This window comes from Enterobacter cloacae (assembly GCF_011078175.1).
Taxonomy (GTDB): Bacteria; Pseudomonadota; Gammaproteobacteria; order Enterobacterales; family Enterobacteriaceae; genus Enterobacter; species Enterobacter cloacae_Q.
This window is the reverse complement of the sequence record NZ_JAALCJ010000001.1, coordinates 284226-399254: the sequence shown is the minus strand read 5'-3', so window position 1 is coordinate 399254 and position 115029 is coordinate 284226. Positions and strand designations below refer to the sequence as shown.

At 53.6% G+C, this 115029-nt stretch carries 110 protein-coding genes and 1 other annotated feature (2 of these 111 running past the window's edge); of the genes, 72 read left to right on the top strand and 38 right to left on the bottom strand.

All coding sequences use genetic code 11. From position 1 onward, the window contains the following. On the bottom strand, positions 1-2443 hold the 5' portion of the coding sequence (gene adhE / locus G6Q29_RS01925; RefSeq protein ID WP_165464322.1) for a bifunctional acetaldehyde-CoA/alcohol dehydrogenase. The gene continues 239 nt to the left of window position 1, outside the view; only the first 2443 of its 2682 coding nucleotides appear in the window; its start codon is at positions 2441-2443; the stop codon falls past the left edge of the window. Positions 2444-2923: 480 nt separating this feature from the next. Here adhE and G6Q29_RS01920 point away from each other — a divergent pair, with 480 nt between their 5' ends. From G6Q29_RS01920 to G6Q29_RS01890, 7 genes are all read left to right on the top strand, one after another. Then, positions 2924-3571, top strand: a complete 648-nt coding sequence (locus G6Q29_RS01920; protein ID WP_032641031.1) for a YchE family NAAT transporter — start codon at positions 2924-2926, stop codon at positions 3569-3571. 770 nt (positions 3572-4341) lie between these two features. Beyond that, on the top strand, positions 4342-5973 hold the full coding sequence (gene oppA, locus G6Q29_RS01915; RefSeq protein WP_003856736.1) for an oligopeptide ABC transporter substrate-binding protein OppA: 1632 nt from the start codon (positions 4342-4344) through the stop codon (positions 5971-5973). 82 nt (positions 5974-6055) lie between these two features. Beyond that, positions 6056-6976 carry an oligopeptide ABC transporter permease OppB gene (gene oppB, locus G6Q29_RS01910; RefSeq protein ID WP_003856738.1) on the top strand — a complete coding sequence of 307 codons (921 nt, stop codon included), beginning with the start codon at positions 6056-6058 and terminating at the stop codon, positions 6974-6976. Positions 6977-6988: 12 nt separating this feature from the next. After that, positions 6989-7897, top strand: coding sequence for an oligopeptide ABC transporter permease OppC (gene oppC, locus G6Q29_RS01905; protein WP_003856740.1), 909 nt, complete (start codon positions 6989-6991; stop codon positions 7895-7897). 11 nt (positions 7898-7908) lie between these two features. Further along, on the top strand, positions 7909-8922 hold the full coding sequence (locus tag G6Q29_RS01900; RefSeq protein ID WP_017384234.1) for an ABC transporter ATP-binding protein: 1014 nt from the start codon (positions 7909-7911) through the stop codon (positions 8920-8922). Next, the gene (gene oppF, locus G6Q29_RS01895; protein ID WP_003856743.1) at positions 8919-9923 is read left to right on the top strand and encodes a murein tripeptide/oligopeptide ABC transporter ATP-binding protein OppF; all 1005 of its coding nucleotides are present in this window, start codon (positions 8919-8921) and stop codon (positions 9921-9923) included. Before G6Q29_RS01900 ends, oppF begins: the two co-directional genes overlap by 4 nt. 44 nt (positions 9924-9967) lie before the next feature. Then, entirely contained in the window at positions 9968-10804 is an 837-nt protein-coding gene (locus G6Q29_RS01890; protein WP_165464321.1) for an ion transporter, read from the top strand. A gap of 31 nt (positions 10805-10835) precedes the next feature. Here the strand turns inward: G6Q29_RS01890 and G6Q29_RS01885 are convergent, their stop codons facing one another. Beyond that, the gene (locus G6Q29_RS01885) at positions 10836-11165 is read right to left on the bottom strand and encodes an HI1450 family dsDNA-mimic protein (RefSeq protein ID WP_006810881.1); all 330 of its coding nucleotides are present in this window, start codon (positions 11163-11165) and stop codon (positions 10836-10838) included. Between the two features lie 33 nt (positions 11166-11198). Next, on the bottom strand, positions 11199-12659 hold the full coding sequence (cls, locus tag G6Q29_RS01880; protein WP_003856750.1) for a cardiolipin synthase: 1461 nt from the start codon (positions 12657-12659) through the stop codon (positions 11199-11201). 143 nt (positions 12660-12802) lie between these two features. Between cls and G6Q29_RS01875 the strand changes: the two genes are divergently transcribed. The 4 genes from G6Q29_RS01875 to leuE all read left to right on the top strand — a co-directional run bounded on the left by G6Q29_RS01875 (position 12803) and on the right by leuE (position 14347). Next, positions 12803-12976 carry a YciY family protein gene (locus tag G6Q29_RS01875; RefSeq protein WP_017384232.1) on the top strand — a complete coding sequence of 58 codons (174 nt, stop codon included), beginning with the start codon at positions 12803-12805 and terminating at the stop codon, positions 12974-12976. 117 nt (positions 12977-13093) lie between these two features. After that, positions 13094-13222, top strand: coding sequence for a KPN_01571 family protein (locus tag G6Q29_RS21840; protein ID WP_431732528.1), 129 nt, complete (start codon positions 13094-13096; stop codon positions 13220-13222). 11 nt (positions 13223-13233) lie between these two features. Then, positions 13234-13644 (top strand): Exc2 family lipoprotein, encoded by a 411-nt coding sequence (locus tag G6Q29_RS01870; RefSeq protein WP_165464320.1) that lies wholly within the window; start codon positions 13234-13236, stop codon positions 13642-13644. Positions 13645-13711: 67 nt separating this feature from the next. Continuing rightward, the gene (leuE, locus tag G6Q29_RS01865; RefSeq protein WP_165464319.1) at positions 13712-14347 is read left to right on the top strand and encodes a leucine efflux protein LeuE; all 636 of its coding nucleotides are present in this window, start codon (positions 13712-13714) and stop codon (positions 14345-14347) included. Positions 14348-14380: 33 nt separating this feature from the next. On the opposite strand, the gene G6Q29_RS01860 is transcribed toward leuE, so the two are convergent. Beyond that, on the bottom strand, positions 14381-14677 hold the full coding sequence (locus tag G6Q29_RS01860; RefSeq protein ID WP_165464318.1) for a YciI family protein: 297 nt from the start codon (positions 14675-14677) through the stop codon (positions 14381-14383). A 221-nt stretch (positions 14678-14898) separates the two neighbouring features. Here G6Q29_RS01860 and tonB point away from each other — a divergent pair, with 221 nt between their 5' ends. After that, complete coding sequence (gene tonB / locus G6Q29_RS01855) at positions 14899-15627, top strand: TonB system transport protein TonB (protein WP_207309774.1); 729 nt, start codon at positions 14899-14901, stop codon at positions 15625-15627. A 37-nt stretch (positions 15628-15664) separates the two neighbouring features. On the opposite strand, the gene yciA is transcribed toward tonB, so the two are convergent. From yciA to G6Q29_RS01835, 4 genes are all read right to left on the bottom strand, one after another. Beyond that, on the bottom strand, positions 15665-16060 hold the full coding sequence (gene yciA, locus G6Q29_RS01850) for an acyl-CoA thioester hydrolase YciA (protein ID WP_165464317.1): 396 nt from the start codon (positions 16058-16060) through the stop codon (positions 15665-15667). Positions 16061-16359: 299 nt separating this feature from the next. Next, complete coding sequence (locus tag G6Q29_RS01845; protein ID WP_003856762.1) at positions 16360-16899, bottom strand: septation protein A; 540 nt, start codon at positions 16897-16899, stop codon at positions 16360-16362. A 13-nt stretch (positions 16900-16912) separates the two neighbouring features. Further along, a complete protein-coding gene (locus G6Q29_RS01840) occupies positions 16913-17656 on the bottom strand; it encodes a YciC family protein (RefSeq protein ID WP_003856765.1) in 744 nt (247 codons plus the stop codon). 25 nt (positions 17657-17681) lie between these two features. Next, positions 17682-18086, bottom strand: a complete 405-nt coding sequence (locus G6Q29_RS01835; RefSeq protein WP_165464316.1) for a YkgJ family cysteine cluster protein — start codon at positions 18084-18086, stop codon at positions 17682-17684. A gap of 282 nt (positions 18087-18368) precedes the next feature. On the opposite strand from G6Q29_RS01835, the gene ompW reads away from it, so the two are divergent. Then, positions 18369-19001 carry an outer membrane protein OmpW gene (gene ompW, locus G6Q29_RS01830; protein WP_165464315.1) on the top strand — a complete coding sequence of 211 codons (633 nt, stop codon included), beginning with the start codon at positions 18369-18371 and terminating at the stop codon, positions 18999-19001. A gap of 40 nt (positions 19002-19041) precedes the next feature. On the opposite strand, the gene G6Q29_RS01825 is transcribed toward ompW, so the two are convergent. The 9 genes from G6Q29_RS01825 to trpL all read right to left on the bottom strand — a co-directional run bounded on the left by G6Q29_RS01825 (position 19042) and on the right by trpL (position 28090). After that, positions 19042-19323, bottom strand: coding sequence for a hypothetical protein (locus G6Q29_RS01825; RefSeq protein ID WP_242637177.1), 282 nt, complete (start codon positions 19321-19323; stop codon positions 19042-19044). A gap of 479 nt (positions 19324-19802) precedes the next feature. Then, positions 19803-20036, bottom strand: a complete 234-nt coding sequence (yedF, locus tag G6Q29_RS01820; protein WP_014170428.1) for a sulfurtransferase-like selenium metabolism protein YedF — start codon at positions 20034-20036, stop codon at positions 19803-19805. Continuing rightward, the gene (gene yedE / locus G6Q29_RS01815; protein WP_165464314.1) at positions 20033-21244 is read right to left on the bottom strand and encodes a selenium metabolism membrane protein YedE/FdhT; all 1212 of its coding nucleotides are present in this window, start codon (positions 21242-21244) and stop codon (positions 20033-20035) included. The genes yedF and yedE overlap by 4 nt, the downstream gene beginning before the upstream one ends. A 174-nt stretch (positions 21245-21418) precedes the next feature. Continuing rightward, on the bottom strand, positions 21419-22228 hold the full coding sequence (trpA, locus tag G6Q29_RS01810) for a tryptophan synthase subunit alpha (RefSeq protein WP_165464313.1): 810 nt from the start codon (positions 22226-22228) through the stop codon (positions 21419-21421). After that, entirely contained in the window at positions 22228-23421 is a 1194-nt protein-coding gene (gene trpB / locus G6Q29_RS01805; protein WP_165464312.1) for a tryptophan synthase subunit beta, read from the bottom strand. Before trpB ends, trpA begins: the two co-directional genes overlap by 1 nt. A 10-nt stretch (positions 23422-23431) precedes the next feature. Next, the gene (gene trpCF, locus G6Q29_RS01800; RefSeq protein WP_165464311.1) at positions 23432-24790 is read right to left on the bottom strand and encodes a bifunctional indole-3-glycerol-phosphate synthase TrpC/phosphoribosylanthranilate isomerase TrpF; all 1359 of its coding nucleotides are present in this window, start codon (positions 24788-24790) and stop codon (positions 23432-23434) included. A 3-nt stretch (positions 24791-24793) separates the two neighbouring features. Beyond that, positions 24794-26389, bottom strand: a complete 1596-nt coding sequence (gene trpD / locus G6Q29_RS01795) for a bifunctional anthranilate synthase glutamate amidotransferase component TrpG/anthranilate phosphoribosyltransferase TrpD (protein ID WP_165464310.1) — start codon at positions 26387-26389, stop codon at positions 24794-24796. After that, the gene (locus tag G6Q29_RS01790; RefSeq protein WP_165464309.1) at positions 26389-27951 is read right to left on the bottom strand and encodes an anthranilate synthase component 1; all 1563 of its coding nucleotides are present in this window, start codon (positions 27949-27951) and stop codon (positions 26389-26391) included. The genes trpD and G6Q29_RS01790 overlap by 1 nt, the downstream gene beginning before the upstream one ends. A gap of 23 nt (positions 27952-27974) precedes the next feature. Beyond that, positions 27975-28069: a sequence feature (Trp leader region), on the bottom strand. Continuing rightward, on the bottom strand, positions 28046-28090 hold the full coding sequence (trpL, locus tag G6Q29_RS01785) for a trp operon leader peptide (RefSeq protein WP_071524153.1): 45 nt from the start codon (positions 28088-28090) through the stop codon (positions 28046-28048). (Overlaps the previous feature by 24 nt.) 127 nt (positions 28091-28217) lie before the next feature. Here trpL and rnm point away from each other — a divergent pair, with 127 nt between their 5' ends. The 3 genes from rnm (at position 28218) to rluB (ending at position 30701) form a co-directional block, all read left to right on the top strand. Beyond that, a complete protein-coding gene (gene rnm, locus G6Q29_RS01780) occupies positions 28218-29111 on the top strand; it encodes an RNase RNM (protein WP_165464308.1) in 894 nt (297 codons plus the stop codon). Further along, positions 29108-29728 carry an L-threonylcarbamoyladenylate synthase gene (locus tag G6Q29_RS01775; RefSeq protein WP_003856793.1) on the top strand — a complete coding sequence of 207 codons (621 nt, stop codon included), beginning with the start codon at positions 29108-29110 and terminating at the stop codon, positions 29726-29728. The genes rnm and G6Q29_RS01775 overlap by 4 nt, the downstream gene beginning before the upstream one ends. Before the next feature lie 97 nt (positions 29729-29825). Further along, entirely contained in the window at positions 29826-30701 is an 876-nt protein-coding gene (gene rluB / locus G6Q29_RS01770) for a 23S rRNA pseudouridine(2605) synthase RluB (RefSeq protein WP_003856794.1), read from the top strand. A gap of 36 nt (positions 30702-30737) precedes the next feature. Here rluB and cobO read toward each other — a convergent pair whose 3' ends face one another. Next, complete coding sequence (cobO, locus tag G6Q29_RS01765) at positions 30738-31328, bottom strand: cob(I)yrinic acid a,c-diamide adenosyltransferase (protein ID WP_165464307.1); 591 nt, start codon at positions 31326-31328, stop codon at positions 30738-30740. Continuing rightward, complete coding sequence (locus G6Q29_RS01760; protein ID WP_017384219.1) at positions 31325-32086, bottom strand: YciK family oxidoreductase; 762 nt, start codon at positions 32084-32086, stop codon at positions 31325-31327. The genes cobO and G6Q29_RS01760 overlap by 4 nt, the downstream gene beginning before the upstream one ends. 252 nt (positions 32087-32338) lie before the next feature. Here G6Q29_RS01760 and sohB point away from each other — a divergent pair, with 252 nt between their 5' ends. Further along, a complete protein-coding gene (sohB, locus tag G6Q29_RS01755; protein ID WP_165464306.1) occupies positions 32339-33385 on the top strand; it encodes a protease SohB in 1047 nt (348 codons plus the stop codon). Positions 33386-33420: 35 nt separating this feature from the next. On the opposite strand, the gene G6Q29_RS01750 is transcribed toward sohB, so the two are convergent. After that, the gene (locus G6Q29_RS01750) at positions 33421-33672 is read right to left on the bottom strand and encodes a YciN family protein (RefSeq protein ID WP_165464305.1); all 252 of its coding nucleotides are present in this window, start codon (positions 33670-33672) and stop codon (positions 33421-33423) included. Between the two features lie 398 nt (positions 33673-34070). On the opposite strand from G6Q29_RS01750, the gene topA reads away from it, so the two are divergent. From topA to acnA, 6 genes are all read left to right on the top strand, one after another. Next, the gene (gene topA / locus G6Q29_RS01745) at positions 34071-36668 is read left to right on the top strand and encodes a type I DNA topoisomerase (protein ID WP_165464304.1); all 2598 of its coding nucleotides are present in this window, start codon (positions 34071-34073) and stop codon (positions 36666-36668) included. Positions 36669-36854: 186 nt separating this feature from the next. Next, positions 36855-37829, top strand: coding sequence for an HTH-type transcriptional regulator CysB (gene cysB / locus G6Q29_RS01740; protein ID WP_006810844.1), 975 nt, complete (start codon positions 36855-36857; stop codon positions 37827-37829). A gap of 336 nt (positions 37830-38165) precedes the next feature. Continuing rightward, positions 38166-38306 (top strand): YmiA family putative membrane protein, encoded by a 141-nt coding sequence (locus G6Q29_RS01735; RefSeq protein WP_213083754.1) that lies wholly within the window; start codon positions 38166-38168, stop codon positions 38304-38306. Positions 38307-38314: 8 nt separating this feature from the next. Continuing rightward, a complete protein-coding gene (locus G6Q29_RS01730) occupies positions 38315-38479 on the top strand; it encodes a hypothetical protein (protein ID WP_165464025.1) in 165 nt (54 codons plus the stop codon). Positions 38480-38616: 137 nt separating this feature from the next. Further along, complete coding sequence (gene ymiC / locus G6Q29_RS21630) at positions 38617-38715, top strand: small membrane protein YmiC (RefSeq protein ID WP_062938843.1); 99 nt, start codon at positions 38617-38619, stop codon at positions 38713-38715. A 165-nt stretch (positions 38716-38880) separates the two neighbouring features. Beyond that, entirely contained in the window at positions 38881-41556 is a 2676-nt protein-coding gene (acnA, locus tag G6Q29_RS01725; RefSeq protein ID WP_165464303.1) for an aconitate hydratase AcnA, read from the top strand. Positions 41557-41593: 37 nt separating this feature from the next. On the opposite strand, the gene ribA is transcribed toward acnA, so the two are convergent. Beyond that, positions 41594-42184, bottom strand: coding sequence for a GTP cyclohydrolase II (gene ribA / locus G6Q29_RS01720; protein WP_003856813.1), 591 nt, complete (start codon positions 42182-42184; stop codon positions 41594-41596). Positions 42185-42381: 197 nt separating this feature from the next. Between ribA and pgpB the strand changes: the two genes are divergently transcribed. From pgpB to yciH, 5 genes are all read left to right on the top strand, one after another. After that, positions 42382-43149 (top strand): phosphatidylglycerophosphatase B, encoded by a 768-nt coding sequence (gene pgpB / locus G6Q29_RS01715; RefSeq protein ID WP_165464302.1) that lies wholly within the window; start codon positions 42382-42384, stop codon positions 43147-43149. A 148-nt stretch (positions 43150-43297) separates the two neighbouring features. After that, the gene (locus G6Q29_RS01710; RefSeq protein WP_165464301.1) at positions 43298-43606 is read left to right on the top strand and encodes a LapA family protein; all 309 of its coding nucleotides are present in this window, start codon (positions 43298-43300) and stop codon (positions 43604-43606) included. Between the two features lie 6 nt (positions 43607-43612). Beyond that, entirely contained in the window at positions 43613-44782 is a 1170-nt protein-coding gene (gene lapB, locus G6Q29_RS01705) for a lipopolysaccharide assembly protein LapB (RefSeq protein ID WP_063452279.1), read from the top strand. A gap of 185 nt (positions 44783-44967) precedes the next feature. After that, positions 44968-45711, top strand: coding sequence for an orotidine-5'-phosphate decarboxylase (gene pyrF / locus G6Q29_RS01700; RefSeq protein ID WP_165464300.1), 744 nt, complete (start codon positions 44968-44970; stop codon positions 45709-45711). Then, complete coding sequence (yciH, locus tag G6Q29_RS01695; protein ID WP_165464299.1) at positions 45704-46030, top strand: stress response translation initiation inhibitor YciH; 327 nt, start codon at positions 45704-45706, stop codon at positions 46028-46030. The genes pyrF and yciH overlap by 8 nt, the downstream gene beginning before the upstream one ends. 103 nt (positions 46031-46133) lie before the next feature. On the opposite strand, the gene osmB is transcribed toward yciH, so the two are convergent. The 3 genes from osmB to G6Q29_RS01680 form a co-directional block, all read right to left on the bottom strand. Then, positions 46134-46352 (bottom strand): osmotically-inducible lipoprotein OsmB, encoded by a 219-nt coding sequence (osmB, locus tag G6Q29_RS01690; protein WP_165464298.1) that lies wholly within the window; start codon positions 46350-46352, stop codon positions 46134-46136. A 262-nt stretch (positions 46353-46614) separates the two neighbouring features. Continuing rightward, the gene (locus tag G6Q29_RS01685) at positions 46615-47367 is read right to left on the bottom strand and encodes a DNA-binding transcriptional regulator YciT (RefSeq protein WP_165464297.1); all 753 of its coding nucleotides are present in this window, start codon (positions 47365-47367) and stop codon (positions 46615-46617) included. 37 nt (positions 47368-47404) lie between these two features. Continuing rightward, positions 47405-47587, bottom strand: coding sequence for a hypothetical protein (locus G6Q29_RS01680; protein WP_165464296.1), 183 nt, complete (start codon positions 47585-47587; stop codon positions 47405-47407). A 190-nt stretch (positions 47588-47777) separates the two neighbouring features. Here G6Q29_RS01680 and G6Q29_RS01675 point away from each other — a divergent pair, with 190 nt between their 5' ends. After that, positions 47778-48647 (top strand): crotonase/enoyl-CoA hydratase family protein, encoded by an 870-nt coding sequence (locus G6Q29_RS01675; RefSeq protein ID WP_165464295.1) that lies wholly within the window; start codon positions 47778-47780, stop codon positions 48645-48647. On the opposite strand, the gene pdeR is transcribed toward G6Q29_RS01675, so the two are convergent. The 5 genes from pdeR to G6Q29_RS01650 form a co-directional block, all read right to left on the bottom strand. Continuing rightward, positions 48644-50635 carry a cyclic di-GMP phosphodiesterase gene (gene pdeR, locus G6Q29_RS01670; RefSeq protein WP_165464633.1) on the bottom strand — a complete coding sequence of 664 codons (1992 nt, stop codon included), beginning with the start codon at positions 50633-50635 and terminating at the stop codon, positions 48644-48646. The genes G6Q29_RS01675 and pdeR overlap by 4 nt on opposite strands. Positions 50636-50838: 203 nt before the next feature. Further along, positions 50839-52773: an exoribonuclease II gene (locus G6Q29_RS01665; protein ID WP_165464294.1), complete on the bottom strand. Its 1935-nt coding sequence runs from the start codon at positions 52771-52773 to the stop codon at positions 50839-50841. Between the two features lie 88 nt (positions 52774-52861). Continuing rightward, entirely contained in the window at positions 52862-53848 is a 987-nt protein-coding gene (locus G6Q29_RS01660; RefSeq protein ID WP_165464293.1) for a CMD domain-containing protein, read from the bottom strand. Positions 53849-54000: 152 nt separating this feature from the next. After that, on the bottom strand, positions 54001-54789 hold the full coding sequence (gene fabI, locus G6Q29_RS01655; RefSeq protein WP_003856831.1) for an enoyl-ACP reductase FabI: 789 nt from the start codon (positions 54787-54789) through the stop codon (positions 54001-54003). Positions 54790-55070: 281 nt separating this feature from the next. Continuing rightward, a complete protein-coding gene (locus G6Q29_RS01650; protein ID WP_165464292.1) occupies positions 55071-55472 on the bottom strand; it encodes a RidA family protein in 402 nt (133 codons plus the stop codon). A 132-nt stretch (positions 55473-55604) separates the two neighbouring features. Here G6Q29_RS01650 and G6Q29_RS01645 point away from each other — a divergent pair, with 132 nt between their 5' ends. Further along, complete coding sequence (locus tag G6Q29_RS01645) at positions 55605-56195, top strand: TetR/AcrR family transcriptional regulator (RefSeq protein ID WP_165464291.1); 591 nt, start codon at positions 55605-55607, stop codon at positions 56193-56195. On the opposite strand, the gene sapF is transcribed toward G6Q29_RS01645, so the two are convergent. The 6 genes from sapF to pspF all read right to left on the bottom strand — a co-directional run bounded on the left by sapF (position 56192) and on the right by pspF (position 62552). Beyond that, positions 56192-56998 (bottom strand): putrescine export ABC transporter ATP-binding protein SapF, encoded by an 807-nt coding sequence (gene sapF, locus G6Q29_RS01640; RefSeq protein ID WP_003856838.1) that lies wholly within the window; start codon positions 56996-56998, stop codon positions 56192-56194. The genes G6Q29_RS01645 and sapF overlap by 4 nt on opposite strands. 1 nt (position 56999) lies before the next feature. After that, positions 57000-57992, bottom strand: a complete 993-nt coding sequence (sapD, locus tag G6Q29_RS01635; RefSeq protein WP_165464290.1) for a putrescine export ABC transporter ATP-binding protein SapD — start codon at positions 57990-57992, stop codon at positions 57000-57002. Continuing rightward, entirely contained in the window at positions 57992-58882 is an 891-nt protein-coding gene (sapC, locus tag G6Q29_RS01630) for a putrescine export ABC transporter permease SapC (protein WP_047733259.1), read from the bottom strand. The genes sapD and sapC overlap by 1 nt, the downstream gene beginning before the upstream one ends. Next, on the bottom strand, positions 58869-59834 hold the full coding sequence (gene sapB / locus G6Q29_RS01625; RefSeq protein ID WP_165464289.1) for a putrescine export ABC transporter permease SapB: 966 nt from the start codon (positions 59832-59834) through the stop codon (positions 58869-58871). Before sapB ends, sapC begins: the two co-directional genes overlap by 14 nt. Then, positions 59831-61471, bottom strand: coding sequence for an ABC transporter substrate-binding protein SapA (gene sapA / locus G6Q29_RS01620; protein WP_165464288.1), 1641 nt, complete (start codon positions 61469-61471; stop codon positions 59831-59833). Before sapA ends, sapB begins: the two co-directional genes overlap by 4 nt. 88 nt (positions 61472-61559) lie before the next feature. Beyond that, positions 61560-62552: a phage shock protein operon transcriptional activator gene (gene pspF, locus G6Q29_RS01615; protein WP_165464287.1), complete on the bottom strand. Its 993-nt coding sequence runs from the start codon at positions 62550-62552 to the stop codon at positions 61560-61562. Positions 62553-62703: 151 nt separating this feature from the next. Here pspF and pspA point away from each other — a divergent pair, with 151 nt between their 5' ends. The 15 genes from pspA (at position 62704) to G6Q29_RS01540 (ending at position 77133) form a co-directional block, all read left to right on the top strand. Further along, positions 62704-63372 carry a phage shock protein PspA gene (gene pspA / locus G6Q29_RS01610; protein ID WP_022651342.1) on the top strand — a complete coding sequence of 223 codons (669 nt, stop codon included), beginning with the start codon at positions 62704-62706 and terminating at the stop codon, positions 63370-63372. A 49-nt stretch (positions 63373-63421) separates the two neighbouring features. After that, positions 63422-63646, top strand: coding sequence for an envelope stress response membrane protein PspB (gene pspB, locus G6Q29_RS01605; RefSeq protein ID WP_165464286.1), 225 nt, complete (start codon positions 63422-63424; stop codon positions 63644-63646). Next, on the top strand, positions 63646-64005 hold the full coding sequence (pspC, locus tag G6Q29_RS01600) for an envelope stress response membrane protein PspC (protein WP_165464285.1): 360 nt from the start codon (positions 63646-63648) through the stop codon (positions 64003-64005). Before pspB ends, pspC begins: the two co-directional genes overlap by 1 nt. A gap of 12 nt (positions 64006-64017) precedes the next feature. Further along, entirely contained in the window at positions 64018-64242 is a 225-nt protein-coding gene (gene pspD / locus G6Q29_RS01595; RefSeq protein ID WP_165464284.1) for a phage shock protein PspD, read from the top strand. A gap of 194 nt (positions 64243-64436) precedes the next feature. Continuing rightward, a complete protein-coding gene (locus G6Q29_RS01590; protein ID WP_165464283.1) occupies positions 64437-66134 on the top strand; it encodes a sugar phosphorylase in 1698 nt (565 codons plus the stop codon). Between the two features lie 13 nt (positions 66135-66147). After that, positions 66148-67440: an ABC transporter substrate-binding protein gene (locus tag G6Q29_RS01585; RefSeq protein WP_165464282.1), complete on the top strand. Its 1293-nt coding sequence runs from the start codon at positions 66148-66150 to the stop codon at positions 67438-67440. A 21-nt stretch (positions 67441-67461) separates the two neighbouring features. Next, a complete protein-coding gene (locus G6Q29_RS01580) occupies positions 67462-68343 on the top strand; it encodes a carbohydrate ABC transporter permease (protein ID WP_165464281.1) in 882 nt (293 codons plus the stop codon). Then, positions 68330-69172 carry a carbohydrate ABC transporter permease gene (locus G6Q29_RS01575; protein WP_015570402.1) on the top strand — a complete coding sequence of 281 codons (843 nt, stop codon included), beginning with the start codon at positions 68330-68332 and terminating at the stop codon, positions 69170-69172. Before G6Q29_RS01580 ends, G6Q29_RS01575 begins: the two co-directional genes overlap by 14 nt. A gap of 28 nt (positions 69173-69200) precedes the next feature. Beyond that, positions 69201-70253, top strand: coding sequence for a zinc-dependent alcohol dehydrogenase (locus G6Q29_RS01570; protein ID WP_165464280.1), 1053 nt, complete (start codon positions 69201-69203; stop codon positions 70251-70253). Positions 70254-70270: 17 nt separating this feature from the next. Continuing rightward, on the top strand, positions 70271-71059 hold the full coding sequence (locus G6Q29_RS01565) for a sugar phosphate isomerase/epimerase family protein (RefSeq protein ID WP_165464279.1): 789 nt from the start codon (positions 70271-70273) through the stop codon (positions 71057-71059). Positions 71060-71070: 11 nt separating this feature from the next. Continuing rightward, positions 71071-72129: a Gfo/Idh/MocA family protein gene (locus G6Q29_RS01560; protein ID WP_165464278.1), complete on the top strand. Its 1059-nt coding sequence runs from the start codon at positions 71071-71073 to the stop codon at positions 72127-72129. Then, entirely contained in the window at positions 72123-74402 is a 2280-nt protein-coding gene (locus G6Q29_RS01555) for a glycoside hydrolase family 65 protein (protein ID WP_165464277.1), read from the top strand. Before G6Q29_RS01560 ends, G6Q29_RS01555 begins: the two co-directional genes overlap by 7 nt. Continuing rightward, positions 74392-75057 (top strand): beta-phosphoglucomutase, encoded by a 666-nt coding sequence (gene pgmB, locus G6Q29_RS01550; protein ID WP_165464276.1) that lies wholly within the window; start codon positions 74392-74394, stop codon positions 75055-75057. Before G6Q29_RS01555 ends, pgmB begins: the two co-directional genes overlap by 11 nt. Positions 75058-75070: 13 nt before the next feature. Beyond that, complete coding sequence (locus tag G6Q29_RS01545; protein WP_165464632.1) at positions 75071-76153, top strand: ABC transporter ATP-binding protein; 1083 nt, start codon at positions 75071-75073, stop codon at positions 76151-76153. Positions 76154-76218: 65 nt separating this feature from the next. Beyond that, positions 76219-77133, top strand: coding sequence for an OmpG family monomeric porin (locus G6Q29_RS01540; protein ID WP_165464275.1), 915 nt, complete (start codon positions 76219-76221; stop codon positions 77131-77133). A gap of 33 nt (positions 77134-77166) precedes the next feature. On the opposite strand, the gene G6Q29_RS01535 is transcribed toward G6Q29_RS01540, so the two are convergent. Next, complete coding sequence (locus G6Q29_RS01535) at positions 77167-78177, bottom strand: LacI family DNA-binding transcriptional regulator (protein ID WP_165464274.1); 1011 nt, start codon at positions 78175-78177, stop codon at positions 77167-77169. Positions 78178-78331: 154 nt separating this feature from the next. Here G6Q29_RS01535 and G6Q29_RS01530 point away from each other — a divergent pair, with 154 nt between their 5' ends. The 3 genes from G6Q29_RS01530 to tyrR all read left to right on the top strand — a co-directional run bounded on the left by G6Q29_RS01530 (position 78332) and on the right by tyrR (position 82431). Continuing rightward, positions 78332-79729: a YcjX family protein gene (locus G6Q29_RS01530; protein WP_165464273.1), complete on the top strand. Its 1398-nt coding sequence runs from the start codon at positions 78332-78334 to the stop codon at positions 79727-79729. Continuing rightward, a complete protein-coding gene (locus G6Q29_RS01525) occupies positions 79726-80778 on the top strand; it encodes a TIGR01620 family protein (protein ID WP_165464272.1) in 1053 nt (350 codons plus the stop codon). The genes G6Q29_RS01530 and G6Q29_RS01525 overlap by 4 nt, the downstream gene beginning before the upstream one ends. Positions 80779-80889: 111 nt before the next feature. Then, positions 80890-82431 (top strand): transcriptional regulator TyrR, encoded by a 1542-nt coding sequence (tyrR, locus tag G6Q29_RS01520; RefSeq protein ID WP_148385562.1) that lies wholly within the window; start codon positions 80890-80892, stop codon positions 82429-82431. Positions 82432-82465: 34 nt separating this feature from the next. Here the strand turns inward: tyrR and tpx are convergent, their stop codons facing one another. Beyond that, positions 82466-82972 carry a thiol peroxidase gene (gene tpx, locus G6Q29_RS01515; RefSeq protein WP_165464271.1) on the bottom strand — a complete coding sequence of 169 codons (507 nt, stop codon included), beginning with the start codon at positions 82970-82972 and terminating at the stop codon, positions 82466-82468. Between the two features lie 106 nt (positions 82973-83078). Between tpx and ycjG the strand changes: the two genes are divergently transcribed. Then, complete coding sequence (gene ycjG, locus G6Q29_RS01510) at positions 83079-84044, top strand: L-Ala-D/L-Glu epimerase (protein WP_165464270.1); 966 nt, start codon at positions 83079-83081, stop codon at positions 84042-84044. Here ycjG and mpaA read toward each other — a convergent pair. Continuing rightward, positions 84035-84748 carry a murein tripeptide amidase MpaA gene (gene mpaA / locus G6Q29_RS01505; RefSeq protein WP_165464269.1) on the bottom strand — a complete coding sequence of 238 codons (714 nt, stop codon included), beginning with the start codon at positions 84746-84748 and terminating at the stop codon, positions 84035-84037. The genes ycjG and mpaA overlap by 10 nt on opposite strands. Positions 84749-84932: 184 nt before the next feature. On the opposite strand from mpaA, the gene G6Q29_RS01500 reads away from it, so the two are divergent. From G6Q29_RS01500 to G6Q29_RS01390, 23 genes are all read left to right on the top strand, one after another. Beyond that, complete coding sequence (locus tag G6Q29_RS01500) at positions 84933-86549, top strand: peptide ABC transporter substrate-binding protein (protein WP_165464268.1); 1617 nt, start codon at positions 84933-84935, stop codon at positions 86547-86549. Between the two features lie 614 nt (positions 86550-87163). Next, the gene (gene tssB, locus G6Q29_RS01495; protein ID WP_165464267.1) at positions 87164-87655 is read left to right on the top strand and encodes a type VI secretion system contractile sheath small subunit; all 492 of its coding nucleotides are present in this window, start codon (positions 87164-87166) and stop codon (positions 87653-87655) included. 40 nt (positions 87656-87695) lie between these two features. Continuing rightward, a complete protein-coding gene (tssC, locus tag G6Q29_RS01490) occupies positions 87696-89231 on the top strand; it encodes a type VI secretion system contractile sheath large subunit (RefSeq protein WP_165464266.1) in 1536 nt (511 codons plus the stop codon). A gap of 15 nt (positions 89232-89246) precedes the next feature. Beyond that, the gene (gene tssK / locus G6Q29_RS01485) at positions 89247-90587 is read left to right on the top strand and encodes a type VI secretion system baseplate subunit TssK (RefSeq protein WP_165464265.1); all 1341 of its coding nucleotides are present in this window, start codon (positions 89247-89249) and stop codon (positions 90585-90587) included. Continuing rightward, positions 90584-91273 (top strand): type VI secretion system protein TssL, short form, encoded by a 690-nt coding sequence (gene tssL / locus G6Q29_RS01480; protein ID WP_165464264.1) that lies wholly within the window; start codon positions 90584-90586, stop codon positions 91271-91273. Before tssK ends, tssL begins: the two co-directional genes overlap by 4 nt. Then, the gene (locus G6Q29_RS01475) at positions 91270-92979 is read left to right on the top strand and encodes an OmpA family protein (RefSeq protein WP_165464263.1); all 1710 of its coding nucleotides are present in this window, start codon (positions 91270-91272) and stop codon (positions 92977-92979) included. Before tssL ends, G6Q29_RS01475 begins: the two co-directional genes overlap by 4 nt. A gap of 1 nt (position 92980) precedes the next feature. Beyond that, entirely contained in the window at positions 92981-93472 is a 492-nt protein-coding gene (hcp, locus tag G6Q29_RS01470) for a type VI secretion system effector Hcp (RefSeq protein ID WP_165464262.1), read from the top strand. Between the two features lie 172 nt (positions 93473-93644). Continuing rightward, the gene (gene tssH, locus G6Q29_RS01465; protein ID WP_165464261.1) at positions 93645-96290 is read left to right on the top strand and encodes a type VI secretion system ATPase TssH; all 2646 of its coding nucleotides are present in this window, start codon (positions 93645-93647) and stop codon (positions 96288-96290) included. Then, positions 96287-98659: a type VI secretion system Vgr family protein gene (locus G6Q29_RS01460; RefSeq protein WP_165464260.1), complete on the top strand. Its 2373-nt coding sequence runs from the start codon at positions 96287-96289 to the stop codon at positions 98657-98659. The genes tssH and G6Q29_RS01460 overlap by 4 nt, the downstream gene beginning before the upstream one ends. Positions 98660-98676: 17 nt before the next feature. Then, the gene (locus G6Q29_RS01455; RefSeq protein ID WP_165464259.1) at positions 98677-98943 is read left to right on the top strand and encodes a PAAR domain-containing protein; all 267 of its coding nucleotides are present in this window, start codon (positions 98677-98679) and stop codon (positions 98941-98943) included. A 45-nt stretch (positions 98944-98988) separates the two neighbouring features. After that, entirely contained in the window at positions 98989-100230 is a 1242-nt protein-coding gene (locus G6Q29_RS01450) for a T6SS effector BTH_I2691 family protein (RefSeq protein WP_165464258.1), read from the top strand. Continuing rightward, positions 100193-100597: a hypothetical protein gene (locus tag G6Q29_RS01445; protein ID WP_165470166.1), complete on the top strand. Its 405-nt coding sequence runs from the start codon at positions 100193-100195 to the stop codon at positions 100595-100597. The genes G6Q29_RS01450 and G6Q29_RS01445 overlap by 38 nt, the downstream gene beginning before the upstream one ends. Continuing rightward, positions 100594-101556, top strand: coding sequence for a putative type VI secretion system effector (locus G6Q29_RS01440; RefSeq protein WP_165464256.1), 963 nt, complete (start codon positions 100594-100596; stop codon positions 101554-101556). Before G6Q29_RS01445 ends, G6Q29_RS01440 begins: the two co-directional genes overlap by 4 nt. A 372-nt stretch (positions 101557-101928) precedes the next feature. After that, a complete protein-coding gene (locus G6Q29_RS01435; protein ID WP_165464255.1) occupies positions 101929-102891 on the top strand; it encodes a putative type VI secretion system effector in 963 nt (320 codons plus the stop codon). Between the two features lie 211 nt (positions 102892-103102). Further along, positions 103103-104008, top strand: a complete 906-nt coding sequence (locus G6Q29_RS01430) for a DUF4123 domain-containing protein (protein WP_165464254.1) — start codon at positions 103103-103105, stop codon at positions 104006-104008. Positions 104009-104042: 34 nt separating this feature from the next. After that, entirely contained in the window at positions 104043-105233 is a 1191-nt protein-coding gene (locus tag G6Q29_RS01425) for a hypothetical protein (RefSeq protein WP_165470165.1), read from the top strand. Next, complete coding sequence (locus tag G6Q29_RS01420; protein ID WP_242637176.1) at positions 105196-108651, top strand: ImcF-related family protein; 3456 nt, start codon at positions 105196-105198, stop codon at positions 108649-108651. Before G6Q29_RS01425 ends, G6Q29_RS01420 begins: the two co-directional genes overlap by 38 nt. Then, entirely contained in the window at positions 108651-110252 is a 1602-nt protein-coding gene (gene tssA / locus G6Q29_RS01415) for a type VI secretion system protein TssA (RefSeq protein ID WP_165464251.1), read from the top strand. Before G6Q29_RS01420 ends, tssA begins: the two co-directional genes overlap by 1 nt. Positions 110253-110293: 41 nt before the next feature. Beyond that, entirely contained in the window at positions 110294-112048 is a 1755-nt protein-coding gene (tssF, locus tag G6Q29_RS01410) for a type VI secretion system baseplate subunit TssF (RefSeq protein WP_165464250.1), read from the top strand. Continuing rightward, complete coding sequence (tssG, locus tag G6Q29_RS01405) at positions 112012-113097, top strand: type VI secretion system baseplate subunit TssG (RefSeq protein ID WP_165464249.1); 1086 nt, start codon at positions 112012-112014, stop codon at positions 113095-113097. The genes tssF and tssG overlap by 37 nt, the downstream gene beginning before the upstream one ends. After that, positions 113075-113620: a type VI secretion system lipoprotein TssJ gene (gene tssJ / locus G6Q29_RS01400; protein WP_165464248.1), complete on the top strand. Its 546-nt coding sequence runs from the start codon at positions 113075-113077 to the stop codon at positions 113618-113620. Before tssG ends, tssJ begins: the two co-directional genes overlap by 23 nt. Next, positions 113620-114075, top strand: a complete 456-nt coding sequence (gene tssE / locus G6Q29_RS01395) for a type VI secretion system baseplate subunit TssE (protein WP_165464247.1) — start codon at positions 113620-113622, stop codon at positions 114073-114075. Before tssJ ends, tssE begins: the two co-directional genes overlap by 1 nt. Before the next feature lie 23 nt (positions 114076-114098). Further along, positions 114099-115029, top strand: the 5' portion of a protein-coding gene (locus G6Q29_RS01390) for a VasL domain-containing protein (RefSeq protein ID WP_165464246.1). The gene runs 386 nt beyond the window's last position; 931 of the gene's 1317 nt are visible here — the first part of the coding sequence; it begins with the start codon at positions 114099-114101; the stop codon falls past the right edge of the window.

Below are 115029 nucleotides of genomic sequence, written 5' to 3'. Positions count from 1 at the left end.
TAGATTTTGGAATACCCAGTTCAGCTTTCAGACTTTCCAGCCATGCCAGTAGTTTCTCGATTTTCGCGGCAGTACGGTCGCCCGGTGCGCTCAGTCCCAGGTGATCTGCGATTTCAGCATAGCGACGGCGAGCCTGTGGACGGTCGTACTGGCTGAATGCAGTCTGCTTGGTTGGGTTGTCGTTAGCGTTATAGCGAATAACGTTGCTGATCAACAGGGCGTTCGCCAGACCGTGAGGAATGTGGAACTGTGAACCCAGTTTGTGCGCCATGGAGTGACAGACACCCAGGAAGGCGTTAGCAAATGCAATGCCTGCGATGGTTGCCGCACTGTGTACACGTTCACGCGCTACAGGATTTTTAGAACCTTCGTTGTAAGAAGCTGGCAGGTTTTCTTTCAGCAATTTCAGCGCCTGCAAAGCCTGACCGTCAGAGAACTCAGAAGCCAGTACGGAAACGTAAGCTTCCAGAGCGTGAGTTACCGCATCCAGACCACCGAACGCACACAGTGATTTCGGCATTTCCATAACCAGGTTGGCATCAACGATAGCCATGTCTGGCGTCAGTGCGTAGTCAGCCAGCGGATATTTCTGACCGGTTGCGTCATCAGTCACAACGGCAAATGGCGTCACTTCTGAACCGGTACCGGAAGTGGTGGTGACGGCGATCATTTTCGCTTTCACGCCCATTTTCGGGAACTTGTAGATACGTTTACGGATATCCATAAAGCGCAGCGCCAGTTCTTCGAAGTGCGTTTCCGGATGCTCGTACATAACCCACATGATTTTCGCCGCGTCCATTGGGGAACCGCCACCCAGCGCGATGATCACATCAGGTTTAAAGGAGTTCGCCAGTTCAGCACCTTTACGTACAACGCTCAGGGTTGGGTCAGCTTCAACTTCAAAGAAGACTTCAGTTTCGACGCCAGCCGCTTTCAGAACAGAGGTGATCTGGTCTGCATAGCCATTATTGAACAGGAAACGGTCAGTCACGATGAGCGCACGTTTGTGGCCATCAGTAATCACTTCATCCAGCGCGATTGGCAGAGAGCCGCGGCGGAAGTAGATAGATTTCGGAAGTTTGTGCCACAACATGTTTTCAGCTCGCTTAGCAACGGTTTTCTTGTTGATCAGGTGTTTTGGACCAACGTTTTCAGAGATGGAGTTACCACCCCAGGAACCACAACCCAGAGTCAGGGAAGGCGCGAGTTTGAAGTTGTACAGGTCACCGATACCGCCCTGAGAAGCAGGGGTGTTAATCAGGATACGTGCCGTTTTCATCTTCTGACCGAAGTGAGCAACACGCTCAGGCTGGTTATCCTGGTCAGTGTACAGGCATGAGGTGTGGCCGATACCGCCCATTGCCACCAGTTTCTCGGCTTTTTCTACCGCGTCATCGAAATCTTTCGCACGGTACATTGCCAGCGTCGGGGACAATTTTTCGTGAGCAAATGGCTCACTTTCATCAACGACTTTAACTTCACCAATCAAAATTTTGGTGGTAGCAGGAACGCTAAAGCCCGCGAGTTCAGCGATTTTATATGCTGGCTGACCCACGATAGCCGCGTTCAGTGCACCATTTTTAAGAATCACGTCCTGAACGGCTTTCAGTTCTTTACCTTGTAACAGGTAGCCGCCATGGCTGGCGAAACGTTCACGAACGGCGTCGTATACTGAATCAACCACGACAACAGACTGTTCAGATGCGCAGATAACGCCGTTATCGAAGGTTTTAGACATCAGCACAGAAGCAACTGCACGCTTGATATCTGCCGTTTCGTCGATCACAACAGGGGTATTACCTGCGCCTACGCCGATGGCTGGTTTACCGGAGCTGTATGCTGCTTTAACCATACCAGGACCACCGGTCGCCAGAATCAGGTTAATGTCCGGGTGATGCATCAGGGCGTTGGACAGTTCAACAGAAGGTTGGTCGATCCAGCCGATCAGATCTTTTGGCGCACCCGCAGCAATGGCGGCCTGAAGCACGATATCTGCTGCTTTGTTAGTTGCGTCTTTCGCACGTGGGTGCGGGGAGAAAATGATTGCGTTACGTGTCTTCAGGCTGATGAGCGATTTGAAGATGGCGGTGGAGGTTGGGTTAGTGGTTGGAACGATACCGCAAATGATGCCGATCGGTTCTGCAATAGTGATGGTGCCGAAAGTATCGTCTTCTGACAACACACCGCAGGTTTTCTCATCTTTATAGGCGTTGTAGATATACTCTGAAGCAAAGTGGTTTTTGATCACTTTATCTTCAACGATACCCATACCGGATTCGGCAACGGCCATTTTAGCGAGAGGGATTCGAGCATCTGCAGCAGCCAGAGCGGCGGCGCGGAAGATTTTATCAACCTGTTCTTGGGTGAAATTGGCATATTCACGCTGGGCTTTTTTTACGCGCTCGACGAGGGCGTTCAGTTCAGCGATATTGGTAACAGCCATAATGCTCTCCTGATAATGTTTAAACTCTTTTAGTAAACCAGCGCTCGATACGTCTGACAGTATAGTCAGAGTCGATCCCACTTGCGTAACACACAGTAAAACAAAGGATTACTCACTGCTTCCGCTCACTAATTTACTAAAAGAGCCTTACCTTAGCATCATACCTTTTTGATAGGTGATCTCCCTGGTGGCGTAATCAAGATTACTCACTTCTGAGTACGAAAATTATGATCAGGATCAATTTTGTCCTAAGCTGATACCTTTCAGCAGGGTTATTTTGTGCTAATGATTCCACTGTTAAATAATTAAGTAACTATTAGAAGTGACGCTATCATTGATTACACAAATGTTTAACATCATGAATTGATATTGTTTTAGAACAGATTTCTGGTGAAGTGTGCGGCTAAAAAGCGTATCTTCAGCGCGGATTTATCATGACACGCTGTCACCTCCTGGCCATGCTCAATTGCGGAGCTTAATGTGATTCAAACGCTCTTTGATTTCCCAACTTATTTCAAGTTTTTTATCGGCTTGTTTGCTCTGGTCAACCCGGTAGGGATCATCCCTGTCTTCATTAGTATGACCAGCTATCAGACGGCCGCCGCACGCAATAAAACCAACCTGACAGCAAACCTGTCGGTGGCGATCATCTTGCTTACGTCTCTTTTCCTCGGGGACGCCATTCTTCAGATCTTCGGCATCTCGATTGATTCCTTCCGTATAGCGGGTGGGATCCTGGTGGTGACGATTGCTATGTCTATGATCAGCGGCAAACTAGGGGAGGATAAACAGAACAAGCAGGAAAAATCAGAGACCGCCATCCGCGAGAGTATCGGCGTGGTGCCTCTGGCACTGCCGCTGATGGCAGGCCCGGGGGCGATCAGTTCCACTATTGTCTGGGGTACGCGCTACCACAGCCTGATGCACCTGATTGGCTTTTCAGTCGCCATTGCGCTGTTCGCGCTGTGCTGCTGGGGCGTATTCCGTATGGCGCCATGGCTGGTTCGCTTGCTGGGACAAACGGGCATCAACGTGATTACCCGTATCATGGGCCTGTTGTTAATGGCGTTGGGCATCGAATTTATTGTTACCGGTATAAAAAGTATTTTCCCCGGATTATTACACTGACTTTCATTTGAAAGAGCGGAGCCAGCGGCTCCGTTTTTTTTACGTGATTATCTGCAAATCATATAAATAAAGTTGAAATAGCCGTTAGTCATAATAAGTTCTGCTAATAACCCTCTTGTGTTGTTTTTCAAGAGGTTGTTTACTGTCCTTTCGCCCTTCCGCGCATTTATCCTTCAAGCAATCTGTTATTTTACTCACATGATACTCTGGGGCTTGCTGACAGATTACCGAAATGATATTAGTAATTTCGAGGCTGACCCAGACGAATGTGCTAAATAATAACCAGTTGTTAAATTATCGTGAAAAGTCGTTCTGAAAGGCTATGTCGCTGCGCTTGTAGCAAGTAATTTGTATAACTACATGAATTTAATCTTTTTTTGTTGATTTTTTCGCGGGTAACGGCTGGTGTCACAAATGTGCCTGCCATCGTAAAAGAGAAATGCTTAACAAATTTGCAAAATGTATTGGCGAGAGTTAGCACCATTTGGTACTTTCCGGCCTTATATTTTGCAGCATTAAACAAGTTGATGAGAACTATTTTCATATAGCCCTCACCTAAGATAGCCAACGCACTTCTCTGACAGGGGGAGGGTGTGAAGAATCGACGCAAGATCGCCGTACGAGCGGTCAGTAATAATGAAGTCGGTGATAGCAAGAAGTAAAAAAAGAACCTGACAGTAGCAAAAAAAACTCCTGCGCTGTACAGGCCCCAACAGGGGATTACACAACTGGCGAAGGCCGGTCATTATAATGAGTGGAGTATCAACACAATGTCCATCATCACAAAAAAAAGTCTGGTAGCGGCGGGGATTTTAACTGCGCTAATCGCGGGCAACGCTGCAATGGCTGCGGACGTTCCTGCCGGTGTTCAGCTGGCTGAGAAGCAAACGCTGGTACGTAATAACGGTGCGGAAGTGCAGTCTCTTGATCCGCACAAAATTGAAGGTGTTCCAGAGTCTAACGTTAACCGCGATCTGTTTGAAGGTCTGCTGGTGACTGACGTAGACGGCCACCCGGCTCCGGGCGTGGCGGAAAAATGGGACAACAAAGATTTTAAAGTCTGGACCTTCCATCTGCGTAAAGATGCGAAATGGTCCGACGGTACGCCGGTTACCGCCGAAGATTTCGTCTATAGCTGGCAGCGTCTGGCGGATCCGAATACCGCCTCCCCGTATGCGAGTTATCTCCAGTATGGGCATATTGCCAATATCGATGACATCATCACGGGTAAAAAGCCAGTAACCGACCTGGGCGTAAAAGCCATCGATGCCAATACCTTTGAAGTGACGTTGAGCGAACCTGTTCCGTACTTCTACAAGCTGCTGGTTCACCCGTCCGTCTCCCCGGTACCAAAATCCGCGGTAGAAAAATTTGGTGAAAAATGGACCCAGCCTGCGAATATCGTGACCAACGGTGCATATAAGCTGAAGGACTGGGTCGTTAACGAACGTATGGTGCTGGAGCGCAACCCGCAGTATTGGGATAATGCGAAGACCGTTATTAATCAGGTCACTTACCTGCCAATCTCTTCTGAAGTGACGGACGTAAACCGCTACCGCAGCGGTGAAATCGACATGACCTATAACAATATGCCGATTGAACTGTTCCAGAAGCTGAAAAAAGAGATCCCGAAAGAAGTTCACGTCGATCCGTATCTGTGCACCTACTATTACGAAATTAACAACCAGAAAGCACCGTTCACCGACGTACGTGTTCGTACCGCACTGAAGCTGGCTCTGGATCGCGACATTATCGTGAATAAAGTGAAGAATCAGGGCGACCTGCCGGCTTACAGCTACACCCCGCCTTACACCGACGGTATGAAGCTGGTTGAACCAGAATGGTTCAAATGGTCTCAGGAAAAACGTAACGAAGAAGCGAAAAAACTGCTGGCTGAAGCTGGCTATACCGCCGACAAGCCGCTGACCTTTAGCCTGCTGTACAACACCTCCGATCTGCATAAAAAGCTGGCTATTGCCGTCGCGTCAATCTGGAAGAAAAACCTCGGCGTGAACGTGAAGCTGGAAAACCAGGAATGGAAAACCTTCCTCGATACGCGCCACCAGGGAACCTTTGACGTGGCACGTGCAGGATGGTGTGCGGACTATAACGAACCGACCTCATTCCTGAACACCATGCTGAGCGACAGTTCGAACAACACCGCACACTATAAGAGCCCGGCGTTTGATAAGCTGATTGGCGAAACCCTGAAGGTGGCAGATGACGCCCAGCGCGCCGATCTGTACGCGAAATCAGAACAACAGCTCGATAAAGACTCTGCGATCGTTCCGGTTTACTACTACGTTAACGCCCGCCTGGTGAAACCATGGGTAGGGGGTTATACCGGTAAAGACCCGTTGGATAATATTTCCGTTAAGAATCTTTATATTATCAAGCATTAATGGCAATACGTGGGGTGAGCGAGCTTGCCCCACTGTGTCTATTTTGTAACATTCATCAGGCACACGCCAGAAGGTACGGGCAATGTTGAAATTTATCCTGCGTCGCTGTCTTGAAGCGATTCCAACGTTATTTATTCTAATTACAATTTCCTTCTTCATGATGCGTCTTGCGCCGGGCAGTCCTTTTACCGGTGAACGCACGCTTCCGCCAGAAGTTATGGCCAACATCGAAGCGAAATACCATTTAAACGATCCTATCACCACGCAGTACTTCAACTATCTGAAGCAGCTTGCACACGGTGATTTTGGTCCGTCATTTAAATATAAAGACTATTCCGTTAACGACCTGGTGGCGTCCAGCTTCCCGGTATCGGCTAAATTAGGTGCTGCGGCATTTATCCTGGCCGTTGTTCTCGGCGTCACCGCGGGCGTCATCGCCGCGTTAAAACAAAATACCCGATGGGATTACGCCGTAATGGGGGTCGCAATGACCGGGGTGGTCATCCCCAGCTTCGTTGTCGCGCCGTTGCTGGTGATGATATTTGCTATAACCCTGAAATGGCTCCCCGGGGGCGGCTGGAACGGCGGGGCGCTGAAGTTCATGATATTGCCGATGGTGGCACTATCTCTGGCCTACATCGCCAGCATCGCCCGTATTACCCGCGGTTCAATGATTGAAGTCCTGCACTCGAACTTCATCCGTACCGCCCGTGCGAAAGGGCTGCCGATGCGCCGGATTATTTTCCGTCATGCCCTCAAGCCTGCGCTGTTACCGGTACTCTCCTATATGGGGCCTGCATTCGTCGGCATTATCACGGGCTCAATGGTGATTGAAACCATTTATGGCCTGCCGGGCATCGGACAGCTGTTTGTTAACGGGGCGCTTAACCGTGACTATTCGCTGGTGCTAAGCCTGACAATCCTCGTGGGCGCGCTGACCATTCTGTTTAATGCCGTTGTCGATGTGCTGTATGCCGTTATCGACCCGAAAATCCGTTACTAACTGGAGCACGCCATGATGTTGAGTAAGAAAAACAGCGAGGCGCTGGAAAACTTCAGTGAAAAGCTGGAGGTCGAAGGCCGTAGCCTTTGGCAGGACGCCCGCCGTCGTTTTATGCATAACCGTGCTGCCGTTGCCAGCCTCGTCGTGCTGGTACTTATCGCGCTGTTCGTAACCCTGGCGCCAATGCTCTCTCAGTTCACCTATTTCGATACGGACTGGGGCATGATGTCCAGCGCGCCGGATATGGAATCCGGGCACTATTTCGGTACTGATTCTTCCGGCCGTGATTTGCTGGTGCGTGTGGCGATTGGTGGCCGTATTTCCCTGATGGTCGGCATCGCGGCGGCGCTGGTGGCGGTGATTGTCGGCACGCTTTACGGTTCGCTTTCAGGCTACCTCGGCGGGAAAGTGGACTCCGTGATGATGCGTTTGCTTGAAATCCTGAACTCCTTCCCGTTCATGTTCTTCGTCATTCTGCTGGTGACCTTCTTTGGTCAAAATATCCTGCTGATCTTCGTGGCGATCGGGATGGTGTCCTGGCTGGATATGGCGCGTATTGTGCGCGGCCAGACGCTGAGCCTCAAACGTAAGGAGTTTATCGAAGCTGCACAGGTTGGTGGCGTTTCTACCGCCAATATTGTGGTGCGTCATATCGTTCCTAACGTGCTGGGCGTGGTGGTGGTATATGCCTCCCTTCTGGTGCCAAGTATGATCCTGTTCGAGTCTTTCCTGAGCTTCCTGGGATTAGGTACGCAAGAGCCGCTGAGTAGCTGGGGCGCTCTGTTAAGTGATGGCGCAAACTCCATGGAAGTGTCACCGTGGTTACTGCTGTATCCGGCGGGCTTCCTGGTTGTCACCCTGTTCTGTTTCAACTTTATCGGCGATGGCCTGCGTGATGCCCTCGACCCGAAAGACCGTTAAGGAGCGCCGTCATGACCATTATTGAAACGGCAACCGCGCCGCAGGCGCAACAGCGGACCAGCGCACTGCTGGACGTAAAAGACCTCCGCGTGACGTTTAAAACCCCCGACGGCGATGTTACTGCCGTTAACGATCTCAACTTCGACCTGCGTGCCGGTGAAACGCTGGGCATTGTGGGCGAATCCGGTTCCGGTAAATCCCAGACCGCATTCGCGCTGATGGGCCTGCTGGCGTCAAACGGCGTAATCGGCGGTTCGGCGACGTTTAACGGGAAAGAGATCCTGAATTTGCCGGAACATGAGCTGAACAAGCTGCGCGCCGAGCAGATTTCAATGATTTTCCAGGATCCGATGACGTCCCTGAACCCCTATATGCGGGTGGGCGAACAGCTGATGGAAGTGCTGATGCTCCACAAGGGGCTGGGCAAAGCCGAAGCGTTTGAAGAGTCCGTCAAAATGCTGGATGCGGTGAAAATGCCTGAAGCGCGCAAGCGCATGCGCATGTATCCGCACGAGTTCTCCGGCGGTATGCGTCAGCGCGTTATGATCGCGATGGCATTGCTTTGCCGGCCAAAACTGCTGATCGCTGATGAACCGACCACCGCTCTGGACGTGACCGTCCAGGCCCAGATCATGACGCTGCTGAACGAGCTGAAGCGCGAGTTCAACACCGCCATCATCATGATCACCCACGATTTAGGCGTCGTTGCCGGGATCTGCGACAAAGTGTTAGTCATGTATGCAGGCCGCACGATGGAATACGGTAATGCTCGCGATGTGTTTTACCAGCCAGCCCATCCGTACTCTATCGGGCTGCTGAATGCCGTGCCGCGTCTCGATGCGGAAGGGGAGTCGCTGCTGACGATCCCGGGCAACCCGCCAAACCTGCTGCGTTTGCCAAAAGGGTGCCCGTTCCAGCCGCGTTGTCCGCATGCGATGGAAATCTGTAACAGCGCACCGCCGCTGGAAGCGTTTGCCCCAGGCCGTCTGCGCGCCTGCTTTAAGCCGCTGGAGGAGCTGGTATGAACGCGATCGACGAAAAAAGAAATGTGCTGCTCGAAATCGCTGACCTGAAGGTCCATTTCGATATCAAAGACGGTAAACAGTGGTTCTGGCAGCCTGCCAAAACCCTGAAAGCTGTGGATGGCGTCACGTTGCGTCTGTACGAAGGTGAAACGCTGGGCGTGGTGGGCGAATCCGGCTGCGGCAAATCGACGTTTGCGCGTGCGATCATCGGCCTGGTGAAAGCCACCGACGGGAAAGTGGCCTGGCTTGGCAAAGATCTGCTGGGAATGAAGCCCGATGAATGGCGCGACGTGCGCAGTGATATCCAGATGATTTTCCAGGATCCGCTCGCGTCCCTGAACCCGCGTATGACCATCGGCGAAATCATTGCCGAGCCGCTGCGCACCTATCATCCGAAGATGCCGCGCCAGGAAGTTCGCGATCGGGTGAAAGCGATGATGCTGAAGGTGGGTTTGTTGCCTAACCTTATCAACCGCTACCCGCACGAGTTCTCCGGCGGTCAGTGCCAGCGTATCGGTATTGCACGCGCGTTGATCCTTGAACCAAAACTGATTATCTGTGATGAGCCGGTTTCGGCGCTGGACGTTTCCATCCAGGCCCAGGTGGTTAACCTGCTACAGAAACTGCAACGGGAAATGGGGTTGTCGCTGATCTTCATCGCCCACGATCTGGCGGTGGTAAAACACATTTCGGACCGCGTGCTGGTCATGTATCTGGGCCACGCCGTGGAGCTGGGCACATATGATGAGGTGTACCACAATCCGCTGCACCCTTATACCAAAGCGCTGATGTCTGCGGTTCCCGTTCCGGATCCCGATCTGGAGAAAAATAAAACCATCCAGCTTCTGGAGGGGGAACTGCCTTCGCCAATCAACCCGCCTTCAGGCTGCGTATTCCGTACGCGATGCCCGATAGCCGGGCCGGAATGTGCAAAAACACGACCGGTTCTGGAGGGCAGTTTCCGACATGCGGTTTCCTGCCTGAAAGTAGACCCGTTATAATCGCAAGGGCTGACATATGTCAGCCCTTATTTTTCGAGGTTAATGTGTCGCGATTATTCACGTCGGCCCGTCAGCGGCTGTATCACCTTTTATTTGATCCTGAAACGGTTTCCGGTCGCCGCTTCGAAGGTCTGTGCGGTTTATTTGCTCTGATTAGCGTCATTATTATCTTTATCGAATCTGGTGCCGGAACGCAGTACCACATGACGTATGAAGAGTGGCACGTTTTCGTCTGGCTGGAATTGATTGTCACGCTGGTGTTTACCGCGGAATATGTGCTGAGGGTCATTAGCTGGCCAAATCCGACGAAATACGTTTTCAGCTTCTGGGGATTTATTGATTTAGCCACCATCCTGCCGCTGTATGTCATGTGGCTGTGGCCTGAGATCAGCCTGAATTATGTGTTTGCCTGGCGCGCAATGCGGGCGATTCGTGTGTTACGAATTCTGAAACTGCTGCGCTTTATGCCGTCGCTGCGGGTTTTTTGGATCGCCATTGTCAGCGCCCGCCACCAGCTGATTCTCTTCTATTCGTTTATTGCTATCGTGATGATCGTTTTTGGCTCCCTGATGTATTTAATCGAAGGGCCTAAATTTGGTTTTACCACGCTTAATGCGTCTGTTTACTGGGCCATCGTCACGGTGACCACCGTGGGCTATGGCGATATTACTCCACATACGCCGCTCGGACGTATTGTGGCATCGGTTCTTATCCTGATCGGCTATTCGGTGATAGCAATTCCGACGGGGCTAATTACCACCCATATGAGCAGCGCCTTCCAGAATAGCAAGCAGCAACGCAAATGTCCGAAGTGTCAGCAGGGGAATCATGAACCTGGCGCGCGGTTTTGTCACCGCTGTGGAAATGCCTTACCGGAGTAAATAAAAAAGGCTGCCCGGGCAGCCTTTTTTATTATTCGCGCCAGAGAATATGGCACAGTTTGTGGTCCTTCTCGCGGCACAGCAGGACGCGGGCAAAGATGTCGTTAATTTCTCCGCCGTCTTCATCTGCCAGGCCAATCACCACCTCGGCGAAGAAGTCCGGATTGAGGTCAAAATCGACATGTTCGGCCCAGTCTTCAGACGGATCGAACAGCTCAGCACCGCCACGCTCTTCAAATTGCAGATTGAAAAGAATGACGTCAGCAGGGTCGAGATTATCGACCGCCAGCTCGAGAAAAATATCGTAGGCCTGTTCGAGCGTTTCGTCTTCGGTCAGGCGATTGTTCAGATCCATTTCCATGATGACTACCTGTTAAACATCGTTGGGCACGTTTTACAGCAACGGACTAAAGAAGTAAAACAGTCGTTCGGCAATTCGCTGCCACAGCGGACGTTTTGCCCACAGTCTGGCGTCCAGCAGGCGTGAGCGGGAGATATAATCGTCCTGCACCGCCGCCAGATCGCCGCCGAACCCGGCGTCATCAATGACCAGCGTAATTTCAAAATTCAGCCACAGACTGCGCATATCGAGGTTGACGGTACCCACCAGGCTCAGCTCTCCGTCCACCAGCACACTCTTGGTATGTAACAGCCCGCCTTCGAACTGATAAATTTTAACGCCTGCGGCCAACAGCTCACTAAAGAACGCGCGGCTTGCCCATCCCACCAGCAGCGAATCGTTCTTGCGCGGCATAATAATGCTCACGTCAACGCCGCGCTGTGCCGCTGTACAGATGGCATGCAGAAGATCGTCGCTGGGAACGAAATACGGCGTGGTCATGATCAGATATTCCCGCGCGGAGTACGCGGCGGTCAGCAGCGCCTGATGGATCAGATCTTCCGGGAAGCCGGGACCGGAGGCGATAGTGTGGATAGTGTGCCCGCTGGCTTCCTCAAACGGCATGATATTGCCATCCGGCGGCGGGGGAAGAATGCGTTTACCGGTTTCAATTTCCCAGTCGCAGGAATAGACGATACCCATTGAGGTCGCGATCGGTCCTTCCATCCGCGCCATTAAATCGATCCATTGCCCCACGCCGGAATCCTGCTTGAAGAAGCGGGGGTCAACCATGTTCATGCTGCCGGTGTAGGCGATATAGTTGTCGATCAGAACCATTTTCCGGTGCTGGCGGAGATCCATGCGGCGCAGAAAAACGCGGAAAAGATTCACTTTCAGCGCCTCGACCACCTCGATACCGGCGTTGCGCATCATGCCTGCCCACGGGCTACGGAAAAAGGCCACGCTGCCGGCGGAGTCCAGCATCAGGCGGCAGTGGATACCGCGACGTGCAGCGGCCATCAGCGATTCGGCGACCTGGTCCGCCATGCCGCCCGGCTGCCAGATATAAAACACCATCTCGATATTATGCCGGGCGAGCTGGATATCGCGGATCAGCGCCTGCATCACATCATCAGAAGAGGTCATCAGTTGCAGCTGATTGCCTTTTACCCCAGCAATGCCCTGGCGGCGTTCGCACAGCTTGAACAGAGATGCGGCCACGCTGCTGTTTTCTTCGGCGAAGATATGCTTGCAGGCTTTAAGGTCGGCAAGCCATTTCGCCGTGGAGGGCCACATGGCGCGGGCGCGTTCGGCGCGGCGTTTACCCAGATGAAGTTCACCGAAAGAGAGATAGGCGATAATGCCCACCAGCGGCAGAATGTAGATAATCAGAAGCCAGGCCATGGCGGAAGGTACCGCTCTGCGTTTCATCAGAATGCGCAACGTCACCCCGGCAATTAACAGCCAGTATCCTAAAATGACCAGCCAACTCACCACGGTGTAGAAGGTTGTCATAAATAAAAAATCCTTTTGAAAGCGTGTTGTTATGAGTTTACGCATCAGGATTCATCTGGCAAATAAAAACGGCAGATAAAAGCGCTGGTTTGCCGCCTGCTTAGGCATATAATGGCATCTCTGTTAAAGAAAGAGTTGTAGACATGAAGCGCAGTAGAACTGAAGTTGGGCGCTGGCGCATGTTGCGACAGGTGAGTCGTCGTAAGGCTCGTTGGCTGGAAGCACAATCCCGCCGCAATATGCGTATCCACGCCATCAGAAAATGTGGCCTGAACAGACACCGTAACGCGTTGTTGTTCGCGGTCCAGGACATCTGAAAAGCATGAGGGCACCGTAAAGGTGCCCATTAAATATCCAGGCTATCAATTTTTGCAGTCTCCTGCCGTTTGCGTTCCTCGATATACTAAGTCCCCATAACGACATGATATTAAAAGATGAATCCTTATCTCTGGATTTTTATTGTACTTTTGGCGCTGGATGCGCTCAGGGAAGATACAGGACTTTCGTCATTTTCCTCATTGGGAGATTATGTTTTCGCATGGGGAATACATTGGCTTTATTAAAGGAAAAAAGGATGAACGTAAAAGTGATGGCAGCACTCTTCGGGATTGCGATATTAAGCGGTTGTGCCAGCAGTAAAACCTCACCCGAGCGGCACGCGTTTTATTTCGTGTCGCATCAGTCCAGCTTTACCGGCGGCAATTACACCTCCAGCGTGCAGAAAAATTATCAGCTGAACGTGGCGCAGTTCCGCGAGCTTTATGTCCGGGGCAAAGCTGACCGCGCGGAAGGGCGGACTCAGGCTGAAGCCAGTGAATACGCGCAAAGCATTCGCGATCGGCTAAAAGAAAATGCGACGTCGCAGGAATTGTTCGCGGGCAACGCGAAGGATAAATGGTCATCGGACATGGACAGTAAAGACGCCATATTATTTGGTAACGAACTGGCCGCGACTTATCTTGATGGCTATAACGGCGTACAATAGCGCAACTGATACAGGGGATACCGTAATTACCGGTATCCCCGCTGTTTTTGAGCGAAAGGAGTGAGACGTGTTTACGGAGTTTGGTGTACTGAATTTCTGGACCTATGTTGTCGGTGCATTTTTTATCGTGCTGGTTCCAGGACCGAACACCTTGTTTGTGCTGAAAACAGGGATTGGCCACGGCGTTAAGAAAGGCTATCTGGCAGCCACCGGTGTGTTTATTGGTGATGCCGTGCTGATGTTTCTGGCCTGGGCGGGCGTCGCCGCGTTGATCCAGACCACTCCGGTTTTATTTAATATTGTCCGCTATCTGGGCGCGTTTTATCTGCTGTGGCTGGGCGGAAAAATGCTTTGGTCCGTTATAACGCGTCAAAAAAATGCGCACGAAAGTAGCGCCGAACCGGCAAGCGCGATCCTTAAGCGTTCGCTGGTGCTGAGCCTGACGAACCCGAAAGCGATTCTCTTTTACGTGTCGTTCTTCGTGCAGTTCATTGATGTCAATGCGAAGAATACCGGCACGTCGTTCCTGATCCTCGCCACAACGCTTGAGCTGATCAGCTTCATGTACATGAGCTTCCTGATTTTCTCAGGCGCGTTTGTTACGCGTTATCTGAAAACCAAAAAGAAACTGGCGAAGCTGGGGAATGGGCTGATAGGTCTGCTGTTTGTCGGATTTGCAGCGAGGCTGGCGTCGCTGCACTGAATGAAGAAAAGGCTCACGAGGGAGCCTTTCGTTTCAGAATACTTTTTTATATGGGCGAACCGTGACTTTCTCGTACACGCCGGCTGCGACGTACGGGTCTGCTTCTGCCCAGGACTGTGCGGCTTCCAGGGATTCAAACTCGGCAATCACCGTGGAGCCGGTAAAACCCGCCGCGCCCGGATCGTTGCTGTCAACGGCAGGCATCGGACCTGCGGTCAGCAGCCGACCTTCTTCCTGTAGCAACTGTAAACGCGCCAGATGGGCAGGGCGAACGGAAAGACGTTTTTCCAGAGAATCAGGTACATCTTCAGCGTAAATCACGTAAAGCACGGCAAAGCTCCTTAACCGGTAAAAGTGACAATTACGTTATGTGAAAGCACAAATGACTGCAATGTAAAGATAATAACAATGTTAAAACCCTGATCTGAATGCCCCTTTTTTGCCCTCATGTACGCTTAAATTGCGCCAGGACAAAGTGTCTTATTGAATATGATTGCTATTTGCATTTAAAATCGAGGTTCGGTTTTTTAACGTTGATGATTATGACTTCGATGACCCTTGATTTACCTCGCCGCTTTTCATGGCCGACGCTGCTTTCCGTCGTTATTCACGGTGCTGTCGTGGCGGGTCTGCTCTATACCTCGGTTCATCAGGTTATTGAAATGCCAGCGCCAGCGCAGCCAATTTCGGTGACCATGGTATCGCCTGCGGATCTTGAGCCGCCGCAGGTTGCACCGCCGCCGCCACAGCCCGTTGTTGAACCCGAGCCGGAACCTGAGCTGGTTCCTGAGCCGCCGAAAGAAGCGCCGGTGGTGATCCACAAGCCGGAGCCGAAGCCAAAACCGAAGCCGAAGCCAAAACCGAAGCCGGTCAAAAAGGTGGAAGAGCGTCCGAAACGTGAAGTGCGTCCTGTTGAACCCCGGACCACGCAGCCGGTTGAAAATGCCGCTCCGTCGCGTCCGCTGATGAATAACACCACAACCGCAACAAAACCGACGGTTACGGCACCTGCTGGCCCGCGCGCGCTGAGCCGTAACCAGCCGCAGTACCCGGCACGTGCTCAGGCGTTACGTATTGAAGGGCGCGTACGGGTGAAATTCGACGTTACGGCGGATGGACGTGTGGATAACGTTCAAATTTTGTCCGCACAGCCGGCAAATATGTTTGAACGCGAAGTTAAATCGGCCATGCGCAGGTGGCGCTATGAAGCCGGTAAACCCGGCAATGGATTGATTGTGAACATTGTCTTCCGCCTGAACGGCGGGGCACAGATGGAATAAAAGAAGCCTCCGCAAGGAGGCTTTTTTTGTCGAAGGATCAACCCCGTGGGAGCTGACGCGGTTTGCCGTCGCTATCCACCGCCACATAGATAAATAATGCCTCCGTCGCTTTATAGCGCTGACCAATCGGTTCAGAAGAGACTTTTTTTACCCACACTTCAATGTTGATGGAAATAGACGTATTACCGCGTTTTACGCAACGTGCGTAACAGCACACCACATCACCCACCGCAACCGGACGCAGGAAGGTCATGCCGTCTACCCGGACGGTAACCACGCGCCCATGCGCAATCTCTTTGGCCAGAATTGCACCGCCCATATCCATTTGCGACATTAACCAGCCGCCAAAAATATCGCCATTGGCATTCGTATCCGCAGGCATTGCCAGTGTGCGTAAAACCAGTTCGCCCTGAGGGGCGTCATTTGTTGTCATTGTTTTTAAACTCGTAACTGAAGACTTCAGGCGGGATGCTACTATGATTTCTGGCTGGAGAGAATAGGGTAAGGATGGCGAGCGTAAACGTAACCGGGGCAAATCTTATTGTGTTTTTCATCAACTCATTTCAGTTTCCAAAAAAACGCTAGAAACAAAATCAGTGATAGTCATCCACATTACAATTAACTGGCAGTAATCCCTATAAAATCCTCATGATTCAAACCTTCACGCCGGAAAGTTGTTAAAAAAAGAGGGCGGAAGAGAGGCCAGACCGCGCGGCGATCTGGCCAGAAGGATCAGTGTTTGTCATCCTGCGGCATGTGGCGATAAATATAAACGCCGCTGAGCAGGGTGAAGATAAGGGTCAGTGCCGTCAGGCCAAACACCTTGAAGTTGACCCAGATATTCTGCGGCAGCCAGAATGCGATATAGATATTCGCCAGACCACACAGAATAAAAAACAGCGCCCAGGCGATATTCAGACGCCCCCACACAGCCTGCGGCAGGGTCAGTTCTTTCCCCAGCATGCGCTGGATCAGCGGCTTCTTCATCACCCACTGGCTGATGAGCAGCGCGCCCGCGAACAGGCCGTAAATCACCGTGACCTTCCATTTGATAAATTCATCATTGTGGAAGAACAACGTCAGACCACCAAATACCGCCACCATCAGGAAGGTGATGAGCGCCATCTTTTCAACTTTGCGATAGCGAACCCAGCTGTAAATCAGCACCACAGCCGTTGCCACAATCAGCGCCAGCGTGCCAGCATAAATGTCGTACAGCTTATAAAAAGCGAAAAATACGATCAGCGGTAAAAAATCAAGAAACTGCTTCATTCTGCGATCCCAGTTACTGACGAATTAACATGTACAGGCGGAACAAATAGACCAGCAGCACGGCTGAAATCAGATTGCTCAGCGTATTGGCGACAACCGCACCGACGTTTGGCGTTAATACTGCAAAATTCGGCGCAAACAGCAACAGCAGCGTCTTGGCCAGCAGCCAGCTGATAACGGCCGGAGCGACCAGACGCATATTGGCCCACGCGAGCCTTATGCTGCTGCGCATGGCGGTGAAAATGCCCAGTTTGTCCTGTACAACCATTACTGGCGCGAATGAAAGCACGATAGCCAGCAGCACGCCCGGAACAACCACCAACATTATCCCCATCTGGACCAGCAGCGTAGTCAGGAAGATGAGGATAAACAGTTTCGGCAGCACCGGAGCACTGGCCCCGATTGCACGTAACGCGCTGACGCGTTGACCGGCAGAGACCAGCTGGATCATCAGCAACACGCCACCCGCCAGAATGGCGTTGCCAATCAGGCCCGAGAAGGTAGATGCCGCAGATGCACGCAGCAAGATTTGCTGCTGCTCTGGCGTCATATTCTGAACAAGGTCAAACAACCCTGCGCTGCCTGCAAGATGATCCCCCTGGCTCAGCGTGGCAATCTGTTCATCACTGGGTGAGAACGCATGACCCAGCACCACCGTAATAAAGGCGCACAACAACGCGATCAGTAAAAAAGTAATGAACTGATTGCGGAAAAAATTTCCCGTGTCACGGTAGACAGACTTCGCCGTGATAGACATGCACTCTCCTTGAGTATTGCAGGTGTTAATTAGCCGGCAATTGTACACCGGATAACATGCTGGTGGCAGCATCAAGGCTTGTATGGAAAAGCATATCTTTGTAAAGCGGCGGTAATCCATAGCGGGCGCGGGCGCGATTGCACGCCTCATTGATCTGCCCATCTTCTCCCGACATGATAAATTCCCGGCAGGGGCTGGGGCGCTCCTCATAAATGGCACATCGGGTAGACACCCCAGGATCACCCTGTAGCGCTACACAGCGGGCCTGCTTTTGGTTCGTGCCGCTCATGCAGCGCAGAAAGGGGGTTAACGGCTCAGTGAGATGAACCGGAACGGTACCTCCGCCATCGCTGGCTTCAGCCCAGTAAAAAGAGACTCGAAAATACGCACAACAGGCTCCGCACGTCATGCACGGGTTATGATCACTCATGGCACACCTGCAAAAGTAGAACGCATCAAATCAGATTGTGAGAGCGATAAATTATCCAGCCGCTTCATGAAGCGCAAGAGAGTGAAAAAAGAAAATTATGTAACCAAGAAATGCCAGAAATTGACGTGGTCACAACTTATTACTCAATGAGGTGTCACTAAAAATTAACCCAGATCAATGAATGTTAACTTACTGGTTCTAATGTGATCTGTGTTAGATCACTTATTACTCATTTGTGAGTATATTCACCTCCGCAATTAAAACCACAACGATGGAGCGGATATGAAAAAATTAGCGGTGGCAGCCCTTATCTTAAGCAGTCTCTCTGGCGGCGCGTACGCGCATGAAGCAGGCGAATTCTTTATTCGTGCCGGTTCGGCAACGGTGCGTCCAACGGAAGGTTCCGACAATGTGCTAGGTATGGGCGGGTTTAACGTCAGTAATAATACCCAGTTAGGCCTGACGTTCACGTATATGGCAACGGATAACATTGGCGTCGAGCTTTTGGCCGCTACGCCATTCCGTCACCGCGTCGGCTTAGGTCCGACCGGGGACATTGCCACGGTGCACCATTTACCACCAACGCTGATGGCGCAGTGGTACTTCGGCGATTCCAGCAGCAAGGTGCGTCCTTATATTGGGGCTGGCGTAAACTACACCACCTTCTTTGATGAGAAATTTAACGATACCGGAAAAGAGGCCGGTCTTTCCGATCTCAGTCTGAAAGACTCCTGGGGCGTGGCGGGGCAGGTTGGTCTGGACTATCTGATTAACCGTAACTGGCTCATCAACGCCTCGGTCTGGTACATGGATATTGATACCGATGTTCGCTTTAAAGCGGGTGGAGAGCAGCAGACAATTAATACCCGTCTGGATCCGTGGGTATTTATGTTCTCCGCGGGTTACCGTTTCTGATTCGCGTAAAAACTGGCCGCTTAGCGGCCAGTGTCGGGCATCAAAAGAACGGATAAACGGGGCGTTCGTCCAGCTTCATGCAATGCCTGAGCGTCGATTCGCCATCATACAGGTAGCTGAACGCATCGCGTGAAATGGAATGGAAAAGAATATCCCCGTTTGCAAACGGAATAATTTCGGTATCGCCGACACGCTTATGACCTGCGCCGGTTTCAAAATGCCCGAGCCACTTTTCCTGGGTGTGGTCATAGACGTGCAGAATAATGTCGACCAGACCGCGCTCCGGGCAGTTTAGCCGCAAATACGTCGATGAGAAATTCAAAGACGAAACGTGAAATGAGATAAAAAAAAGCAGAAATCCAAAAAATCTTAAAAACATCAGTACATCAAAGCCGTATTCTAACCAGACCTGGATTTTACTTAAGTAAAAACTCAACCCGTTGCTGTGGATCAATAAGAGTTAGTTTTCAATAGCATATATATTAAACATACCTCGGCCGATATTTCACGGGAGACGATATATCCCGCAAAGCACGTTAATTGCTGTATGGTGGTGCTTCCATACATCTGGCTGGAGGGGATATCCCCAACATCAAATTTGAGTGCCCGGTATGTGCCGGCAAACAATTTCATTTCACCACGTTTAGCCCGACACACAGCCAACCTCATGGTGCGGTCTGTTCAGTTTGCGGAACTCGCCTCACCACCCATTCATGCCTCCCTAAACTTAAAAGGCGGCGGTGGCTAAAGCCAGCAAGTTAATACAAGGCCTCCCGTAGAGGCCTTTTTTGTACCCGAGCGTCACTTCTGAATCAAATACCGAATAGTCGGTCCGTCCTGCTGGATATCCAGCACGGTATAGCCGTGATTTTTGGCATCAAGCGGGATATTATTGATGGATTGCGGACAATCACTTACCACCTCCAGAATTTCACCTTTCCTGAGCTGCGGTAGCGCCTCAAGCGTGGCGACGGCCGGGTAAGGGCAGGGTTCACCTACCATATCGAGACGATAGTCAGGCACGATCTCTTTCATGCGGCATTCTCCTGAGTTTCTGTTTTGACGGCGGCACGCCGGAAGAAGCGCTTCTCTTGCGCAACTACCAGTAAGAAGGCGATAAGCAGCAGGGCGTAGGTCACCATGAGCCCTCCGAGAGGACCAAAAGTATTCAGCAGGTTGACCTTGTCCCAGTTTGTTGCCAGCACCGGAGAGACGTCATCCCAGTAGTATGCCAGAAGGGTAGAACCAATCACGTTACCCAGACCGACCCACCAGTAATGCACCTGACCTTCCACGGCGCGATACATCCAGCCGGTTTCACACCCGCCCGCCAGCACAATGCCAAAACCAAACAGCAGCCCGCCAATGATCGCATTGGGACCGGCCCACATGATTTTGGGTTCCACGCCGAGCTGAACATAGCTGAAGATGCCGATCGCGCTCACGGCCATCCCAATAATAATGGCTTTCGCCATCATGGCGCGTCCGGTGATCCACAAATCGCGAAACGCGGAGGTGAAGCAAATCTGCGCGCGTTCAATTAGCAGGCCAAAACCGACGCCGAACAGCATGGCCAGGCCGAGTTTAGGCTGGTTCATCGCTGTGCAAATCGCCCAGGCAACCATAGCAAAAAAGACCAGCATACCGAGGCGGAAGCGACGACGCGCCTGATCGGGCTTTTGCGTTAACGGAGAGGCAGCGCTAACTTTCGTCATTTTCACCGGAATGCGGAACAGCGGCAGCAGGGTGAATTTAGCACCGAAACAGGAGCCGATGGCGGTGGCGACGGCAAAGAACCAGGCATGCAGCGAGAACTGCGGAATGCCGGTAAAGAACGCGGCCAGATTACAGCCCATCGCCAGGCGGGCGCCAAACCCGGCAATTATGCCGCCGACCACGGCTTGCATAATGCGGATGCGGCTTTTCGGCATGCGCAGCTTAACGTTGTTGGCCCACAGCGCGGCCGCAAAACAGCCGCCGAACATGCCAATGATCATCATCCCGTCGATGCGGGTCAGCGGTGTACCCTCGAGATGGATCAGCTTGAAGTAGCCCCACTCTTCGGCATGGACGCCTGCCAGCTGTAATAGCTGCCCACCCCAGCGGGTAAACTCGCCCGTCACAGCCCAGAAGGTGCCGGTAATACCGAAATAATAAGTAGAGAGAATGCCTGCCGCGATAACGGCTGGAACAGGTGACCAGAACTTAACCAGGTAAGTCTGTTTGAAGGAATGCCATGACATGAATAACCTCTGAACTCAGAAGGATAACGCTAAAAAGAGCCCAGATCATACGCTTACGCAAAAGTTTGGGAAGTCATTCACACCGAAAATATCGACAGGATCAATTTTGACCTGCTTCTTTCAGGAAAAGAGAAGGGAAAACCGCCTGACACCGGGGCCAGACGGTGTTAACGGTTACGCCTTGCGCGTGGCCGCTTTCATGGATGTGACGAATGCGTGTAACTCACCCAGCATCTGCTCTGGCTTATCCACGTTCTTCTCGATGATTTTCACGATAGCCGAACCGGAAATGGCCCCGGCGGCTTTCGCGTCAATCGCCGCAGTAACCTGATCCGGTGAGGAAATGCCAAAGCCCTGAAGCGGCGGTGCAGCATGGTATTCTGCCAGCTTTTCTACCAGGTGATGCAGCGGCAGCGCGGCTTTGTTTTCCGCACCGGTGACGCCCGCACGGGAGAGCAGGTAAGTATAACCCCGTCCGTAAGAGGCAATCTGACGCAGCAGATCGTCATCGGCATTCGGTGGACAGATGAAAATCGGCGCGACATTGTGGCGCATCGCCGCCTGACGGAACGGCGCAGACTCTTCAACCGGTACGTCTGCCACCAGCACGGAGTCAACGCCCACGCGGGCGCACGCTTCGTAAAACGCATCAATACCGCGGCTGAACACCAGGTTGGCGTACATCAGCAGGCCGATCGGAATGGTCGGGTGCTTCTGACGGATCGCCGCCAGCATCTCGAAGCACTGCGTTGGGGTCACCCCTGCGGCAAACGCACGCAGGGTGGCGTTCTGGATAGTCGGGCCATCCGCCAGCGGATCGGAGAACGGAATACCCAACTCCAGCGCGTCGGCACCGGCATCAATCAGTGTGTCGATAATCTTCAGAGACATCTCAGGGCCGGGGTCGCCCAGCGTCACGAAGGGAACGAACGCGCCTTCCTGGCGAGCTTTCAGTTGTGCAAATGCGTTGTCGTAGCGTTCCATCAGATTTCCCCTCGTGCTTTCAGAATATCGTGAACGGTGAAGATATCTTTGTCACCGCGACCGGAAAGGTTTACCACCAGCAGCTGTTCTTTTTCCGGGTTTTCCTTCATCATTTTCAGCGCGTGCGCCAGCGCGTGGGAAGACTCCAGGGCCGGGATGATCCCTTCATTGCGGCACAGCGTTTTGAAGGCCTCCAGCGCTTCGTCATCGGTGATGGAGACATAATCCGCGCGGCCGGTGCTGTTGAGGAACGCGTGCTGCGGCCCTACGGACGGGAAATCCAGCCCGGCAGAGATTGAGTAAGACTCCTCAATCTGCCCTTCATCGGTCTGCATCATCGGGGCCTTCATGCCGAAGTAGATCCCAACGCGACCATGCTTCAGCGGCGCACCATGCTCGCCCGTTTCGATGCCGTGCCCGGCGGGCTCAACGCCAATCAGCCCAACGCTGGTTTCGTCGACAAAATCGGCAAACATGCCGATGGCGTTAGATCCGCCGCCAACGCAGGCGATCACCGCATCCGGCAGGCGCCCCTCTTTTTCGAGGATCTGCGCTTTGGTCTCTTCACCGATCATGCGCTGGAATTCACGCACGATGGTTGGGAACGGGTGCGGGCCCGCCGCGGTACCGAGCATGTAGTGGGCGGTTTCGTAGCTGCCAGACCAGTCGCGCAGCGCTTCGTTACAGGCATCTTTCAGCGTGGCGGAGCCGCTGTGCACCGGGATCACCTCCGCTCCCATCAGACGCATGCGGAACACGTTCGGCGACTGGCGCTCAACGTCCTTCGCCCCCATGTAAATGCGGCATTTCAGGCCGAGCAGGGCGCTGGCGAGGGCTGAGGCCACACCGTGCTGCCCCGCACCGGTTTCGGCGATGATTTCGGTTTTACCCATCCGCTTCGCGAGCAGCGCCTGGCCAAGCACCTGGTTAGTCTTGTGCGCGCCACCGTGCAGCAGATCCTCACGCTTGAGATACAGCGTCGTTTTAGTGCCTTCGGTCAGGTTGCGACATTTCGTCAGCGCTGTTGGACGGCCCGCATAGTTTTTCAGCAGGTCGGTAAATTCCGCCTGAAATGCCGGATCTTTCTGTGCGCTCACGAACGCCTCTTCCAGCTGGCGCAGCGCGGGCATCAGGATTTGCGGGACGTACATCCCACCGAACTCACCAAAATACGGGTTAAGTAATGTCGTCATCTTCTCTTCCTTAATATGCACGCAGAGTTTTAAACACCGAGGCCAGCTTGCTGGCATCTTTAATACCCGGTTGTGACTCTACGCCTGAATTGAAATCGAGGCCTGCGCAGCCCGTTTTGGCGGCTTCCACGCAGTTATCCGGGCTTAATCCACCCGCCAGCAGGACGTTGTCCAGCTTTTCGCCATTTAGCAGTGACCAGTCGAAACGCTGCCCCGTGCCGCCCTGGCCGTTGTCGAGCACGTATTTATCAACATGCTTCAGGTTACGCGCGGGCAGGGTGGCGCCCACGCTTTGCGCTTTCCAGATCTGAATCTTAGGCGCCAAAACATGTCGCAGCGCATCGATGTACGCCCGATCTTCATCGCCGTGCAGCTGGACCGCGCTCAGGGATAACGCGTCCGCTTTTGCCGCAACGTCGTTAATATCCGCATTGCGGAACACGCCCACGTAGCTCAGAGGCGCAGCCGCCATCACCTTGCGCGCCTGTTCCTCATTAACGGCGCGAGGAGAGGACTCAACAAAGATCAGACCACCATAGATCGCGCCCGCTTCATATGCGGCCTGCGCATCCTGTTCACTGGTCAGGCCGCAGACTTTGTTCTCACCCAACAGCACGCGGCGCACGGCCGCGTTAAGATCGTCGTGTTCCATCATCGCGGAGCCGATCAGGAAACCGTTGGCAAAATGGCTGAGTTCGCGCACCTGAGCGTAGCTGTTAATCCCGGATTCGCTGATCACCGTGACGCCCGCGCCCAGGCGCGGCGCCAGCTGGCGCGTACGGTTGAGGTCAATCGACAGATCGCGCAGGTCGCGGTTGTTAATACCGACCACTTTGGCTTCCAGCGCGATGGCGCGCTCCAGCTCCTCTTCGTTGCTCACCTCGGTCAGCACGCCCATGTTCAGGCTGTGCGCCACGGCAGACAGCTGGCGATACTGTTCGTCGTCGAGTACAGAGAGCATCAGCAGGCAGGCATCGGCCTGATAAAAGCGCGCCAGCCAGATCTGATACGGGTCAATAATAAAGTCTTTGCACAGAATCGGCTGCGGCGCGATGCCGCTGACCACGGGCAGAAAATCGAAGCTGCCCTGGAAATATTTCTCATCCGTCAGCACAGAAATGACAGACGCATGATGCTTATAAATACCGGCAATACGCGCCGGGTCGAAATCGTCGCGGATCACGCCTTTGGACGGAGACGCTTTTTTACACTCCATAATAAACGCGGTACGCGCGCCCTGGAGGGCATCATAAAAACGACGGCTGCTCGGAACGACGTCATTCTGGAAACTGGCAAGCGGCTGCTGTTGCTTGCGGGCTTCCACCCAGATGGCCTTATCGGCGACGATTTTCGCTAAAACGGTCTGCATTATTTACCCTCTTGCCGCAAGTGCGGTAACGCGATCGTAAGCTGCACCGGAGCGCAGTACATCCAGAACTTTTTGGGCGTTAGCCTTCAGGTCTTCCTCACCGTGCAAACGCATCAGCATGGCGACGTTGGCTGCCACGGCGGCCTCATGCGCGGCCTCACCTTTACCTTGTAGTAAGCGCGTGAGAATGTCACGGTTTTCTTCCGGGGTGCCGCCCGCCAGGGCGTCCTGATGGTATGGCGTTAAACCGAAATCAGACGCCTCTAGCTGATAGCTAAGTACTTCACCGTTGTTCAGCTCGGCCACAAGCGTCGGCGCGTGAAGAGAAACCTCATCCATACCGCCGCTGTGTACCACGGCGGCACGTTGGTAACCGAGGACGCGCAGCGTCTCGGCAATCGGCAGGACCAGCTCCGGGCTGTAAACGCCAATCAGCGCCAGCGGCGGGTGCGCCGGGTTAATGAGTGGACCGAGCACGTTAAACAGCGTGCGGGTTTTAAGCTGCTGGCGAACCGGCATCGCGTGGCGGAAACCGGTGTGATACTTCGGTGCAAACAGGAAGCAGACGCCCAGGTCGTCCAGCGCTTCGCGGGAACGCTCGGCGTTCATGTCCAGGTTAATACCGAAAGCCGCCAGCAGGTCGGAGGATCCGGAACGGCTGGACACGCTGCGGTTGCCGTGTTTAGCCACCTTCATCCCGCATGCTGCCGCCACAAAGGCGCTGGCAGTCGAAATATTAATACTGTTGCTGCCGTCACCGCCGGTTCCCACGATATCGGCAAACGGATAGTCCGGGCGCGGGAACGGGGCGGCATTTTCCAGCAGGGCCGTGGCGGCACCGGCGATCTCCTGCGGGCTTTCGCCGCGCACCTTCATGCTGACCAGCGCCGCGGCCAGCTGTTCAGGCTTAAGCTCGCCTCGCACAACGGCGGAGAACAGCTGGTGGCTCTCCTGCTGGCTCAGGGTCTGCGCCTGATACAGTTTTTCCAGAATGGGTTGCAGGGTATTGGTCTGCTCCAGTTTTTGCAGCGCCCAGTCGAGCGTTTGCTCCAGCAGGCGCGCGCCGTTGGAGGTCAAAATAGATTCCGGGTGGAACTGCATCCCGCAGACGCGGTCCGCATCGTGACGCACCGCCATTACCATCCCTTCAAACGAGGCGTTAATGGTCAGCCCGGCCGGAATGTTGCTGCCGACCAGCGAGTGGTAACGGGCTACCGGAAGCGGGTTCGGCAGCCCGGCAAACATTGCCTGACCGTCATGTTCAATGCTGGACGCTTTTCCGTGCAGGATTTCGCCCGCCTGGCCCACGTAACCGCCGTAGGCTTCGACAATCGCCTGGTGGCCGAGGCAGATGCCGATAATCGGCAGCTTACCGCGCATGCGTGTCAGCAGTTCTGGCATACAGCCCGCTTCGCTCGGTGCGCCCGGACCCGGGGAGAGCATCAGCACCGGGTTTTGCATGGTTGCCAGACGGTCAATCAGGGTCTGGGCCGGAACGTGGTTGCGATAGATAACGACGTTATGGCCATTCGCACGCAGCTGATCTGCCAGGTTATAGGTAAAGGAGTCGATATTATCGAGCAGCAGAATGTCAGCCATCAGAAAATCTCCTGTGCATGGTGTGCGGTAGCAATGGCACGCAGTACCGCGCGCGCTTTACTGCGGGTTTCGTCAGCTTCCGACTGCGGAACAGAATCAAGCACAATTCCGGCTCCGGCCTGGACGGTAGCAATGCCGTCCTCAACGTAGGCGGAGCGGATCACGATGCACGTATCGAGGTCACCGTGAGCGGTGAAATAGCCCACGGCACCACCGTAGCTGCCGCGACGGCGTCCTTCCGCTTCGGCGATCAGCTGCATGGCGCGCACTTTCGGCGCGCCGCTGAGGGTGCCCATGTTCATGCAGGCGCGGTAGGCGTGCAGAACGTCGAGGTCGTGGCGCAGTTCACCCACCACGCGGGAGACCAGGTGCATGACGAAGGAGTAGCGGTCGACTTTGGTCAGGTCCGCCACGTAGCGGCTGCCTGGTGTGCAAATGCGTGCCAGATCGTTACGCGCCAGGTCAACCAGCATCAGGTGTTCGGAGAGCTCTTTATGGTCGGTACGCATTTCCAGTTCGATGCGGCTGTCGAGATCGCGGTCCAGGGAGCCATCGGCACGACGGCCGCGTGGACGGGTTCCCGCTATCGGGTAGATCTCAATCTGGCGGCTGGTGGCGTCGTACTTGAGGGAGCTTTCCGGCGACGCGCCAAACAGGGTGAAATCATTGTCCTGCATAAAGAACATGTACGGGCTTGGGTTACTCTTTTTCAGCACATCGTAAGCCGCCAGCGGCGACGGGCAGGGCAGTGAGAAGCGACGGGACGGCACTACCTGGAAAATCTCCCCGGCACGAATCGCTTTCTGCATCTGACGCACCACCGCGCCGTACTGGTCGTCGGTCTGACTCACCTCGCAGGTCATCTTTTCAACACGCTGCACCGGGAGCGCGGGCGGTGCTTCCGACATCTGCTGTTGCAGTTGGGCGATGCGCTGCGCGAGGCGATTTTTCTCAGACACAGACGGCGTGAACAGGCTGGCCTGGATGCGGGTGTATTTTTTCTGATGGTCGATCACCAGCAGGGTCTCGGCCAGATAGAAGCAGTAATCCGGGCAGCGGTTACCCTGCTCGGTTTCCGGCAAATCTTCAAAGCCAGCGACCAGGTCATATGCAAACAGCCCGCCGAAGAACATCGCTTCACGCTCATCTTCTGGCACGGTGACCAGATTTTGCAGCAGGCGGAAGGCGTCGAAAACGGACAGCGAGCAGAGGCGGGCATCCTCATCCAGCAGCTGGCTCACCGGCGGAAAATGCAGAATACGCAGGTCCGGGTGGCGTTCATTTTCAATGCCTGAAGGCAGCGCCGCATCCAGCAGCGGCAGCAGTGACGCGCCATTGTCAGACAACGCCTTGATAGTGACGGTGTCACCTAACGCCGTAATGCGCAGCGCGCTGTCAACCAGCAGCAGGCTTTTGAGATCGTCCTTACTGTCGATATCAGCAGACTCCAGCAGCAGCGTCGCGGGACGTGCGCCGCAGACCTGATGAAACAGCGCGGTGGGGTTATGGCGATAGGCCGCCTCGCAGGTCAGCAGTTCGAGGTGGGGTTTGGCTGTTTGCATGTTGTTGTTCTCATATTCTGTTCAAAAAAAAGCCCGCTTGGGAGCGGGCCGGGTATCTGTTTGCTTTTCGCAGACGCGTGACACTGCCCGAAGATCAGGAAGTACGCCACCAACCGTGCAGAGCGAAATGTGCTGTCATTTTCAGATACCTTTCTCGTGTGAACTTGCGTACTAGTTAACTAGTTCGATGGCGTGTTGTCAACCCCTGATTTCAGTATTTCACGGTTAGTCGGTATCATAGGGGCTTCGGATGTCTCCAACCTGTTATGGGAAGTGCTTTGAGCGATACCACCTACGCCGTAATTTATGATTTACACAGCCATACGCAGGCTTCAGATGGCCTGCTGACACCCGAAGCCCTGGTCCATCGCGCCGTTGAAATGCGTGTCGGCACGCTGGCAATAACCGATCACGACACAACCGACGGCATTCCCGCCGCGCGCGCCGAGATTGCCCGCAGCGGACTGGCGTTAAATCTCATACCCGGGGTTGAGATCTCGACGGTCTGGGAAAATCACGAAATTCACATCGTTGGCCTGAACATCGATACAGAACATCCGGCCATGCGTGCTTTTTTGCAAGAACAAAAAGCACGCCGCAATCAACGCGCGGAGATGATAGGTGAACGTCTTGAGAAGGCGCATATTCCCGGGGCGCTGGAAGGCGCGCGAAAGCTGGCGAACGGTGGGGCGGTGACGCGCGGCCATTTCGCCCGTTTTCTGGTGGACGCCGGTAAGGCGACGACCATGGCGAATGTCTTTAAAAAGTATCTGGCGCGCGGGAAAACCGGATACGTTCCCCCACAGTGGTGTACAATAAAACAAGCTATTGATGTGATTCATCATTCTGGCGGTAAGGCCGTGTTGGCCCATCCGGGGCGGTATAATCTTTCTGCTAAATGGCTGAAAAGACTGCTGGCACACTTTGCCGAATGCGGCGGTGAGGCGATAGAAGTTGCCCAGTGTCAGCAGGCACCCAATGAGCGATCGCAGCTTGCGACCTACGCCCGTCAGTTTGGCCTGCTTGGGTCACAGGGTTCAGATTTCCATCAGCCCTGCGCGTGGATAGAACTGGGGCGCAAGCTCTGGTTACCCGCCGGCGTTGAGCCTGTCTGGCAGCTCTGGGAACAGCCACAGCAAATTGAAGAGAGGGAAGTATGAGTCAGTTTTTCTATATCCATCCGGATAACCCCCAGCCACGTCTGATTAATCAGGCCGTGGAAATCGTCCGCAAAGGCGGCGTTATTGTCTACCCAACCGATTCTGGCTACGCGCTGGGCTGTAAAATCGAGGACAAAGGGGCGATGGAGCGCATCTGTCGCATCCGCCAGCTGCCGGACGGCCACAACTTCACCCTGATGTGTCGCGATCTCTCTGAGCTGTCGACCTATGCTTATGTTGATAACGTGGCCTTCCGCCTGATTAAGAACAACACGCCGGGTAACTACACTTTCATTCTGAAAGGAACAAAAGAGGTGCCGCGTCGTCTGTTGCAGGAAAAACGTAAAACCATCGGCATGCGCGTACCGTCGAACCCGATTGCCCAGGCGCTGCTGGAAACCCTCGGCGAACCGATGCTTTCCACATCGCTGATGCTGCCGGGCAGTGAGTTTACCGAGTCTGACCCGGAAGAGATCAAAGATCGTCTGGAGAAAGTGGTGGAGCTGATTATTCACGGCGGCTATCTCGGCCAGCAGCCGACCACCGTGGTGGATCTCACCGAAGACGCACCAGAAGTGATTCGTGAAGGCGTGGGCGATGTTAAGCCTTTCTTGTAAGGGTGTAAGCAGATATACTACGCGGCCATCAAAGCAGGGCGCCGCCCTGTTTTTGACCTGATTCGACGCCTGTGAAGGCGACACCTGAGGAAGCTCAATGAGCGAGAAGTTACAGAAAGTGCTGGCGCGTGCCGGCCACGGTTCGCGCCGTGAAATCGAAGCCATTATTGAAGCAGGCCGCGTGAGTGTGGACGGTAAAATCGCCACGCTCGGTGACCGCGTTGAAATCGTACCGGGGCTGAAGATCCGCATTGACGGCCATCTTATCTCCGTGAAAGAGTCTGCTGAACAGATCTGCCGCGTACTGGCTTACTACAAGCCGGAAGGCGAACTGTGTACCCGCAACGATCCGGAAGGCCGCCCGACGGTGTTTGACCGTCTGCCAAAACTGCGTGGCGCCCGCTGGATTGCAGTAGGGCGTCTGGACGTGAATACCTGTGGCCTGCTGCTGTTCACCACCGATGGTGAACTGGCAAACCGTCTGATGCACCCTAGTCGTGAAGTGGAACGTGAATACGCCGTTCGTGTTTTCGGCCAGGTTGATGAGAACAAACTGCGCGACCTGTCGCGTGGCGTTCAGCTGGAGGACGGCCCAGCGGCGTTCAAAACCATCAAGTTTACCGGTGGTGAAGGCATTAACCAGTGGTACAACGTAACCCTGACAGAGGGACGTAACCGCGAGGTGCGTCGCCTGTGGGAAGCGGTCGGTGTCCAGGTGAGTCGCTTGATTCGCGTCCGCTATGGCGACATTCTGCTGCCGAAAGGTCTGCCACGTGGCGGCTATACCGAACTGGATCTGACGCAAACCAACTACCTGCGCGATCTGGTCGGCCTGACGCCAGAAACCACGTCGAAAGTGGCGGTAGAGAAAGATCGTCGTCGCATGAAGGCGAATCAAATCCGCCGTGCGGTGAAGCGTCACAGCCAGGTTAGCAGCAATCGCCGCTCTGGCAGCCGTAATAACAACGGTTAATCGAAAAGCCCGGTGAATATACCGGGCTTTTTTTCTTCAGTAATCAATCCCCATTTGCGCTTTGATACCCGCATCGAACGCATGCTTAACCGGACGCAGCTCGCTTACGGTATCGGCCAGCGCCAGTATATCCCGATGACACCCGCGTCCCGTGACGATAACCGTCTGATGCGCTGGGCGATTTTTCAGGGCAGCCAGCACTGCCTCCAGCGGCAGATAGTCGTAGGCGACCATATAGGTTATCTCATCCAGCAACACCATGTTCAGCGACGGGTCTGAAAGCATTCTTTTGGCATGCTCCCAGACGGCGAGGCAGGCTGCGGTATCGGTTTCCCGGTTCTGGGTATCCCAGGTAAAACCGGTCGCCATTACCTGAAACTCAACGCCATGCGGCTCGAGCAGATTACGCTCGCCGTTGGGCCATTCACCCTTGATAAACTGGATCACGCCCACTTTCTGACCATGCCCGACTGCGCGGGCGGCGGTACCAAATGCGGCGGTGGTTTTGCCTTTACCGTTACCGGTGAACACGATGAGGATCCCTCGCTCGTCCTGAGCGGCCGCCACGCGTGCATCCACCTGTTCTTTCAGACGCTGCTGGCGCTGCTGATGACGATCTTCACTCATTGCGATATCCCCGGTTTGCGGCCCGGCTGGGCATCGAAGGTCATTCCGGTTTTGCGACGGCTGTCGTCACCCATCAGCCACAGGTAAAGGGGCATGATATCTGCCGGAGTTTTAAGCTTCTGCGGATCTTCTGTCGGGAAGGCGCTGGCGCGCATTTTGGTGCGCGTACCGCCCGGGTTAATACAGTTAACCCGCAGGTGGCGGCTTTGGTACTCTTCGGCCAGTACCTGCATCATTCCTTCAGTGGCAAATTTTGAGACGGCGTAAGCCCCCCAGTTCGCACGCCCCTGACGCCCCACGCTGGAGGAGGTAAATACCAGCGAGCCGGAATCGGAGTTGAGTAATAAAGGAAGCAAGGCCTGGGTCAGGAAAAACGTGCCGTTGACGTTAACCTGCATCACCTGCTGCCAAATCTCCGGATCCTGTTCATCCATCGGGCGCACTTCGCCCAGTAACCCCGCGTTGTGCAGTACGCCGTCCAGACGCGGATAATGCGTGCTGATACGCTGGGCAAGGGCCTGACATGACGCGGGCGTACAGGTCAGCAGATCGAGCGTATACCAGGGCGTGGGGGTACCGCCGGCGTTTTCGATTTCACGGGCGACGGCCTTGAGCTTTTCTTCATTACGACCCAGCAGAATAAGGCTCGCACCGTATTCAGAATAGGTCAGCGCCGCTTCGCGACCAATCCCGTCGCTGGCACCGGTAACCAGTATGATGCGGTTCTGTAGAAGGTTTTTTTGTGGCTGATAATGCACGGTGGCTCCTCAGGCGCATTGGGCGTGACCTGCACCTTTATTTATGACTTTTCGGCTTTATGCCCGAAACAGCGTCAGAATTCAATCAGTCTACAGGACAGAACGCTGGGAAATTAACAATTTGCAAAGATTTAAACCACATTCAGGGGATTCCTGAAGCCGCCTCGCAGAGGTAATGTCCAGAGCGAGACGCCTGCGCAGGGCTGTTGTACACTGGCGTGAAAGAGTCGTGGTTAAATCAAGGTGGAACGCGTGGAATTACTTTCTCAGTATGGGTTGTTTTTGGCCAAAATCGCGACGGTGGTTATTGCTATCGCGGTGATTGCCGTTCTTATTGTCAACCTGACGCAGCGTAAGCGTCAGCGTGGTGAATTACGCATTACCCGCCTGAGCGAGCAGTATAAAGAGATGCAGGAGGAGATGTCTCTGGCGCTGCTTGACGATCATCAACAGAAGCTATGGCTAAAAGCCCAGAAGAAAAAACACAAGCAGGACGCCAAGGCCGCGAAGGCGAAAGCTAAGCTCGCCATGCCACAGGCTGATGCAAAACCGCGCGTCTATGTGCTCGATTTTAAAGGAAGCATGGATGCGCATGAGGTTTCCTCTCTGCGCGAAGAAGTAACGGCGGTGCTCGCCGTGGCGACGGCCCAGGATCAGGTGGTAGTACGCCTTGAGAGCCCGGGCGGCGTAGTGCATGGATATGGACTGGCGGCTTCGCAGTTACAACGTCTGCGGGACAAACAGATCCCGCTCACCGTGGCGGTAGATAAGGTCGCGGCGAGTGGTGGCTATATGATGGCGTGCGTGGCGGACAAAATCGTCGCGGCACCGTTCTCCATTATCGGCTCGATTGGGGTGGTCGCGCAGATCCCTAACTTCAATCGTTTCCTGAAAAATAAAGAGATCGACATCGAACTGCATACGGCGGGTCAGTACAAACGTACGCTGACGCTGCTCGGCGAAAATACCGAAGAGGGACGACAGAAGTTCCGGGAAGATCTGAACGAAACTCACCATCTGTTTAAAGATTTCGTGCACCGCATGCGCCCCACGCTGGACGTTGAACAGGTGGCGACGGGCGAACACTGGTACGGCACGCAGGCGCAGGAGAAAGGGCTGGTGGATGAAGTGGGTACCAGCGACGACCTGCTGATCAACCTGATGGAAGGCCGTGAGCTGGTGGGGGTGCGCTTCACCCGACGTAAGCGCCTCATGGACCGTTTTACCAACAGTGCGGCAGAAAGCGCGGATCGCCTTCTGCTACGCTGGTTGCAACGTGGACAAAAGCCGCTGCTGTAAAGAAAAACGCGAGGCAGATGCCTCGCGTTTTTCTTTTAATCGACCAGGTGGTACTTCTCTGAGAGTGTATGCGCCAGGTATTTAAACATGTTAAACACGGCGGTGCTTTTCGGGGTAGGTAGCCCTTGCTCATCAAGGAAGTATTCACCGCTGAACACCAGCACGCCATTACGTTGTTCCACGCCAGTCGCTTCAATCCCCGCCAGGGTGTCTTCATGGTCGCGAATGAGTTTGTTTGCTTCGATAAGCAGTGAAGCTCGGTCAATGGGTTGGGTCGTATTATGCATATTCCACTCCTTAAACAGTGACAATAGTCTACGCCTGGGGGGCTTCGGGGGCAAATTTTCCCTGTTATCCGAGGGGATAAGGAACAGGGGCTGGCTGGCGGGATTTGCTTTTGCATGCTAATAAAGTTGCGTAACGAATTTTATCAGGTACAGTGTGCGCTTTCGTCATTCTGGCAACAGAATTGCTTGACATTCGACCGGGAATTCGTCACGAATGAACTTTGATGTGAGAAAAATACCCGAAAACTCAATGACCTGGATGTCGCCATTCTGACGTTCGGTAACACATAGGGGTTGATATCCCCTGACGGCGTCGCAATATCAATGGCTCGTCGTCAGCGGAAGGGAAATCAACGTGCGGCGTATTCCTGGAAGAATTAAATTAGGTAAAGGTGAATATGGGTAAAGCTCTCGTCATCGTTGAGTCCCCGGCAAAAGCCAAAACGATCAATAAATATCTGGGCAATGACTACGTGGTTAAGTCCAGCGTTGGTCACATTCGCGATTTGCCGACCAGTGGCTCAGCCAGCAAAAAGAGCGCAGACTCTACCTCCACCAAAGGGGCTAAAAAGCCTAAAAAGGATGAACGTAGCGCGCTTGTCAACCGCATGGGTGTTAACCCATGGCACAACTGGGATGCACATTACGAGGTGCTGCCAGGCAAAGAAAAAGTCGTTAACGAGCTGAAACAGCTTGCTGAAAAAGCAGACCACATTTATCTCGCAACCGACCTTGACCGCGAAGGGGAGGCCATCGCCTGGCACCTGCGGGAAGTGATCGGGGGTGATGAAAAACGCTACAGCCGTGTAGTGTTCAACGAAATTACAAAGAATGCGATTCGTCAGGCGTTTGAAAAGCCGGGTGAACTGAATATCGACCGCGTTAATGCGCAACAGGCGCGTCGCTTTATGGACCGCGTTGTAGGCTACATGGTCTCGCCGTTGCTGTGGAAAAAGGTTGCTCGCGGCCTGTCTGCGGGGCGTGTACAGTCTGTTGCTGTTCGTCTTGTTGTAGAACGTGAACGCGAGATCAAAGCGTTCGTCCCGGAAGAGTTCTGGGAAGTGGATGCGAATGTCACCACGCCGGGCGGCGATGCGCTGCCGTTGCAGGTGAGCCACCACAACGACAAACCCTTCCGTCCTGAAAATCGCGATCAGACCATGGCCGCCGTGGCGCTGCTGGAAAAAGCACGCTATCAGGTTCTGGATCGTGAAGACAAACCGACCAGCAGCAAGCCTGGCGCACCGTTTATCACGTCAACGCTCCAGCAGGCGGCAAGTACCCGTCTGGGTTACGGTGTGAAGAAAACCATGATGATGGCACAGCGCTTGTATGAAGCGGGTTACATCACCTACATGCGTACTGACTCCACTAACCTGAGCCAGGACGCGGTCAATATGGTGCGCGGCTATATCGAGGACAACTTCGGTAAGAAATACCTGCCGGACGGTCCTAATCAGTACGCCAGCAAAGAGAATTCTCAGGAAGCGCACGAAGCGATTCGTCCTTCTGACGTTTCCGTTCTGGCTGAATCTCTGAAAGATATGGAAGCGGACGCCCAGAAGCTCTATCAGCTGATCTGGCGCCAGTTCGTAGCCTGCCAGATGACGCCAGCGAAATACGACTCCACCACGCTGACCGTCGGCGCGGGTGATTTCCGCCTGAAAGCGCGCGGTCGTATTCTGCGCTTCGACGGCTGGACAAAAGTGATGCCTGCGCTACGTAAAGGGGATGAGGACAGAACGCTGCCTTCAGTCAACAAAGGTGACGAGCTATCGCTGGTCGATCTGGTCCCGGCTCAGCACTTCACCAAGCCACCTGCGCGCTTCAGCGAAGCATCGCTGGTGAAAGAGCTGGAAAAACGCGGCATTGGTCGCCCGTCCACCTATGCGTCAATCATTTCGACTATTCAGGATCGTGGATACGTTCGCGTTGAGAACCGTCGTTTCTATGCTGAAAAAATGGGTGAGATTGTCACCGACCGTCTGGAAGCGAACTTCCGCGAGTTGATGAATTATGACTTCACCGCGCAGATGGAAGACAGTCTCGATGAGGTTGCCAGCCATAAGGCGGAGTGGAAGAAAGTTCTCGACAGCTTCTTCAGCGATTTTACCAATCAGCTTGAGAAAGCCGAGAAAGATCCTGAAGAGGGCGGCATGCTGCCTAACCAGATGGTGCTGACCAGCATCGACTGCCCAACCTGTGGCCGTAAAATGGGGATCCGTACCGCGACCACGGGCGTGTTCCTCGGTTGCTCAGGTTATGCACTGTCGCCGAAAGAGCGTTGCAAAACCACCATCAACCTCGTGCCGGAGAACGAAGTTCTCAACGTGCTGGAAGGCGACGATGCGGAGACCAACGCACTGCGTGCAAAACGCCGCTGTAAGAAATGCGGCACGGCGATGGACAGCTACCTGATCGATCCAAAACGCAAACTGCACGTTTGCGGTAATAACCCGACCTGCGATGGTTATGAGATCGAAGAAGGTGAGTTCCGCATTAAGGGCTATGACGGTCCGATCGTTGAATGTGAGAAGTGTGGTTCCGAAATGCACCTGAAAATGGGACGCTTCGGTAAGTACATGGCATGCACCAACGACGACTGTAAAAACACGCGTAAGATCCTGCGTAACGGTGAAGTTGCGCCGCCGAAGGAAGATCCGGTCCCGCTTCCTGAGCTGCCGTGCGAGAAGTCAGACGCGTATTTCGTGCTGCGTGACGGCGCTGCCGGGGTATTCCTTGCGGCCAATACCTTCCCGAAATCGCGCGAAACCCGCGCGCCGCTGGTAGAAGAGCTGTACCGCTTCCGCGACCGTCTGCCGGAGAAACTGCGTTACCTGGCCGATGCGCCACAGCAGGATCCGGAAGGCAATAAAACCGTGGTGCGCTTCAGCCGTAAAACGAAGCAGCAGTACGTGGCGGCTGAAAAAGAAGGTAAAGCGACCGGCTGGTCAGCCTTTTTTATTGAGGGTAAATGGGTTGAAGGTAAAAAATAACCTTCATTTATCGTAATTTACCTCTGAAAGGGTCGGATTTCCGGCCCTTTTTTATTACGTTGTTATTATTTTTTGTTCCGCACTATACAGCCTGGCTATAAATGATATAGTGGTTATAGTTAACCCGTTTCTTATTATGAAATCGTCTTAAGCGATTGACGCATGCGCTAAATCGGATGGTCTGGCATGAAATTACAGCAGCTTCGCTATATTGTTGAGGTCGTCAATCATAACCTCAATGTCTCTTCCACCGCAGAAGGCCTTTATACTTCTCAGCCTGGCATCAGTAAGCAGGTGCGTATGCTGGAGGATGAATTAGGTATTCAGATATTTGCCCGAAGCGGTAAACATCTGACTCAGGTCACGCCGGCAGGACAGGAAATTATTCGCATCGCACGGGAAGTGCTCTCCAAAGTCGACGCCATTAAATCCGTCGCCGGGGAACATACCTGGCCGGATAAAGGCTCTCTGTATATTGCCACCACACACACTCAGGCGCGTTATGCTCTTCCCGGAGTAATCAAAGGTTTCATCGAACGTTATCCCCGCGTTTCCCTACATATGCACCAGGGTTCGCCGACGCAAATCGCAGAGGCCGTCTCTAAAGGTAATGCAGACTTTGCCATCGCGACCGAAGCCCTTCATCTTTACGATGATCTGGTCATGCTGCCATGCTACCACTGGAATCGCTCCATTGTCGTGACCCCTGACCACCCGCTTGCGGGGAAGGGTGAAGTGACAATTGAAGAGCTGGCGCAATATCCGCTGGTTACCTATACCTTCGGCTTTACGGGTCGATCTGAGCTTGATACTGCATTTAACCGCGCCGGATTAACGCCACGGATTGTCTTCACAGCGACAGATGCAGACGTCATAAAAACGTACGTGCGACTGGGCCTGGGCGTAGGGGTTATTGCCAGCATGGCGGTGGATCCTGTATCAGACCCGGATCTTGTGCGTCTGGATGCGCACGATATTTTCAGCCACAGCACCACCAAGATAGGTTTTCGTCGCAGCACATTCCTGCGCAGCTATATGTATGATTTTATTCAACGCTTTGCGCCTCATTTGACGCGTGACGTGGTGGATACTGCCGTGGCGTTACGCTCTAATGAAGATATAGAAGAGATGTTTAAAGACATTAAACTTCCCGCCAAATAACCACACCCGGTATCTTTCGCGTGCGGAAAGATACCGTCATTCCCCTTCAAACCTTAATTAGAATTATCATCATTTGTGCACACTGTCATATATCGTCATAACCCATTTAATGACTATGGTTTTACTGTCGCAAATTTGCGACAAAAGTAGAAACTAATTTACAGGTGTGCAAATTATTCCTTTCAATTATTTATTTCTGGTCAAAAGATTGAATTTTCCCAGGCTCAGTTACGTAAATTCACTGGCTTTTCGGCTAAAGTTTCTTTAGGATTTATCTCATCAGATGATTACTTGTGCCAATTGTTTGGTCTCTAAATGATAAGCGATGTCGATTGTATGAGGTTAGCAATGCCGTCAGGAAGTGAAGAACCGCAAAGGGATCCCGCGCTTAAGCGTAAAGCCTGGCTCGCGGTATTTCTCGGCTCTGCCCTGTTCTGGGTGGTGGTTGCTCTTCTTGTCTGGAATTACTGGGGTTGATTATGGTCATGACGGTGCGTACAGAAGCGGGAAAAGAGATGTGTCAGCTTCGTGACAATGCTCACAAAGCCCGTAAGGCGCCAGCAACCAGCGTGCCAGCGTCCTGGAAACTGACGCCGCAGCAGCAGGCCTTTATTGATGTGTTCGCGGAAGACGAACCCAAAAAACAATAATTTTGATTTTTGCGTAATGATGCAAATAGTCTGAATAAAGACTATGCACTTTTGTACTCTTTAATAAATACACATCAGCAATATAGAACGAGGGCAGACCTCGCAACCTTAAATAATTAAAGTCTGGTGTCCCTATGATGAATAACATGACAACCGTAAAATACTGGTCGTGGCTCGGCGTATTCTCAGCGTCGATCCTCTTCTGGTGTCAGCTCCTCTGGCTGGCCTTTCACTAAATCGTAAAACCTCGCCACGGCGGGGTTTTTTGTTTTATCCCTCGCGTTGGACCATTCCTAAATTTATCAATTTGGGTTGTTATCAAAACGTTACGACATCTTTGTGTTATCTTTAATTACAGCCCTGATGATTGTCAGGACATCCCTGTTTTTAAGGAGGAGCTTATGTCGTTAACCCTACGCGAAGCCAGTAAGGACACATTACAGGCGGAAAATAAAACCTGGCGCTACTACAGCTTACCGCTGGCTGCCAGAACGCTTGGGGACATTTCGCGGTTACCCAAGTCATTGAAAGTCTTACTGGAAAATCTCTTGCGCTGGCAGGATGGCGACTCGGTTACCGAGGAGGATATCCAGGCTCTGGCAGGGTGGCTGAAGAATGCTCATGCAGACAGAGAAATTGCCTATCGTCCGGCCAGGGTGTTGATGCAGGATTTTACCGGCGTGCCGGCGGTGGTGGATTTGGCTGCCATGCGTGAAGCCGTTAAGCGTCTCGGGGGCGATACCGCTAAGGTTAACCCTCTGTCTCCGGTAGACCTCGTCATCGACCACTCCGTCACCGTCGACCACTTCGGCGATGACGATGCCTTCGGTGAAAACGTCCGTCTGGAGATGGAACGTAACCATGAACGCTACGTATTCCTGAAATGGGGTCAGCAGGCGTTCAGCCGCTTCAGCGTGGTTCCACCGGGAACCGGCATTTGTCACCAGGTCAACCTGGAATATCTCGGCAAAGCCGTCTGGAGTGAATTGCAGGATAAGGAGTGGGTGGCTTACCCCGATACGCTGGTGGGCACTGATTCACACACGACTATGATTAACGGCCTTGGCGTACTGGGCTGGGGCGTTGGCGGTATCGAAGCGGAAGCGGCCATGCTCGGCCAGCCGGTATCAATGCTGATTCCGGATGTGGTGGGCTTTAAGCTGACCGGTAAGCTATCCGAAGGCATTACCGCCACGGATCTGGTTCTGACGGTCACCCAAATGCTGCGTAAGCATGGCGTGGTAGGTAAATTCGTTGAATTTTATGGCGATGGCCTGGATTCGCTGCCGCTGGCGGACCGCGCCACCATTGCCAATATGGCGCCGGAATACGGTGCGACCTGCGGCTTTTTCCCGATTGATAGCGTTACGCTGGAGTACATGCGCCTCAGTGGTCGCAGCGAGGAGCAGGTGGCACTCGTTGAGGCCTACACTAAAGCGCAGGGCATGTGGCGTAACCCGGGTGACGAGCCGGTATTTACCAGTACGCTGGAACTGGATATGGGCACCGTTGAGGCAAGCCTCGCAGGGCCAAAACGTCCGCAGGACCGCGTCGCCCTGAGCAACGTTCCGAAAGCCTTTGCCGCCAGCAATGAGCTGGAGGTTAACGCCGCACAAAAAGACCACCGTCCAGTGGACTACGTTCTGAACGGGCATCAGTATCAGCTCCCTGACGGCGCCGTGGTGATCGCCGCAATCACCTCCTGTACCAACACGTCCAACCCGAGCGTGTTAATGGCTGCCGGGCTGCTGGCGAAAAAAGCGGTAGAGCTGGGGCTCAAGCCACAGCCGTGGGTTAAAGCCTCCCTGGCACCGGGTTCGAAAGTGGTTTCCGATTATTTAGCGCAGGCCAGACTCACGCCTTATCTCGACGAGCTGGGCTTTAACCTGGTGGGCTACGGCTGTACAACCTGTATCGGTAACTCTGGTCCACTGCCTGAGCCTATTGAAGTGGCGATCAAGCAGGGTGATTTGACCGTTGGCGCGGTACTCTCCGGTAACCGAAACTTTGAAGGGCGTATTCATCCACTGGTGAAAACCAACTGGCTGGCCTCGCCGCCGCTCGTTGTAGCCTATGCTCTGGCTGGAAACATGAACATCAACCTGGCGACCGATCCGATTGGTCACGATCGCAAAAATGAACCCGTTTATCTTAAAGACATCTGGCCATCATCGCGTGAAATTGCGCGCGCGGTAGAGAAAGTTTCCACCGAGATGTTCCGCAAAGAGTATGCGGAAGTGTTCGAAGGTACAGCGGAATGGAAAGCGATCGACGTGGTGGGTTCCGATACCTATGACTGGCAGGCTGACTCTACGTATATTCGCCTGTCTCCATTTTTCGATGAGATGCTGGCGGAGCCCGCACCGCTGAAAGATATTCACGGCGCGCGTATCCTGGCGATGCTGGGGGATTCCGTCACTACCGACCATATCTCCCCGGCGGGGAGTATCAAGGCGGACAGCCCGGCTGGTCGGTATCTGCAAAGCCGTGGCGTTGAACGTCGCGATTTCAACTCCTACGGTTCGCGCCGTGGTAACCACGAAGTGATGATGCGCGGGACCTTTGCCAACATCCGCATTCGGAATGAAATGGTGCCGGGCGTTGAAGGAGGCATGACGCGCCACCTGCCGGATACGGAGGTCATTTCGATTTATGATGCCGCCGTGAAGTATCAGCAGGAGGGGACGCCGTTGGCGGTCATTGCCGGTAAGGAATACGGTTCCGGCTCCAGCCGCGACTGGGCGGCGAAAGGCCCGCGTCTGCTTGGGGTCCGCGTGGTCATTGCCGAATCCTTTGAACGTATCCACCGTTCAAACCTGATCGGAATGGGGATCCTGCCGCTGGAGTTCCCGCAGGGCGTGACGCGTAAAACGCTTGGACTGACCGGAGAAGAGCAGATTGATATCAGCGGCCTGCAAAATCTGCAACCGGGTAAAACGGTGCCAGTGAAGTTAACGCGAGCAGATGGTACAACAGAAATGCTGGAATGTCGGTGCCGGATAGATACGGCCACAGAGCTGACCTATTACCAGAACGACGGCATTTTGCATTATGTGATTCGTAAGATGCTGGACTGATAAAAGTCGCCCGGCACATGTGCCGGGCGTTTTGCTTTTATTCGCTCAGCAGGTGGCCCATTTTAGCGGCTTTGGTATCGAGATAGTGCGCATTTTTCGGGTTACGGCCAACAATCAGCGGCACGCGTTCCACGATATTGATACCCGCTTCAGTGAGGATCTCCACTTTCTTCGGATTGTTGGTCAACAGGCGCACTTCGTCCACTCCCAGCAGCTTAAACATATCTGCGCACAGGGTGAAATCACGCTCGTCAGCAGCAAAGCCGAGCTGATGGTTCGCTTCGACGGTATCGTAGCCCTGATCCTGCAACGCGTAGGCGCGGATTTTATTTAGCAGGCCAATATTGCGTCCTTCCTGACGGTGATACAGCAGAACGCCACGTCCTTCCTCTGCGATATGAGAAAGGGCGGCTTCAAGCTGAAAACCGCAGTCGCACCGCAGGCTGAACAGCGCGTCACCGGTCAGACACTCTGAATGAACGCGGGACAGCACCGGCGTTTGCCCCGAAATGTCGCCGAACACCAGGGCGACGTGATCTTGCCCGGTTGCCAGTTCTTCAAAACCCACCATCAGGAAATCGCCCCATGGGGTTGGCAGTTTGGCTTCTGCCACACGTTTAAGCTGCATGTGATTCTCCAGACCAGGCTGACACGTTTCGTGCCTTTGCCCCATTTTGCTTTCTGTATCGGACTATTTTGCCACAAGCCCGGCAACTTCACCTAATTACCACAACGTTATACGGACGTTAAACGCACGATCCGACATCTCCACCAGAACGATGAAATTCAGTTATGATTGTGGTGCTTAGTGAAAAAGGAGAGGACATGCTTTCAATTGCCAGACGAACGGCCGCAGGCGCCGCCGTATTGCTTGTTATACCCCTTGTCGTTTGGTTCTCCGGCTGGATGTGGCAGCCAGGACAAAACGAGACGTGGCTGAAAGCCTTATACTGGATAACCGAGACGGTCACCCAGCCGTGGGGGATTATTACGCATGTGCTGCTCTGTATCTGGTTCCTGTGGTGCCTGCGCTTTCGCCTTCGCGCGGCGTTAGTATTATTCGCCATTCTCGGCGGAGCCATACTTATCGGGCAAGGGGTTAAATCGTGGGTGAAAGATCGCGTACAGGAACCCCGCCCTTTCGTCGTCTGGCTGGAAAAAACGCACCATGTTCCGGTGGATGAGTTCTACAATTTAAAGCGTAAAGATCGCGGTGCGCTGGTAAAGGAACAACTTGCGGGTCAACAGGATATCCCGACTTTTTTACGCAAACACTGGCAAAAAGAGACCGGCTTTGCGTTTCCTTCCGGGCATACAATGTTTGCAGCAAGCTGGGCGTTACTTGGCGTGGGGCTGCTATGGCCGCGTCGGCGTACCCTCACGATTGCGATTTTGCTCGTCTGGGCGACAGGGGTTATGGGCAGTCGAATGCTGCTGGGGATGCACTGGCCGCGTGATTTAGTGGTGGCAACGCTGATCTCGTGGGTATTGGTGACGCTGGCATCCTGGCTTGCCCAACGTTTTTGTGGACCACTGACGCCGCCGCCGGAAGAGAAGGAAGAAATAGCCGAAAGGGAGTCTGACGGAACCTGAAGGTTGATATTCCGCGTTTTGACCATAAATCCATGTAGGGCGCGTTACTTTTTCCATTTCGCGTCCGCCACTAAAATGGTAGCTTATAAGGCTGATTGCAGTGAATTGAACACGCTTTATTCGCTCGAACCACATAACGGGAAGTCATGTGAAATATTTACTCATTTTCTTACTGGTGTTGGCGATTTTTGTCATTTCAGTCACATTGGGCGCGCAAAACGATCAACAGGTAAGTTTCAATTATCTGCTGGCGCAGGGCGAGTACCGGGTGTCGAGCCTGCTGGCTGTGTTATTCGCGGCGGGTTTTATCATTGGCTGGCTTGTATGCGGCCTGTTCTGGCTGAAGGTTCGTGTTTCTCTTGTTCGCGCTGAACGTAAAATTAAACGACTTGAACATCAACTTACGCCTGCGACTAACATTCCGGCGAGCTCTGGTGTGCCGGTAGTCAAGGAATAATCGAATATGCTGGAGTTGTTGTTTCTGCTTTTGCCTGTCGCCGCAGCCTATGGCTGGTATATGGGCCGCAGAAGCGCGCAACAAACAAAACAGGATGAAGCGAACCGACTCTCCCGTGATTATGTTGCGGGGGTGAACTTCCTGTTGAGCAATCAGCAGGATAAAGCGGTGGATCTGTTCCTCGACATGCTTAAAGAGGACACAGGCACCGTAGAGGCGCATCTTACCCTGGGTAACCTGTTCCGTTCGCGCGGAGAGGTTGACCGTGCCATTCGTATCCACCAAACCCTGATGGAAAGCGCGTCGTTGACCTATGAGCAACGGCTGCTGGCCGTACAGCAGCTGGGACGGGATTACATGGCCGCGGGGCTTTACGATCGCGCCGAGGATATGTTCTCCCAGCTCGTGGATGAGACAGACTTCCGTATCGGTGCGCTTCAGCAACTTCTGCAAATTTACCAGGCTACCAGCGACTGGCAAAAAGCGATTGATACCGCCGAACGGCTGGTCAAACTCGGCAAAGACAAGCAGCGTGTCGAAATTGCCCACTTCTACTGCGAGCTGGCACTCCAGCAGATGGGCAGCGATGACATGGATAAAGCCATGGCATTGTTAAAGAAAGGCGCCGCGGCCGATCGCAACAGCGCCCGCATCTCGATCATGATGGGCCGGGTCTTTATGGCTAACGGTGATTACGCCAAAGCCGTAGAGAGCCTGCTTCGCGTTATCGATCAGGACAAAGAGCTGGTCAGCGAAACGCTGGAAATGCTGCAAACCTGCTATCAGCAGCTCGGTAAGCAAGACGAGTGGGTGGCGTTCCTGCGCCGCTGTGTTGAAGAAAACACCGGCGCCACAGCCGAGCTGATGCTGTCTGATGTCGTTGAACAGCACGAAGGGAGTGATACTGCACAGGTCTATATTACCCGTCAGTTGCAGCGTCATCCTACAATGCGCGTCTTCCACAAACTGATGGACTACCACCTCAATGACGCGGAAGAAGGGCGCGCTAAAGAGAGCCTGATGGTGCTGCGAGACATGGTGGGTGAGCAGGTGCGGAGTAAACCGCGTTATCGCTGCCAGAAATGCGGCTTCACCGCGTACTCACTCTATTGGCATTGCCCTTCATGTCGTGCCTGGTCCACCATTAAGCCAATCCGTGGGCTGGACGGGCAGTGATTTTTTAAAACGCCGCATTTTAGTTACAACATACTAATGAGTGCAAAATTTTTCATTGGCACCGTGCGATCTATGGTTCGGCAGGAAAGGCATTCGATTCTGTTCATTTACCCCGGGGACAGGTAGAATGCACGCCGTTTATCTGTTCCGCGCCGCTGCGCGCCCATAGACGAAAAGGGCTGGTCATGACGTCTGTTACATCCTCCACTTCCCGCGTAGTTACCGATTCTCCCGTTGTTGTTGCTCTGGATTACAATAACCGTGATGCCGCACTGGCCTTTGTTGATGGCATTGATCCCCGCGATTGCCGTCTGAAAGTGGGCAAAGAGCTGTTTACGCTGTTCGGTCCGCAAATCGTCCGCGACCTGCACCAGCGTGGATTCGACGTTTTTCTCGATCTGAAATTTCACGATATTCCGAATACCACTGCGCATGCCGTGGCTGCGGCGGCTGAGCTGGGCGTGTGGATGGTTAACGTTCATGCATCCGGCGGGGCACGCATGATGACAGCGGCGCGTGAAGCGCTGGTGCCGTTTGGCACTGACGCTCCGCTTCTGATTGCCGTCACCGTGTTGACCAGTATGGATGAATCCGACCTTCGCGACCTGGGTGTGACATTGTCACCTGCTGAGCACGCGGAGCGGCTCGCGCGCCTTACGCAACAGTGTGGGCTGGATGGCGTCGTCTGTTCAGCTCAGGAGGCGGTTCGCTTCAAATCTGAATTAGGCCTCGATTTTAAACTGGTGACGCCAGGTATCCGTCCGGCAGGCAGTGCCTCAGGGGATCAGCGACGCATCATGACGCCAGAGCAGGCGTTAAGCGCGGGGGTAGACTATATGGTGATTGGCCGCCCGGTGACGCAATCCGTTCATCCGGCAGAGGCCCTGAAAGCGATTAATGCATCACTGAAAAGGGGGCATAATGCGTGACGCAAACAGTCGTCTGGTCTATTCAACCGATACCGGGCGCATTGAAGAGCCAAAAGAGAAAGCTGAACGACCGAAAGGCGATGGCATTGTGCGTATTCAGCGCCAGACAAGCGGCAGAAAAGGGAAAGGCGTTTGCCTTGTCAGCGGTATTGATCTGGATGATGCGGACCTGGTAAAACTCGCCGCTGAACTTAAAAAGAAGTGCGGCTGCGGTGGGGCAGTAAAAGATGGCATTATTGAGATTCAGGGTGATAAGCGAGATTTAATTAAAACGCTGCTGGAAGCCAAAGGAATGAAAGTTAAACTGGCAGGCGGATAGAATAGATGAGCCACGGACGTTGCCGTGGCTCTTTTTTTTCGTGCGTAAGTCAGACCTGAAAATACAAAATATATTATTTTATCGGTGAGAGCCGTTATGGTGATTATTTACCCACCTGATGACCGATAATACCACCTACGGCAGCACCACCTAACGTACCCAGCGTACTACCATCCGTTAATACTGCGCCACCAAGTGCACCAGCACCGGCACCAATCGCGGTATTACGGTCACGTTTAGACCAGTTAGAGCAAGCGCTCAGGGACATTGCTACAGTGATTGCCAGAACAGTGGCGGCTAATTTTTTGCTGGTAAAGGTCATAATACTTTCTCCTGAATTATCGATTCACGGAAAGGAATGCACTTTAAGTATAGACAATATCCCTACTTAAATTCGGTTCCCGTGAAAGCTGGTCGCGCAGGCGTTTCATCATCACGCAGGTGATAGTCACTTCCTGTTATATCGCTAATATTAATTTTACGTGTTTAGAACCGTTTCAACAGGTAAAAACTCTTAAAGGGAGGGTCGGAATACTCTCAGAGAAAGGTTTAAATGCGCCCATTATTCGGGCGCAGCAGGATAATCAGGCCGTTTTTTTCACAATATCGACCGCCAGGCCGTCTTGTTCTAATTGCTGGCGATATTCATCGCGCAAGCGCTCATCCGTTATCACACGGCTAAAGCGCGAAGCCGGACCCATCGTATAAGGGTGCACTGCGCCAAACTTAGAGCTGTCTGTCAGCACAATCGCTTCACACTCTTTGGCGAGTACGGCGTTAACCACGTCGGTACGCATCATGTCGCGACCGGTAAAGCCGGTGTCAGGCTGCCAGCCGTCAATACCAATGAATGCCTTACTGAAGTGAACCTGCTGAACATATTGACGGGTTAAGGGCCCCACCATGCTTTCGCTTTTCTTCTGGTAAATGCCGCCCAGCAGGATCACCTCGCAGGGCGTCTCCTTCAACAGATGGGCGATATAGCTGCTTACGGTGATGATGGTAACGTCTTTTTGATCTGCAAGCGTGCGCGCCAGAAGGGCGTTACTGCTGCCATTTTCAATAAAAACGGTCTCACCGTTATTCACTAAGGATGCAGCAAACTCCGCCAGCTCCCGCTTGAGCGCATAATTGTTCATCATGCGGGTTTCAACGTCGTCGCTGTCCAGTGGAACGGCATATCCGTGCGCGCGCCGCAGGTAGCTCTGTTTTTCCAGAAGATTCAGATCCTGACGGATGGTGACTTCAGAAACGCCGGTGGCTTTAGCGAGATCGACCACGCTCACGCGTCCCTGATCGATCACCATCTGCAAAATGATTTGTTGTCGGGAATTCATAGCATCCATTTAAAAGGCAAGGGCAGAAACAATGTGGTTACACTTCCCACGGGGCTTTTGGTTGGGTGGAGTCTGGGACAGTATCAGCGCCGTTCTCAGCCAGTAGCTCAGACTTGAGGATCTCAAGATTTCGGATAGCAGAGTGATAATCGCCCGCGACTAGAATATCCAGCACAGTATCAATACGCTGTGCCACGGCTGCTGCATCAATGTTAGACATAAGCTCACCCTGAAGCGAAAAGTTAATATTTTCAATGATGCAGAAAATTGACTAAAAAGAGAAGGTAAAAAATGCATTAACCAAAGTTCATCTATGAGAGTGATAAATTTAATCACCGTACGCTGCGGGCTATAGGGGTGGATTAGTCTAAAACTGCGCGCAACGCGCATTTTATAAGAGGAATTCGACTATGACAGTTATCAACCAGACAACCTGCACATTGTTTACTGATGCTGAACGATTCACTCAACTGGCGGCTTATTATGAAGCTGAACGGCGAACGGTGTGGATGATGTTACGTGCCACCCCACGGCCTTGTTTCAATCACGCACTGATCGAGGAGATCATGAACCTCTCGTGGCTGGTACGGCAGTCAGGGTTAATCGTGGATTTTTGGGTGACAGGATCGCTGGTCCCCGAAATATACAATACAGGGGGGGATTTACAGTTTTTCGTAGAGTGCATCAAAAACAATCGACGCGAAGCGTTACGTGCCTATGCCCGAGCCTGTGTGGACTGCGTGCATGCCGCCTCGCGAGGGTTTGACACCGGTGCTGTAACGTTGGCCATGGTGGAAGGAAGCGCCTTAGGGGGCGGGTTTGAGGCTGCGCTGGCGCATCATTTCATTCTGGCCCAGCGCGATGCCCGTTTAAGCTTTCCTGAAATCGCGTTCAATCTTTTCCCTGGCATGGGTGGCTATTCACTGGTGGCGCGGCGTGCCGGCATGAGAATAGCGGAGGATCTGATCTATAAAGGTGAGTCGCATACAGCGGAATGGTATGAGCAGCACGGCCTTGTGGATGTCTTATTCGAGCCGTTACACAGCTATCTTTCAGTGCGGACATTTATCGATACGCTACAGCCGAAGCTGAATGGCGTCAGGGCCATGTTGCGCGCCCGTACCCGTGTTTTGGCACTTCCAAGGAGCGAACTGATGGACATTACCGAGGATTGGGTTGATGCCGCCTTCTGCCTTGAACCGAAAGATATCGCCTACATGGAGCGGCTGGTTATGCTGCAAAATCGCCATCAGGCGACGGGCTTACGCAAAGCCAGCTAACGGACATGCCTGGCCTGATAACGCTTTAGCCATCGCTCGAATGCGGCAGCGGGCATGGGCTTAGCAAAGAGATAACCCTGCCGTTCGTTGACGCCATTCTTCGTCAGAAAGGCGTCTTCTTTTGCGCTCTCCACCCCTTCAGCAATGACCTGCAAATTCAGCGCCTGCGCCACAGCAACTATCGCGCGTACCAGCGACTGTGAAATAGTCTGTTTATGGATATCCCGCACGAAAGACTGGTCGAGCTTAATGGCATCGATAGGGAAGCGCGCCAGTTGTGACAGGGAAGAGTAGCCCGTACCGAAGTCATCCAGATGGATTTGCGCACCCAGGCGGCTAAATTGCTGGATCACTGACAGGGCCAGTTCTTCATTTTCGATGAGACAACTTTCGGTCAATTCCACGTCAATCGGACAGTATTCAAAATTCAGGTCTTTCAGCGCCTGCTTAAGGTCACTGAATATGGTCTGGTCCGCCAACTGACGGGCAGAGACGTTGACCGCAACGCGCAGATTGATCCCCTTGTCGCGCCATTTTGCCACCTGACGCACCACATCGAGCATAACCCAGCGGCCAAGCGGCACAATCAATCCCGATTCCTCAGCGTAGGAGATAAATTCCAGCGGCGGGATCAGGCCACGTTCTGGCGACTGCCAGCGCACCAGGGCCTCCAGACTTCTGACTTCACCGCGCCAGGTAATCTTCGGCTGGTAGTGAATCAACAGCTGATCCTTATCCAACGCTTTACGCAGGTTGGTATCCAGCCAGAGATATTCAAACACCCGTTGGTTCATCTCTGGTGAGAAGACGCAGAATTTACCCCGGCCATTTTCTTTGGCGGTGTACATCGCGGTGTCGGCATTGCGAATAACGCTTTCGCGATCGTTACCATGCTGGGGCGCAAGCGCAATGCCAAGCGAACATCCCGTGTAAACTTCAATAAGCCCGATGCGGAAAGGTTGGCGCAGTCGTGTCAGAATGCGCGACGCCATGGCTTCCAGCGCGCCCTGAGAGGTATCGGTTGCTAACACGATAAACTCATCTCCGCCCAGGCGCGCCAGGGTCTGTTCTTCGTCCAGACAGCTCAGGATCGCCAGCGCAACGGCCTGTAACAACTGGTCGCCAAACATGTGCCCATAGGCATCGTTCACTTTTTTAAAGTTATCCAGATCGAGATACACCACGCCCACCTGCGTGTCACCCCGCGCGCCGATGGAATCGGAGATCAGTTCATGGATGGCATTTCGATTAGGCAAACCGGTAATGGTATCCGTATTGGCGAGAACGCGCAGGCGCTCCTGGGCCCGACGCTCTTCCGTTATGTCTGTGCCAGAACAGATGAGAAAAATTTCGTTTTTCCCGCTGCCGCTGTGAACGAACTTGTTTCTGAAGAGAAACAGGCGTTGCCCCTTGCGGGTCTTGATCCAGCGTTCAACTTCGTACGAGCTACCGTTACGAAAAAAACCGGTGATGTTGCGTTTGGAGGCAGCGGCTTCGCTACGGCTCATAAACAGTTTGAACACGTTTTGCCCGATGACTTCCTGTTCCTTCAGGCCCGTATATTCTTCACTTAAACGGTTGAAGCGCTGAATATTCCCGTTCTGATCGAGGATCACAATTACGGAGTTAGCCTCGGAAACCACCTGTTCGGCGAAGGAAAGTCCTTGCGCCAGATCGCGCGCCACGGAAGGGGTATCGTTCCAGGCTGATGCCGTTCCTGCCCACTCAGTTTTATTGATTTTACGGCCGACAAGATGGACGGGAACATTAATACCGTACAAAGGGAGGGTCATGGCAATGCTGGAGGTGATCACCGTGAGCCGGCGTATCAGAGCAGCCTGCTCTTCATCCAGCGCAACCACCTGAATGATGTCAGCGCTTTCACTGGCCGCAAGATGCAGAGCATTGCTGTCTGCTGTCAGTCGCCACCAGGGGCTATGCGTACCCATGTAACGAAACAGCAAATTCTGCTCCAGATCGTCCAACACGTTTTCTCCCGCGTCTGCTGAGTAGCGCACATATTATTCATTTGCTGTCGACAATGACGGCTCTCTTTTACTGTAGATAATTCTGGCGAAATGTGGCGGTGGGAAACTGAAAAGTGTGAGAAAAAAACGATGATTTTGCGGGAGATAATATAGGCGAACTCCCGGCTGTCCCTGAACGGGAAGGCCGGGAGCTAATGCGTTTATCAGGCGACAGGTCGCGCGATAATGCTGCGGGTTTCCATACGGACTTCAGCGATGGTGACATCAATCACGTCAGTAACCTTGTAAACCGTTTCGCCTTTGATTTGCACGGTACCGTTTTCCTGACTACAAACCAGTTCATCGCGAACGGCGTGCAAGAACGGGGCAGGGATAAAGGCAACAGCGCCATTATCCACCAGACGAACGCGCATACCGCCGCGGCTGATGTCAATGATTTCTGCCGGGAAGCGGGTGTCAGTCCCTGCCTTATCATTCAGGAAGCGCGCGTACAACCAGTCACCGACATCACGCTCCGCCATACGGTTGAGACGGCGACGCTCTGCCATCTGCAACGTCGTATCATCCTGAGGGCGCGCAACAGATTCACCCTTAATGATCGCTTTCAGCAGACGATGGTTCACCATGTCGCCGTACTTACGGATCGGGGAGGTCCAGGTCGCGTACGCCTCAAGACCAAGACCAAAGTGCGGGCCTGGCTCGGTGCTGATTTCCGCAAAGGACTGGAAGCGGCGAATTCGGCTGTCAAGGAACCCTGACGGCTGCGCATCCAGCTCCCGGCGCAGTTTGCAGAAACCTTGCAGGGTCAGCACTTCCTCTGGATCGACGTGTACGTCGTGGGTTTTCAGCAGGGCAGCCAGCGCTTCGGTGTTCGCCGGATCAAACCCGGTGTGCACGTTGTAAATGCCAAAACCTAATTTGTCGCGCAGCACGCGGGCGGCACAAATGTTGGCGGAAATCATCGCTTCTTCAACGATGCGGTTGGCAATACGGCGCGGTTCAGCGACGATATTTAGTACTTCACCTTTTTCACCCAGCACAAAACGGTAATCGGGGCGATCTTTGAAGACCAGCGCGTGGGTTTGACGCCATTCGCTGCGGCTCAGGCAGACGCGGTGCAGCAGACGAATTTGTGCGGCAATGTTGTCGGACTCCGGTTGCCAGCTGCCCGTGTTCTCCAGCCAGTCGGATACATCGTCATAGGCCAGCTTGGCTTTGGATTCGATGGTGGCGGCAAAGAATTCGATATCCTCTTCAATGGTACCGTCAGACGCAATGGTCATGCGACAGGCCAGCACCGGACGCACTTCATGCGCACGCAGCGAGCAAAGATCGTCGGAGAGTTCACGTGGGAGCATCGGAATGTTAAAGCCGGGCAGGTAGTTGGTGAACGAACGCACTTTGGCCATCTCGTCCAGCTTGCTGCCTTCGACAATCCATGCGGTAGGGTCGGCGATGGCGACGGTCAGATGTAATTTGCCATCTGCTGTCTCTTCAGCGTACAGCGCATCGTCCATATCCTCGGTGCTGGCGCTGTCGATGGTGAAAAAGTCCAGAGCCGTCAGATCGCGACGTTCCAGACCTTCGTCCTGCATTTCAGTCGCCACACCATCAGGCGCTTCTTTTTCGAGGTTGTGGCGCGCCAGCGTCACCCACCACGGGACGAAATGGTCGTCGCCAAAGGTAATGTACTGGGTAAGCTCGGCGTAGAAACCGCGATCGCCTTTTAGAGGATGACGGCGCATCTCAGCAACCGCCCAGTCGCCCTCAACAAAATCATGCTCAATACCACGCGCTGCGCGGCACGGAATAGCATCTTTCAGGAGAGGATGATCCGGCACGACAGAAAGACGATCGTCTTTCTTATGCACTTTCCCGACAAAGCGGGTCAGGAAAGGTTCGATCAGTGCTTCCGGCTCGGCAGACTCTCGTTCCTTTTCGGTATGAATAACGGCCGAAATACGGTCGCCATGCATCACTTTCTTCATCTGAGGAGGCGGAATGAAGTAGCTCTTCTGCCCGTCAGCTTCAAGAAAGCCAAAGCCCTTTTCCGTGGCTTTTACGACCCCTTCTGCACGCGGCGTCTGGGAATGCAGTTGCTGTTTAAGCTGCGCTAGCAGCGGGTTGTCCTGAAACATAATGTTCTATTTTCGTAGCCATTGAGCGGCTGACAGTTTTACGCGATTCTCACTGCTACAGCAAGCGCTCTTTAGGTAAAGAGTATGGTTATTCCTCTTTACCGAGCGCCACGCGCAGACGGTCAAGCCAGCCATAAAATGCATCTCGGGTAAGCAGGTTGATGGCCTTCTCTGGCGAGAGGCCTGACCCGGTTAGGGGCGTTAACTGGGCAGCGCTAAAGCGATCCGGAGAGGCGACGAGCAGCGCACGAGCGGCTGAAAGCATCGAAGACGCGGGGCCTTCACTTCGCGAATGGTTAAGCAGAATTTCGCCCGTCAGATTAAGCAGCATCGGCTCATGACACAGCACAGGGGTCAGCGCTTCAAGCGCCGGTTCCGCCTGCCAGCGTGAGAGCGTCTCAAGCTGAAGCGCACTGGCATATTTTAGCTCAACCGCGGCTAACGTGGCGGTCCATCTGCTGAAACTGACCGGCAGCGTATGGGGCTGAATGTGGTGCCCGGGCAGCCAGCGTACCGGATGGCCAAGCAATGCCTGAAATACCGCGACCACTCGCGCCTGAAAACCGACAAAGCCGATGATCTGGTTGATAAGCACAATGTCATACGTTGTGAGTCCAACCTCATCAAGCTGGTTTTGGGCTTTATCATCGATGACATCGGGTGAGCTGGCTAACTGGCGGGCATACTGGGTAATTTCTGCAAGACGTCGATTGCTTTCCCGGGAGGAGTCCGGCCCCGGAAGAGGGGCGAGCAGAGCAGCGTAGTGGTTACAGAGCCGCTGAACGCCACACGCCTGGGCAACCGTTAATGCCGTGCTCAGCCTGTCGTAGGCGCTGAGCGTATGCAGACGGTTCACGGGAGTATCAAGCGGGAACAAAAGATGACACAAGGTTCGGGCAGGCGTAAGCCAACCCGCACAGCGTGCGAGAATGTCTTCAGGCAGGGCTAAATCGAGCAAAAAACGGTCGTCGACGTTAGCGGCTTCGGGCACCAGCGGCAGAACGTCCGCCTGCGAATGATTCGACTGGGTTTCATGATACCAGTGGCCTTTGCCGGAAAAACGGCGTTGTTCCATGGGCGTTCCTTGATCTCAAAATGGCGATCAATATCCTGGCGTAAGGTGGATGAGGGGAAAAATATTGTTAGGTGATAACAAATAGCAGAACGGAATAACGAGGGGCGGGGCGGGGGGAAACTCTCTTCCCTGGCGGGAAGAGAGTGACAAGCTTATTTGATTTCCAGCTCGTTCATGGCAGCGATGTTGAAGCCGCCATCAACGTGTACCACTTCGCCGGAGATACCAGCTGAAAGGTCAGAGCACAGGAATGCCGCAGAGTTACCCACGTCTTCAATGGTAACGGTACGACGAATCGGGGTAACCGCTTCGCAGTGTGCCAGCATTTTACGGAAATCTTTGATACCGGAAGCGGCCAGGGTACGGATTGGACCCGCAGAAATAGCGTTAACACGCACGCCTTCAGGACCCATCGCGTTCGCCATGTAGCGCACGTTGGCTTCCAGAGACGCTTTTGCCAGACCCATAACGTTGTAGTTAGGGATAGCACGTTCTGCGCCCAGGTATGAGAGAGTCAGCAGAGCTGCGCCCGGATTCAGCATCGCGCGGCAGGATTTTGCCATCGCAACGAAGCTGTAGGAGCTGATGTCGTGGGCGATTTTGAAGCCATCACGGGTAACCGCGTTCACGTAGTCGCCGTCCAGCTGGTCGCCAGGAGCGAAGCCGATGGAGTGAACAAAACCGTCAAATTTTGGCCATGCTTTTGCCAGTTCAGCAAACATGCCATCAATGCTTTCGTCTTGTGCAACGTCACATTCCAGAACAATGCTGGAACCCAGCTGCGCGGCAAATTCTTCAACACGGCCTTTCAGCTTGTCGTTCTGGTAGGTGAACGCCAGCTCAGCGCCTTCGCGATGCATTGCCTGTGCGATGCCGTATGCGATGGACAGTTTGCTGGCAACGCCAGTCACCAGAATGCGCTTACCGGAAAGAAAACCCATAGCTTTAATCCTTATAGTCATTGCTTATTTTGCCTTGTAATTCATAGCGTTACAGGCAGTATTTCAAAGTCATTCGAAATTAGCTCGAAATTATAGCCCACTCAGAGCCCCTTGTGTCACGATATTTCTCGCTCATGCGCCGTGAATGGGCTCACGGAAGAGGTTGAATTGACTCTTCATCAGGCTGTTTCGTGTGTATCCCAGCAGTATATCACCGCACGCGGGGTTCGCCTCATCCAACCAGAGACTGGCCGGGAGCTTCACGCCTATACAGCCGGATCTTACTTCGCTGACGAGGGGATTCTGGCGATAACCTTAATTTCGAAATCAAAACCCGCAAGCCAGTTAACGCCTATTGCTGTCCAGTTTGGGTAAGGAGCGTGGGGAAATGCCAGTTTTTTCGCCTCCATGATAACGGGGAACTGGTTTTCAGGATCGGTATGAAACGTCGTGACATCAATCAGATCGTCAAAAGTACATCCCGCGGCTGCCAGAGTCGCCCGTAAATTATCGAACGCCAGCTGCACCTGAGCGGGGAAGTCGGGTTCAGGTGTGCCATCGCTGCGGCTGCCAACCTGACCGGAAACAAATAACAGATCGCCAGAGCGTATTGCAGCTGAATAGCCATGCTCTTCATAGAGGGCATGTCGGTTAGCCGGGAAGACGGGGTCACGTGGATGCATGGCTTATCCTTTTCGGTAATAGGTATTGTTGTGCTTACGCGGTAGAAGTAACATACGCGGTGTATGTCAAAAATGTAATTCACATACGTCGCGTATGTCAAATTAAAATTACCGCTTAAATAAGGAAGTCCCATGGCTACAAAACGTCGCGCTGAAACGGCCCAGGAAAATCGCGAGAAAATGATTCAGGCGGCGCGGAAGGCATTTGCTGAAAAAGGCTATGCCGCAGCGTCGATGGATGAACTCACGGCAAGCGTGGGGTTAACACGCGGCGCGCTATATCATAATTTCAACGACAAGAAGGGATTACTGGCGGCGGTGGTCGCGCAGATAGACAGCGAAATGGCAGCAAACGCAAAAGCGATTGCCGCCGCCGCCGAAGATGACTGGGAGCGACTGCTGGCGGAGGGCATCGCCTATATCAAAATGGCGCTCGTTCCGGAAGTTCAGCGTATCGTGCTTCTTGACGGCCCAGCTGTTCTGGGCGACCCGGCGCAATGGTCCAGCCAGAACAGCTGCCTTGAGTCGACCCGTCAGACCATCGAAAAAATGATGGAGTGCAACGTAATCAAAAAGATGGATGCCAGAGTCGCAGCCCATCTGCTGAACGGCGCCGCGCTGAATGCGGCTCTGCTGATTGCCGCGAGTGATGAACCGCAGAAGACCCTTCCGCATGCCATAGAGGTGTTTACTCTGCTGGCAAGCGGGTTACGCAGCGGCTAACGATCTTTACGCCACGCATCGGCCGTCAACGCTTCACCAAAGTGTCCGGCAATCAGGCGTTTTGTCAGGTCGTGGAGCGGGGAGGCCAGCACGTCAGCGGTACTGCCGCGCTCAACAACTTCTCCCTGGTGCATCACCAGCACCTGGTCGCTGATGTGCTTCATCATGCCCAGGTGCTGAGTCACGTAGATATAGGAGATCCCCTGCTTCTCCTGTAACTCCAGCATCAGGTTAATAAGCTGCGAACGCATCGACATATCCAGCGACGCCAGCGCTTCGTCGGCGATAATAACCTTCGGTCGCAGGATCAGCGCGCGGGCCAGACCGAGACGCTGTTTTTGCCCCGGGGCCAGCATGTGCGGGTAATAGCTGACATGGTCGGGCAAGAGGCCTACCAGACGCAGGGTTTCGACAATCCGTTTGCGACGCGCCTCGGGCTCCAGATCGGTATTCAACCGCAGTGGGAAATCCAGGATCTGGGAAATACGCTGCCGCGGGTTTAGCGACGTCGATGGATCCTGAAAAATCATCCGGATGCGCTGGCTGCGAAAAGAGTAGTCCCCAAATTCCAGAGGATGATCGTCAATCAGTATTTCACCGCCGCTCGGCTCGACCATGCCCGCAAGCATTTTTGCCAGGGTCGATTTGCCCGAACCATTTTCTCCAATAATCGCCAGCGTCTGCTTTTCGCGCAGCGTAAAGCTTAGCGGTTTAACCGCCTCGACGGTCTGACGGTGAAACAGGCCGGTGCGATAGCGAAAGGTCTTACTCAGGTTACGCACTTCCAGTAAGGTTTCGACCATTTCACTCTCTCTCCATGTTCAGCGGGAAATGACAGGCAAACAGATGATTTTTCGGCCCTGTCAGGCGCGGTGTTTCAATGCATTTACGCTGAGCATACGGGCAACGCGGACCCAGGCGGCAGCCAATGGGCAGCGATTCCAGCAGCGGGATCGCGCCAGGGAGCGTATTCAGACGGCTCTTGTGCGGCATCGCGCTGCCGAAATCAGGGATGGCCCGGATCAGCGCCTGGGTATATGGATGATGCGGTGTCGTCACCAGATCTTCACTTGGCGCGGTTTCTACCGTCTGACCGCAATACATCACGTCAATTTTATCCGCCCACTTGCTAAGCATTTGCAGGTCGTGGCTGATCAGCAAAATGGTGGTGTTGTTATTCTGGTTCAGACGCGTGAGCAGGCGGAAGATCTGGGCCTGGGTGGTGGGCTCCATCGCGTTCGTCGGTTCGTCGGCAATCAGCAGACGCGGCTGATTGGCCAGGGCGATGGCAATCATCACTTTCTGGCATTCACCGTCAGTCAGTTCGTAGGGGAAACTGCGTATCGCGTCTTTGTGGTCTTTGATCCCGACACGGTGAAGCAGCTCAATGGCACGGCGTTTACGCCAGCCGAAACGCTGCCACCAGCGGCCTTTATAGGTCCAGCCGGGAATGTTCTGCATCAGCTGTTTCCCGACGCGCTCGGACGGGTCAAGACAGGATTGCGGCTCCTGGAAAATCATCGAGACGTTATGGCCCACCAGCTTGCGGCGTTCGCGTGGGGAAAGACGCAACAGATCGATGTCGTCGAAACGCATACGGTCGGCGGTCACCCGCCAGTTGTCTTTCGCCACGCCGCAAATGGCCTTGGCGATCAGGCTTTTCCCCGAACCCGATTCGCCCACCAGCCCGCGGATTTCGCCCTCTGCGAGCGTAATACTGATGCGATCTACGGCCTTGACCCAGCCTTCGCCCGTTTTTATTTCGATCGTGAGGTTGCGGATATCAAGTAACGGCATTATTGCACCCCCGCATTGATTGCGCGGCGGATCCCGTCGCCCAGCAGGTTAACGAGCAGCACGCTCACCATGATGGCCGCGCCCGGCAGCATGACCGTCCACGGCGCAACGTAAATCAGCTCCAGCGCATCACCGAGCATGGCGCCCCATTCCGGGGAGGGGAGCTGCGCGCCCAGGTCCAGGAAGCCCAGCGCTGCGATATCCAGAATCGCCATCGACAGGGCGCGGGTGATCTCCGTTACCAGCCCGGCGGCAATGTTAGGCAGCACGGCAAACCAGAGAATATTGAATGTGGTGGCGCCATCCAGACGGGCGGCGACGACATACTCTTTCTCCAGTTCATCGTGGACCAGGCTGTAAACCGAGCGCACGATGCGTGGCAGAATGGCCAGCCAGACGGCAAACATCGCATGCGTGAGATGCGGCCCCGCGAAGGCTACGACGATGATCGCCAGCAGCAGCGAAGGAATAGAGAGCAGAGTATCAAGAATATGGTTAAGCACGGCTGACCGTAGCCCGTGTGTTGAGCCGGCAAAAATACCCAGCGCAAGGCCACAAATCGCGGCGGCCAGGGTGACCACGAACGCGCCGCCCACGGTAGGGGCCGCGCCGCTCAGTAAACGGCTTAGCACGTCGCGTCCGAGATCGTCAGTCCCCAGGAAGAACGAAACCTCCCCGTAACGCGACCACGACGGCGGTAAAAGCTGATAACCCAGGAACTGCTGATCGATGCCATACGGCGCAAACCACGAACCCAAAACGCACAGCAACACGAGGCCAATACAGCCGTAAAAGCCGATCATCGCCGTGGTGTCGCCGTAAAAATTACGCCACACGGTACGTAGCGCACCGGGCGTGCGCTTTTCGCTGTAGACGTTATCGTAAGGCATACCATTCCTTATGCTTCAATGGGTTGGCCATAGCACCCAAAATATCGGACACAACGTTAACAATAATGACCAGGGAGCCAATCACCATCACTCCGGCGGAGATCGCAGCGTAATCCTGCTGGCGAATGGCGTTGATCATCCAGCGCCCAAGGCCCGGCCAGCTGAAAACCATCTCGGTGATCATTGCCAGGGTCAGCATGGTTGAGAATTGCAGCCCAAGACGTGGGATTACCGGTGGCAACGCATTGTGAAGTACATGGCGACGTAAAATCGTCAGGCGAGACAATCCGCGCGTGGCGGCGGCTTTAACATAGTTTTGATCGAAGACGTCGATGGTACTGATACGCATCAGGCGGATCACTTCGGTCGTCGGGGCGACGGCCAGCGTAAGCACCGGCAGCACCATGTGGCGCAGCGCGCTCACGATCATTTCCTCACGCCAGACCGAATCAGAAAGCCAGGCGTCAACGATGGCGAAGCCGCTCACCGTTTGCACGTTATACAGCAGGTCAAAACGGCCAGACACCGGCAGCCAGCCTAACGTCAGTGAGAAGAAGAGGGTAAGCAGCAGTGCGAGCCAGAAAACCGGGATGGAAAAACCAATTAAGGCAAGCGCGCTGATAAATTTATCCTGCCATTTATTACGATAAATTCCCGCTAGCATCCCCACCGGGATCCCCACCATGAGGGCAAAGCCAAAGGCGAGTATACACAGCTCCATGGTGGCAGGGAAAACGACTTTCAGCTGCTCAGAGATGAGCTGTCCGTTGATACTGGATACGCCAAAATCCCAGTGCAGCAGGCCGTTAAACCAGAACAGCCAGGCGTCCCAGAAAGATGAACCCTGAAGCGGGGCGTGAGGCGTAAAGTAGCTAAGGCTAAAGCCGACGAAGGTCAGGAAGAACAGGGTGACCAGCAGTAACAGTAGCCGACGCAAGGTAAAGATAATCATGGTTTTTTCACCTCTTGTTCTTTCTCACGGGTCACGCCCGCGAAGGAGGCGTTACCAAACGGGCTGAGTACCAGCCCTTTAATATCGTAACGGTAGGCCTGGAGGCGCAGGGAAGAGGCAAGCGGCAACACGGGAAGTTCTCTGGCCAGAATAGTTTGAGCTTCATCGTAGGCTTCAATGCGTGAGGCAAGTTGTTGAGATGCTAGCGCTTTTTGCAGAACAGCATCAAACTCCCGGTTACACCAGTGAGCGTAGTTGGTCTGGGAGTTGATTGCCGCACAGCTCAGTAGCGGACGGAAGAAGCTGTCCGGGTCGTTACTGTCGGTAGACCAGCCAGCCAGCGTTAAGTCATGATTCATGTCCATCAGACGCGCCTCCTGGAAACGGCCTTCTACAGGAACGATGATCACCTTAACGCCCACCTGCGCCATATCTGCCTGTAACAGTTCGGCCGTTTTCAGCGGGCTGGGGTTCCACGCCTGAGAGCTGGTCGGTACCCACAGCTGTAGCGTCAGGTTTTCTGCTCCCAGCGCTTTAAGCTGCTCGCGCGCTTTCGCCGGGTTATATTCCGTAATCTTCGCCTCGCCGTCATAGGCCCATGAGGCGCGCGGCAGGATAGAGGCGGCAGTTTCCGCAGTGCCATAATAAATCGACTGCATCAGACGCTGGTTGTTGATCGCTAACGCCAGCGCATGGCGTACGGCTGGATTATTGAGCGGCGGCTTATCGGTGTTAAATGCCAGATAAGCGATGTTCATCCCCGGGCGCAGGGTCAGACGCAGGCGAGGATCGTCGCGCAAAATAGTCAGCTGGCTGGCCGCAGGCCAGGCAAGTACGTCGCACTCGCCGGTCAGCAGTTTTGAGAGTCGGCCTGTTCCACCTGAACCCAGATCAACGATTACCTGCGGCATCAGCGGTTTGCCGCGCCAGAAACGGTCATGACGTTGCAGGCGAATGTATTGGCCAGCGCGGTACTCTGCTAACTGGAACGGGCCTGTGCCCACAGGTTCACGATCGAGACGTTCCTGACGATCCTTTTTCGTCAGCTGATCCGCATACTCGGCTGACATGACCGAAGCGTAGTGCGTTGCCAGGTGCCAGAGGAACGACGCGTCGGGGCGCGTCAGGCGAAACTCAACCGTGCGGTTATCCAGCTTGCGAACGCTTTTAACCGTATCGGCAAACTGCAAACTGTCGAAATAGGGGAAGTTGTTGCCGTTGACGTTATGCCATGGATGATTGCGGTTAAAGATGCGCTGGAAGGTGAAAACCACGTCATCCGCGTTGAGTTTACGGGTTGGGGTAAACCACGGAGTGTGCTGAAAATTGACGTCATCGCGCAGACGGAAGCGGTACGTGGCGCCGTTATCCATCACTTCCCAGCTCTCGGCAAGTTCCGGGACCAGCCGATAGGTATACGGGTCTACATCAAGCAGGCGATCGTAAATCTGGGCGGCCAGCGTATCAACTATCAGGCCGCTCCCCGCCTTTTGTGGATTAAAGGTATCAACTTGCCCGCTGACGCAGTAGACGAAACCACTATCACGGATATCAGGGGGCACAGCGCGGTCGGGCGCAGCAAAGGCCAGATTGCTGAACAGACCAAGTGCAAGCAGGGACGATAAAACCAGGCGCATAGTTTTTAAGGTTTTTAGATTCGATCTGCAAAGTGTATCGCACTTACGCCTGCTTCGTAAAAATGTCTGGGGGTAAGTGCTGATAATGTCAGCGCATTTGATGTTTTTTGAGCAATGCCCTCAACTGATGGTAGGTCAGACCCAGCAGTTCAGCCGCCCGTTTCTGATTATATTTCGCCGCTTTCAGGCTCTGCTCAAGCAGTTGCTGTTCCTGCTGATGCTGGAACTGACGTAAATCGAGCGGCAACGCCGGACCCTGCTGGCGCGTCGCCGTAGCAGGGGGCTGTTTAACCTCGCGCCGAAACGGATCGAGGATAATATTGTCCAGCTCGGCCTCGCTGGTGCCATGACGGTAAACAGAGCGTTCCACCACGTTTTTCAGTTCCCGAATATTTCCCGGCCATGGATAACCGAGCAGTGTCTCGGTGGCCTGTTCGCTGAAGCCTGGAAAGAGCGGCAGGCCCAGTTCCCGGCACATCTGAATGGCAAATTGATCGGCCAGCAGCATGATATCGCTACGCCGCTCCCTTAGTGGCGGTAACTGAACGACATCGAAAGCGAGCCTGTCCAGCAGGTCGGCGCGGAATTTGTCCTCTGCCACCATCGCGGGCAGATCGGCGTTGGTGGCGCACACCAGGCGAACGTTGACCTGAAGCGGCTGACTTCCGCCAACGCGTTCCAGTTCACCATACTCAATGACGCGCAGCAGCTTTTCCTGCACCAGCATCGGCGCTGTCGCCAGCTCATCGAGAAAGAGGGTTCCGCCATCGGCGCGCTCAAAGCGTCCGGGATGGCGTTTTTGTGCGCCGGTAAAGGCGCCAGCTTCATGACCAAACAGCTCGGTGTCGAGCAAATTTTCATTCAACGCCGCGCAATTAAGCGAAATAAAGGGTCCATCCCATCGGCCAGACAGAAAGTGCAGGCGGTTAGCGATTAGTTCTTTACCCGTTCCGCGCTCACCGATAATCAGCACCGGTTTATTCAGCGGCGCGAGTCGCGATACCTGTTCTAGCACTTCCAGAAAGCTGTTGGCTTCCCCAAGCAAATTATCTTTATATTCAGCCATGATGAAATTAACCACTCCTTAGTGATATTCACCAGGTGAGAATAGCCCCTGCATGGATGAATATCAACCACATCCAGTAAAATCAATAAGATAAAAAGTTGGCATGAGATTTGTATTAACTATTCAGCAGGGCATCGCCCGATAACAGAACTATGAGGATTGAATTATGGGTATTTTTTCTCGTTTTGCCGACATCGTGAACGCCAACATCAACTCGCTGCTGGAGAAAGCGGAAGATCCGCAGAAGCTGGTGCGCCTGATGATTCAGGAGATGGAAGACACGCTGGTTGAAGTACGCTCCACCTCCGCCCGCGCGCTGGCAGAGAAAAAGCAGTTAACGCGTCGTATTGAGCAGGCGACTGCCCAGCTTAACGAGTGGCAGGAAAAAGCTGAACTGGCGTTGCGTAAAGATAAAGAAGATCTGGCCCGCGCTGCGCTGATTGAGAAGCAAAAGCTGACCGACATGGTTGCCACGCTGGAACATGAAGTAACGCTGGTGGATGATACTCTCACGCGTATGAAGAAAGAGATTGGCGAGCTTGAAAACAAACTCAGCGAAACCCGTGCACGTCAACAGGCACTGGCGCTGCGCCACCAGGCAGCAAGCTCGTCCCGAGACGTGCGTCGCCAGCTGGACAGCGGAAAACTGGATGAAGCGATGGCGCGTTTCGAATCATTCGAACGCCGTATCGACCACATGGAAGCGGAAGCTGAAAGCCACAGCATCGGCAAGCAGAAAACCCTCGATCAGCAGTTTGCTGACCTGAAAGCCGATGATGAAATTAGCGAGCAACTGGCTGCGCTGAAAGCCAAAATGAAACAAGACAATCAATAATAATTCCTGCGGCACCTGAGCGTGCCGCATCGCAAGACAAGGAGTACACATGAGCGCGCTTTTTCTGGCTATACCCCTGACCATTTTTGTGCTGTTTGTTCTGCCCATCTGGTTATGGCTGCACTACAGCAACCGCTCTTCACGCAGTGAACTGTCGCAGAGTGAACAGCAGCGGCTGGCGCAGCTCTCTGCGGAAGCAAATAAAATGCGCGAACGTATCCAGGCGCTGGAAGCTATCCTGGATGCGGAACACCCGAACTGGAGGGAGCAGTAATGGCTGGACTGAATCTGAATAAAAAACTGTGGCGCATCCCGCAGCAAGGCATGGTACGGGGCGTTTGCGCCGGGCTGGCACACTATCTGGATGTCCCGGTAAAACTGGTGCGTGTGGTCACCGTATTGTCGATTTTCTTCGGCCTGGCCTTTATTACGCTGGTGGCATACATCATTCTGTCGTTTGTACTCGATCCTATGCCGGAAGGTGAGCTGGATGCTGAGAACACGCCAACCAACAGCGATCTCCTGAACGCGGTGGATGAACAGCTTAGCGCAGGGGAGAAGCGATTGCGCGAGATGGAACGTTATGTCACCTCCGATACCTTTACGCTGAGAAGTCGTTTTCGTCAGCTTTAAGAGAGAACTTACATGAAACAAAACTGGCAACAGGCCGGTCAGAAGGTAAAACCCGGCCTGAAAATAGCAGGTAAACTGGTTCTGATGACGGCGTTACGTTATGGCCCGGCCGGTGTGGCGGGTTGGGCGATCAAATCTGTTGCCCGCAAGCCGGTCAGAATGTTGCTGGCGGTTGCTCTGGAACCGCTGTTACAAAAACTGGCAAAACACGTTTCCCGGCGCTACCTTTCACGCTAGTTCCTCCCGCATACGCCCTTTCTCATCCAGAGAAGGGGCATGACTTCCCCTTCTGCGTTTCTTCTGTTTTCTGCTTTCTTTGCGGCAGGTCACAATAATGCGTTGCGCTGCGCTGAGATTGCGGCTTTCTGCCCCCGGGTCCGTTGACAGAAATTTTCCATGAGAGTAGATTGCCACTCCGTGGGACCGCTACCATGGAAAATAATGTGAACGCAAAAATTAAAAAAATTATCAATCATATCTACGGTGAATCATTTTCAGAAGCACACCTTAACGTATTATTAACTAAGCTTGAAAAGGCGGCAGTTAATATTACGGAAAAGCGTAAGTCAGGCTGGGATGAAAAAGACGTTGTGCTGATTACCTATGCCGATCAGTTCTCCGCGAAAGGGGAGAAAGCGTTGCCGGTATTTACCCGGTTCTATAATGAATGGCTTTCTCGCACGTTTTCCCATGTCCACCTGTTACCGTTTTATCCGTGGTCTTCGGATGATGGCTTTTCCGTTATTGATTATCACGAGGTTGCACCTGAAACCGGAACCTGGCGAGATGTCGCGGAATTAAAACAGTCTTCCAGCTTAATGTTTGACTTCGTTTGCAACCATATGTCAGCGAAAAGCGAATGGTTTGCTAATTATCTGGCGCAGAAGCCAGGCTATGAAGATTTCTTTATTTCTGTCGACCCCGAAACCGATTTATCGGCGGTGACGCGTCCCCGCGCATTACCGCTGCTGACGCCGTTCACGCTTCATGACGGCAGCGTCCGTCATCTGTGGACCACATTCAGCGAGGACCAGATCGATCTCAATTTCGCCTCGCCGCAGGTGCTGATTGCAATGGTTGACGTTCTTCTCCATTACCTCATGGAAGGAGCGCGTTATATCCGTCTGGATGCGGTTGGGTTTATGTGGAAGATCCCGGGAACAACCTGCATCCATCTGGAACAAACCCATCGCCTTATACAGCTGTTCCGCGCTATCACAGACGCCGTGGCACCTGGAACAGTAATCATCACTGAGACAAATGTTCCTCACAAAGATAATATCTCTTACTTCGGTAATGGCGAAAATGAAGCCCAGATGGTCTACCAGTTTTCCTTACCTCCGCTGGTGCTGCACGCCGTACATTGTCAGAACGTTAAAGCCCTATGCCAGTGGGCGGGATCGCTGGCGCTGCCTTCAACACATACCACCTGGTTTAATTTCCTGGCCTCGCATGATGGTATCGGTTTGAACCCATTACGGGGCATCCTTCCGGAATCCGAGATCCTTTCGCTGGTCGACAAGCTTCAGCAGGAAGGCGCGCTGGTTAACTGGAAAAATAACCCTGACGGAACGCGAAGCCCCTACGAAATTAATGTCACCTATCTTGATGCGTTAAGTTTGCGAGACAGTTCAGATGATGAGCGTATTGCCCGGTTCATCCTGGCGCATGCGGTGTTGTTAAGTTTCCCTGGCGTACCGGCTGTATATATACAAAGCATTCTTGGTTCGCGTAACGATTATGACGGTGTTGAGCGTCTCGGATATAACCGTGCGATAAACAGGAAGAAATATACCGAAGGTCAGGTTGATCGGGAACTTTGTGATAAGAAGAGTATTCGTTATCAAATTTATTCTCGTTTGAGTGAGCTTATTGCTATTCGTCGCAAAGAGAGTGCGTTCCATCCCGATGCTCAGGCTATTTTTGAAGCAAGTGGTGAACATATTCTTAAAATTGTTCGCGTTGCAAAAAATGGTGAGCGAATAACAGCTTTATTTAATTTTAGCAATAAAATGCAGACTGTTCATGAACAAACGCGAGTTGGTAAGGAATTAGTGTCAGGACAAGATATTAGTGGTACGGAACTGACCCTCAATCCATGGCAGGTAATGTGGATTAAAGAAAACTAAAAAGGACCCTAAAATGAAAATGCCCAAAATTGTGCTGTTATCAGCACTGGTTTCGTGCGCCCTGTTATCAGGCTGTAAGGACGATAAAACATCTCAGGTTACCATTGAGTTTATGCACTCGTCGGTAGAACAGGAGCGTCAGGCAGTTATTACGAAACTGATCGAAAAATTCGAGAAAGAGAATCCCACTATAACGGTGAAACAGGTCCCCGTTGAGGAAGATGCCTATAACACTAAGGTCATTACATTGGCCCGTACCGGCGCGCTGCCGGAGGTGATTGAAGTCAGCCATGACTACGCCAAAGTCATGGATAAAGAACAACTGCTGGATCGTGAAGCGATCGGTAACGCGATTAAAGCCGTAGGCGAAGAGACGTTCTACGACGGCATTTTACGCGTTGTTCGCACTGAAGACGGTAGCGCATGGACGGGCGTACCGGTTAGCGCCTGGCTGTCCGGCATCTGGTATCACAAAGATGCGCTCGCTGCTGCGGGGATCGCAGAGCCGCACAACTGGCAACAGCTGCTGAAAGCCAGTCAGGCGCTCAACGATCCGGCGAAAAAACGTTACGGCATTGCGCTTCCAACCGCAGAAAGTGTCATGACGGAGCAGGCCTTCTCACAGTTTGCATTGTCAGGAGGGGCTAACGTCTTTGATGCAAGCGGCAGCGTGAAAATCGAGACCCCTGAAATGTCGAAAGCGTTGGCATTTTATCGGGCACTGGCCGCGAACACCATGCCGGGCTCGAATGATGTCATGGAGATCAAAGACGCCTTCATGAACGGTTCTGCCCCTATGGCCGTTTACTCTACCTATATCCTGCCCGCGGTCTACAAAGACGGCAATCCGTCCAAGCTGGGGTTTGTTGTCCCGACGGAAAAATCATCTGCCGTGTACGGCATGATCACCTCGTTGACGATCACGACCGGCCAGACCGAAGAGGAAACGCAGGCGGCAGAAAAATTTGTGACCTGGATGGAGCAGGCGCAGAACGCATCCGACTGGGTGATGATGTCCCCTGGTGCGGCGCTGCCAGTGAACAAACTCGTGGTGGGCACTGAAAGCTGGAAAAACAACGATGTGATCAAGGCCTTTGGCCAACTGCCTTACGAGCTGATTGCTCAGTTCCCGAATGTCCAGGTGTTTGGTGCAGTGGGTGACAAAAACTTTACCCGTATGGGAGACGTTACCGGGTCCGGCATTATCAGTTCCATGGTGCATAACGTGACGGTGGGTAAAAAAGATCTCAATGTGACGTTAAGCAACAGCCAGAAAAAACTGACTGACCTGATCTCACAACGATAGGAGCGCTTTGCGAAGGGAATTATGAAGACGTTGTTTTCTGGTCGTTCAGATATGCCTTTCGCCATGCTGCTGTTGGCCCCTAGCCTGATTTTGCTGGGGGGCCTGGTGGCCTGGCCAATGATTTCCAACATCGAAATCAGTTTTTTACGTTTACCGCTGAACCCGCGTATTGATGCGGTGTTTGTCGGCCTTGATAACTACATTCGCATTCTGGGTGATGCTGCGTTCTGGCACTCGCTGTGGATGACGTTCTGGTACACGGCGCTGGTCGTGCTCGGCAGCACCGGTCTGGGGTTGGCCGTAGCGATCTTCTTTAACCGTGAATTCCGCATGCGGAAAACGGCACGTTCGCTGGTGATCCTGTCCTACGTGACGCCGTCTATTTCACTGGTGTTTGCCTGGAAATACATGTTCAACAACGGCTACGGGATTGTGAACTATCTGGGCGTTGATCTGCTGCATCTCTACGATCAGGCGCCGCTGTGGTTCGACAACCCTGGCAGTAGTTTTGTGCTGGTTGTGCTGTTCGCCATCTGGCGTTACTTCCCGTATGCCTTTATCTCGTTTCTCGCGATTTTACAGACCATTGATAAATCATTGTACGAAGCGGCAGAGATGGACGGAGCGAACGCCTGGCAGCGTTTTCGTATCGTGACGTTGCCCGCCATCATGCCGGTGCTGGCAACGGTGGTCACGCTGCGAACCATCTGGATGTTCTACATGTTTGCGGATGTTTATCTGCTCACCACTAAGGTCGATATTCTGGGCGTCTATCTCTACAAAACCGCCTTTGCGTTTAATGACCTGGGTAAAGCAGCCGCCGTTTCCGTTGTGCTGTTTGTGATCATCTTCGCTGTCATTCTGCTGACCAGAAAAAGGGTAAACCTCAATGGCAACAAATAAACGCGTTCTGGGCCGTATCGGTTTTTATCTGGGACTGGCGCTATTTCTGATTATCACGCTGTTTCCGTTTTTTGTGATGTTGATGACGTCGTTCAAAAGCGCGAAAGAGGCGATCTCGCTGCATCCGACCATCCTGCCGCAGGAATGGACGCTCCAGCACTACATCGACATCTTTAACCCGCTGATTTTCCCGTTTGTGGATTACTTCCGTAACAGCATGGTGGTGTCGTTGACATCGTCAGTCATTGCGGTGTTTCTCGGCACGCTGGGCGCGTATGCGTTATCCAAACTGCGCTTTAAAGGACGCACGACGATCAATGCAAGCTTCTACACGGTTTACATGTTCTCCGGGATCCTGCTGGTGGTGCCGCTGTTCAAAATCATCACCGCGCTTGGCATTTATGACACCGAGCTGGCACTGATCATCACCATGGTGACGCAGACGTTGCCTACCGCTGTCTTTATGCTGCGCAGCTATTTCGACACCATCCCGGACGAAATCGAAGAAGCCGCGATGATGGACGGCCTGAACCGCCTGCAAATCATCTTCCGCATCACCGTGCCGCTGGCGATCTCTGGTCTGGTGTCGGTCTTTGTCTACTGCTTCATGGTGGCGTGGAATGACTATCTGTTCGCCTCCATTTTCCTGTCCAGCGCCAGCAACTTCACATTGCCGGTCGGGCTGAACACGCTCTTCAGTACGCCAGACTACATCTGGGGTCGCATGATGGCGGCATCGCTGGTGACGGCACTTCCGGTGGTCATTATGTATGCCCTGTCTGAACGTTTTATTAAAAGTGGTTTGACCGCCGGCGGCGTTAAGGGCTGAGGCGGCCGATTTTAACAAGGAGTGAGTCATGAAAAAATTAGTTGCGACAGCGCCTCGTGTGGCGGCGCTGGTGGAATACGAAGATCGTCCTGTTGCAGCACATGAAGTCAAAATTCGTGCCCGTTATGGTGCGCCGAAGCATGGCACCGAAGTCGTGGATTTCCGCGCGGCAAGCCCGTTCATCGATGAAGAATTCAACGCTGAGTGGCAGATGTTTACCCCTCGAGAAGAAGGTGCAGCGCGCGGTATCGAATTTGGTAAGTTCCAGTTGGGGAACATGATCGTCGGCGACATCATCGAATGTGGTGCGGACGTGACGGAATACCAGATCGGCGACAACGTCTGCTGCTACGGCCCATTGCAGGAAACGGTCATCGTCAACGCGGTGAACAATTATAAGCTGCGCAAAATGCCGCAGGGTGCATCCTGGAAAAACGCCGTTTGCTACGATCCGGCACAGTTCGCCATGAGCGGCGTGCGCGATGCCAACGTGCGTGTAGGGGATTTCGTTGTGGTTGTGGGTCTGGGCGCGATTGGCCAGATTGCGATTCAGCTGGCGAAAAAAGCCGGCGCGTCAGTAGTTATTGGTGTCGATCCTATCGAACATCGCTGTGAGATCGCTCGCCGTCACGGAGCCGACCACTGCCTGAATCCAATCGGTACCGATGTCGGTCTTGAAATTAAGAAACTGACTGGCAAGCAGGGCGCGGATGTGATCATCGAAACCAGCGGATTTGCAGATGCGCTGCAATCTGCACTGCGCGGACTCGCTTACGGCGGAACGATCTCCTACGTGGCTTTCGCCAAGCCGTTTGCAGCAGGCTTCAACCTGGGCCGCGAAGCACACTTCAACAACGCGAAAATCGTCTTCTCTCGCGCATGCAGTGAACCCAATCCGGACTATCCGCGCTGGAGCCGCAAGCGTATTGAAGAGACCTGCTGGGAATTGCTGATGAACGGTTATCTCAATTGTGAAGATCTGATCGATCCGGTCGTCACATTCACCACCAGCCCGGAAAGCTATATGAAGTATGTCGATCAGCACCCGGAACTCAGTATCAAAATGGGCGTCACTTTTTAAGCTAAGGACAGCAAATTATGAAAATCGCAACACAAAACCAGGTCTTTTTCCCAACCGCAATTATGGAAAAATTCGAATACATCAAAGCGATGGGATTTGATGGTTACGAAATTGATGGCCGACTGCTGGTGGAAAACCTCGATGAGGTGAAAGCGGCTATCAAAGCCACCGGCCTGCCGGTGACGACGGCATGTGGCGGATACGATGGCTGGATCGGGGACTTCATCGAAGAACGCCGTTTAAACGGCTTACAACAAATTGAGCGCATTCTGGAAGCGCTGGCAGAAGTGGGCGGTAAGGGGATTATTGTGCCAGCTGCCTGGGGAATGTTTACCTTCCGTCTGCCGCCAATGACCGCGCCACGTAGCCTCGACGGCGACCGTAAAGCGGTTAGTGCCTCTCTGCGCTGGCTGGATGAGGTTGCTGCACGTACCGGGACTACCGTCTACCTCGAGCCGCTGAACCGCTATCAGGATCATATGATCAATACCCTGGCTGACGCGCGTCGTTATATTGAAGAGAACGATCTGAAGCACGTGCAGATCATCGGTGACTTCTACCATATGAACATTGAAGAAGACTCGCTGACGGAAGCGCTGCATCACAACCGCGACCTACTGGGTCATGTGCACATTGCTGATAACCATCGCTATCAGCCGGGCAGCGGCAGCCTCGATTTCGCCAGCCTGTTCGATCAGCTGCGTGCCGATAATTATCAGGGTTACGTCGTGTACGAGTGCCGGGTGCGTGCCGACGATCCGGCTCAGGCCTATAAGGACTCTCTCACTTACTTGCGTGAATGCTAAGGATGACGAGCGTGATGAGTGCTTCTACATCTTTGCCTCTGCGCATCGCCATCATTGGCGCCGGGCAGGTTGCAGACAAAGTGCATGCCTCGTATTACGCCACGCGCAGTGATGTTCAAATGGTGGCTGTCATGGACAGCCGCCTTGAACAGGCACAGGCGTTCGCGGAACGTTATGCTATTTCATCAGCATGGCAGGACGCTCACGAGATGTTGCAGGAAGTAAAACCGGATGTGGTGAGCGTCTGTTCGCCTAATCGGTTCCATTTTGAACACGTCATGGCGGCCCTCGAAGCGGGTTGTCATGTGATGTGTGAAAAGCCGCCGGCGATGACGCCGGAACAGGCCGACCAGATGCGCATTGCGGCGCGTAAGGCTGGAAAAGTCCTCGCGTATGATTTTCACCATCGCTTTGCCCTGGATACCCAGTTGCTGCGTGATGCGGTGTTGAACGGCACGCTCGGCGAAGTTTACTTTACCTCGGCACAGGCGCTGCGGCGCTGCGGTGTGCCGGGGTGGGGCGTTTTCACCAATAAATCACTCCAGGGCGGCGGGCCCCTGATCGATATCGGCATTCATATGCTGGATGCTGCGATGTACGTGTTGGGCTTCCCGGCCGTAAAACGGGTAACCGCGCACAGCTTCCAGAGACTGGGGAACCGGAAACACACCGGCCAGTTTGGCGAATGGGATCCTGCGCAGTTTACCGTGGAAGATGCTCTGTTTGGCACGATTGAGTTCTGTAACGGTGGCATTCTGCGTCTGGACACCTCCTTTGCGCTCAATATCCGCGAGCAGTCGATCATGAACGTCTCTTTCTGCGGTGAGAAGGCAGGTGCAACGCTGTTTCCGGCACACATTTATAACGACGAAGCCGGTGTTTTACAGACGCTGACCCAGCGTGAAGATGCTGACGATCGGCGACATCAGCGCAGTATGGATGCGTTTGTTCGCCACGTAATGGGCGAGCCGGTCATGATTGCCGATGCGGAGCAGGGGCTGGTGATCCAGCAATTAGTCGCGGCGTTATATGAAGCTGCGGAAACAGGGGAAAGCGTGACGTTATGCTGAACCAGTCTGTATTAACCGATCCGGGCTTTTGCCCGCATAGCCTGAATAAGTACGCGTCCATTATGGCCTGCGGCAATGGCTACATGGGCATTCGCGCCACGCATGAAGAAGATTACACCCAACAGACCAGAGGGATGTATCTGGCGGGGCTGTATCATCGCGCGGGACGCAACGAAACCACGGAGCTGATCAATCTGCCGGACGTCACCGGGATTGATATTGAGCTGGACGGTGTCAATTTCACGCTCCTTTCAGGCGAAATTCTTGAGTGGCAACGCGAGCTGGCCTTTGCTAACGGCGAACTGCATCGTAACGTTGTCTGGCGTTCACCGGACGGAAAACGCTATCGCCTCGAGAGCCGTCGTTTTGTTTCGCTTGACCAACTGCCCTTGGTGGCAATGCAGCTCTCGGTGACACCGCTTGATGGCTCCGCTCAGGTCGTGCTGAAAACCGGCATTGATGCAACGCAAACGAACAGCGGCAGACAGCATCTGGATGAAATTTCGGTCAGGGTCTTTGACCAGCATTACATGCAGGGTGTCTATGAAACGCAGGACCGGGCGTCTGAAATTGTTGTTTCGGCGTTTTGTCAGCTCTCCGCTAAGAGCGACAGCTGTTTCACCGCTAAAAATCGTCGCCTCAGCGTTCATCATTCTCTGACCATTACTCAAGGTGACACTGTCACGCTAGAAAAGATCGTCTGGTTAACGCATCGCAGCGATAAAGCGCTCTCCCAGGAGTCTTTCGCCCGTAACGCGCTGGCCGATCTCAAAGTCTGCGCGGCAAGAGGCTACGATTCGTTGCTTGATAGCTCAGCGTATGCCTGGAAAGCGGTATGGCGTGACGCTCGGGTGGAAGTGACTTCCGCAGAACAGCAGGATCAGCTGGCGCTGGATTATGCCGTATGGCACCTGACGACGATGACGCCAGCCCATAGCGAAAGAAGCAGCATTGCCGCGAAAGGGCTGACGGGGGAAGGGTACAAAGGGCACGTCTTCTGGGATACTGAAATTTTCCTGCTGCCGTTCCATCTGTTTACCCGTCCACAGATTGCCCGCGGCCTGCTGCGCTATCGCTGGCTGAACCTTTCTGGCGCGCGCGAAAAAGCACGCCGTAACGGTTGGCCTGGCGCGTTGTTCCCGTGGGAAAGCGCCGCCAGCGGACACGAAGAGACGCCAGAATTCGCCGCAATTAACATCCGTACCGGGGTACGCCAGAAGGTCGCCTCCGCACTCGCTGAACACCACATCGTGGCTGATATCGCCTGGGCCGTTATCGCTTACTGGCAGGCAACACATGACGACGCCTTTATGCGCAATGAGGGCCTGACGCTACTGATGGAAACCGCTTCGTTCTGGATGGGACGCGCGACGGAAATTAATGGTCGTCTTGAGATCCATGACGTGATCGGACCGGATGAATACACCGAACATGTCAACAACAATGCCTACACCAACTATCTGGCCTGGCACAACGTTGCCTGTGCGCGGCAGTTTATGGCGATGTTTGGACGTGACGATGCGCGTTTTATGGAAAATGCCGAGAAGTTTCTGGCGCGTTTGTGGTTACCGGAGGCCGATGCAGGGGGTGTGATCCCGCAGGATGATACCTTTATGACAAAACCGGCCATCGATCTGAGCTGCTATAAAGCCAAAGCGGGTAAGCAAACCATACTGCTTGATTACTCCCGTGCGGAAGTGAACGAGATGCAGATCCTGAAGCAGGCCGATGTGGTGATGCTCAACTACCTGCTGCCGGAACGGTTCACGCCGGAGCAATGTGCCGCCAACCTGGCGTTCTATGAGCCACGCACTATCCATGATTCATCCCTGAGCAAAGCCATTCACGGCATTGTGCTCGCGCGCTGCGGTGACACCGAGGGGGCGTATGCCTTCTGGCGTGACGGTATCTCCATCGACCTGGGGGACGATCCGCACAGCAGCGATGACGGCATACATGCCGCGGCTACCGGTGCGATCTGGTTGGGTGCCATTCAGGGATTTGCTGGTCTGCACATTAGCGAAGGGGAGCTGCATCTTGCGCCAAAACTGCCTGCCCACTGGCAGAAACTCGCCTTCCCGCTGCGGTGGCGGAACGCAACAATGCATATTACCTGTGAAGGTAACCAGTTAACCATTGAAACTACCGCACCAGTCACGTTGACGCTGTGGGGCAAAACGTTGGACGTCTCTGGGCAAAAAGTCTTTGAGCACAAGGACTTTTTTATATCTGTTAATGGGACCGCTACCAGGGAGGGGCGCTATGACGCTTAACGCTGTTGTATTCGATCTGGACGGGGTGATCACCGATACCGCGCACCTTCATTTTCTGGCCTGGCGCGCCGTCGCGGAAGAGATTGGTATCACCTTCAACGAAGTGTTTAACGAACAGCTGAAGGGAATAAGCCGGATGGATTCCCTCCAGCGCATTCTGAAGCATGGCGGGAAAGAGGGGATGTTCAGTGACGAGCAGCGTCTGGCGCTGGCGACGAAAAAAAACGCGCTCTACGTCCAGTCACTGGCGACACTGACGCAGGATTCGCTACTTCCGGGAATTCGTGACGTACTGGCGGATATTCGCGCCGCGAAGGTTAAAACGGGACTGGCATCCGTATCGCTTAACGCACCTGGGATTTTGCACGCGTTGGGTATTTACCAGGCTTTCGATTTTTGCGCCGATGCTTCGCGCATTTGCCGCTCAAAGCCGGACCCGGAAATTTTCCTTGCGGCCTGTAAAGGACTGAACGTGCGGCCTGAAGAGGCCATTGGTATTGAAGATGCCGCCGCAGGGGTAGATGCGATTAACGCCGCAGGAATGCTGTCGGTCGGGATTGGGCCTGGCCTGAACCATGCGGGATTACAACTTCATTCAACGCAGGAACTGACCTGGGAACGTCTGACGGCGTTCTGGGCATCCCGGGCGTCTTGATAAGGAATAAATGATGGCTCAACTGTCTCTGAAACACATTCAGAAAATCTATGATAACCAGGTACACGTGGTTAAGGATTTCAATCTCGAAATTAAAGACAAAGAATTTATTGTCTTCGTCGGTCCATCGGGCTGTGGAAAATCTACGACGCTGCGAATGATTGCCGGCCTTGAAGAGATCAGCTCGGGTGAACTGATTATTGACGGGGTTTGCATGAATGATGTTCCCGCCAAGTCCCGTGATATTGCGATGGTCTTCCAGAACTATGCGCTCTATCCGCATATGACGGTCTACGAGAACATGGCGTTTGGCCTGAAAATGCAAAAAATCGCGGCCTCTGTTATTGAAGAACGCGTTAACTGGGCCGCACAGATCCTGGGCTTGCGCGACTATCTCCAGCGTAAACCTGGTGCGTTGTCCGGTGGTCAGCGCCAGCGCGTGGCGCTAGGCCGGGCGATAGTGCGTGAAGCGGGGGTCTTCCTGATGGATGAGCCTTTATCTAACCTTGATGCCAAGCTTCGTGTACAGATGCGCGCTGAAATTAGCAAGCTGCACCAGAAGCTTAATACCACCATGATTTACGTGACGCACGATCAGACGGAAGCCATGACGATGGCAACCCGCATCGTTATTTTAAAAGACGGCATCATTCAGCAGGTAGGCGCGCCGAAGCAGGTCTACAACGAGCCGGCGAATATGTTCGTTGCAGGGTTTATTGGTTCACCTGCGATGAACTTCATTCGTGGCGCGATCGATGACCGTTACTTTGTCACAGAAACGCTGCGTCTGGAGATCCCGGAGGACAAGCTCGCCGTACTGAACGCGCAAGGCTACCAGCGTAGAGCGGTCGTCTTTGGGATCCGTCCGGAAGACATTCTCACGCCACAGCGCAACGGTGAAAACATCACGGCGAAAATCAGCGTTGCTGAGCTGACCGGAGCTGAGTTTATGCTTTATGCCACCGTAGGTGGCCATGAACTGGTTGTCCGTGCAGGAGCGGCGGATGATTACGTTGCAGGAAATAATATCGGCATTCAGTTCGATATGAATAAATGCCATTTCTTCGATGCTGATACTGAAACAGCTATTAGATGAGAAAGGTGTTCGCCGGAAATGAAAATTTCCGGTTTTTTGTGTGTTAATTATAAAGGAATATTTTAATGAGTACTCTACTAAGAAGTGCTGCGCTCGTTCTGTGCGCAGGAGTGAGCTGCGCGCAAGCAACAGAATCAGCTAAACACTGGGAATTTAATATTGGTGCCATGTATGAAATTGAAAACGTCGAAGGTCAGGGCGACGATAAAGATGGATTATATGAACCTTCCGTGTGGTTTAATGCTACATGGGATGCCTGGACTCTTTCGCTGGCTATGTATCAGGAAGGAACAGTCGATTACAGCAGCATGACGCGAGGCACCTATTTCGATCGTCCGGAATTTGAATTACGCTATCGCTTTATCGGCACCGATGATTTTACGTTCGGCCTGACCGGTGGCTTCCGTAATTATGGCTATCACTTTAAGGATGAGCACGGTGCTAAAGACGGCAGTGCCAATATGCAGCGTTATAAAGTTCAGCCTGACTGGGATATTAAATTAACCGACGACTGGCGTTTCGGCGGCTGGTTTGCCATGTATCAATTTGCCAACGATCTGGAAAAAACCGGTTATGCTGACAGCCGCGTCGAGACTGAAACCGGTTTTACCTGGACAATTAACGAAACCGTCTCTGCAAAAGTTAATTACTATTTAGAGCGCGGTTTTAATATGGACAGTTCACGTGATAACGGTGAATTCTCTACTCAGGAAATTCGCGCGTATTTGCCGATTTCGTTGGGTCAGACTACGTTAACGCCTTATACCCGTCTGGGACTCGATCGCTGGTCAAACTGGGACTGGCAAGACGATCCTGAGCGTGATGGACATGATTTCAACCGTCTGGGTATGCTGTACGCCTATGATTTTAATAATGGTTTATCCATGACCCTGGAATATGCCTATGAATGGGAAAACCATGACGAAGGCGAGAGCGATCGCTTCCACTACGCGGGCGTCGGCGTGAATTACGCGTTCTGATCACCTGCTACCAGGGGCGCTTGCCCCTGGTTTTTAGCGTAACGAAGCCGCATCAGAAAAATGCGTTTCAACCAATACTTTATGCGGTGCAGATTTACCCGCAATGCACTTGAACAACAAATTGCAGCTCTCTTCGCCCAGCTTTCTCGTGGGGATATCAAAGCCGCCTGGCGCAGGGGTTAAAATGAGAGATAGCATCGGATCGCTGTATCCTGCCATTGCAACCTGTTCTGGGATCGTCAGATTTAGCTCATCCGCGGCGCGATACAGACTCAGCAATTTCATACTGTCAGTCGCAAAAACCGCATCGGGCGGATTGTCTGAGGAGAGTAGCTGGCAGGCTGCCTGAAGCGCGCTTTCATGGGTATATCCGCCATCGATAACCCAGTCCGGATTTACCGCAATACCCTGCTTCTCGAGGCTCGATTTAAAACCCGCAAGGCGATCGATCGACACGTGATAATCGAGCGGGGCATGCAGGCAGGCAATTTTAGTGCGGCCATGTTTGATAAATGAGTCTGTTAACAGGGCGCTGTCGCGAAAATTATCCGTGTCGACAGAATAAATATTCTGGTAAATGCCTTCCACCTTACCAATAACGACCACGGGCACACCGTATTCATCCAGCGTGGCGAAAAAAGACTCGTTCGCCGGCGAGCTTAGCATGATGACCCCTTTAATCATCTTCTGCTTTATTTTACCCACGCATTTTTGCAGATCATCTTCGCTGCTTTTCGACGTTTGTAAAATAACATCAAACCCTTCCTCCTCTGCTTTTGCCGTTATGGCATGCAGTACATCAGAAAAAAAAGGATTTCCTGCGGTGGTTTTGGTTGAACGGGTCGAAATAACCATTATGGCGTCGAAGCCAGAAGAGGTGAGTGCGCGGGCAAGCTTATTAGGTTGATAATTTAATTCATCTATCGCCTTCAGCACCTTTTCGCGCGCTTCAGGAGAAATATTCGTTTGTTTATTCAGAACTCGCGACACGGTTGATTTCGAAACGCCAGCAACGCGTGCAATATCATAGATGGTGGGTGACATACACCTTACTCACTCCGAACGGACAGCAATTGCGCCCATCTTACTGGAGAGAAAACGGCAATAGCAATAATTAAGAATTGATAATCAACGATCTGCCCCAATTTACTGTATTCTGAAGTGACTTTTTCAGGGTTCCAGGCAATGAAGGACGGCGATGAAGCGACTTAAAAACGAATTCAGTTCTCTGGTGAACCGTGGCGTTGATCGCCATCTGCGTCTTGCCGTGACGGGACTAAGCCGCAGCGGTAAAACGGCATTTATTACGGCGATGGTCAATCAGCTGTTGAACCTGCATGCAGGGGCGCGCCTGCCACTGCTTAGCGCAGTGCGCGAGGAGCGGTTGCTGGGGGTGAAACGCGTGCCGCAACGTGATTTTGGCATCCCGCGTTTCACCTATGATGAAGGTCTGGCGCAGTTATATGGGGAGCCTCCCGCCTGGCCGACCCCGACGCGCGGCGTGAGCGAAATCCGTCTTGCGCTTCGTTTCCGTTCAAATGAATCCCTGATGCGTCACTTCAAAGAAACGTCCACGCTCTATCTCGAAATTGTGGATTATCCGGGAGAATGGCTGCTCGATTTACCGATGCTGGCGCAGGATTATCTTAGCTGGTCCCGACAGATGACCGGTCTGTTGCAGGGTCAGCGGGCAGAGTGGGCGACCAAATGGCGCCAGCTTTGCGAAGGGCTGGATCCACTGGCACCGGCGGACGAAAACCGTCTGGCCGTCATAGCCGGAGCCTGGACGGATTACCTGCATCAGTGCAAGCAGGAGGGGCTGCATTTTATCCAGCCGGGCCGCTTTGTTCTGCCGGGAGATTTAGCCGGAGCTCCCGCGCTCCAGTTTTTCCCGTGGCCGGACGTTGACAGCATCGGCGAATCGAAACTGGCGCAGGCGGACAAGACCACCAACGCCGGTATGCTCCGCGAGCGATACAACTATTACTGCGAGAAGGTGGTTAAGGGTTTTTATAAAAATCACTTTTTACGCTTTGACCGCCAGATCGTGCTGGTGGACTGCCTGCAACCACTCAACAGCGGGCCGCAGGCGTTCAATGATATGCGGCTGGCACTGACGCAGCTGATGCAGAGTTTCCATTACGGACAGCGTACCCTGTTTCGCCGTTTGTTCTCTCCGGTCATCGATAAGCTGCTGTTTGCCGCCACAAAAGCCGACCATGTGACGGTCGATCAGCACGCCAATATGGTTTCCCTGCTGCAACAGCTGGTGCAGGATGCCTGGCAGAATGCGGCTTTCGAAGGGATCGGCATGGATTGTCTGGGGCTGGCGTCCGTACAGGCTACGCAAAGCGGTTTGATTGACGTTAACGGCGAGAAAATTCCGGCCCTTCGGGGCAACCGCCTCAGCGACGGGGAGCCGCTCACGGTCTATCCGGGGGAAGTTCCCGCGCGTCTGCCGGGCCAGGCCTTCTGGCAAAGCCAGGGGTTTCAGTTCGAAGCCTTCCGTCCGCAGAGGATGAACGTTGATCAGCCATTGCCGCATATCCGTCTGGATGCCGCGCTGGAGTTTTTAATTGGAGATAAATTGCGATGACGGAACCGTTAAAACCACGCATTGACTTTACCGGCCAGCTTGAGCAGTCCCCGCACGAGGCGTTTAAAACGGCGCAAACCTTCAGCGGCCCGCAGGCCGACAACTTTGCTCCCGTGCTGGCAGACGAGCCGTTGGCTGAAGAGGGGCCGGCGGAAGCGGTTGTTGATGCGGCACTGCGCCCGAAACGCAGCCTGTGGCGCAAGATGGTGACCGCCGGGCTGGCCCTTTTTGGCGTGAGCGTAATCGGTCAGGGCGTGCAGTGGGGCGTCAATGCCTGGCAAACGCAGGACTGGGTGGCTCTGGGGGGGTGTGCCGCCGGGGCGTTGATTGTTGGTGCGGGCGTTGGTTCAGTCGTCACCGAGTGGCGTCGCCTCTGGCGTTTGCGTCAGCGTGCCCACGAACGCGATGAAGCGCGGGATCTGCTGCACAGTCACGGCACAGGAAAAGGGCGTGCTTTTTGTGAAAAGCTTGCGGCTCAGGCCGGGATAGATCACTCTCACCCGGCGCTTCAACGCTGGTATGCGGCGATCCACGAAACCCAAAATGACCAGGAAGTGGTCACGCTCTATGCGCACATTGTACAGCCGGTACTGGATGCGCAGGCTCGTCGTGAGATTAGCCGCTCGGCGGCGGAATCTACCCTGATGATCGCCGTTAGTCCGCTGGCGATGGTGGACATGGCCTTTATCGCCTGGCGCAACCTGCGTCTGATCAACCGCATCGCCAGACTGTATGGTATTGAGCTTGGCTATTACAGCCGATTGCGCCTGTTCAAACTGGTGTTGCTGAATATCGCCTTCGCCGGGGCAAGCGAGCTGGTGCGGGAGGTCGGGATGGACTGGATGTCTCAGGATCTCGCGGCGCGTCTCTCAGCGCGGGCGGCACAGGGGATTGGTGCCGGTCTGCTGACGGCACGCCTGGGCATCAAAGCGATGGAGGTTTGTCGTCCACTTCCCTGGATCGATGGCGATAAGCCGCGGCTGGGGGATTTCCGTCGCGAGTTAATTGGACAGCTTAAAGAGACGCTCAATAAAAAACCTGCTCAATAAGGTTTTGTTTACTATTCGTGCTGGCTGTCAATATTTGTTGACAGCCACCTTCCCGAACACCGTGTTCTGACATATCATTTTACTGTTATTGGCTTAAACGGTGAATTTCCCATGCGTCTGGAAGTCTTTTGTGAAGACCGTCTCGGTCTGACCCGCGAGTTACTCGATCTTCTTGTTTTACGTAGCATTGATTTACGTGGCATTGAGATCGACCCTGTCGGGCGAATTTACCTCAATTTTGCCGAAATTGAATTTAATACCTTCAGTAGCCTGATGGCGGAAATCCGCCGTATCGCTGGCGTTACGGATGTACGCACCATCCCCTGGATGCCGTCCGAGCGGGAACATCTTGCGCTAAGCGCGCTGCTGGAAGCAATGCCGGAGCCGTTTCTCTCTCTCGATCTGAAAAATAAAGTTGAGCGCGTTAACCAGGCCAGCTGCCAGCTGTTCGCGCAGACTCAGGAAAAACTTATCGGGCACCACGCCACGCAACTGATCGCCGGGTTTAATTTCCAGCGCTGGCTGGACAGCAACCCGCAAAATACCCATAGCGAGCACGTCGTCATCAATGGACAGAATTTCCTGATGGAGATCACGCCGGTCTACCTGAAAGGGGAAAATGCCGCGCGGGTGCTCACCGGCGCGGTAATTATGCTGCGCTCCACGGTGCGCATGGGGCGCCAGTTACAAAACCTTTCCAGCCAGGACGTCGGCGCATTCAGCCAGATTATTGCGGTGAGCCCGAAGATGCGTCATGTGATCGACCAGGCGCGCAAGCTGGCAAATCTTACGGCGCCGCTGTTGATTACCGGGGATACCGGTACGGGGAAAGATCTGCTGGCGCATGCTGTGCACATGGCCAGCCCGCGTGCGGCAAAACCGTATCTGGCGTTGAACTGCGCGTCTATTCCGGAAGACGCGGTAGAAAGCGAGCTGTTTGGGCATGCGCCGGAAGGAAAAAAAGGCTTCTTTGAACAGGCGAATGGCGGCTCGGTGCTGCTGGACGAAATTGGCGAAATGTCGCCACGCATGCAGGCGAAACTGCTGCGTTTTCTTAATGACGGCACGTTCCGCCGCGTGGGGGAAGATCATGAAGTGCACGTGGACGTGCGCGTCATCTGCGCTACTCAGAAAAACCTGGTGGAGCTGGTGCAGAAAGGGGTATTCCGCGAAGATCTCTACTATCGTCTCAACGTTCTGACGCTCAATATTCCGCCGCTGCGCGATTGCCCTCAGGACATCATGCCGTTGACGGAACTGTTCGTGGCCCGTTTTGCCGACGAGCAGGGCGTGCCGCGTCCGAAGCTCTCTGCCGACCTGGGCACCGTGCTGACGCGTTACGGCTGGCCGGGCAATATTCGTCAGCTTAAAAATGCGGTCTATCGCGCATTAACTCAGCTTGAAGGGTACGAACTGCGCCCTCAGGATATTCTGTTGCCGGATTACGATGCCGGGACGGTCTCGGTAGGCGAAGAGGCAATGGAAGGCTCGCTGGATGATATCACCAGCCGTTTCGAGCGTTCGGTGTTAACGCAGCTTTATCGCAGCTATCCGAGCACGCGCAAGCTGGCTAAGCGTCTTGGAGTGTCACATACCGCGATTGCGAATAAGCTGCGCGAGTATGGGTTAAATCAGAAGAAGGGTGACGAATAAATAAAAAAGCCTCTTTGCAGAGGCTTTTTTACGTTTAGGCTTTAAGCGTCTCAAGTGCAGCGGTGTAATCCGGTTCGGTGGTGATTTCGTTGACCAGTTCACTGAAAACAACGTTGTCGTTTTCGTCGAGCACCAGCACTGCACGAGCAGCCAGACCTTTCAGCGCGCCTTCGGAAATGGCAACACCGTATTTTTCCAGGAAATCCGGGCTGCGCAGAGTGGAAAGGGTGATGACGTTGCTCAGGCCTTCAGCGCCGCAGAAGCGGGACTGGGCAAACGGCAGGTCAGCAGAAATGCACAGCACCACGGTGTTGTCCATTTCGGTCGCCAGCTGGTTGAATTTACGCACTGATGCAGCGCAAACGCCAGTATCGATGCTTGGGAAAATGTTCAGGACTTTACGTTTGCCAGCAAACTGGCTCAGCGTGACGTCAGACAGATCCTTAGCCACCAGAGTAAAAGGCTGTGCTTTGCTGCCAGCCTGTGGGATGGAACCTGCAACAGCAACCGGGTTGCCCTGGAAATGAACGAGTTGTGACATAGATATCTTCCTGTTTACATATAGTTAACGTCGTGGCTAGTGTATGTCATCCGCAGTTAGCACGGCAAACCAATTTTATGCCTTACCGGCCTGCAAGGAGCCAGTGATGAGAAGCGTTAAGGTCTATGAAGAAGCCTGGCCATTGCATACCCCGTTTGTGATTTCACGCGGCAGCCGTAGTGAGGCCTGCGTGGTTGTGGTTGAATGTGAAGAGGATGGCGTGAAAGGTGTCGGCGAATGTACCCCTTATCCTCGTTACGGAGAAAGTCTGGCGTCAGTCATGGCGCAAATTATGACGGTAGTTCCCGAATTGCAGGCGGGACTGACGCGGGAGGCTCTTCAGCAGCGGTTGCCGGCCGGCGCGGCACGCAACGCGATTGACTGCGCGCTCTGGAGCCTGGAAGCGGCGAAACGACAAAAACCGCTGCCTTCGCTGCTGGACGTTACGCTGCCGCAATCGATCGTCACTGCGCAAACGGTGGTCATCGGTGAACCAGAGCAAATGGCCGCCAGCGCTCAGGCGTTGTATGCCACCGGTGCAACATTATTAAAGGTGAAGCTCGACGATCGTCTGATTAGCGAACGCATGGTCGCCATTCGTGCGGCGGTGCCTGAAGCCACCCTTATCGTCGATGCGAACGAATCCTGGCATAGCGAAGGGCTGGCAGCCCGTTGTCAGCTGCTTGCCGATCTGGGCGTTGCCATGCTGGAGCAACCCCTCCCGGCAGAGGACGATGCCGCGCTGGCAAATTTTATTCATCCGCTTCCCGTCTGTGCAGATGAAAGCTGTCATACCCGTGAGAGTCTGTCAGCCCTCAGGGGACGCTATGAAATGGTGAACATTAAGCTGGATAAAACGGGTGGGTTAACCGAGGCCCTTGCCCTGGTAAAAGATGCGCAGGCGCAAGGCTTTACTCTGATGCTGGGCTGTATGTTGTGCACGTCCAGAGCGATCGGCGCAGCACTCCCGCTGGTGAACAGCGTGCGTTTTGCCGATCTGGACGGCCCAACCTGGCTGGCGGTTGACGTGTCACCCGCCCTGAATTTTACCTCTGGCGTACTTCATCTTTGAGGCTGCCAGCGCAGGAGATCTGTCATCGCCCGCAGGTATTTTTCGCTCGCTTCATCCGAGGAGATGGGCGGAAACTCTGCGGTGATACAGTGAAGGCTGAGGTCCGCGCACCAGCTGCCAAACGAGCCGGGTGTTTCATAGCCAACGCTGCTCACCAGGGGTAGAGCAAACGCATCCGCCAGCCACTCCCCGAGCGCCGTATGACGAGGATCTTCTATACAGGCGAGGGGATCGTGGAAAGAGACAACCCAGGCCGGGCGGATCTTATGAATAAGCTGGCACAACGCCTGAGTCTCCGGTTCGGAGCCGGGTTTGTCTCCCGTGAGCAGGACCACATCTCGTTCCTGCGCCGAACTGTTCCAGCGATATACCGTTTCACCGGCGCGCCAGTTTGCCGCCGGGAAGTTCCTGTTAAGGTCAACGCCTCGTGCATTCGCCCGTAATCCAAGCTGGCAACCGTCCGGGTTGACGGTCAAAATCACATGATGACGTCGCAAATCGGGAGCCAGCGTACGTAGCGCGCACGAGAGCGTCACGACAGACGAGTTTTCATCGCCATGCGTGCCCGCCATGATTAAGCCGCTATTGCGGTCGGCCTCGGGCGCCGGAAACCAGATCAACGGCGCGCCTAAAAACGAGCGGCCATAATGTTCAGTTCCGGGCGGGAAGGCACCGCGTTCCGTTCTTGGTCGGGTAGTTGCCATAGTAAACCCTGATGAAGAAGTCACTTCTGGCAGTGTTGTGCAAAAACCGCTGTTAATCAAATAGTTTTCCGTTTGCGGGAAAAAATGCCTGATATCAACTTTCCGGATGAAGTATTTGCATTTCTCCGTTTCGAAACAAATAATTACGCATCTGCCTGTTACCTGACATCTTTAAGGGGATCGTATGAAGCATCCTGTTTCGCTTCTTTGTACTGCGCTGTGGCTGTGCGGGCTTTCTTCAGTTTCATATGCTGCGGAGGTTCCCGGGGGAACGGTGCTGGCGCAAAAACAAGAGCTGGTTCGACACATCAAAGACGAGCCCGCTTCGCTCGATCCGGCAAAAGCGGTGGGATTGCCGGAGATACAGGTGATCCGCGATCTTTATGAAGGGCTGGTGAATCAGAATGAAAAAGGGGAATTAGTTCCCGGCGTGGCGACGCGCTGGCAGAGCAATGACAACCGCGTCTGGACGTTCACGTTGCGGGATAACGCTAAGTGGTCTGACGGTACCCCGGTGACGGCACAAGATTTTGTCTATAGCTGGCGTCGTCTGGTTGATCCTAAAACAACGTCACCTTTCGCCTGGTTTGCGGCGCTGGCGGGCATTAACAATGCGCAAGCGATTATCGACGGCAAAGCTGCTCCCGATACGCTCGGCGTGACGGCGGTGGATGCTAAAACGCTGCGCGTGCAGCTGGACAAACCGCTGCCCTGGTTCAGTAATCTGACGGCTAACTTCGCGTTTTATCCTGTTCAAAAGGCCAATGTGGAAAGCGGTAAGGAATGGACGCGCCCTGGCGCGCTCATTGGCAACGGTGCGTATGTACTGAAAGATCGCGTGGTGAATGAAAAACTGGTGGTTGAGCCGAATTCTCACTACTGGGATAACGCCAGGACGGTGTTAAAAAAAGTCACCTTTGTGCCGATCAACCAGGAGTCCTCAGCGACCAAACGCTATCTGGCGGGCGATATCGACATTACAGAATCGTTTCCGAAAAATATGTACCAGAAGCTGCTTAAAGATATTCCGGGAGAGGTATATACACCGCCACAGCTTGGGACCTATTACTACGCGTTTAACACGCAAAAAGGCCCAACCGCGGATGCCCGTGTGCGTCTCGCGCTCAGCATGACTATCGACAGACGTATTATGGCCGAAAAAGTCCTGGGGACCGGTGAGAAACCGGCCTGGCATTTTACTCCTGATGTCACTGCGGGCTTTACGCCGGAAACCTCGCCATTTGAGCTGATGTCGCAGCAGGAGCTGAATGCCCAGGCGAAAACGTTATTGCAGGCGGCAGGCTATGGTCCACAGCGCCCCCTTAAATTAACGCTGCTGTACAACACGTCTGAAAACCACCAGAAAATCGCGATTGCCGTTGCATCTATGTGGAAGAAAAATCTGGGCGTTGAGGTTAAGTTGCAGAATCAGGAGTGGAAAACCTACATCGACAGCCGCAATACGGGGAATTTTGACGTTATCCGTGCATCGTGGGTAGGGGACTACAACGAGCCGTCGACATTCCTGTCGTTGCTGACCTCCTCCCACAGCGGGAATATCTCACGATTCAACGATCCTGCTTACGATAAGATTATTCATCAGGCGACGCTCGAAACCACTGAAAAAGCGCGTAATGCCGACTACAACATGGCCGAGAAGATCCTCACCGAGAAAGCACCGATTGCCCCTATATATCAGTACACCAATGGCCGTCTCATCAAGCCCTGGGTTAAAGGTTATCCGATAAATAACCCAGAGGATGTTGCGTACAGTCGTACAATGTATATTGAAAAGCACTAAAAAATCAGACTAAGGCGCTGCGTGGTTAAGATCATTATCTATTAACCGCATAAGCGCCCGAGTCCCTGGGTTAAAAGTTTACTGTCTGGTTATTACCTGCTTTCCCTTCGTTTCGTCCCATTAATTATTGTGCTGATGAATATCTTCACAGCAATTCTTCTTCTGGTTTATCGAAAAGCGCGCAGTCATCTTCTCGCCATTTCTGTAGCAGCATCATCATTGCTAATTCAATATTAAATTTATCCGTTATAGGATTTTTTCATATTCATACCATTTATTTTATTAAGGCGTTATCTCTCTACGCTGTTAATGATTGTGTTAAAAAGTGCATTGATATAAAACAATTATAACACTCCACGGTATGATGAAATCACTATTCCCGATCGGATCAGCGGCTCCTGAAAAAATATTGTGAATAAATAGTTGATATTTGCTGCCAGTCATTTATGTCTGGCAATTATGAATTCATCAATTTAGTGGAATATTCTTAAGAAAAGTCCAATAGCAGATCTTTGATCTGGGAAGTTGATTTTTAATGAGTTTTTGCTCTAATATGGTTTTGTAAAGAAACGTCACTCACTTAACATTTATTTCTTTTAAAGAAAGGGACTGCTATGGCCGATTCATTCCAGAATGAGGTGCCCAAGGCACGCATAAACTTAAAGCTGGCTCTGCATACAGGTGGCGCGCAGAAGAAAATCGAACTGCCGCTCAAACTTCTCACCGTCGGTGATTTCAGTAATGGAAAAGAGAATCGCCCATTATCGGAAAGGAAGAAAATTAACGTCAATAAAATTAACTTCAACAGCGTACTTTCGGAATTTAACCCGGAAGTGAATCTGACGGTTCCTAACACGATGGCCGGGGATGGTTCGGAAGAAAGCATAAAACTGAATTTCTCCGATATTAAGGATTTCGAACCTGAACAGGTGGCCCGCCAGATCCCCCAGCTCCGCGCCATGCTGGCCATGCGTAATTTATTACGCGATCTCAAATCCAATCTCCTTGATAACGCCACTTTCAGAAAAGAACTCGAGAAAATTCTTAAAGATCCGGCGCTGTCTCAGGAATTACGCGACGAAATGAGTGCACTGGCCCCGAAATAAGCGGCATGTGTCATTTAATGGATTAACCGGGAATATGCTGATGTCTGTGAATACTGAAACCGCCTCCGCGCAGGGGCAGACCACCGTACTGGAAAAAGAAGGCGTTTACGCCTCCCTGTTTGAAAAAATCAACCTGACCCCGGCCTCCAGCCTGGGCGATATCAATGCGTTTCTGGATGACGCCGCGCTTTCTGACGCGCCGGCGGGTGAACGCCTGACGGCGGCGATGCAGGTGTTTATGGACTGCATCCGCAAATCCGGTCAGCCGGTGGAGAAGCTCGACAAAACGCTGATTGACCACCATATCGCGGAGCTGGATTTCCAGATCAGCCGCCAGCTGGATGCGGTGATGCATCACGCTGAATTCCAGAAGGTTGAATCCCTGTGGCGCGGCCTGAAGCAGCTGGTGGACAACACCGACTACCGCCAGAACGTGAAAACCGAAATTCTGGATGTGGCGAAAGAAGATCTGCGTCAGGACTTTGAAGACGCGCCGGAGCTTATTCAGAGCGGCCTCTACTGGCACACCTATACCGCCGAATACGACACCCCGGGCGGCGAGCCAATCGGTTCGGTCATCTCTTCTTACGAATTTGACGCCAGCCCGCAGGACGTGGCGCTGCTGCGCAGCATCTCCAAAGTCTCTGCCGCCGCGCATATGCCATTCATCGGCTCCGTGGGCCCGAAATTCTTCCTGAAAGACTCCATGGAAGAGGTTGCTGCAATTAAGGATATAGGCAACTACTTCGACCGCGCGGAATACATCAAGTGGAAATCCTTCCGCGACACCGATGACGCCCGCTACATCGGCCTCGTGATGCCGCGCGTGCTGGGGCGTCTGCCGTATGGCCCGGACACCGTACCTGTACGCAGCTTTAACTACGTTGAGCAGGTGAAAGGCCCGGATCACGAGAAATACCTGTGGACCAGCGCGTCGTTCTCCTTCGCGTCAAACATGGTGAAGAGCTTCATTAATAACGGCTGGTGCGTGCAGATCCGTGGCCCGCAGGCGGGCGGGGCGGTGAAAGATCTGCCTATTCATCTGTACGATCTGCGTACCGGCAACCAGGTGAAAATTCCGTCTGAGGTGATGATCCCGGAGACCCGCGAGTTTGAGTTCGCTAACCTCGGCTTTATCCCGCTCTCGTATTACAAAAACCGCGACTATGCCTGCTTCTTCTCGGCGAACTCCGCGCAGAAACCGGCGCTGTACGACACCGCCGATGCCACGGCCAACAGCCGCATCAACGCACGTCTGCCGTACATCTTCCTGCTGTCGCGTATTGCGCACTACCTGAAGCTCATCCAGCGCGAAAACATCGGCACCACGAAGGACCGCCGTCTGCTGGAGCTGGAGCTGAATACCTGGGTGAAAGGACTGGTCACGGAAATGACCGATCCGGGCGACGAATTGCAGGCCTCTCATCCGCTGCGTGACGCCAGGGTGGTGGTGGAAGATATCGAGGACAACCCGGGCTTCTTCCGCGTGAAGCTGTTTGCGGTGCCGCACTTCCAGGTGGAAGGGATGGACGTGAACCTGTCTCTGGTGAGCCAGATGCCGAAAGCGAAAGCGTAACGTAAGGCAGGAAGCATGAAAACGGAACAACCGTTATGGGGCAGGGGCCAGATGGTCTCTCCCCAGCACTTCCAGCAACAGGCCGCCTATGCGGCCTGGTCTGCGGAATGTATCGCCCGACTGGGTCTCTCCCATCCCTGGGGGGTGATTAATGCCACTTTCGAACCGGATGTACTGAAGTTCGGCCGTCTACAGGCCCGTCATCTGCACCTCCGGTTCCCTGACGGGACATTAATCGATACGGATAATGCTGACGACCTGCCACCGGTGCTGGCGCTTGAGAGTGAAACACAGGACGTGGTGGTGGTTCTGGCTCTTCCGCTGCTGCGCGCGAATGGTGGCAACTGCCTTAAGCCAGATGAGTTAGCCGCGCGGCCTGTTCGCTATCGCCAGCGTTGGCGGGATGTCCGCAACCTTTTTGGCGATGACACCCGTCAGATTGCAGTGATGCGGCCAGAGCTGACGTTACGATTTGCCCATCAGAACAACAGCGATTACCTGACCTGTCCGGTTGCCCGCCTGCAACAAGATTCGCAGGGGTACTGGGCGCTTGATGAAACATACCTTCCGCCGCTGCTGGCGTTGCTGGGCAGCCGCTGGCTGATGACCCAGCTGGAGCAACTGTTGACGCAACTGCGAGCCCGTCTGGGCCGCCTGATGGACATGCGCCGGGAAAGTAATGAGCGCATGGCCGATTTTGCCGTAGCCGATGTTTCATTGTTCTGGCTGCTCAATGCCCTGAACAGTGCTGAGCCCGTGCTGGGTCAGTTTCAGCGCCACCCGCAAAGCCCGCCTGAGCGTCTCTATCCGGAGCTGGCACGGCTTGCAGGCAGCCTGTTGACATTCTCGCTGGAGCATCAGGTCAGTGCGATCCCGGAATGGCAGCATGAGCAGCTAAATAACGTCTTCCCACCACTGTTTGATTTACTTGGCGATCTTCTGGAAGCCAGCCTGCCATCGCGGGTGGTGGCGATTGAGCTTGTGCGTGATGACCGACTTCACTTCTGGCAGGCCCGTCTGCATGATCCACGTCTGCGCGAAGGCGCTGATTATTACCTCTCCGTGCGTTCACCGATGCCGGTGGCACAATTGCAGGAGCAGTTCCCGCGCCAGTGCAAGGTCGGCAGTCCCGAACATGTCAGGAGTATCGTCAATTCATCGCGGGTGGGCGTCCCTCTGATGCCGCTGCGCCATGTGCCTGCAGCCATTCCACTACGTCTGGAAAATCAGTATTTCAGCCTTGATGTCTCTCATCCCCTGGCCATCGAAATGTTCCAGAGCGGCACCTGTATGTTTTACGTTCCGGGAATGCTCGCCGAGCCTGAACTTGAACTCTTTGCGGTACTGAGAACATGAATGATCGTAAACGCGCTACTGCCGCGTTCATTGATATTGATGCCCTGTTACAGGACACCTGGCTACAGGTGATCAGTCTGCGTCACGGTCCGACATTCCAGGACGGGGAAGGGCATACGCTTTGGGAGCGCTGCATTGACGATGTCGGGCGTGTGCAGCGAGAACTGAAAGCGAGGGAGCTCGATGAAGTCAGCTGCCAGCATATTCTTACGGCACAGTGTGCGCTGCTTGATGAGGCAGTCAAAGGTCGCGGTGTGGAGGATGACGCCTGTATACAGTGGTATGACATTCCTCTACAGGGATACTTCCTTGGCACCATGGACGCCGGTGACACATTATGCGATCTGATGCGTGATGTGCTGCGTGAACCGGCTCCTGATCACGCCGTTGTGACCTGCTTCCAACGAGTCATGATGCTCGGATTCCTCGGCAACTTCCGCTCCCTGAACGATCCTGAGCGGCAGAAACTCATGAATGCACTTAATGAATATGTTGCGCCGTTCAGCTATTCACAACCCTATCCCGCTCTGGCGGAAAGCCATGCCGGACGGGGTATAGGGGGGTGGCTGGCATCATGGCCCGTGCGCATTGGCCTGAGTGTGGTGGTGGTCCTCTCATTATGGTGGGGACTGGATTGCTGGCTGGATCAGACACTGCTTACCCTGCTGCCGGGAGCCGTGAAATGAGCCCTGCACAACAGCGCGGGCTTGCGCTCTGGGCTGCCCTGCTGAGTGCAGTGGTCTGCCTGTGGTTTCTGCCAGCATCCCGGCTGGTTTCCGCTCTCGTCCTGCTGGCGGTACTGGGGCTAACCATGGCGTTCTGGGCTGTCGCCTGCCGTCGCGTGCAGCACGATTTCACCCTGTGTCTGGAGGACCTGCCTGAAGCCAATTATTGCCAGCCTGTGGTACTGGTCTGTGGCGATCTTCCGCTTGCCTGGCCGCATCAGTCACCTGTGCTTACTGTCACGCAGGGCTGCTGGATCCGTGTGGAGGATCATCTGGAACTGGAGCAAGCCGCCCGTCAGATACTGTGGTTGCGCCCCGACTGGGGACGTCAGCTGTCTGTGATGGTCAGTGTTTGTCCGCAGCAGCACCCTGACAGTGAGCGCCTTACCAGTCGTTTGCTTGCCCTGCGCTGGCAGATTAGTCGGTTGCGTAAAGCAACCGGCCATTCTGTGCCACTGGTTCTGAATGGACAGGTCGGCAGTGCGATGATGAATGACATGCTCTGGCAGACGGCGATCCTGGGGGAAGGGGTAAAGGTCTGGAGTGGGACTTCAGCGCCTGGCTCAGTTGCTGAATGGGTTAATATTGGCGGAACGCCTGCGATTCAGCAACAAGTGCTGATGAACAGCCTGATGAACTGGTTCCAACAGCACGTCCAGGCTGTCCTTATGGATGAAAACCCTGATATTCCTGTCATTGAACCTGTTGCGGTTCTGTGGGGATTGGGTCCGATCCTGGCCGGAAGCATGGCCACCTCTGTCTGGACAGCGTGGTTGTCCCGCCATACTGCGATGCAGCAGGTGTCTGGCTGGCAGCCGGCGGGAACGGACAGTACGGTTATTTCCCTGTTCCCGAATTTTGTCCTCCCTTTACTGCCAGAAGGACGAGGCCTGACACCGCATGGACGAACCTGGCGCGGTGCGCTCGGAATCTTCACGCTGGCGACCATTGCTGCGCTACTCAGCAGTGGCTGGAATAATCGCCAGCTGCTGCAACGCGTAAGCTTCGATATTGCACGCTATGAACGTATACCGATGAATGACTCCGGGCCGAAAGCTGGCGCCGTTGCCGTGCTGCGCGAGGATGCGGCATTGCTGGACGACCATGCACGTAACGGCGTACCGGCCCGGCTGAGTCTGGGCCTGTATCAGGGCGGACGTCTGCGTATGCCAGTGCTGAATGCGATTCGCTCTTATGTGCCTCCGTCTCCGCCGCCTGAACCGGAACTCAAACCGGCACCGAAAATTGTCCGCCTCGACAGCATGTCGCTGTTCGATACCGGAAAGTGGGCGCTTAAACCCGCCTCAACGAAGCTGCTGGTGAACTCGCTGGTGGGGATTAAGGCAAAGCCCGGCTGGCTGATTGTGGTGGCGGGCCATACCGACAGCACCGGTGACGACAAATCCAACCAGCTACTTTCCCTTAAGCGTGCGGAGTCGGTGCGCAACTGGATGCGTGATACCGGCGACGTGCCGGAGAGCTGTTTTGCGGTGCAGGGCTATGGCGAAAGCCGTCCTGTCGCCACCAACGACACGGCTGAAGGCCGGGCGCTGAACCGCCGTGTCGAAATCAGCCTGGTGCCGCAGGCGAACGCCTGCCAGATGCCGGGCAACACCCGTGCGCCATCGCAGGATGATGGCACATTAAAAAATGAAATGGAGAAATAACATGGCAATTCCAGTCTATCTGTGGCTGAAGGACGACGGCGGCGCGGACATCAAAGGGTCTGTGGACGTTCAGGACCGCGAGGGCAGTATCGAAGTGGTGGCGCAGGAGCATAACCTGTACATCCCGACCGACAACAACACCGGCAAGCTGACCGGCACGCGTATCCACACGCCGTTCCTGTTCACCAAGGAAATCGATTCGTCCAGCCCGTACCTGTACAAGGCGGTGACCACCGGCCAGACCCTGAAATCGGCTGAGTTCAAATGGTACAGAATCAACGACGCGGGCCAGGAAGTGGAATACTTCAACACCAGACTGGAAAACGTAAAAGTGGTGAAAGTGAATCCTGAAATGTACGACATCAAGGACCCTTCCAAAGAGAAGCACAATCACCTTGAGCGTGTGGAACTGCGCTACGAAAAAATCACCTGGACCTACAAAGACGGCAACATCATTCATTCCGATTCCTGGAACGAACGCGCCACTGCGTAAGTCGCATGCGGACAGGGCCCTGTCCGCAGTTTTTTGCACAGCGTCTGTATGCACGGACGCTGTGCAAAGAAAAACACAATCTGCCTGCCTGACCTGATGCGCTTTGGGTTCCTGAATGACAGGGAGCAGCGACGGGCGGTAGCGTGCCCGGAACTGATAAAGAGAGAGTCTCATGGAAAATCCAGCCGTTCTGTTACGCCGTCTAAATCCTTACTGTGCCCGCGCGATGGAAGGGGCCGCTTCCCTGTGCCAGACCCGCGCCCATGCGGAAATCCTGCCAGAGCACTGGCTGCTGAAGCTGCTGGAGCAGGGCGAGGGCGACCTGACCGTGCTGGCGCGACGCTACGAATGGGATATGGATACGATATGGCAGGATATGCTGGCATTTCTCGACACGCTGCCCCGTTCGGTACGCAGCCGTCCGCAGCTCTCCGACAGCATTCAGACCCTGATGCAGGACGCCTGGCTGCACGCCTCGCTGTCGGGGGAGGAGCATATCCGCAGCATTCACCTCCTGATGGCTCTGGTGGAAAAACCGAAACTGCTGCGCTGCGACGGCCTGTGGCCGCTGCTGACGCTGGCGCAGAGCCAGCTTGAGCGCCTGCGTGGACTTCTGGATGCGCAGTCGGATGAACGCCCGGAGGTGCAGCAGGAAGCGGAGCTTGCGCAGGGCGACGAGGTGGAGTTTGTCGGCCGTCCGGTGAGTGCGGATATAAAAGGAGAGCTGAACCCGGCGTTGCAGAATGCGCTGGACAGGTTCACCCTCGACGTCACCGCCCGCGCCCGCGAAGGCAGAATCGACCCGGTGTTCGGCCGCGACAATGAAATCCGCCAGATGGTGGACATCCTCTCACGTCGGCGCAAGAACAACCCGATTCTGGTCGGCGAGCCGGGCGTCGGCAAGACCGCCCTGGTGGAAGGGCTGGCGCTGCGCATTGCCGGAGGCAACGTCCCGGAGAGCCTGAAACCCGTCGCCGTGCGCACCCTTGACCTCGGCCTGTTACAGGCCGGGGCGGGCGTGAAGGGGGAATTCGAGCAGCGCCTGAAAAACATCATTGAGGCGGTGCAGCAGTCCCCGCTGCCTGTTCTGCTCTTCATTGACGAGGCCCACACCATTATCGGCGCCGGCAACCAGGCGGGCGGCGCGGATGCCGCCAACCTTCTGAAACCGGCGCTCGCCCGCGGTGAGCTCAGAACCATCGCCGCCACCACCTGGAGCGAGTACAAACAGTATTTCGAGCGCGACGCCGCGCTGGAGCGTCGTTTCCAGATGGTTAAAGTTGATGAGCCGGACGACGACACCGCCTGCCTGATGCTGCGCGGACTCAAGTCACGCTACGCGGAACACCATGGCGTGCACATTACCGATGAAGCGGTCAGGGCGGCGGTCACCCTGTCCAGACGCTATCTGACCGGACGCCAGCTTCCGGACAAGGCGGTGGATTTGCTGGACACGGCTTCGGCCCGCGTGCGTATGAGCCTGGATACGGTGCCGGAACCGCTGACCCGCATGAAGGCGCAGCTCACGGCACTGGCGATGGAGAAGCAGGCGCTGCTGGAGGATATCGCGGTGGGCAACACCGCTCCCGGTGAACGTATGGCTGCCATTGAGCAGGACGAAGTCCGCATCATCGTGGAACTCGACGCACTGGAAACGCAGTACGGCCAGGAGCTGAAGCTGACGGAACAACTGCTTGCCTGCCGCACGGATACCTCCCGTCAGGGGGAAATTGCGGACCTTCAGATGCAGCTTACTGCCGTGCAGCAGAATACCCCGCTGCTGGGGCTGGACGTGGACGCGCGCACCGTCGCCACCGTTATCGCCGACTGGACCGGCGTGCCGCTCTCCTCGTTAATGAAGGACGAGCAGACCGAGCTGCTGAGCCTGGAAGAGAGCCTGGCCACACGCGTGGTGGGCCAGGACGCGGCGCTGAACGCCATTGCGCAGCGCCTGCGCGCCGCCAAAACCGGCCTCGCGCCGGAGAACGGCCCGCAGGGCGTGTTCCTGCTTGTGGGGCCGAGCGGCACCGGCAAAACCGAGACCGCGCTGGCGCTGGCCGATGAACTGTTCGGCGGCGAGAAGTCCCTTATCACCATCAACCTTTCGGAATACCAGGAGCCACACACCGTCTCGCAGCTTAAGGGCTCACCGCCGGGCTACGTGGGTTACGGCCAGGGCGGCATTCTGACCGAAGCCGTCAGGAAACGCCCGTACAGCGTGGTGCTGCTCGATGAGGTCGAGAAAGCGCACCGGGACGTGATGAACCTCTTCTACCAGGTGTTTGACCGGGGCTTCATGCGCGACGGCGAGGGGCGCGAAATCGACTTCCGCAACACGGTGATCCTGATGACCTCCAACCTCGGCAGCGACCACATCATGCAGATGCTGGATGAACAGCCGGAGGCGACAGAGCCGGACCTGCATGAACTGCTGCGTCCTGTCCTGCGGGACCACTTCCAGTCCGCGCTGCTGGCGCGCTTCCAGACGGTGATTTACCGTCCGCTGGCACAGGCTGCGATGCGCACGATTGTCGGGATGAAGCTGAATCAGGTGAGCAAACGCCTGGCACGGCATTACGGTATGAAGACCGATATCCACGAAAGCCTGTACGACGCGCTGACGGCCGGCTGCCTGCTGCCGGATACCGGGGCGCGCAATGTCGACAGCCTGCTCAACCAGCAGATTCTGCCTGTCCTGAGCCAGCAACTGCTGAGCCATATGGCAGCGGGGCAGAAGCCGCATACCCTGACGCTCGGCTGGAGTGAGGAAGAGGGCATAGTGCTCGAGTTTGATCGGACAGAAGGTGAGCATGCATGAGCAGTAATCTTCCCTTACGATTCAGCCACAGCCATCACCTGCTGTCGGTGAAGGACTGCGACGCAGGGCTTGATGTGCTTGCCTTTGAGGGCGATGAAGCCCTGAGCAAACCCTTCCGCTACCGTGCTGAATTCACCAGCGCGGATCATGCCATCAGCAAAGAAATGATGCTGATGAAAGCGGCTTCCCTGACGCTTCAGGCCCCGGTAGACCAGGGTTACGGTATCAAAATACAGCAGCCGGTGCGGGTGATTCAGGGCGTGGTGACCGGTTTTGAACGCCTCAGCACGTCAAAAGATGAAACCCGCTACGCCCTGACGCTTGAGCCGCGTCTGGCGCTGCTCGACCGCTCGCACCAGAACGCGATTTACCAGGACATGTCGGTTCCGCAGATTGTGGAGAAAATCCTGCGCGAACGTCACGGCATGCGTGGCCAGGATTTTCTGTTCTCACTCTCAAAAGAGTATCCGCGCCGTGAACAGGTGATGCAGTACGGAGAGGACGACCTGCACTTTATCACCCGCCTGCTGGGTGAGGTCGGTATCTGGTTCCGCTTCACCACTGACACGCGCCTCAACATTGACGTGGTGGAGTTTTACGACAGCCAGCAGGGGTATGAAAAAGGCCTGACGCTGCCGTCGGTACCGCCATCGGGCCAGCATTCGAAAGGCGTGGATTCAGTCTGGGGAATGGAATGCCATCACAATGTGGTGCAGAAGGAGGTCAGCACCCGCGACTACAACTACCGTCAGGCCACGCAGGACATGAACGCCCGGGTTGATGCGACCGGCGGGGATACCACCACCTGTGGTGAGGCCTATCATTACGGCGATAATTATCTGACGCAGGGAAGTGCGTATGACCGCAATCCGGCATCGGAGTCCGGGGCGTTTTATGCCCGCATCCGTCATGAGCGCTACCTGAATGGCCAGACGCAGACCGTTGCCTTCACCAGCTGCCCGGCCCTTTCACCGGGTATGCTGCTGACCGTCACCGGCGGGTACGAAGTGGCAGAAGTGTTTGCGCAGGGCGTGGTTGTCACGGCGATGCACAGCCATGCGCGGCGTGATGCGGACTTTTGCGTCAGGTTTGAGGGTATCCCGGACAGCGCGGACTTTTGCTTCCGCCCGGCGCCAGGCCGCCGCCCGGCGATGGCCGGTACCTTACCGGCCCGCGTCACCAGTACCACCGAAAATGACACCTACGGGCATATCGACAAAGACGGCCGCTACCGCGTCAATATGCTGTTTGACCGTGAGAACTGGGAGACCGGGTTCGAGAGCCTGTGGGTCCGTCAGTCCCGCCAGTATGCGGGGGACACCTACGGCCTGCACCTGCCGCTGCTGGCAGGCACCGAGGTGGCGATTGGTTTTGAGGACGGCAACCCGGACCGGCCGTACATTGCCGGTGTGCTGCACGACTCGGCGCACGGCGACCACGTCACCATCCGCAACTACAGACGTAACGTCCTGCGCACGCCAGCGAACAACAAAATCCGCCTGGACGACGAGCGCGGGAAAGAGCATATCAAGGTCAGTACGGAGTACGGCGGCAAGAGCCAGCTGAATCTCGGCCATCTGGTCGACAGTAATAAACAGCAGCGGGGGGAGGGTTTTGAACTCAGAACCGACAGCTGGGGTGCCATCCGGGCGCAGAGAGGACTATTCATCTCGGCGGACGGGCAGGCGAAAGCGCAGGGACTGCAGCGTGAAATGCAAGCTGCGCTCAAAGAACTTGACGCTGCCAGAGAGGTGACTTCTGGATTACGTCACGCTGCTCAAGCAGCCCAGGCGGAATTAGCCGATCTTGAGAAACAAACAATATTAATGAATCAGACGCTTAGCGATCTTAAGCAGCAAGCGTTACTTCTGTCTGCCCCTTCAGGAATTGCGCAGGTCACCCCAGCGAGCATCCAAGTCTCGGCAGGGGAAAATCTAATTGTTACCGCTGGTCAAAATGCAGACATTAGCATTGCTAAAAAATTGACTCTCGCAGTGGGCGATATTCTGAGCTTATTTGCACACAAACTGGGAATAAAAATGTATGCCTCGGAGGGCAAAGTAGACATTCAGGCACAGTCGGACGCGCTGAATTTATTTGCTAAAGAAAAGCTTTCCGTCGCCAGTTCAGACAACAGCGTTGTTATTTCAGCTAAAAAAGAAATCTTTTTGGTTTGTGGTGGGTCATTTATACGATTAAGTGATGCGGGGGTTGAAGTTGGTACTGGGAAAAACGTCACGTTGAAATGCATTGTGGTTCAACAGCAACCTGCGGCGACGTTAAATTCAACGCTTGTGCTACCTTCTGGCTGCAAACCCGGAATCATTTCTGCTGCCCAACAGCAAGGAGCTGTGGTGATGCTTAGCTAATGTTCGAGGAGTAAAAGATGGCTATAAAATTAGCTGTCCTGGGAGACAGGACGAGCAATGGAAAAATAATTTCTGCGACTGCAAATTATTTCAGTGAGGGAAGGCAGGTGGCACAAAATAATGATAAGGCCATTTGTAGTATCTGTAAAGGAACATTCCCCATTCAAGCCACTGCTGTTGGTATCGTCAGTAATGGCATACTTCTGGTACAGGATCAGGACCGTGTGCTTTGTCTATGTTCCGGCCATAAAGTGATCGCAGGCTCTAATTTTTTCACTGGCTAAATAAAAATTTTTTATTTACAGGCTTAATTATAAAAGGATGTGAATATGGCATGCCAGGGGTTATGCACAACCAAAGGCCTGACAGTACTGCCCGTGCGCTATGCTGTTGTGCCAGAAAATATTAATGCCAGTTTACCGGGATGGGCGAATGATCCGCACATCACAGGGGTAACGCTCGCCAGTAATGAAAAATACACCCTCCGCGCGCTTCGCCAGGGCTACCTTTACGTTTTTTATGAAAAAGGAAAGCAGGGCATCCATTACTGGCAGTGCTACAGCGTTGCGCCAGACGGCTCACTGTGGCTGCAACAGGTGGCGTCTAATCCTGTACCGGTGGATAAAGCGCTGTGCGAAACGGGCGAGCATATCGCGCAAAACGTCGAGTTTATGAGCATTGAATCCCCGGATAAGTGCGGCAATGTGTGGTTTGCGTTCAGTCAGTATCCGTGGGAGCAGGAAACGCTCGATCGGTATCGCACCAGGCCAGAAGATCGCACTGAGAGAATGCAGAGAGTGATGCCTTCGGTGTCGGGGTCCCAGCGCACAAAAACAGGGACCGATGTCACCGCAGCAAGCCTGAATCAGGTGCTGGACTATCAGGTGCCTTCTGTTTCGGGTCAACTGCCTGGTCCGGATGATGCGAAAGTGGTAAATGTCAGCCAGGTAACGTCACTCTGGGATCCGGCGGTGGATGCCCCCTGGCGGGTCAATAATGATGTGGTGAAAATGCAGTCCAGCCTGTATCCGTGGGCAAAAAGCCGCAGTGGCAGGGCAGCCGCGACGGTCACGGCCATGGAAAACCGAAGCGAGGGGATGACGCCGCTGCTGCTTCCACTCTGGGATCCGGTGGGAATTGTTCATGAGCTGAACGGATGGAGCCAGGATGTGCTGGCAGGTATTCGCAGCAGCGGGCGCTTTATGGCGAACCAGAATGAAGTGACTGCGATTAAACAGACGATGAGCAGCAGGCTGGAGGAACATTTTGCAACAGAGAAAGGAAAAGGTGAATACCGACTGGCAGGGATAAACAGTCTGTTGCTGGTGCTGAACGCAATGGATTTTATCTACCTGTGCGGACAGGTCAGGGAAGAGAAAAAGCCGCTGTCGAGCCTGATGGCCAGCGGGCTGGCGATGGTGAGCCAGGGGACGTCAGTTGTTTTACCGGCAATAGAGAAAGGACTGGAAGCCCGTGAGCTTACGGTGTCGTGGGTCAAGGGGGTTGGGGCAGCAGCGGGGGGGAACCGCTTCGTTGCTTTCGGTGTATGTGGATGGCGGAGCATTTATTGATGAACTTGAAAACAACCGTTTTTTACTTTCCTCTGTATTGCTTATTAAAACAACGATTGATGTCCTGGCAGTCACAAAATCGATAGGTCTTTTGCTGGAGCTTATTGGCAAACCTCTTGCAAAGGATGGGGCTGATTTAATCGCCCGTGGTCTGGCAGTTGAATTTTTAGGCATTCGGATACTTGCAGTACTGATGACCTGGGAAGTGATGGTAGCGATTACATTGTTACAGGTGGTTGTGACCTGGATTTCAGACGACGAACTTCAGATATGGTGTAAAAAATGCGTGTTCGGTACAGCACCTTTCAACCGCAGTCTGACAGACCAGAATAAAACCCTGGAAGGGGCGATAAAGGATATTTCATGAATTCAGTTGAAAATCAGCAGATATGCTCCCGTTTTGTTGAGCCAGAGAAATTAGCAGACCTGCGTTCAAAGCGAGAGATTGAGATGATGAACGGCAGGCCGTGGACGCGTGAGCTTCCCCCTCCGCCGGTATTGCCGCCTTATGGTCCTCTGGAGAAAATATCAGGACAACTGGAGTCTTTTCGATATGAAAGATTCAGGGAGTATTTTGGTGTAAATGCCTACCGAACCCACTCTATGCCGGAGATAACTGACGGGCAGCGTGGTGCGGTTGCTGCTGCAGCGATAGTTGCAGGGAGCCCTGGTGTCGGGGCTGTAATGATGGCTGAAAGCGAATCTTCAAATGATTCGGCGGAATATGTACAGGGGATGATTAATGGTCAGCCATTCCGCGGCTGGGTGGGTGTAACCCGACTAAAAGCGGGAGATAATGTGGACATGATTGCCGAGTGGCAGCAAGACCATTATGAGGTCTATGCCATTGCGTTACCGGAAGAGCGGATAGTTTCTTTGTGTCCGAAATGTGATATGGGACATATTGCGCATATGCTTTGGCGAATTAAAAATATGTTTATCCTGGACATAATCTTTATCATGGCATTTATATGTGTGTGTCTGATTAAATCATTTTCTGAAAATGAATGGATAAGTGAGGGTTTTTGGAGATATTATGGATTTCCTATCTTTGCCTTTTTGTGTGGTAGTGCAATTGTTTCAGGGTTAATTGCATTCTTTGCTTATAAAGCCTGTGCACCCACTTGGTGTAAATTGGCTGAAGAAATATTCCATTTGTTGGAAATGAAGAGTGTTACCAATGTGAATCTAAAGAAAATCACTAAGAAAAGAGAACGGCATCAGAAAAAAAAGATAAATGGCATGAACCATCAAGTCAATTTCATGATCCACAACCAACGCGTAAGTTTGGCTACTTGTTTGAACACTGGTATTACTATTAACTAAGAAAACGAAAATCCTGATTTTTGTTACCGGCACACTACCGGGCTGTATGTGCCAGGGAAGTCGTCAGAGATTTAGGTGCCACGATACAGACAGAGCCTCAGACTCAGAAAAAGATATTAGCCGCCAAGATGATATCCGGTACAGAATGCATATCTGTAAAACTGGCGGCCACATATTTTGATGTCAGAACACTGGCTATTTTAATGGCCCAGGAAACCATGGTGGCAATAAGTTTGTTGCAGGTGGTTGTGACCTGGATATCGGACGATGAGCTTCAGATATGGTGTAAAAAATGCGTATTCGGTACAGCACCTTTCAACCGCAGTCTGACAGACCAGAATAAAGCCCTGGAAGGGCGATAAAGGATATTACATGAATTCAGAAGAGCAGCATCAGATATGCTCCCGTTTTGTTGAGCCAGAAAAATTAGCAGACCTGCGTACAAAGCGAGAGATTGAGGTGATGAACGGCAGGCCGTGGACACGTGAGCTTCCGCCGCCGCCGGTATTGCCGCCTTATGGTCCTCTGGAGAAAATATCAGGGAAACTGCAGTCTTTCCGTAGCGAATATTTTCGGGAGTATTTTGATGCAGATGCCTACCGGACCAGCACGTTGCCGGAGATATCAGATGGCCAGCGCGGAGCTGCCGCCGCCGCCGCGATAGTCGCAGGGAGTTCTGGCGTCGGGGCTGCCATTATGGCTGAGAGCGAATCATCAAATGATTCGGCGGAATATGTGCAGGGAGATATTAATGGCAGACCATTTCGCGGCTGGGTGGGCATCACCCGACTTCAGGCTGGCGATAATGTGGACATGATTGTTGAGTGGCAGCATGATCATTATGAAGTCTATGCCATTGCGTTACCGGAAGAGCGGATAGTGTCCGTATGTCCGAAATGTGATATGGGGCATATTGCGCATATGCTGTGGCGGATTAAAAATATGTTTATTCTCACGGGGATTTTTTTCTTCTCAGTGCTTTTTGCGGGAGTTCTGAGTGAAGTGATTGAAGATACCTGGAAGGGCTTTGAGTTATTTATTACCACATACTTTTGGTTGTATGTTATAGCATTGTTGGGGGGAGGGGGTCTTTCAGGATTAATTGTATTCTTTGCTTATAAAGCCTGTGCTCCAACACGCTGCAAACTGGCGGAGGAGATATTTCTTCTGCTGGGTGTGAAAAATATTAGAACAGTAAACCTCAATAAGGTGACAAAAAAACGTGAGCAACAACTAAAAGACAATGGGAAGTGGCATGAGCCGGGTGATAAAAGTAAACCTGCCTGTCCCAGTGGGAAATTCATTTATTCAGATGAAGGCTGGTTTTACTACTAGACAGAAAAAGACATTGTTATTTTTGGTTGCCCCCGAAAGGAAACAAGGTAAACCAGCATGCCCAAGTTTGAAATTTACCTATTCAGGAGAAAATTGCTATCGCTACTGAGAAGGGGACGGCTAAATATGAATAAGATAATGATGTTTTATGAAAGCCATAAATATAAATTAATTGAAAGGTGTTTCTGATATTATTCTGGTAGGGTTGATTATGGATGATATATTTTTTAACGATATACATGAAGAAATTACCAATGCTGCTTTTGGGAAAAATGGGAAATGTTTTCTACTGATAGATGCATCTTTAGAACAGTATCATTCAGAACTTTTTTTGCCCAGTATTCTTAGAGAATATAAATCTTACCCTGTTACATTCCGCCAGGAGGAACTTCAGGGGGCTTTACCACTTTACCTTTTCCCTCTTAGTGCCTCCTGCGAGAGAGAGGGTCAATTGTTTAAGAATAGTATTAACCATTCATTGAATGAGTTGAAAATAGAAAAACTTGAGTCCGGGGAAGGGCGCAGCGTCTGTGCGTGGATTTCGACGGATTTAACTGGGGAGCAGCTTGCTGAACAGGTCGCTTTGTCCGCCGTACAGTCGATTCAATCAGTTGGAAATATATTACTTCGCTATTACGACCCATCAGTATTTGGTTTGTTAATGTATACGCTGGATAAATGGCAAAAGCAACAGCTATTAAGCAATATTAATACATGGTCTTATATCGATGGAGGCGGAATAGCTCAGGTGGCGAATGGCGATGGTAAATGCAAAAAAAAATTAAACTACTCACTTGGATTAACAGAGCAAAATGCATTGGAAATGGGCCGAATTTCAGTTGTTAATAATATTTTGCGAGCATATCGAAAAATGAGAATGCCGCATAAATTTAGTGAGCATGATGTGATGAGATTATTGCGTCCTGCGCTGGATTATTATTATTCAACTTTCTCTACATCCGATAAGGATGTTATTGATTTTGGGCTTGATGTGTTGAGCGCACAGCGACTATTTTATCAGGATGAGGTATTTAAGAAGATCATATGTAGTAATCGCAGTAAAGACCTTCAGTCATACTCAGATATTAAATCCATGATTGATAGTATGGCATATTAAGAATTTTTTCGCTTAAGGAAATGTGCTGTTAACAATGATGGAGAATGATATGAATTGGCCTGTACAAATAATCCCTCCAGTCGATAAGATCCCTGGAATTAAATGGAGTAAATGGTTTTTTTCTTTCATAAGTATTTTGTTGACTGTGGTGGTTAGCTGGGTTGCGGCTAAAATTATTTTGCCTGCTGAAGATAATGAGCTGTTAAAATTGCTTACCCTGTTGGTTTTTTCGGTGCCCCTTGCTTTTTCTGTCATTATTTCCGTGAGAACCTATTACCATGGTTTGTGTTTGTCGGCATTCGAAGCAAGAGAGCGCGAAGCAGCATTGGTCAGGAAAGACTGGGCTGAATGGGCAAGTCAAAAGTTTTATGTTTCCGCTTATAAACTTTTTCTGCCTTCTGTAATATCGCAAACCGATATAGCAATGTCTCATTCGGTTGAAATATATAATAACCAGCGATTGAAACTACGGGGCCATAACGATGATTTATATACTGAAGAACAACTGATTTACGAACTGTTGGCGTCTGTCAGAACAAGGCTGTTACGGTTGAGTGAATCATGTATATTTGATGTTATATTTACCTATGATAGTAATTATATTACTTTCTCAATATTTAAAGAGTGTTGGGCTGCGATCGGGTTTGATGAAAATTTCTTGGGTAATTATTACTGTTGGAGTAAAACATTAGGTCAGGAATTTGATACATTATCCAACACCTCGAGAAATCGGGTGTCAATAATAATATCTGCAAACATTGAATGTTTTGAAAAATACCCCCCTAACTCAACAGAATTTGCTTCAATATTGCTGGTGACTCATCAAGAACAACCACCTGAAAAAGATAATAATGGTGTGGCTTTGCGACCAATGGTATGCAACAAAAATCTTACCAAACAAGAAGTCATCCACATGATGACTTACCAGTCAGATGTCCTTAAAACGACAAGAGTACTTTTTAGCAATACAAGTGCGGAGGAAGCTTCAGAAATTTCGGAGATATTAAGACTGTCATCTTTATCTATGAATGTTGAATGGGAGTGTGAGATAACGCATTTAAATTTGATGCTGGGTAATTTAAATGAGCACCATTTTTGGTTGGTGTTTGCTCTGGCACTTTTCATATCAGAAAAAAATAATGAGCCGGTTTTAATGGTCACTGGCGTTGGTGATGAATACCTTTTAAATGTCATTAAGCCATTTGATAATAGCAAGGAGCATTAAATTGAACACCTCGGCAAAATGGAGAGTGATTGGTCTTGTATCCTGTCTCATTATCTTTGGTGTGCTGACTTTTATAGGATGTTACTACTATGGGGATATCTTTGGGTGGGTATCCTCAAAAGAAAAAGTGAGCCTTTGGTTCTTATGCATGTTTTTAATTTCTGTGTTCCTGATGTTGATGAATTTCGGTGTGTGGTTCCATCAAAAAGAGTATCGCTTTCAGCATATCACGGGAGGAAAGTCCGTCACAGCTACTGTTCTTAATAACTATAAAAAGTCCAGTAAAAAGGATCATGTAAAAGCTCATTTACGCCGACGCTATAGCTTTTTGTGGCAAAACAAGATCCGCCTGCTGCTGATCACCGGCGATGAAGCTGCGATTGAGCAACTGGTGCCTGGCCTGCAACAGCAGCAGTGGCTTGAAGGCAACCGCACAGTGCTGATTTACGGTGGCAGCCTGGCATCGGAGCCTGACCGCGAAAAATACATCGCGCTGCGTAAACTGCGCCGCGGGCGTCCGCTGGACGGGATTGTCCGTGTACTGCCTGAGTCACTTAATCTGACCCCACAAATCAGTGACAACGATTTACGCGGCCTGGAAAAAATCAGCGAACTGCTGCGTTATTCCGCTCCGGTCTGGCTGTGGCAACTGTGCAGCAGTCACTGGTCGCAGGGTACGCGTCCTGAGCAGGCGGTAGGCGCAAGCTTTCCACCACGCGCAAAAGAAGACGATGTAATCCGCCAGCTGGAACTGATGCTGCCGGCCCTGCGGGCGCAGGGGATGAGTCAGGTCGCGGAAAACAGCAGCCACGACTTCCTGCTGCGCCTTAGCCAGCACCTGAACGACGGTGCTATTGCCCGCTGGGCTCAGCAGTTGCAGCCATGGCTCTTTGTTTCTCAGCAGCGCGTCCCGCTGCGTGGTCTGATGTTCAGCCTGTCGGAGAAGAAACCTTCCGGAATGTCAGCGGGAACAGCCGACGCTGAGAATTATGGATCACAGCGTCATGCCCTGACTCTGCCAGCAACCTGGCAGGGTATTGTTGACGACTGCACCCGCATACGTGGCCGTCGTGTCGGTATGCCGTGGGAACGGGCGATGGCCTGGACACTGATGGCCATCATCAGCGTCTGGGGAGTAGGGACGCTGCTGTCGTTTGCGGTCAACCGGTCACAAATCGTTTCTGTTGCACAGCAGGCTCATGCTCTGGTGGACCACCCTTCTGTATCGGATTACCAACTGACTGCCCTGCATGCTTTGCGTAATGATGCCGGTCGCCTGCTGCACCATATTCAGGACGGCACGCCATGGTATCAGCGCTTTGGTCTGAACCATGATCAGCAGTTGCTTGACGCAATGCTGCCCTGGTACGGGGTGGCGAACAACCGTCTGATACGTGACCCGGCAAATGAAGCGCTTAAGCAGAAGCTCATTGCGCTGGTCAATTCGGCACCCAACAGCGACCAGCGGACACAGATGGCGAAACCGGGTTATGACCAGCTGAAAGCCTGGCTGATGATGTCCCGGCCGGATAAAGCTGATGGTGCATTCTACGCGCAAACCATGAAAACCGTGCAGCCGACGCGTTTAGGCATCTCAGCTGGCCTGTGGCAAAGCCTGTCACCAGATTTGTGGGCTTTCTACATCACCGAACTGCCAGCGCAGCCACAGTGGAAAACCACACCGGATGCGCAACTGGTCAGCCAGAGCCGCCAGGTGCTGTTGCAACAAATTGGACGGCGCAACGCGGAAAGTACGCTGTACGAGAACATGCTCAAATCCGTGCGTCGTAACTTCGCCGATGTGTCTCTGGAGGACATGACCGGCGGTACCGATGCCCGTCGCCTGTTTACCACCGATGAGGTGGTGCCAGGCATGTTCACCCGTCAGGCCTGGGAGGGAGGTATTCAGCAGGCCATTGAGAAAGCGGCGAACTCCCGCCGCGATGAAATTGACTGGGTGCTGAGCGACAGCCGGAAAGCCGTCTCCTCAGACCTGTCGCCGGAAGCACTGAAAGCACGTCTGACGGAACGCTACTTCACCGACTTTGCCGGTAGCTGGCTGAGCTTCCTCAACAGCCTGCAACTTAATCCGGCAAACAATATTGCAGACGTCACCGACCAGCTGACGCTGATGAGTGATGTTCGCCAGTCACCGCTGATTGCCCTGATGAACACCCTCGCCTGGCAGGGGCAGACCGGCCAGAAGAGTGAAGGCCTGTCGGACTCCATCATCAAATCGGCTAAAGACCTGGTAGGCGGGAAGGACAAACCGGTAATTGACCAGTCAGCCTCAGGCCCGCAGGGCCCACTGGATGAAACCTTTGGACCGTTGCTAGCACTTATGGGTAAAAACAAAGGCAGCAACATTATGTCGGCTGACAACTCACTGAGCCTGCAAACGTATCTTACCCGTATCACCCGTGTGCGTCTGCGTCTGCAACAGGTCGCCAGCGCCTCTGACCCTCAGGAAATGATGCAGAGCCTGGCGCAGACCGTGTTCCAGGGTAAAAGCGTGGATCTGACCGACACCCAGCAGTACGGCAGCCTGATTGCTGCAAGCCTGGGCGAAGAGTGGAGTGGTTTTGGCAGCACCATGTTTGTGCAGCCGCTGACCCAGGCCTGGGAAACTGTGCTTCAGCCATCGGCAGCGAGCCTGAATGACAAATGGAGTCGCTCCGTGGTGGCAAACTGGCATACGGCATTTGACGGACGTTTCCCATTCGCTATCAGCAAGAGTGATTCCTCTCTGCCAATGCTGGCTGAGTTTGTGCGTAAGGACAGCGGACGCATTGAGCGCTTCCTGACCACGGAACTCGGCGGTGTGCTGCATAAGGAGGGCAGCCAGTGGGTGCCGGATAAGGTTAATAGCCAGGGGCTGAGCTTTAATCCAGCCTTCCTGCGGGCGATTAATCAGCTCAGCCAGCTATCGGATATCTTATTTACCGACGGCAGTCAGGGCATCAGTTTTGAACTACAGGCGCGTCCGGTACCGCAGGTGGTAGAAACGCAACTGACTATTGATGGACAAAAGCTGCACTACTTCAACCAGATGGCAGACTGGCAGAGCTTCCGCTGGCCTGGTGACACCTACAAGCCCGGAACCATGCTGACATGGACCACCGTCAATGCGGGCGCACGTCTGTTTGGTGATTACAGCGGAACCTGGGGCTTTATTCGCTGGCTGGATGAAAGTAAGAGAGAGCAGCTAGACCGCAGTCAGTGGATGATGAGTTTTACCGCCCCGGATGGTCGGACCCTACAGTGGGTACTGCGTTCACAACTGGGCAGTGGGCCGCTGGCGTTACTGGCACTGCGGGGTTTTACGCTGCCAGATCAAATATTCAGCGTCGACAGCGCGGCTATGGCGCAGGCGCTGATGACCAACACAGAAAACAGTGACATGGACGGAGTCGAATAATGGACGCTTTGCAGAATCTGGTTGTTGCCTGCCAGGCGGATGAAACCTTGCTGCGACAGCAGGCGCAGTCACGTATGGAAAGCTGGCAGCGCTGGCTTACCCCTATCAGTGAGATCAATCCTACAGGAGAAGACCCGGGTTATGACGATGATTTCCAGCGTATCCGGGAGGAGGTCAATAAACTTTCCGGCATTGATACCGGGCTGATTTGCCAGCTGGCTGAAAAGGTGCTGACCACAGAGGCCAAAGATGCCCGGGTTGCTACTTACTATTGTTGGGCGCGCTTGCACCAGGACGGTGAAACCGGGTTTGCTGAAGGGCTTGAGTTACTGGCGGGATTACTAACCCAGTATGGAACACAGCTCCATCCTCAGCGCGAGCGAAGCCGTAAACCGGCGCTGGAGTGGCTCGCAGGCTCTCGTCTACTTGACAGCCTGTTACTCTGGCCAGAAGTGGTACGCGACGATGCCCAGCGTACGACCGGTGCGTTGCTGCTCATCCGAGACAGTCTTGAAACTGAGCCTGAAACGTCACGTCCAGATCTGAGTGCCCTGTACAGCGCGCTGGGAGCCCGCCTGATGAAAGCCGGTGGCGTGGATGCGGTAATACCCCAGAACGCCAGCAGTCAGACACGCCCGCAGTCGGCATCTCATACGGCAGAACAGGACGCGCCAGTGCTGAGCCGCATCACGTCCGGTCAGGATTTGCTGGCTCAGGCCCGAACCCTGACGGGATATTTGCGTGAGCAACCTGATGGCTGGCTTGCCGCACACCGGCTGATGAAAAGTCTGCGTCACGACACGCTGAGAGCGATCCCGGCACCGGATGCCGAAGGGAAAACGCGCATCGAACCGCCGCGGGCTGACCAGCGTGCAATGCTTAAACGGCTGTATTTGCAACAAAGCTGGCTGGAGATACTGGAACAAGCGGACAGCACTTTCTCGCGTGGCGCCAATCATCTCTGGCTGGATTTGCAGTGGTACATCCATCAGGCCCTGATTAAATCAGGCCAGGATGTGCTGGCCGATATCATTACCGCTGACCTGAAAGGGCTGCTGCGGCGCCTTCCTGGACTTGAAACGCTGGCCTTCAATGATGGCACACCCTTTGCTGATGAGGTCACGCTGAACTGGATAAACCAGAGCGTGCTCGACGAGATGTCCAACTGGCGGGATGAACCTGTCAATGCCGTGAGTGAAACTGGCAACGATATTCTGGCCCTTGAACCGGAAGCTTTGGAGAAAGCGGACACGGATGGTCTGGATGCCACACTCCACTGGTTGCAGACGCGCCCGGGTACGGACTCAACGAAAGACAAATGGCTGCTGCGCCTGCTGATGGCCCGTGTGGCGGAGCAGAAAGGCAGGAATGAACTGGCGCTGCATCTGCTGGGTGAGCTTGACGGTGCGGCACAGTCCATCACCCTCACGCAGTGGACACCGGCGGTGTTGTTTGAAGTGAAATCGCGCCGTCTCAGGCTGCTGCGCATGAAAGCCGCCCGCAGTGAAACCGACAAGTCACGGCTTCAGCCAGAGATGGACCAGCTTCTGGCGGGTCTGATTGCCCTTGACCCGGCAGGCAGTGCGGTGCTTTGCGGGTAAAGCGACTGACATACCTTTAAAACACACATATTCAGGTTTTTATGGACGACTTAACCCTGCGTTATTACGACGCTGAAATGCGCTACCTGCTGGAAGCCGGCGAAGAATTTGCCCGCGCTCACCCGGAGCAGGCAGCAATGCTCAATCTCGATAAAGCGGGCGCGCGCGACCCGTACGTGGAGCGACTGTTCGAGGGCTTTGCCTTCCTGATGGGCCGCCTGCGCGAGAAGCTTGACGACGACCTGCCGGAACTGACTGAAGGGCTGGTCAGCCTGTTGTGGCCGCATTACCTGCGCACTATTCCCTCGATGTCGGTGGTGGAGTTCACTCCTGTCTGGCGTGAGATGAAAGAACCGATGCGTATTGCCAGAGGTTTCGAGGTCAATTCGCGGCCGATCGGTGAAAAAGGCACGCGTTGTCGCTACACCACAACTAAAGAGATAACCCTTCAGCCACTGGCGTTGGAGCATGCCCGCCTGTCGACTGATCCTGACGGGCGCTCTGTCATCAGCCTGCGCTTCAGTTGTAGCCATCTTGCTGACTGGAGCCGTGTCGATCTCAGCCAGATCCCGTTCTATTTCAATGCTGACGCACCGCTGGCCTGCGCTATGCATGAAGCTTTTACCATGAAAACTGCGCGTCTGTGGCTGCGCATGCCGGGTGACACGGACAGAAGGCCGATGGACGGGTATTTCACCGCGCTGGGGTTTGGTGATGATTACAGGCTGTGGCCGAAGGGGGATAGCAGTTTCAGCGGTTACCAGTTGCTGCTGGAGTACTTCACCTTTCGCGAGAAATTCATGTTCACGGGGCTGCGCGGGCTGGAGAGCGTGGTCTTTCCGGCTGAGCTCCCGTGGTTTGAAATCGACGTGGTGCTGGCGGAACGCTGGGAGCATGACTTCAGCTTTACCGAAAAGCACCTGCGCCTGAATTGCGTGCCGGTCATTAACCTGTTCCCGCTGGAATCCGATCCGCTGACGCTCAATTCTCTGCAAACGGAATACATGCTGCGCCCGATGCGCGTGCAGGATGGCCATACCGAGATATACACCGTGGATTCGGTGATGTCGTCGAGCCAGCATACCTACGTGCCGTTTTCGAGCTTCCGTCATAAGGGAGGAATGATGCGTCATGAAGCACCGGAATATTACTACCACACTCGCGTGCGCCGAGGTCCGTCCGGTCTGCATAACACCTGGCTCATTCTTGGCGGCGAAGCATTTGATAACCATACCGTCCCGGAAGACGAAAGCCTGTCGCTGACGCTCACCGGCACAAACGGTCAACTGCCACGACGTGCGCTGCAAAGCACCGTGCTTGATACGGTGATGAAAACCACTTCGGTCAACATTGCCGTGCGCAACCTATGCGCGCCGACGCTGCCTTGTTACCCACCGGCGCAGGACCGTTTCCACTGGCGCGTGCTGAGCCACCTTGGCAGCGGATTTCTGTCGATGATGGATAATGCCGACGTGCTGCGCGGTACCCTGGCGCTGTATGAATGGACCGACAGCGAGATGAACCGTCGCCGCCTGGAAGCCATCATTGACGTGAAGCACAGTGAAACCGAACGCTTTGAGCAGGGCTACCTGGTGCGCGGCGTGCAGATTGAGGTGACCCTGGACAGCCATGGCTTTGCCGGGCGTGGTGACATCTGCCTGTTTGGCGAGATGCTGAGTCGTTTCTTTGCGCTCTACACAGACATTTATCTGTTTAACCGACTGATTATCATTCTGCAACCGACCGGAGAACGCCTGGAATGGGAAGAGAAGCACAATCGCCGCATTCCCGGCTGAGCCCACGGCTGGAAGCCGACTTGCATCGTATTAACTTTTACCGTTTATGCCAGCTGCTGGAGAAGCGTAACCCGGGCAGGCCGCAGATGGGCTCGACCAGCCACCCGGGCGATGACCCGGTACGCTTTGCCCCTCATCCGGGGATGGGGTTTCCGGCCAGTGAGCTGAAAGGCGTGGAGTATGATGAGGATGATGACAGCCAGCCACCACTTATCCGTACGACCTTTATGGGAATGTACGGTGTCGACTCACCGTTGCCGATGGCGTATCTCGATGACATCGCTCAGCGTCGGGAAGGGCATGACGCACTACAGGGTTTTCTGGATATTTTCAGCCATCGCATTCTGACGCAGTTTTACCGTATATGGCGTAAATACTCTTATCCGGCCACCTTTGAACCCGGTGGTACGGACAACATCTCGCAGTCACTGCTGGGCCTGGTGGGGTTGGGTATTCCCGGCACAGCAGACCACATTGCCACACCGGTATCCCGTTTTCTGGCTCTGCTGGGTGTTCTACAGCAACCGGGCAAAACTCAGGAGGGAATGCAGGCGCTGGTGACGTTGCTGGCCCCGGATACCACCGTGAAGGTCAGTCCATACTGCCTGCGGCCGGTGGAAATTGGTCAGCCGCTGGGTTTTTACGGTGATGACGATTTTCTGCTGGACGGCAACACGCCACTGGGTGACGAAGCGATGGATGCGGGTAGCCAACTGCTGGTTGCGCTTACAACGGATAATGAACAGGAGGCACAGGGCTGGAAGCCGGACGGTCTGCTGTATCAGGATTTTCTGGTCATGCTGCGGGTTTATCTCGGCTGGCGTTTTAAGGCGAAGATCACCCTGACCACCCGGACCCGACTGCTGGCCGTTCCGCCCCTTGGCGAAGGCCCTCTCTGGCTTGGGATGAACGGCGTGCTGGGGGCTGATGAGGGGGAACTTAAAGACAATATCCCACCTACCTTTACGACGGAACTGGGCTATTACACCGGTCTGAAGCTGGCAATACCACAACAAGGAAACCGACGTGTTACGTACAAGTTTGATTAAATCCGCAGGCTGGTTGCCTGCACTGCTGGCGTTCAGCCTGACGGGGTGCGGGATGACTCAGGGTATCACCGATGGCACCAAATCGGCATTTCACGCCGTGTTCTACAAAAAAATTAAGATGCTGCACCTGGATTTCACGGCGCGTGAAGCGCTAAACACCGATTCCCGCGAAAGTAACTCACTCTCCGAGCCGGTGGTAGTTCGTGTCTATCAGCTGAAAGACCGTAAAATCTTCGATAAAACGGTTTACCAGCAACTACTGAAAGATGGCGAAACTATCCTGAAAACCGACCTGATGGCGACCCGCGATGTTGTCGTAAAACCGGGCGGTGATACAAATCTTGATATGCCAATGGAAGAAGAAACGCAGTTTGTCGCGGTAGTCGGCCTGTTTCGTCACCCGGACCTGGTTAACAATACCTGGAAGCAGGTTCTAAAACGTGAAGATCTCGATCCGGATAAGCCGCGCATTCTGGAGGCCGGGAATAACCACCTGACGTTACAGCCATTGAAGGATGACTGATGCCTAAGGGACATAATACGCCATCGCTGTATGAAATGCTGAGCGGTAATTTCTCAGGTGGCCTGAACCTCAGCCAGGTCAGCGAACAGAATCAGGTGATTTTATCAGTACTCGATAACATGCAGCGCATCCTCAACTGCCGCGCAGGTACGCTGGCTCACCTGCCGGACTACGGCCTGCCGGATATGACAAAAATCCTCCAGGGAATGCCCGGGACCGCCCACCAGATGATTACCACACTGTCGGCCGTGCTGCTGAAATACGAGCCGCGCCTGAGCCGGATTAACGTGGTGATGCAGGAACAGATTCAGCCCGGTGAACTCCGCTACGCCATTGATGCGGAGCTGAAGGGGGTGGGGCTGGTGCGCTACGGCACGGAATTTATGCCCGAGGGCAGGGTATTAATCCGTCATCTGAAACAACAGCAATACCTCGATGCACGAGCCGCCATCTAGTTATTACTCAGGTTAAAACAGTTATGACAATAAATTCTGAACGCCAACTTAAAATCGGCGGCGACCCGCGCACGCTTGCGGATTACGCTGCCTTGCGCGAAGAAATGAACAAGCTCACCCATCCGGCACGCCCGGATGTTAACTGGCAACACGCGGAAACGCTCTGTCTGTCACTGTTTGAGCATAACGGTGTGGAGCTACAAACGGCTGCCTGGTATACGCTCGCCCGCACGCATCTCGCCGGACTCTACGGCATGAATGAAGGGCTGGCGCTACTGGCTGCACTGGTCGTCCGCCAGTGGGGTAGCCTCTGGCCACAGCCTGTTCATGCGCGAGTTGAAATCCTCAGCGCACTGAGCAAACGCCTGCAACAGGTGGTGAGAACGCTGACGTTGACGTATGCCGATTTAGGGCAGCTTTATCATGCTGAGGAGAAACTGAAGGCTCTAAGTGACATGTTGCAGCGCCTGGAACTTAAGCATGCCGCTCAGCTTGATGCCCTGCGCACGATGATGCAGAACGCAGCAGTGCGTCTGGAAAATAGCGAAAATACGGACGTAAGTCTGCCGGGTCACGCGGTGGAGGCCGCGGGACTTCATCTCACAGAACCGACAGAGCGTTGTAAATGGGTTTATGTGATTCAGCCCGAGCCGTTGCCGAATAAAGAGCCTCCTGTACCTGTGAAGCAGTGGAAGCCATTTGCTGCGGGTATGTTGTTCACGCTCGCGGCAGCCAGCATCGTCGCAGTGGGATGGCAGACGATGCATGCGCCAGATTCAGTCCAAACACAGCTGGCCGCGTCCCTGATTCCATTGCCTGAAGGACTCTCTACAGCGCAGTTACAGGCGCTGCAACAAACGTCACCGCCACCTGAACCAGGGATCGGCAAGACACAGCAGCTGTTAGCGCAGCTTTTACTCCTGAAACCAGACTGGGCCGTAAGCTACGGCGACC

What these genes read in the sequence shown, in the direction of transcription:
- oppA (WP_003856736.1), top strand. Translation starts at nt 4,342, where the DNA reads ATGTCCATCATCACAAAAAAAAGTCTGGTAGCGGCGGGGATTTTAACT.
- oppB (WP_003856738.1), top strand. Translation starts at nt 6,056, where the DNA reads ATGTTGAAATTTATCCTGCGTCGCTGTCTTGAAGCGATTCCAACGTTA.
- oppC (WP_003856740.1), top strand. Translation starts at nt 6,989, where the DNA reads ATGATGTTGAGTAAGAAAAACAGCGAGGCGCTGGAAAACTTCAGTGAA.
- G6Q29_RS01900 (WP_017384234.1), top strand. Translation starts at nt 7,909, where the DNA reads ATGACCATTATTGAAACGGCAACCGCGCCGCAGGCGCAACAGCGGACC.
- oppF (WP_003856743.1), top strand. Translation starts at nt 8,919, where the DNA reads ATGAACGCGATCGACGAAAAAAGAAATGTGCTGCTCGAAATCGCTGAC.
- G6Q29_RS01885 (WP_006810881.1), bottom strand. Translation starts at nt 11,165, where the DNA reads ATGGAAATGGATCTGAACAATCGCCTGACCGAAGACGAAACGCTCGAA.
- cls (WP_003856750.1), bottom strand. Translation starts at nt 12,659, where the DNA reads ATGACAACCTTCTACACCGTGGTGAGTTGGCTGGTCATTTTAGGATAC.
- G6Q29_RS01875 (WP_017384232.1), top strand. Translation starts at nt 12,803, where the DNA reads ATGAAGCGCAGTAGAACTGAAGTTGGGCGCTGGCGCATGTTGCGACAG.
- G6Q29_RS21840 (WP_431732528.1), top strand. Translation starts at nt 13,094, where the DNA reads ATGAATCCTTATCTCTGGATTTTTATTGTACTTTTGGCGCTGGATGCG.
- G6Q29_RS01870 (WP_165464320.1), top strand. Translation starts at nt 13,234, where the DNA reads ATGAACGTAAAAGTGATGGCAGCACTCTTCGGGATTGCGATATTAAGC.
- tonB (WP_207309774.1), top strand. Translation starts at nt 14,899, where the DNA reads ATGACCCTTGATTTACCTCGCCGCTTTTCATGGCCGACGCTGCTTTCC.
- yciA (WP_165464317.1), bottom strand. Translation starts at nt 16,060, where the DNA reads ATGACAACAAATGACGCCCCTCAGGGCGAACTGGTTTTACGCACACTG.
- G6Q29_RS01845 (WP_003856762.1), bottom strand. Translation starts at nt 16,899, where the DNA reads ATGAAGCAGTTTCTTGATTTTTTACCGCTGATCGTATTTTTCGCTTTT.
- G6Q29_RS01840 (WP_003856765.1), bottom strand. Translation starts at nt 17,656, where the DNA reads ATGTCTATCACGGCGAAGTCTGTCTACCGTGACACGGGAAATTTTTTC.
- G6Q29_RS01835 (WP_165464316.1), bottom strand. Translation starts at nt 18,086, where the DNA reads ATGAGTGATCATAACCCGTGCATGACGTGCGGAGCCTGTTGTGCGTAT.
- ompW (WP_165464315.1), top strand. Translation starts at nt 18,369, where the DNA reads ATGAAAAAATTAGCGGTGGCAGCCCTTATCTTAAGCAGTCTCTCTGGC.
- yedF (WP_014170428.1), bottom strand. Translation starts at nt 20,036, where the DNA reads ATGAAAGAGATCGTGCCTGACTATCGTCTCGATATGGTAGGTGAACCC.
- yedE (WP_165464314.1), bottom strand. Translation starts at nt 21,244, where the DNA reads ATGTCATGGCATTCCTTCAAACAGACTTACCTGGTTAAGTTCTGGTCA.
- trpA (WP_165464313.1), bottom strand. Translation starts at nt 22,228, where the DNA reads ATGGAACGCTACGACAACGCATTTGCACAACTGAAAGCTCGCCAGGAA.
- trpB (WP_165464312.1), bottom strand. Translation starts at nt 23,421, where the DNA reads ATGACGACATTACTTAACCCGTATTTTGGTGAGTTCGGTGGGATGTAC.
- trpCF (WP_165464311.1), bottom strand. Translation starts at nt 24,790, where the DNA reads ATGCAGACCGTTTTAGCGAAAATCGTCGCCGATAAGGCCATCTGGGTG.
- trpD (WP_165464310.1), bottom strand. Translation starts at nt 26,389, where the DNA reads ATGGCTGACATTCTGCTGCTCGATAATATCGACTCCTTTACCTATAAC.
- G6Q29_RS01790 (WP_165464309.1), bottom strand. Translation starts at nt 27,951, where the DNA reads ATGCAAACAGCCAAACCCCACCTCGAACTGCTGACCTGCGAGGCGGCC.
- rnm (WP_165464308.1), top strand. Translation starts at nt 28,218, where the DNA reads ATGGGAAGTGCTTTGAGCGATACCACCTACGCCGTAATTTATGATTTA.
- G6Q29_RS01775 (WP_003856793.1), top strand. Translation starts at nt 29,108, where the DNA reads ATGAGTCAGTTTTTCTATATCCATCCGGATAACCCCCAGCCACGTCTG.
- rluB (WP_003856794.1), top strand. Translation starts at nt 29,826, where the DNA reads ATGAGCGAGAAGTTACAGAAAGTGCTGGCGCGTGCCGGCCACGGTTCG.
- cobO (WP_165464307.1), bottom strand. Translation starts at nt 31,328, where the DNA reads ATGAGTGAAGATCGTCATCAGCAGCGCCAGCAGCGTCTGAAAGAACAG.
- G6Q29_RS01750 (WP_165464305.1), bottom strand. Translation starts at nt 33,672, where the DNA reads ATGCATAATACGACCCAACCCATTGACCGAGCTTCACTGCTTATCGAA.
- topA (WP_165464304.1), top strand. Translation starts at nt 34,071, where the DNA reads ATGGGTAAAGCTCTCGTCATCGTTGAGTCCCCGGCAAAAGCCAAAACG.
- cysB (WP_006810844.1), top strand. Translation starts at nt 36,855, where the DNA reads ATGAAATTACAGCAGCTTCGCTATATTGTTGAGGTCGTCAATCATAAC.
- G6Q29_RS01735 (WP_213083754.1), top strand. Translation starts at nt 38,166, where the DNA reads ATGAGGTTAGCAATGCCGTCAGGAAGTGAAGAACCGCAAAGGGATCCC.
- G6Q29_RS01730 (WP_165464025.1), top strand. Translation starts at nt 38,315, where the DNA reads ATGACGGTGCGTACAGAAGCGGGAAAAGAGATGTGTCAGCTTCGTGAC.
- ymiC (WP_062938843.1), top strand. Translation starts at nt 38,617, where the DNA reads ATGAATAACATGACAACCGTAAAATACTGGTCGTGGCTCGGCGTATTC.
- acnA (WP_165464303.1), top strand. Translation starts at nt 38,881, where the DNA reads ATGTCGTTAACCCTACGCGAAGCCAGTAAGGACACATTACAGGCGGAA.
- ribA (WP_003856813.1), bottom strand. Translation starts at nt 42,184, where the DNA reads ATGCAGCTTAAACGTGTGGCAGAAGCCAAACTGCCAACCCCATGGGGC.
- pgpB (WP_165464302.1), top strand. Translation starts at nt 42,382, where the DNA reads ATGCTTTCAATTGCCAGACGAACGGCCGCAGGCGCCGCCGTATTGCTT.
- lapB (WP_063452279.1), top strand. Translation starts at nt 43,613, where the DNA reads ATGCTGGAGTTGTTGTTTCTGCTTTTGCCTGTCGCCGCAGCCTATGGC.
- pyrF (WP_165464300.1), top strand. Translation starts at nt 44,968, where the DNA reads ATGACGTCTGTTACATCCTCCACTTCCCGCGTAGTTACCGATTCTCCC.
- yciH (WP_165464299.1), top strand. Translation starts at nt 45,704, where the DNA reads ATGCGTGACGCAAACAGTCGTCTGGTCTATTCAACCGATACCGGGCGC.
- osmB (WP_165464298.1), bottom strand. Translation starts at nt 46,352, where the DNA reads ATGACCTTTACCAGCAAAAAATTAGCCGCCACTGTTCTGGCAATCACT.
- G6Q29_RS01685 (WP_165464297.1), bottom strand. Translation starts at nt 47,367, where the DNA reads ATGAATTCCCGACAACAAATCATTTTGCAGATGGTGATCGATCAGGGA.
- G6Q29_RS01680 (WP_165464296.1), bottom strand. Translation starts at nt 47,587, where the DNA reads ATGTCTAACATTGATGCAGCAGCCGTGGCACAGCGTATTGATACTGTG.
- G6Q29_RS01675 (WP_165464295.1), top strand. Translation starts at nt 47,778, where the DNA reads ATGACAGTTATCAACCAGACAACCTGCACATTGTTTACTGATGCTGAA.
- G6Q29_RS01665 (WP_165464294.1), bottom strand. Translation starts at nt 52,773, where the DNA reads ATGTTTCAGGACAACCCGCTGCTAGCGCAGCTTAAACAGCAACTGCAT.
- G6Q29_RS01660 (WP_165464293.1), bottom strand. Translation starts at nt 53,848, where the DNA reads ATGGAACAACGCCGTTTTTCCGGCAAAGGCCACTGGTATCATGAAACC.
- fabI (WP_003856831.1), bottom strand. Translation starts at nt 54,789, where the DNA reads ATGGGTTTTCTTTCCGGTAAGCGCATTCTGGTGACTGGCGTTGCCAGC.
- G6Q29_RS01650 (WP_165464292.1), bottom strand. Translation starts at nt 55,472, where the DNA reads ATGCATCCACGTGACCCCGTCTTCCCGGCTAACCGACATGCCCTCTAT.
- G6Q29_RS01645 (WP_165464291.1), top strand. Translation starts at nt 55,605, where the DNA reads ATGGCTACAAAACGTCGCGCTGAAACGGCCCAGGAAAATCGCGAGAAA.
- sapF (WP_003856838.1), bottom strand. Translation starts at nt 56,998, where the DNA reads ATGGTCGAAACCTTACTGGAAGTGCGTAACCTGAGTAAGACCTTTCGC.
- sapD (WP_165464290.1), bottom strand. Translation starts at nt 57,992, where the DNA reads ATGCCGTTACTTGATATCCGCAACCTCACGATCGAAATAAAAACGGGC.
- sapC (WP_047733259.1), bottom strand. Translation starts at nt 58,882, where the DNA reads ATGCCTTACGATAACGTCTACAGCGAAAAGCGCACGCCCGGTGCGCTA.
- sapB (WP_165464289.1), bottom strand. Translation starts at nt 59,834, where the DNA reads ATGATTATCTTTACCTTGCGTCGGCTACTGTTACTGCTGGTCACCCTG.
- sapA (WP_165464288.1), bottom strand. Translation starts at nt 61,471, where the DNA reads ATGCGCCTGGTTTTATCGTCCCTGCTTGCACTTGGTCTGTTCAGCAAT.
- pspA (WP_022651342.1), top strand. Translation starts at nt 62,704, where the DNA reads ATGGGTATTTTTTCTCGTTTTGCCGACATCGTGAACGCCAACATCAAC.
- pspB (WP_165464286.1), top strand. Translation starts at nt 63,422, where the DNA reads ATGAGCGCGCTTTTTCTGGCTATACCCCTGACCATTTTTGTGCTGTTT.
- pspC (WP_165464285.1), top strand. Translation starts at nt 63,646, where the DNA reads ATGGCTGGACTGAATCTGAATAAAAAACTGTGGCGCATCCCGCAGCAA.
- pspD (WP_165464284.1), top strand. Translation starts at nt 64,018, where the DNA reads ATGAAACAAAACTGGCAACAGGCCGGTCAGAAGGTAAAACCCGGCCTG.
- G6Q29_RS01590 (WP_165464283.1), top strand. Translation starts at nt 64,437, where the DNA reads ATGGAAAATAATGTGAACGCAAAAATTAAAAAAATTATCAATCATATC.
- G6Q29_RS01585 (WP_165464282.1), top strand. Translation starts at nt 66,148, where the DNA reads ATGAAAATGCCCAAAATTGTGCTGTTATCAGCACTGGTTTCGTGCGCC.
- G6Q29_RS01580 (WP_165464281.1), top strand. Translation starts at nt 67,462, where the DNA reads ATGAAGACGTTGTTTTCTGGTCGTTCAGATATGCCTTTCGCCATGCTG.
- G6Q29_RS01575 (WP_015570402.1), top strand. Translation starts at nt 68,330, where the DNA reads ATGGCAACAAATAAACGCGTTCTGGGCCGTATCGGTTTTTATCTGGGA.
- G6Q29_RS01570 (WP_165464280.1), top strand. Translation starts at nt 69,201, where the DNA reads ATGAAAAAATTAGTTGCGACAGCGCCTCGTGTGGCGGCGCTGGTGGAA.
- G6Q29_RS01565 (WP_165464279.1), top strand. Translation starts at nt 70,271, where the DNA reads ATGAAAATCGCAACACAAAACCAGGTCTTTTTCCCAACCGCAATTATG.
- G6Q29_RS01555 (WP_165464277.1), top strand. Translation starts at nt 72,123, where the DNA reads ATGCTGAACCAGTCTGTATTAACCGATCCGGGCTTTTGCCCGCATAGC.
- pgmB (WP_165464276.1), top strand. Translation starts at nt 74,392, where the DNA reads ATGACGCTTAACGCTGTTGTATTCGATCTGGACGGGGTGATCACCGAT.
- G6Q29_RS01545 (WP_165464632.1), top strand. Translation starts at nt 75,071, where the DNA reads ATGGCTCAACTGTCTCTGAAACACATTCAGAAAATCTATGATAACCAG.
- G6Q29_RS01540 (WP_165464275.1), top strand. Translation starts at nt 76,219, where the DNA reads ATGAGTACTCTACTAAGAAGTGCTGCGCTCGTTCTGTGCGCAGGAGTG.
- G6Q29_RS01535 (WP_165464274.1), bottom strand. Translation starts at nt 78,177, where the DNA reads ATGTCACCCACCATCTATGATATTGCACGCGTTGCTGGCGTTTCGAAA.
- G6Q29_RS01530 (WP_165464273.1), top strand. Translation starts at nt 78,332, where the DNA reads ATGAAGCGACTTAAAAACGAATTCAGTTCTCTGGTGAACCGTGGCGTT.
- G6Q29_RS01525 (WP_165464272.1), top strand. Translation starts at nt 79,726, where the DNA reads ATGACGGAACCGTTAAAACCACGCATTGACTTTACCGGCCAGCTTGAG.
- tyrR (WP_148385562.1), top strand. Translation starts at nt 80,890, where the DNA reads ATGCGTCTGGAAGTCTTTTGTGAAGACCGTCTCGGTCTGACCCGCGAG.
- tpx (WP_165464271.1), bottom strand. Translation starts at nt 82,972, where the DNA reads ATGTCACAACTCGTTCATTTCCAGGGCAACCCGGTTGCTGTTGCAGGT.
- ycjG (WP_165464270.1), top strand. Translation starts at nt 83,079, where the DNA reads ATGAGAAGCGTTAAGGTCTATGAAGAAGCCTGGCCATTGCATACCCCG.
- mpaA (WP_165464269.1), bottom strand. Translation starts at nt 84,748, where the DNA reads ATGGCAACTACCCGACCAAGAACGGAACGCGGTGCCTTCCCGCCCGGA.
- G6Q29_RS01500 (WP_165464268.1), top strand. Translation starts at nt 84,933, where the DNA reads ATGAAGCATCCTGTTTCGCTTCTTTGTACTGCGCTGTGGCTGTGCGGG.
- tssB (WP_165464267.1), top strand. Translation starts at nt 87,164, where the DNA reads ATGGCCGATTCATTCCAGAATGAGGTGCCCAAGGCACGCATAAACTTA.
- tssC (WP_165464266.1), top strand. Translation starts at nt 87,696, where the DNA reads ATGTCTGTGAATACTGAAACCGCCTCCGCGCAGGGGCAGACCACCGTA.
- tssK (WP_165464265.1), top strand. Translation starts at nt 89,247, where the DNA reads ATGAAAACGGAACAACCGTTATGGGGCAGGGGCCAGATGGTCTCTCCC.
- tssL (WP_165464264.1), top strand. Translation starts at nt 90,584, where the DNA reads ATGAATGATCGTAAACGCGCTACTGCCGCGTTCATTGATATTGATGCC.
- G6Q29_RS01475 (WP_165464263.1), top strand. Translation starts at nt 91,270, where the DNA reads ATGAGCCCTGCACAACAGCGCGGGCTTGCGCTCTGGGCTGCCCTGCTG.
- hcp (WP_165464262.1), top strand. Translation starts at nt 92,981, where the DNA reads ATGGCAATTCCAGTCTATCTGTGGCTGAAGGACGACGGCGGCGCGGAC.
- tssH (WP_165464261.1), top strand. Translation starts at nt 93,645, where the DNA reads ATGGAAAATCCAGCCGTTCTGTTACGCCGTCTAAATCCTTACTGTGCC.
- G6Q29_RS01460 (WP_165464260.1), top strand. Translation starts at nt 96,287, where the DNA reads ATGAGCAGTAATCTTCCCTTACGATTCAGCCACAGCCATCACCTGCTG.
- G6Q29_RS01455 (WP_165464259.1), top strand. Translation starts at nt 98,677, where the DNA reads ATGGCTATAAAATTAGCTGTCCTGGGAGACAGGACGAGCAATGGAAAA.
- G6Q29_RS01450 (WP_165464258.1), top strand. Translation starts at nt 98,989, where the DNA reads ATGGCATGCCAGGGGTTATGCACAACCAAAGGCCTGACAGTACTGCCC.
- G6Q29_RS01440 (WP_165464256.1), top strand. Translation starts at nt 100,594, where the DNA reads ATGAATTCAGTTGAAAATCAGCAGATATGCTCCCGTTTTGTTGAGCCA.
- G6Q29_RS01435 (WP_165464255.1), top strand. Translation starts at nt 101,929, where the DNA reads ATGAATTCAGAAGAGCAGCATCAGATATGCTCCCGTTTTGTTGAGCCA.
- G6Q29_RS01430 (WP_165464254.1), top strand. Translation starts at nt 103,103, where the DNA reads ATGGATGATATATTTTTTAACGATATACATGAAGAAATTACCAATGCT.
- G6Q29_RS01425 (WP_165470165.1), top strand. Translation starts at nt 104,043, where the DNA reads ATGATGGAGAATGATATGAATTGGCCTGTACAAATAATCCCTCCAGTC.
- G6Q29_RS01420 (WP_242637176.1), top strand. Translation starts at nt 105,196, where the DNA reads ATGTCATTAAGCCATTTGATAATAGCAAGGAGCATTAAATTGAACACC.
- tssA (WP_165464251.1), top strand. Translation starts at nt 108,651, where the DNA reads ATGGACGCTTTGCAGAATCTGGTTGTTGCCTGCCAGGCGGATGAAACC.
- tssF (WP_165464250.1), top strand. Translation starts at nt 110,294, where the DNA reads ATGGACGACTTAACCCTGCGTTATTACGACGCTGAAATGCGCTACCTG.
- tssG (WP_165464249.1), top strand. Translation starts at nt 112,012, where the DNA reads ATGGGAAGAGAAGCACAATCGCCGCATTCCCGGCTGAGCCCACGGCTG.
- tssE (WP_165464247.1), top strand. Translation starts at nt 113,620, where the DNA reads ATGCCTAAGGGACATAATACGCCATCGCTGTATGAAATGCTGAGCGGT.